At 72.1% G+C, this 85,286-nt stretch carries 63 protein-coding genes and 4 tRNA genes; 17 read left to right on the forward strand and 50 right to left on the reverse strand.

The features are described from left to right. The first annotated feature begins 403 nt into the window (after positions 1-403). Complete coding sequence (locus tag ABT112_RS21795) at positions 404-631, forward strand: hypothetical protein (RefSeq protein ID WP_351512109.1); 228 nt, start codon at positions 404-406, stop codon at positions 629-631. 130 nt (positions 632-761) lie between these two features. On the opposite strand, the gene ABT112_RS21800 is transcribed toward ABT112_RS21795, so the two are convergent. From ABT112_RS21800 to leuS, 6 genes are all read right to left on the reverse strand, one after another. Further along, complete coding sequence (locus ABT112_RS21800) at positions 762-1,445, reverse strand: arylamine N-acetyltransferase family protein (protein ID WP_351512006.1); 684 nt, start codon at positions 1,443-1,445, stop codon at positions 762-764. Then, complete coding sequence (locus ABT112_RS21805; RefSeq protein ID WP_351512008.1) at positions 1,334-4,354, reverse strand: ComEC/Rec2 family competence protein; 3,021 nt, start codon at positions 4,352-4,354, stop codon at positions 1,334-1,336. Before ABT112_RS21805 ends, ABT112_RS21800 begins: the two co-directional genes overlap by 112 nt. Beyond that, positions 4,351-5,148, reverse strand: coding sequence for a ComEA family DNA-binding protein (locus ABT112_RS21810; protein ID WP_351512010.1), 798 nt, complete (start codon positions 5,146-5,148; stop codon positions 4,351-4,353). The genes ABT112_RS21805 and ABT112_RS21810 overlap by 4 nt, the downstream gene beginning before the upstream one ends. 1,598 nt (positions 5,149-6,746) lie before the next feature. Next, positions 6,747-7,595, reverse strand: a complete 849-nt coding sequence (locus tag ABT112_RS21815) for a DegV family protein (RefSeq protein ID WP_351512012.1) — start codon at positions 7,593-7,595, stop codon at positions 6,747-6,749. An 82-nt stretch (positions 7,596-7,677) separates the two neighbouring features. Beyond that, on the reverse strand, positions 7,678-8,670 hold the full coding sequence (locus ABT112_RS21820) for a hypothetical protein (protein ID WP_351512014.1): 993 nt from the start codon (positions 8,668-8,670) through the stop codon (positions 7,678-7,680). A 261-nt stretch (positions 8,671-8,931) separates the two neighbouring features. After that, complete coding sequence (gene leuS, locus ABT112_RS21825; protein ID WP_351512016.1) at positions 8,932-11,799, reverse strand: leucine--tRNA ligase; 2,868 nt, start codon at positions 11,797-11,799, stop codon at positions 8,932-8,934. A 488-nt stretch (positions 11,800-12,287) separates the two neighbouring features. Between leuS and ABT112_RS21830 the strand changes: the two genes are divergently transcribed. Together ABT112_RS21830 and ABT112_RS21835 are read left to right on the forward strand one after the other, a co-directional pair. Next, positions 12,288-13,934 (forward strand): hypothetical protein, encoded by a 1,647-nt coding sequence (locus ABT112_RS21830; RefSeq protein WP_351512018.1) that lies wholly within the window; start codon positions 12,288-12,290, stop codon positions 13,932-13,934. Next, entirely contained in the window at positions 13,931-15,484 is a 1,554-nt protein-coding gene (locus ABT112_RS21835; protein ID WP_351512019.1) for an NADH-ubiquinone oxidoreductase-F iron-sulfur binding region domain-containing protein, read from the forward strand. The genes ABT112_RS21830 and ABT112_RS21835 overlap by 4 nt, the downstream gene beginning before the upstream one ends. A 156-nt stretch (positions 15,485-15,640) precedes the next feature. Here ABT112_RS21835 and ABT112_RS21840 read toward each other — a convergent pair. From ABT112_RS21840 to ABT112_RS21885, 10 genes are all read right to left on the reverse strand, one after another. After that, a tRNA-Ala gene (locus ABT112_RS21840) sits at positions 15,641-15,713 on the reverse strand. A gap of 505 nt (positions 15,714-16,218) precedes the next feature. After that, complete coding sequence (locus tag ABT112_RS21845; RefSeq protein WP_351512021.1) at positions 16,219-16,452, reverse strand: hypothetical protein; 234 nt, start codon at positions 16,450-16,452, stop codon at positions 16,219-16,221. Positions 16,453-16,455: 3 nt separating this feature from the next. Next, positions 16,456-16,695: a hypothetical protein gene (locus ABT112_RS21850; protein ID WP_351512023.1), complete on the reverse strand. Its 240-nt coding sequence runs from the start codon at positions 16,693-16,695 to the stop codon at positions 16,456-16,458. A gap of 256 nt (positions 16,696-16,951) precedes the next feature. Beyond that, positions 16,952-17,024: transfer RNA gene (locus ABT112_RS21855), tRNA-Ala, on the reverse strand. Between the two features lie 143 nt (positions 17,025-17,167). Next, on the reverse strand, positions 17,168-17,821 hold the full coding sequence (locus ABT112_RS21860) for a histidine phosphatase family protein (protein ID WP_351512111.1): 654 nt from the start codon (positions 17,819-17,821) through the stop codon (positions 17,168-17,170). Beyond that, the gene (gene rsfS / locus ABT112_RS21865; RefSeq protein WP_351512113.1) at positions 17,818-18,258 is read right to left on the reverse strand and encodes a ribosome silencing factor; all 441 of its coding nucleotides are present in this window, start codon (positions 18,256-18,258) and stop codon (positions 17,818-17,820) included. The genes ABT112_RS21860 and rsfS overlap by 4 nt, the downstream gene beginning before the upstream one ends. A gap of 100 nt (positions 18,259-18,358) precedes the next feature. Then, positions 18,359-20,131: an LCP family protein gene (locus tag ABT112_RS21870; protein ID WP_351512025.1), complete on the reverse strand. Its 1,773-nt coding sequence runs from the start codon at positions 20,129-20,131 to the stop codon at positions 18,359-18,361. Positions 20,132-20,153: 22 nt separating this feature from the next. Then, a complete protein-coding gene (gene nadD / locus ABT112_RS21875; RefSeq protein WP_351512027.1) occupies positions 20,154-20,777 on the reverse strand; it encodes a nicotinate-nucleotide adenylyltransferase in 624 nt (207 codons plus the stop codon). 51 nt (positions 20,778-20,828) lie between these two features. Further along, the gene (locus ABT112_RS21880; RefSeq protein ID WP_351512028.1) at positions 20,829-20,993 is read right to left on the reverse strand and encodes a hypothetical protein; all 165 of its coding nucleotides are present in this window, start codon (positions 20,991-20,993) and stop codon (positions 20,829-20,831) included. A gap of 96 nt (positions 20,994-21,089) precedes the next feature. Then, entirely contained in the window at positions 21,090-21,236 is a 147-nt protein-coding gene (locus ABT112_RS21885) for a hypothetical protein (RefSeq protein WP_351512030.1), read from the reverse strand. Between the two features lie 112 nt (positions 21,237-21,348). On the opposite strand from ABT112_RS21885, the gene ABT112_RS21890 reads away from it, so the two are divergent. After that, positions 21,349-22,422: a M48 family metallopeptidase gene (locus ABT112_RS21890; RefSeq protein WP_351512032.1), complete on the forward strand. Its 1,074-nt coding sequence runs from the start codon at positions 21,349-21,351 to the stop codon at positions 22,420-22,422. 140 nt (positions 22,423-22,562) lie between these two features. Here the strand turns inward: ABT112_RS21890 and ABT112_RS21895 are convergent, their stop codons facing one another. The 5 genes from ABT112_RS21895 to proB form a co-directional block, all read right to left on the reverse strand. Next, positions 22,563-23,636 (reverse strand): SCO2583 family membrane protein, encoded by a 1,074-nt coding sequence (locus ABT112_RS21895; RefSeq protein WP_351512033.1) that lies wholly within the window; start codon positions 23,634-23,636, stop codon positions 22,563-22,565. A gap of 77 nt (positions 23,637-23,713) precedes the next feature. Continuing rightward, positions 23,714-24,328 carry an SCO2584 family spore wall biosynthesis protein gene (locus ABT112_RS21900; RefSeq protein WP_351512035.1) on the reverse strand — a complete coding sequence of 205 codons (615 nt, stop codon included), beginning with the start codon at positions 24,326-24,328 and terminating at the stop codon, positions 23,714-23,716. A 158-nt stretch (positions 24,329-24,486) separates the two neighbouring features. Then, on the reverse strand, positions 24,487-25,791 hold the full coding sequence (locus ABT112_RS21905) for a glutamate-5-semialdehyde dehydrogenase (RefSeq protein ID WP_351512037.1): 1,305 nt from the start codon (positions 25,789-25,791) through the stop codon (positions 24,487-24,489). Between the two features lie 223 nt (positions 25,792-26,014). After that, entirely contained in the window at positions 26,015-26,557 is a 543-nt protein-coding gene (locus ABT112_RS21910) for a DUF8830 family protein (protein ID WP_351512039.1), read from the reverse strand. A 233-nt stretch (positions 26,558-26,790) separates the two neighbouring features. After that, positions 26,791-27,876, reverse strand: a complete 1,086-nt coding sequence (gene proB / locus ABT112_RS21915; RefSeq protein WP_351512115.1) for a glutamate 5-kinase — start codon at positions 27,874-27,876, stop codon at positions 26,791-26,793. A 413-nt stretch (positions 27,877-28,289) separates the two neighbouring features. Between proB and ABT112_RS21920 the strand changes: the two genes are divergently transcribed. Next, positions 28,290-30,392: a hypothetical protein gene (locus ABT112_RS21920; protein WP_351512040.1), complete on the forward strand. Its 2,103-nt coding sequence runs from the start codon at positions 28,290-28,292 to the stop codon at positions 30,390-30,392. 202 nt (positions 30,393-30,594) lie between these two features. On the opposite strand, the gene ABT112_RS21925 is transcribed toward ABT112_RS21920, so the two are convergent. The 18 genes from ABT112_RS21925 to ABT112_RS22010 all read right to left on the reverse strand — a co-directional run bounded on the left by ABT112_RS21925 (position 30,595) and on the right by ABT112_RS22010 (position 58,959). Continuing rightward, a complete protein-coding gene (locus ABT112_RS21925; protein ID WP_351512042.1) occupies positions 30,595-34,839 on the reverse strand; it encodes an nSTAND1 domain-containing NTPase in 4,245 nt (1,414 codons plus the stop codon). A gap of 37 nt (positions 34,840-34,876) precedes the next feature. Then, the gene (locus tag ABT112_RS21930; RefSeq protein WP_351512043.1) at positions 34,877-35,239 is read right to left on the reverse strand and encodes a CU044_2847 family protein; all 363 of its coding nucleotides are present in this window, start codon (positions 35,237-35,239) and stop codon (positions 34,877-34,879) included. 96 nt (positions 35,240-35,335) lie between these two features. After that, positions 35,336-36,772 carry a GTPase ObgE gene (obgE, locus tag ABT112_RS21935; RefSeq protein ID WP_351512045.1) on the reverse strand — a complete coding sequence of 479 codons (1,437 nt, stop codon included), beginning with the start codon at positions 36,770-36,772 and terminating at the stop codon, positions 35,336-35,338. A gap of 207 nt (positions 36,773-36,979) precedes the next feature. Continuing rightward, entirely contained in the window at positions 36,980-37,234 is a 255-nt protein-coding gene (rpmA, locus tag ABT112_RS21940; RefSeq protein WP_351512047.1) for a 50S ribosomal protein L27, read from the reverse strand. A 14-nt stretch (positions 37,235-37,248) separates the two neighbouring features. Next, positions 37,249-37,569: a 50S ribosomal protein L21 gene (gene rplU / locus ABT112_RS21945; RefSeq protein WP_351512048.1), complete on the reverse strand. Its 321-nt coding sequence runs from the start codon at positions 37,567-37,569 to the stop codon at positions 37,249-37,251. A 247-nt stretch (positions 37,570-37,816) separates the two neighbouring features. Continuing rightward, complete coding sequence (locus ABT112_RS21950) at positions 37,817-41,830, reverse strand: Rne/Rng family ribonuclease (RefSeq protein ID WP_351512050.1); 4,014 nt, start codon at positions 41,828-41,830, stop codon at positions 37,817-37,819. A 271-nt stretch (positions 41,831-42,101) separates the two neighbouring features. After that, positions 42,102-42,875 carry a TIGR03936 family radical SAM-associated protein gene (locus ABT112_RS21955; protein WP_351512052.1) on the reverse strand — a complete coding sequence of 258 codons (774 nt, stop codon included), beginning with the start codon at positions 42,873-42,875 and terminating at the stop codon, positions 42,102-42,104. Between the two features lie 293 nt (positions 42,876-43,168). After that, positions 43,169-45,094 carry a TIGR03960 family B12-binding radical SAM protein gene (locus ABT112_RS21960; protein ID WP_351512054.1) on the reverse strand — a complete coding sequence of 642 codons (1,926 nt, stop codon included), beginning with the start codon at positions 45,092-45,094 and terminating at the stop codon, positions 43,169-43,171. 139 nt (positions 45,095-45,233) lie between these two features. Beyond that, a complete protein-coding gene (locus tag ABT112_RS21965; RefSeq protein WP_351512056.1) occupies positions 45,234-46,931 on the reverse strand; it encodes a CYTH and CHAD domain-containing protein in 1,698 nt (565 codons plus the stop codon). Positions 46,932-46,990: 59 nt separating this feature from the next. Next, positions 46,991-48,190, reverse strand: a complete 1,200-nt coding sequence (rodA, locus tag ABT112_RS21970) for a rod shape-determining protein RodA (RefSeq protein WP_351512058.1) — start codon at positions 48,188-48,190, stop codon at positions 46,991-46,993. After that, positions 48,190-50,367 carry a penicillin-binding protein 2 gene (gene mrdA / locus ABT112_RS21975; RefSeq protein ID WP_351512059.1) on the reverse strand — a complete coding sequence of 726 codons (2,178 nt, stop codon included), beginning with the start codon at positions 50,365-50,367 and terminating at the stop codon, positions 48,190-48,192. The genes rodA and mrdA overlap by 1 nt, the downstream gene beginning before the upstream one ends. An 85-nt stretch (positions 50,368-50,452) precedes the next feature. Next, positions 50,453-51,160, reverse strand: a complete 708-nt coding sequence (gene mreD, locus ABT112_RS21980) for a rod shape-determining protein MreD (protein ID WP_351512061.1) — start codon at positions 51,158-51,160, stop codon at positions 50,453-50,455. A gap of 6 nt (positions 51,161-51,166) precedes the next feature. Next, positions 51,167-52,279, reverse strand: a complete 1,113-nt coding sequence (mreC, locus tag ABT112_RS21985) for a rod shape-determining protein MreC (RefSeq protein WP_351512062.1) — start codon at positions 52,277-52,279, stop codon at positions 51,167-51,169. Between the two features lie 185 nt (positions 52,280-52,464). Continuing rightward, the gene (locus ABT112_RS21990) at positions 52,465-53,484 is read right to left on the reverse strand and encodes a rod shape-determining protein (protein WP_351512064.1); all 1,020 of its coding nucleotides are present in this window, start codon (positions 53,482-53,484) and stop codon (positions 52,465-52,467) included. 282 nt (positions 53,485-53,766) lie between these two features. Next, a complete protein-coding gene (gene ndk / locus ABT112_RS21995; RefSeq protein WP_351512066.1) occupies positions 53,767-54,180 on the reverse strand; it encodes a nucleoside-diphosphate kinase in 414 nt (137 codons plus the stop codon). A 122-nt stretch (positions 54,181-54,302) separates the two neighbouring features. Further along, positions 54,303-54,659, reverse strand: a complete 357-nt coding sequence (locus ABT112_RS22000; RefSeq protein WP_351512068.1) for a DUF4233 domain-containing protein — start codon at positions 54,657-54,659, stop codon at positions 54,303-54,305. Between the two features lies 1 nt (position 54,660). Beyond that, positions 54,661-56,178, reverse strand: coding sequence for a bifunctional tetrahydrofolate synthase/dihydrofolate synthase (folC, locus tag ABT112_RS22005; RefSeq protein ID WP_351512070.1), 1,518 nt, complete (start codon positions 56,176-56,178; stop codon positions 54,661-54,663). Between the two features lie 147 nt (positions 56,179-56,325). Beyond that, positions 56,326-58,959, reverse strand: coding sequence for a valine--tRNA ligase (locus ABT112_RS22010; protein WP_351512072.1), 2,634 nt, complete (start codon positions 58,957-58,959; stop codon positions 56,326-56,328). A gap of 118 nt (positions 58,960-59,077) precedes the next feature. Here ABT112_RS22010 and ABT112_RS22015 point away from each other — a divergent pair, with 118 nt between their 5' ends. Together ABT112_RS22015 and ABT112_RS22020 are read left to right on the forward strand one after the other, a co-directional pair. Then, a complete protein-coding gene (locus ABT112_RS22015) occupies positions 59,078-59,980 on the forward strand; it encodes a hypothetical protein (protein WP_351512073.1) in 903 nt (300 codons plus the stop codon). Positions 59,981-59,999: 19 nt separating this feature from the next. After that, the gene (locus ABT112_RS22020) at positions 60,000-60,851 is read left to right on the forward strand and encodes a hypothetical protein (protein ID WP_351512075.1); all 852 of its coding nucleotides are present in this window, start codon (positions 60,000-60,002) and stop codon (positions 60,849-60,851) included. Positions 60,852-60,930: 79 nt separating this feature from the next. Here ABT112_RS22020 and clpX read toward each other — a convergent pair whose 3' ends face one another. The 5 genes from clpX to ABT112_RS22045 form a co-directional block, all read right to left on the reverse strand. Next, positions 60,931-62,220: an ATP-dependent Clp protease ATP-binding subunit ClpX gene (gene clpX, locus ABT112_RS22025; protein ID WP_351512077.1), complete on the reverse strand. Its 1,290-nt coding sequence runs from the start codon at positions 62,218-62,220 to the stop codon at positions 60,931-60,933. A 155-nt stretch (positions 62,221-62,375) separates the two neighbouring features. Further along, positions 62,376-63,032, reverse strand: a complete 657-nt coding sequence (locus ABT112_RS22030) for an ATP-dependent Clp protease proteolytic subunit (RefSeq protein ID WP_351512117.1) — start codon at positions 63,030-63,032, stop codon at positions 62,376-62,378. A gap of 65 nt (positions 63,033-63,097) precedes the next feature. Further along, positions 63,098-63,703: an ATP-dependent Clp protease proteolytic subunit gene (locus ABT112_RS22035; protein ID WP_351512119.1), complete on the reverse strand. Its 606-nt coding sequence runs from the start codon at positions 63,701-63,703 to the stop codon at positions 63,098-63,100. 294 nt (positions 63,704-63,997) lie between these two features. Beyond that, entirely contained in the window at positions 63,998-65,398 is a 1,401-nt protein-coding gene (tig, locus tag ABT112_RS22040) for a trigger factor (RefSeq protein WP_351512079.1), read from the reverse strand. 145 nt (positions 65,399-65,543) lie between these two features. Further along, positions 65,544-65,620 (reverse strand) — tRNA-Pro (locus ABT112_RS22045). A 137-nt stretch (positions 65,621-65,757) separates the two neighbouring features. Between ABT112_RS22045 and ABT112_RS22050 the strand changes: the two genes are divergently transcribed. Both ABT112_RS22050 and ABT112_RS22055 read left to right on the forward strand, forming a co-directional pair. Then, positions 65,758-65,831, forward strand: a tRNA-Gly gene (locus tag ABT112_RS22050). Positions 65,832-66,075: 244 nt separating this feature from the next. Continuing rightward, the gene (locus ABT112_RS22055; protein ID WP_351512081.1) at positions 66,076-66,441 is read left to right on the forward strand and encodes an arsenate reductase family protein; all 366 of its coding nucleotides are present in this window, start codon (positions 66,076-66,078) and stop codon (positions 66,439-66,441) included. A 195-nt stretch (positions 66,442-66,636) separates the two neighbouring features. Here ABT112_RS22055 and ABT112_RS22060 read toward each other — a convergent pair whose 3' ends face one another. Then, on the reverse strand, positions 66,637-66,831 hold the full coding sequence (locus ABT112_RS22060) for a hypothetical protein (protein WP_351512083.1): 195 nt from the start codon (positions 66,829-66,831) through the stop codon (positions 66,637-66,639). Between the two features lie 606 nt (positions 66,832-67,437). Between ABT112_RS22060 and ABT112_RS22065 the strand changes: the two genes are divergently transcribed. Beyond that, positions 67,438-68,625, forward strand: a complete 1,188-nt coding sequence (locus tag ABT112_RS22065) for an acyltransferase family protein (RefSeq protein ID WP_351512085.1) — start codon at positions 67,438-67,440, stop codon at positions 68,623-68,625. A gap of 221 nt (positions 68,626-68,846) precedes the next feature. Here the strand turns inward: ABT112_RS22065 and ABT112_RS22070 are convergent, their stop codons facing one another. After that, on the reverse strand, positions 68,847-69,989 hold the full coding sequence (locus ABT112_RS22070; RefSeq protein WP_351512087.1) for a SpoIIE family protein phosphatase: 1,143 nt from the start codon (positions 69,987-69,989) through the stop codon (positions 68,847-68,849). 148 nt (positions 69,990-70,137) lie between these two features. Here ABT112_RS22070 and ABT112_RS22075 point away from each other — a divergent pair, with 148 nt between their 5' ends. Further along, positions 70,138-71,367 carry a GNAT family N-acetyltransferase gene (locus ABT112_RS22075; protein WP_351512089.1) on the forward strand — a complete coding sequence of 410 codons (1,230 nt, stop codon included), beginning with the start codon at positions 70,138-70,140 and terminating at the stop codon, positions 71,365-71,367. A 115-nt stretch (positions 71,368-71,482) separates the two neighbouring features. On the opposite strand, the gene ABT112_RS22080 is transcribed toward ABT112_RS22075, so the two are convergent. Further along, entirely contained in the window at positions 71,483-72,304 is an 822-nt protein-coding gene (locus ABT112_RS22080) for an Fpg/Nei family DNA glycosylase (RefSeq protein WP_351512091.1), read from the reverse strand. A gap of 146 nt (positions 72,305-72,450) precedes the next feature. Further along, positions 72,451-72,936: a ribose-5-phosphate isomerase gene (locus tag ABT112_RS22085; protein WP_351512093.1), complete on the reverse strand. Its 486-nt coding sequence runs from the start codon at positions 72,934-72,936 to the stop codon at positions 72,451-72,453. A 163-nt stretch (positions 72,937-73,099) separates the two neighbouring features. Here ABT112_RS22085 and ABT112_RS22090 point away from each other — a divergent pair, with 163 nt between their 5' ends. After that, entirely contained in the window at positions 73,100-74,536 is a 1,437-nt protein-coding gene (locus tag ABT112_RS22090) for an amino acid permease (protein WP_351512095.1), read from the forward strand. Between the two features lie 90 nt (positions 74,537-74,626). On the opposite strand, the gene ABT112_RS22095 is transcribed toward ABT112_RS22090, so the two are convergent. After that, on the reverse strand, positions 74,627-75,217 hold the full coding sequence (locus tag ABT112_RS22095) for a biotin transporter BioY (RefSeq protein WP_351512097.1): 591 nt from the start codon (positions 75,215-75,217) through the stop codon (positions 74,627-74,629). A 290-nt stretch (positions 75,218-75,507) separates the two neighbouring features. Between ABT112_RS22095 and ABT112_RS22100 the strand changes: the two genes are divergently transcribed. The 5 genes from ABT112_RS22100 to ABT112_RS22120 all read left to right on the forward strand — a co-directional run bounded on the left by ABT112_RS22100 (position 75,508) and on the right by ABT112_RS22120 (position 83,506). Then, positions 75,508-76,914, forward strand: a complete 1,407-nt coding sequence (locus ABT112_RS22100; protein WP_351512099.1) for an amino acid permease — start codon at positions 75,508-75,510, stop codon at positions 76,912-76,914. Between the two features lie 247 nt (positions 76,915-77,161). Then, on the forward strand, positions 77,162-78,577 hold the full coding sequence (locus tag ABT112_RS22105) for an amino acid permease (RefSeq protein ID WP_351512101.1): 1,416 nt from the start codon (positions 77,162-77,164) through the stop codon (positions 78,575-78,577). A gap of 186 nt (positions 78,578-78,763) precedes the next feature. Further along, on the forward strand, positions 78,764-79,405 hold the full coding sequence (locus tag ABT112_RS22110; RefSeq protein ID WP_351512102.1) for a superoxide dismutase: 642 nt from the start codon (positions 78,764-78,766) through the stop codon (positions 79,403-79,405). A 342-nt stretch (positions 79,406-79,747) separates the two neighbouring features. Continuing rightward, on the forward strand, positions 79,748-82,366 hold the full coding sequence (gene pepN, locus ABT112_RS22115) for an aminopeptidase N (RefSeq protein WP_351512104.1): 2,619 nt from the start codon (positions 79,748-79,750) through the stop codon (positions 82,364-82,366). 141 nt (positions 82,367-82,507) lie between these two features. Beyond that, positions 82,508-83,506, forward strand: coding sequence for a hypothetical protein (locus ABT112_RS22120; RefSeq protein WP_351512106.1), 999 nt, complete (start codon positions 82,508-82,510; stop codon positions 83,504-83,506). A gap of 129 nt (positions 83,507-83,635) precedes the next feature. Here ABT112_RS22120 and ABT112_RS22125 read toward each other — a convergent pair. Then, on the reverse strand, positions 83,636-85,286 hold a 1,651-nt coding region (locus ABT112_RS22125; RefSeq protein ID WP_351512107.1), incomplete at its 5' end, for a TIGR03767 family metallophosphoesterase.

Genomic DNA, 85,286 nt, shown 5'->3' on the forward strand with positions numbered 1-85,286 from the left:
AGCCGTCGGCATGCCGCCCCGCCAACCGGCAGGTGCGCTCCGCCAGTTCGCTGATCCGGACCCCGTCGAAGCCGAAGACGGCGCTGCGCGCCCGGCGCCCCCGCGGCCCGGCGACCCGGCGACCCGGCGACCCGGCGACCCGGCGACCCGGCGACCCGGCGACCCGGCGACCCGGCGCATCATCCGGCCGGGGCGGGTGCGGCTCCCCGTCGGCCCCCGACATGTGCGGACGGGCCGCCTGCCCGCCCACGGCGGACGTGGCCCGGGGACGGCGCTGCCGGTCCCCTCCCCCGTTTCCGGCCGTTCCTCGGCGGTCCCGCACAATGGGCGCGTGAGCAGCGCGACACCCCACCCCCACCAGACAGCCGCACAGTCCGGCCACCCCGCACCTCCCACCCATCATGTGCTGGTGCTGCCCGACCGCGACGCCGCGGAGGAGGCGGCCGAAGAGGTCGTGAGCCGCTTCGGGCCGCCCGAGGAACCTCAGCTCGTCCGGGACGCCCTGGCGGGTGAGGACGACGCCGAGGACGCCCAGTGGCTGGTGGTGGTCGAGGACCCTGCGGACACCATGGACGCCGCCGCGCTCGACGAGCTCGCGTCGGAGTACGAGGGCTGGCTGGAGCGGCCGTAGCACCCGCTGACCGGCTGCTGACCAGGGCATGATCACCTCCTGACCGGCTGCCGTCGCCCCGGCCGTCGACCACCGACCACCGACGGCCGATGGCCGAACACCGCAACTGCGCCGCCGAGTCGAGGGGCGGTCAAGCAAGGTCGAGTACCACCGGGACCCGGTCGAGCTCCAGGGCGAAGTGGTCACGATAGGCGGCGAGGATCTCCGCATCAGTCGTCAGGGTTTCCACGTAGCGCTCCCCCGCGACCGTGGTGACCAGCCGGTCGCCGCTGAGCGTGACCCGTGCCTCCCCTCCGTCGGTGAGCCGGGAGCAGACCAGCTTCCGGGTGAACGGGGACTTCGGCGACGTCCGGTGCCACCAGCAGGTCGCCTCGAAGTCCTCCAGCGCACGGGGACGGACGGCCAGCCGGTACTGCGGGGCGCCGTCCTTCAGGACGTCCAGGTCGCCGTCCGGTGTCCCGGTGATCCGGAAGGTGCCGCCCCGATCCGTCTGCTCCCCCCGTTCGGTCAGCCTCAGCGGATGGTGGCTGTGCGCTCCGAAACCCACGTCGACCAGCCAGAGGTCCGGGTCGTCCGGGCTCTCGACGCGCAGTGCGAGATGGTCGTACGGCGGGCCGATCCGGTCGGGGGCGGTGAAGACCCGGGCGGCGAGCAGCGTCACCGACCAGCCGAGCGCGGAGAGCAGCCCCGCGAACGCTCCGTTCAGTTCGTAGCAGAACCCCCCTCTCCGTGCCCGCACGACCTTGTCGACGAGCCGGTCCTCCTCGAGCACGATGTCCTCACCGAGATGGATGCTGAGGTTCTCGAACGGCACCCGGGTGAGGTGCCGTATCTGCAGCTCGCGCAGGGCTTCGGCATCGGCTCGCGCCGACCGGGTGGCTCCGATCCGCTGGAGGTAGGCGTCGGTCCGTGCGGTATCCATGCCCCCGTTATGACCCATCCGGCCTCCCCGCGCCATCGGCCCGCGGTCCTCCGTCCGGGGACCGAGGAAGCGGTCCGACGCCGCCGGGCGCTGCGGACTCGTCCCAGCGCCGCGCCGAGCCGGGACGCCGGGCCCGTGACGGCGATCGATCCGTCGGTATCGGTGCGCAGTACGGCCGCACCGTGCTGCCGCAGCATGGCGACGGTGCGGGGCGACGGGTGGCCGTACGGGTTGTCCGCCCCACAGGAGATCACCGCCAAGCGGGGGCGCACCCTGCTCAGCAACCGCGGGTCCTGGTAGGCGGAGCCGTGGTGGGCGACCTTGAGCACGTCGACGGGTGGCAGGTCGGGGACTGCGGTCAACAGGCTCTGCTGCGCGGGCGGTTCGAGATCGCCGAGCAGCAACAGGGTGAGTCCGGCCGTACGGACCAGCAGCGTGACGCTGGCGTCGTTCGCTCCCTCCGGGGCCGGAGCCGGAGGCAGGGCCGGGGCCGGGGACCCGGGCGGACCTCCGGAGGGACGGGGCAACGGCCACAGGACCCGCCAGCGCAGCGGCCCCAACTGTCGGTCGCCGGGTGCCGTCCGGACCGTCCGGACACCCGCAGCCCGCGCCACGCGGCGGACGAACGCGGCTTGGTCGGGCGGATCCTCGAGCAGTGTGGTCTCGATCGCGCCCACCGATCGGCCCCGGAGCACCCCGGGCAGCCCGGCGACATGGTCCGCGTGAAAGTGCGTCAGCACGATCAGCGGAATCCTGGTGACGCCCAAAGACCGCAAGCAGCGGTCGGCGAGCACGGGATCGGGGCCGGCGTCCACCACGACGGCTGTGCCGTCGCCCGCCGGGAGGACGAGCGCATCGCCCTGGCCCACATCGCAGACCGCGAACCGCCAGCCGGGCGGTGGCCAGCCCGTCACCAGACGCGGCAACGGTGCCGGGCGAGTGACCGCCAGGACCAGCAACAACGCGAACAGCCCACAGAGCCAGGGGTGGCGCATCAGCCGGGGCAGGGCCCACACCACGGCACCGGTGATCGCAGCGAGCAGCAGGCCCCCGGCCCAGCCCTCCGGCCACTCCACCTCAGCCCCCGGGAGGGCCGCGCCGGCACGGGCGACGCCCGCGACCCATTCCGCGGGCCAGCCACCCAGCCAGGCGATTCCGGCTGCGACGGGCTGCGCTACCGGGGCGGTCGCCAGCGCGGCGAACCCGAGCACCGTGGCCGGGGCCACGGCGGGCTCCGCCAGCAGGTTGCACGGAATCGCGACCAGGCTGACGCGCGCGGCCAGCAGGACGACCACGGGCGCGCACACGGCTTGGGCAGCGGCGGCCGCCGCCAGGACTTCCGCGAGCCTGGCGGGCACACGGCGGCGCTGGAGTGCCGAACTCCAGCGTGGGGCGATGGTGAGCAGCGCGGCTGTGGCCAGCACGGAGAGGAGGAAACCGTAGGACAGGGCGAGCCACGGGTCGTACAGGACCAGCAGGAGAACAGCGGCGCAGAGGGCGGGCAGCAGCGATCTGCGACGGCCGGTGGCGATCGCGAGCAGTGTGACCAGTCCACAGGCGGCGGCCCGCAGCACGCTCGGTTCGGGACGGCAGACGATGACGAAGCCGAGCGTGAGCAGCCCTCCGAGCAGCGCGGTGGTGCGCAACGGAAGGCCCAACCGGGGCGCGACACCTCGACGCTCGGCCCGGACGGCCAGATGCGGTGGCCCGATGAGCAAGGCCAGGACGATGGTGAGATTGGCACCTGACACAGCAGTGAGGTGCACAAGATCCGTGGCGTGGAAGGCATCGTCGAGATCGGGCGGCATCCGGGAGGTGTCCCCGACCACCAGCCCCGGCAGCAGGGCTCGGGCATCGGGCGACAGCCGGTCGGTGGCCTCCCGCAGGCCTGCCCGCAACTCCCCGGCAGCGCGTTGCAGGGTGGTGGGCGGCGCGATGACCTGCGGTGGTCCGCCACCGGAGACCCGGAGCACCACGGCGACAGGCCTGCCGCCGGACTCCGACGGCACCGTCGGCCGGGCCCGGACCAGCAGCCGGGTCGACGGCAGCAGCCGGAGCCAGGGGGTCGGCTGCCCCGCCCGTCGAGCAGCCGTGGACGGCGAAGGTAGCCGGCCGCGCTGCTGGACGATGACGAGCACCGGTGTCCGGGCTGTGGTGACCTCGCCGCGGGGCCCGGTCACCCGCTCGGCCTCCGCCTCCAGGACCACGGCCGCCGGAGCGTGCCCAGCGCCGACCACCCGGGGCCGGGTCAGGCGCGGGTCACCGGTCACCCGCAGTTCGACGGTCACCGGAACGTGTCGCACCGCCGACTCCGGCAGCGGCCCGCGCCGCAGATCGGCTGCGTGCAGGGTGGCCGAGATCGCTGCCGCGCCTGCACAGAGCAGAGCAGCGGCGACCATGAGCCCCACCCCACGCACGAGGCCGCCGACCGGCCGCGTGCCACGGCCCCCGATGGGGTGCGGAGTTCCGCCGGCCCGGACGAAGCCGCGAGTTCCGGCACCGCCGATGGTGCCGGGAATCCCGGTGCCCTGGGTGCTGCCGGGAATTCCGCTGCCCTGGGTGCTGCCGGGATTCCCGCTGCCCCGGGTGGTCCTTCGCAGCACCAGCAGCCCCGCCGCCGTCACCAGGCACAGCGCCGCTCCGGTCATCGCCCAGCTCATGGGGGCATGGAGCGCCCAGGCCGTGGCAGCCCAGGCGGCGAGGGCCGGAGCCACGAGACGGAGGTCGAGGGGGCCTTCCCTGGCGGGGTCGGAGGTTTCCGGACGGTCGGGCGCGTTCGCGGGTGGCCCGGTGTTCGTCACGGCTGCACCAGTGGCTGGAGGTCGGCGAATCTGCGGTCACCGATGCCGTTGACCTCGCGCAACTGGTCGACGGACTGGAAGCCGCCGTTCTGCTCGCGGAACTGGAGGATGTGCTGCGCGAGGACCGGCCCGACCCCGGGCAGGGCGTCGAGCTGGTCGGCCGTCGCCGTGTTGAGGCTGACGGGGCCCGCCGCAGGTGACCCACCGGGCCCCGTGACCGGGCTCTCCCCGCCCGGACCCCCGGCACCCGCGCCAGCTCCTGGCGGAGCCGGGCCGCCGACCACCACCAACTCACCGTCGTTGAGCACCCGAGCCCGGTTCAGCGCACCCGTATCAGTGCCCGGCCGCACTCCGCCCGCGGCCTCCAGCGCGTCCGCGACGCGCGAGCCGGCCGGCAGGCGCTGGATGCCCGGCCTGCGGACCTTGCCCGTGACGTCCACCATGATGCGGCGCTCCGGCCCCTTGGGCGGCGCGGGCCCCGGTGCGCTGCTCGGCAGCGCACCGCTGCGCACCGGGGTGGACGCCCCGGTCGCCGGCTCGGCGGTCGGTGCCCGGACCGTCTGCGGCGTTCCGGTCCAGTAGTGGTACGCCGCCACTCCTCCGGCAACGGCCAGGAGCATCGCCAGCGCCGCCAGCGCCCGCGGGTTGACCTCGCATCTCAACTGGACCCAGAGCGGCAGCCGTTCGCGGAGGGCCGACCACCAGGGGCGCTCCCGCCCCACGACAGCCGCCCCGCCCTGCGGACCGGAAGCGTTGAAGGGCGCCTCGTGCGTGGCCTGTTGCGCTCCCGGCACCTGGGTCCGCACCCCCGGCCGCGGTGCCCTCCATGCCCGAGCCTCCGTTTTCGGCACCTCGGTCCACCCCCTCCCCGGCTCTGATGCCTCCGATGCGTCCGAGGCCTTCGCCGCCTCAACTGCCGTCGCTGCGTCCGGAGCTTCCGGGGCTTCCGAAGTCTCAGCGTCCCTCTCGGCCGCCGCCTCGGGCGGTGGTGACTGTGCCCGAGCCGGACGGCCGGACGCCCGACGGTCCGGCGTCTGCCTCGCGATCCCCCTCCCGGACGTACGCATGGCCGACTCCCGGACCGCACGCCTCAGCGGCCCCTCGACCGGCGACTCCGCACTCTCCGGGCCGGCCGCCGACCGGCCCCCGACAGCCGACTCGCCCCTCAGCGAATCCACGACCGTCGACCGCCCGGTCAGCGGCCTCCCTTCCGCAGGCCCGCCTTCCGGGCCCTCCGGCACCCTCGGCCCGTCGGCGGCCGGCCGCCTTCGGTCCGCCGGCAACCGGCCACGCCCCGGTGGCCCCGCCGCGTGCCCCGACCGCGGTTCGTCGGCTCCCCCGGGTGCCTGGTCAGGCCCCGGCGGCTCGGCCTCAGGCCCGAGCGGCGACGCCTGGTCCCTCCACTGCGAGTCGTGTCCCCTCAGCCGCTCGTCAAGGCCAGGCGACACCCCGCCGCGGCGCGGCGACAGCCCGTCACGGCCGGGCGACGGGGCCTCGCACCCCGGCGGCGGCAGATCGCCGTGGTCCGGCAGCAGTCCCTGACCGTCCGCGCGGCCCCACGCCGCGGCTCCCTCGGACACCGGCCGCCCCGCCGGCGCGGCTACCGCCCATCCCGTCTGCGCCGGCGCGGCGAAGAGCGCGGCTGCGCGCTCCCGTAACGCTGTCTCATCGGCGAAGGCGGCCTCCCGACGCGTTTCTCGTCTCCGGCGGCCGGGCCGCAGGGGTGCATCAGCCGGACCGCCGCCGAAGCGACCGGTGCTGCCGGGGTAGTTCATCGGACGGGTGCGACGGCGCCCGTGCCGCCGCCGGGATCGACGGTCGGAGCCACGCTCACGACCCGGACCACGACCCGGACCAGTAGTTACGGTGCGTGATGAGAGTTCCATGCACCCGACGGTAGGCGCACTGCATGCACCCGCGCCGAGAGGTCCGAGAATCCGTGGACAACCAGCGAGTTGTGGAAAACTCCCCCACTCTTGCGGGCGATTTGAGCTCCGCGAGCCCCAGCTGCGCACCACGGCATGCTCAACTGTCAGTAGTCGCCCCCGACGAGAACAGAAGCAGGACTCAACCGCCCGCCCGCAGCCGGCGAACCCTCAACCCTCACTTCCCCACCATCCCCCGCCGCCCTGATCCCCACCCGCCGACCGGCCCCACACAGCCAACGCCAGACCACCGACCCGACCACCGACCCGACCACCGCCCCATCCACCCGACGACGAACGCCCCAGGCCCCGCCCCCGACCCCGGACCCCGACCCCGACCCCGACCCCGACCCCGACCCCGACCCCGACCCCGACCCCGACGGCAAACGCCTCAGGCCCCGACGGCGAACGCGGCAGGCCCCGACCCCGACCACGGCCAAGACACCGGCCCAATCCCCCGCCCCCGCTCACCCCTTGGGAGACAGCACCGCCCCCAGCAACCCCGGCCCCGTGTGCGCCCCGATCACCGCGCCGACCTCGCTGACATGCAGCTCCGCCAGCCCCGGCACACGCTGTCGAAGCCGCTCCGCCAGCTGCTCCGCCCGCGCCGACGCATCGAGGTGATGCACGGCGATGTCCACCGGGCCGGCCCCGGCCCGCTCGACCACCAGCTCCTCCAGCCGCGCGATCGCCTTCGATGCCGTACGGACCTTCTCCAGCAGTTCGATGCGCCCGCCGTCCAGGTGCAGCAACGGCTTCACGGCGAGCGCCGAACCCAGCAGCGCCTGCGCCGTGCCGATCCTGCCGCCGCGCCGCAGATAGTCGAGGGTGTCGACGTAGAAGTACGCGGACGTGGCCTCGGCGCGCTTCTCCGCCGCCGCCACCGCCTCGTCCAGCGTTCCGCCCGTCCCTGCCGTCTCCGCCGCCGCCAGGGCGCAGAAGCCCAGGGCCATGGCCACCATGCCGGTGTCCACCACCCGGACCGGAACGGGAGCCTCCGAGGCCGCCAGCACCGCGGCGTCGTACGTCCCGGAGATCTCCGCCGACAGGTGCAGCGAAACGATTCCCTCCGCGCCCGCCTCCGCGGCAGCCCGGTAGGCATCGGCGAAGGTCGCGGGGCTGGGCCGGGACGTCGTCACCGAGGTGCGTCGCTGCAGCGCCTCGGCGACCGACCGGGCGGACACCTCGGTGCCCTCCTCCAGCGCCCGGTCACCGAGCACCACCGTCAGCGGCACCGCGGTGATGCCGTGCCGCTCCATCGCCTGCTGCGGCAGGTAGGCCGTTGAATCCGTGATGATCGCGACATGGCGGGACATGGATGGGAGGTTATCCGGGGGCGCCCCCTGCCGACAGCACGGGCCCGTCCTGTCGCCGTCCACGCGTCTCGCCGTCCGCAGGTCAGGTGGTGCTCTCCGGCCTGCGGGCCTTCGTCCAGGGGTGGGCGGTCCGCTTCCGCGGATCCCGTGCGGTGATGGCCCTCGGCTCCGGCCCCTGCCCCGGCCGCGAACCGTCGACGCCCGCATCGCCCGCATCACCCGCGTCGCCCGCCGACCGAGCACCGGCATCCGTGCCCTCGGGCCCCAGACCTCCGACGCCGGCCGCCTCCGGTCCATCGGAGGACGGTCCACCGGAAGCCCCCGAGGCACTGGACTCCGCGGCCCCGGAGTTCGCGGCCCCGGACTTCGCTGCCCCGGCCACCGCAGCCCCAGCCGCAGCCGCGGACGTCGCAGCCCGGGACGTCGCAGCCCCGGGCGCCGGAACCCCGGAGCCGGTCCGCTGCGACTCGGCGGAATCCGCCCCGGCACCCGCGTACGCGCTCTCCGACTCGCCGAAGCCGGCGCCCTCCGTCGCCGTCCAGTGCCGCAGCGCCCCGGACTCGACCTCGATCTCGCGCCCCAGGTCGTCCAGGTCCTCGCCGGCGAAGCGCCGCGCCCGGTCCCGCGCCGCCCACCGCAGCGAATCCGCGTGCCGCACCACGCGCCCGGTGCGGTCGCGCAGCTCGGGCAGCCGCTCCATGACCTTGCTCCGGTCCGGGTCCCGCTCCAGCCGCCGGAGGTCCTCGTCCAGCTGATGCCCATGTGCGCTCAGCCGCTTGAAGAGCGCGGCCGTCTCGGACAGCGAAGCGTCCTCCGGCGAACCGGCCGCCAGTGCCTCCCGGGTGGCCCGCAGCGAGGTGCGCACCGACAGCCGCATATCCGCGAGCTCACCCGCGACACCCGGCTGCGTGTACTTCTTCGCCTTGAGCGTGGTGTCCTCGACGGCGCGGCGGGCCTGCTCCACGGTCCGGTCCACACTCCGCTTGGCGGCCCCCACCGCCTTCACCGCGGCATAGACGCCCAGCGCGACGAATGCCACGAAGAGCAGCGCCAGAACGAGGATCGCGGCTTCCATGGACGCTCCTTCACGAAGACGGGCCTGTCCCGGTCGTATCTCCACCGTAAACGGCCCGGGCCGGTCGGGGGTTCCTGCACGGCCCCCAACCGGCCCGTAGGGGTTCACCCTCGGCCGAAAGAATCACCCCGGCCGGAGGTGCACCGACCGGACTGCCCCGGACTCACGTCCCAGCAACCTCCGGGACCCACGCCCCGGGCGTCCTCCCAGCTCCCGGCCCCCGGCTCCCCGGCTCCCCGGCTCCCCGGCAGCGTCCCGGCCTCACGCCGGAACGATGTTCACCAGCTTCGGCGCCCGGACGATGACCTTGCGGATGCCCGCACCGCCCAGGGCGGACTGCACACCCGCGTCCGCCAGCGCCAGCGTCTCCAGCTCCTCGTCGGAGACCGACGGCGACACCTCCAGGCGCGCCTTGACCTTGCCCTTGATCTGCACGACGCAGGTCACGGTCTCGTCGACCACGTACGCCGGGTCCGCGACCGGGAAGGACTCGTGGACGACCGTGGCCCGGTGGCCCAGCCGGCGCCACAGCTCCTCCGCGATGTGCGGGGCCAGCGGGGCGGTCAGCAGCACCAGCCGCTCCGCGACCGACCGGGCGAGAGGCCCGCCGGCCTTCGTCAGGTGGTTGTTCAGCTCGGTGACCTTGGCGATGGCGGTGTTGAAGCGCAGGTTCTCCATGTCCTGCGTGACCCCGTCGATCGCCTTGTGCAGCGCACGCAGCGTGGCCTCGTCCGGCTCCGCGTCGGTGACGGTGACCTCACCGGTGTCCTCGTCCACGACGTTCCGCCACAGCCGCTGCAGCAGCCGGTACTGGCCGACCACGGCCCGGGTGTCCCAGGGCCGGGAGACGTCCAGCGGGCCCATCGCCATCTCGTAGAGGCGCAGGGTGTCGGCACCGTACTCGGCGCAGATCTCGTCCGGCGTGACGGCGTTCTTCAGGGACTTGCCCATCTTGCCCAGCAGCCGGGAGACCTGCTCGCCCTGGTAGTAGTAGCCGCCGTCGCGCTCCTCGACCTCCGCCGCGGGCACCGCGATACCGCGGCTGTCCCGGTAGACGTAGGCCTGGATCATGCCCTGGTTGAACAGCTTGTGGAACGGCTCGAACGAGGAGATGTGCCCCAGGTCGAACAGCACCTTGTGCCAGAACCGCGCGTACAGCAGGTGCAGCACCGCGTGCTCGGCGCCGCCCACGTACAGGTCGACACCGCCCGCGGTCTGCCCCTCCCGCGGCCCCATCCAGTACTGCTCGACCTCGGGGTCGACGACCTGTGCGGCGTTGCGCGGGTCCAGGTAGCGCAGTTCGTACCAGCACGAGCCGGCCCAGTTGGGCATCGTGTTGGTCTCACGGCGGTACCTCTTCGGGCCGTCGCCCAGGTCCAGTTCGACGGTGACCCAGTCCTCGTTGCGGGACAGCGGGGTCTCCGGCGAGGTGTCCGCGTCGTCCGGGTCGAACGTCCGCGGGGAGTAGTCGTCGACCTCCGGCAGCTCGACCGGCAGCATCGACTCGGGCAGCGCGTGCGCCACACCGTCCTCGTCGTAGACGATGGGGAACGGCTCGCCCCAGTAGCGCTGGCGGCTGAACAGCCAGTCGCGCAGGCGGAAGTTGACCGTCCCCTCACCGATGCCGCGCTCGGCCAGCCACTCGGTGATCCGCGCCTTGGCGTCGACCACGCCCAGGCCGTCCAGCGAGACGGTGCCGGCGGCGGAGTTCACGATCTTCGCGTCGTGGGAGGCGAAGGCGTCGTCCCAGTCGGCGGGGTCGGTGCCGCGGCCGTCGCTCGGCTCGACGACGCAGCGCATCGGCAGTTCGAAGGCGCGGGCGAAGGCGAAGTCCCGGCTGTCGTGCGCCGGAACCGCCATGATCGCGCCGGTGCCGTAGCCCATCAGCACGTAGTCGGCGATGAACACCGGCACCCGCTCGCCGCTGGCCGGGTTCGTGGCGTACGCGCCGGTGAAGACGCCGGTCTTGTCCTTGGCCTCGGCCTGGCGCTCGACGTCCGACTTGGCCGCGGCCTGCTTGCGGTACTCGGCGACGGCCTCCGCCGGAGTGGCGTGCCCGCCGGTCCACACCTGGTGCGTGCCCTCCGGCCAGGCGGCCGGAACGATCGCGTCGACCAGATCGTGCTCCGGTGCCAGCACCATGTAGGTGGCGCCGAACAGGGTGTCCTGGCGGGTGGTGAAGACGGTGATCGCGTGGTCGTCGCCGACCGGGAAGTCGATCCGGGCGCCCTCGGAACGGCCGATCCAGTTGCGCTGCTGCAGCTTGATCGCCTCGGGCCAGTCCAGCGCGTCCAGATCGTCCAGCAGCCGGTCCGCGTAGGCCGTGATGCGCATGTTCCACTGCCGCAGCTTGGCCTTGAACACGGGGAAGTTGCCGCGCTCGGAACGTCCGTCCGCGGTCACCTCCTCGTTGGCCAGGACGGTTCCCAGGCCGGGGCACCAGTTGACGGGCGCGTCGGACGCGTACGCCAGCCGGTACCCACCCAGTACGTCCGCGCGCTCCGCGGCGTTCAGCTCGGCCCACGGGCGGCCGTCCGGGGTCTGCCGCCGGCCGGACGCGAACTGCTCGGCCAGCGTCTCGATCGGCCGGGCGCGCTTCGCCTCGCCGTCGTACCAGGAGTTGAAGATCTGCAGGAAGATCCACTGGGTCCAGCGGTAGTAGTCCGGGTCGATCGTGGCGAACGAGCGGCGCCGGTCGTGGCCCAGGCCCAGCCGGCGCAGCTGGGCCTTCATGTTCTCGATGTTGGCCTCGGTGCTCACCCTGGGGTGGGTGCCGGTCTGCACGGCGTACTGCTCGGCGGGCAGGCCGAAGGCGTCGAAGCCCAGGGTGTGCAGGACGTTGTGGCCGGTCATCCGGTTGAAGCGGGCGTAGACATCGGTGGCGATGTAGCCCAGGGGGTGGCCGACGTGCAGGCCCGCACCCGACGGGTACGGGAACATGTCCATGATGAACTTCTTCGGACGGTCGACCGCCGCGGCGGGCCCGGCCAGGTCACCGCTGGGGTTGGGCGTCGCGTAGGTGCCCTCGGCGTCCCAGAAGTCCTGCCAGCGTGCCTCGATGTCGGCGGCCATGGCTGCCGTGTAGCGGTGCGTCGCGGCCGCCCCGGCCGCAGAATTCGTCTCGCTCATCGTCCTCAAAGCTCCATCGGTCGTCTCTGCTCGCGGATTCGCACCCTGTTGTTCCTGAAACAAAAAGGCCCCTCGCACAGGAGGGGACGCCGCGCCGATTCCGACCGGATTGTCCTCCGGCCGGGGCTGATCAGCGCGGCCCGCCAAGCAGAAGGCGTACGGCACGCATGGCCTCAGAGTACCGCAGCGCCCGCGCAGGCCGCACGGAGCATCCGGCGCCCTCGCGCACAGCTACACCCGGAAGTAATCGGCGCAATTGACAATCGAGCAAATAACCAAACAGTCGGATGATCTTTGTTTTGGCGCTTAGCATGCGGGTCCGGGACCCCTCCCTCCGCACCACTGGAGTCGCCCGCATGCAACCTCATCGCACGATGCGAACCCCGTCCTCACGGACGAAGTCGTCAAGGACACCGTCGTCCCGGGCGCAGTCTCCACGGCCGTCACCGATCACCCCGAAGTCCCTGCCGCAGCCGGCGCTGTACGCCGTGCAGGTCGCGGTCGCCGCGGGCATCCTGGCGATCACCCTGCTCGCCGGTGAGGCACTGCAGCTGGCCATCGACTTCGCCAGCGGGGTCCTCACGCTGGTCTCGCTCAGCGCTGCCGTGATCTGGGGCCTGGTGGCCGCCGACCGCGTCCTGCTGGAGGTCCGGCAACGGCTGCTCTCGCAGGCCATCCACCGCGGCCTCGCGGTCGCCTCGCTGGGCTTCCTGCTGATGCACATCACCGTCAAGGTCGCCGAGGCGCACGCCTCGCTGCTGGCCGCGCTGGTGCCGTTCAGCCTGGGTGTGCAGGGCTCGGGCGGACTGATCGGGCTCGGCTCGCTCGCCGCGCACTGCATGGTGATCGCGGGCGCCACCGGCGCCGCCCGCAGCCGCCTGGCCTCCAACGGCCCCGCGGCGGCCCGCTGGCGCGCGCTGCACTCGCTGGCCTACCCGGCCTGGTTCGCCGCGCTGCTGCACGGATTGAACGCCGGGCGTCCGGCAGCCGTATGGGTGACCACGATGTATGCGCTCGCCCTTGCCGCCGTGGGTGCGGCGGTGTCCGTGCGGCTGCTCCCGCAGCCGCAGCGCCGCCGCATCGCGCGGCTGCTGATGTCGCTGACCAAGCCCGGACCGTCCGGACGCGCCGACCGTGACCAGGAGCCCATGGGGCCCCGGGACACCTCGGTGTCGCCGCTGCCGGGCGGCGGCGGCATGTCCGGAGCCGACCGGATGCCGGGCGCGGCACGCATGCCGGGCGAGCGGGCCGACGCCTTCGCCGAGCAGCCTCCGCTGCGGCTCGACTCGACGCGTCCCACACCCGTCGCGGGCGGCCGGGGAGCCGGCATATCCGCGGCGTACCGGGCGGTGTCGTCCCCGCCGCCGTCCCCCTTCGGAGCGCCCGCCGCACCGCAGGAGGCGCGGACGGAGATGCTGCCGCCGGTGCCCTCGTACGAGGCGCCGACCGACATCCTTCCGCCGGTCCCCTCCGGCAACCCGCAGACGGGCGGCATACCGCCCGTCCCGCAGTACGACACCGGCACCCTTCCCCCCGTTCCGCAGTACGACACGGGGAACCTTCCCCCGGTCCCGCAGTACAACACCCCGCAGTACAACACGGGAAACCTTCCCCCGGTGCCGCAATACGACACCGGAAACATTCCGCCGGTACCGCAGTACGACACCGGCGGCATTCCACAGGTCCCCCAGTACGACACGGGAAACCTCCCGCCGGTGCCGCAATACGACACCGGAAACATTCCGCCGGTGCCCCAGTACGACACCGGCGGCATTCCACAGGTCCCCCAGTACGACACGGGGAATCTCCCCCCGGTGCCGCCGTACCAGGCACAGACCGGGAGCCCCCCGCCGCTGCCGCAGTACGACACCGGGAACCTCCCGCCCGTACCCCCGTACGACACCGGAGGCTTCCCTTCCGTACCGTCCTACGCGGCACCCACCGAGACGTTCCAGACCGTGTCGCCGTACGTCCCGGAGCAGCCCACCGGGACCTCGGGCCGCTGGCCGGCCCCGTCCCCGCCGCCGCCCGGCGAGACCTACGGGCGCCGCGCGGAGCCGGACCCGGCCGCCGGACAGTCCTATTCGCCCCCGCCGGGTGAACCCTGGCACCAACCCGCAGGAGAGCGGCCATGAACACCCCACTCCCCGACGTGCCCGAAGTCCGGGTGGTCGGACTGCCGCAACTGACCGCGGGATTCGACCTGGTCCACCGGCTCGACCTCGGCATGCACCTGAAGGTGCACGGTGCCCTGGAGCCGATGGTCGGCGAGCGGCTGGCGGATCTGGCCGAGGCCGTGTCACTGAACGGCAGGGGCGGTGCGGGCTTCCCGTTCGCCAAGAAGCTGCGGGCCGTTGCCAAGAGCGCGATCCGGCGGGGCGTACGTCCCGTGGTCGTGGTCAACGGCAGCGAGGGGGAACCGGCCTGCCGCAAGGACACCGTGCTGCTCTGCCGCGCACCGCATCTCATCCTCGACGGCGCTCTGCTGGCCGCCGAGGCACTCGGAGCCCGGGTCCTGGCCATCGCCGTGACCCGGGACTCCACCGAGGCCTCCATGCGGGAGGCCATCTCCGAGCGCGGGCTGACCGACCGGCGCGGCAAGGGACTGCGGGTCCGCGTGGTGCGGACCCCCGAGCGGATGGTCTCCGGTGAGGCCTCCTCGGTGATCAGCGCGGTCAACGGCGGCCCCTCGCTGCCCGCCGGCCGCAAGGTGCGCGCCTCGGACTCCGGTGTGGGCGGCGCCCCGACGCTGCTGTCCAACGCCGAGACCTTCGCCCAACTCGCCATGGCGGCACGGCTGGGACCGCAGCGGTACGCCAACATCGGCCTGTCCGACGAACCGGGCACCGTGATGCTGACCGTCTCCGGCTCGGTGGCGCGGCCGACCGTCCTGGAGGTGCCGGTCGGCACCCCGATGCGCTACGTCCTGGAGCTGTGCGGCGCGCCGCCGATGCCGCAGGCCGTGCTGACCGGTGGCTATCACGGCGACTGGATCGACGGCCTGACCGCGGTGGGCGCCATCATCTCCCGCAAGGCGCTGCGCACGGCCGGCGGCGCTCTGGGAGCGGGCGCGATCCTGCCGATCGGCCCCGAGACCTGCGCGCTCGGCGAGTCCCTGCGCATCGCCAACTGGCTGGCCGCCGAGACGGCCGGGCAGTGCGGGCCCTGCAAGCTGGGTCTGCCGGCGGCCGCCGCGGGCCTCTCGGACGTGCTGGGCGGCGGCGGGCCGACCGCGCTGGAGGCCCTGAAGCAGGTCACCCAGGCGGTCAAGGGCCGGGGCGCGTGCAAGCACCCCGACGGCTCGGTCCGCTTCTTCCAGTCCACGCTGAACGCCTTCACCGACGACCTCGCCGCCCATGTGCTCAGCGGCGGCTGCGGCCGCCCCACCCAGGGTGTGCTGCCCCTGCCGAACCCGGGCTACGAGGACGAGGGCGTGCCCAGCGGCGAGAAGCTCGCGGTGGACTGGGTGCTGTGCGAGGGCCACGGCCTGTGCGCCGGGGTGGTGCCGGAGATGATCCGCATGGGCCCCGACGGCTACCCGGTGATCGCCGACATGACGGTTCCGATGCATCTGCGGGCCAACGCCCAGCGCGCCGTACGGCGATGCCCGGAGCTCGCGCTCCGGCTGGAGCAGGCACCCGCCCAGCAGGCGCCGCCCAGCCGCAAGGCACTGCCGCGGGGCTGACCCCCACGGACGGCAACGGCGGGGCCGGGAGCCGGGGTACGCCCCGGGTCCCGGCCCCGGTCCGTTCCACGGCCCGCTCGGCGAAGGACAGAGCGGCACCCGTGCCCGGACATACGAAAGCGGGCCGTCCGATCGGACGGCCCGCTCTCTCTTCTGTGGAGCTAAGGAGAATTGAACTCCTGACCTCCTGCATGCCATGCAGGCGCTCTACCAACTGAGCTATAGCCCCAGGTCTTGCTCCGCCCGGTTTCCCCGGCGGCTCCGCCAACATTACACGGCCCACCCGGTCTTCCGCCAAATCGATGACCAGTCATCCCATCGCTGCCCGCTCGCGGCGCCCTTCCGCACACCGGGGCGACGCCGGAGGGCCCGTCCGGGGCGCGCGGGGAGGCCCCGGCCAGGCCGTTCACCGGTCCGGGGACCGACGGTCCGCGGGCAGCTCTGCGCCCCCTGGGGTGCGGTGGGTCACAGCCGACCGCCGCGCCGTCCGGCCGGGCAGACGCGGGCGCGGCGAACTCCCCCCGGAGCGGACGGCGGATGGCCCGCGTAACGGTCGACGGGACGCCGTGGACGGCCGGCTCCTGCCTGTCGGACCCAGCCGGTGGACGCACCCGGCAGCAGCCCGGTGAAAGGCGGCGGGACCACCGCACAGCGGCCGCGGAGCGAACGGAGACCGAGGCCCGGTGGCGGCCCGGTGGCGGGCTCAGGCGGTCGCGAAGAGGCAGCCGACGGACTCAGGCGGTCGCGAAGGAGTAGAAGCGCTTGAGCGTGCAGTGCTCGTCGAGGAGCCGTCCGTAGATCGGCTCGCCCTCCAGCTCGCGGTAGGTCTCGATCGGGTCGCCTTTTATGATCAGCGCCCGCGCGCACTCCTCGCACCAGTACTGGTACTCGGAGTTGATCGGCTCCATGTCGCGCACGATCGGCGTTCCGCTACCGCACCAGTCGCACTTCCGCCTGTGTGCACCCATCAGTCAGCTCCAGCAGTGGCCGCAGGCTGTACACACGTAGGAAATCCCTCCGTTGTCCCCGAGCACCTGCGCCACATGGGCGGAGCCGCACGCTGGACACTTGAGGAGGGCCGGACAGTACGTCGCCTGGTTCTCGTCGGGGGGACAGGGGAGACGGAGCGCGTATTCCGACAGCCGGTTGTCATGGAATGCCGCGGCAATGTCGAGAAGATCGTCGGCCTCCTCGAAACTGCTCGTCGGCATGCGCACTCCCTCCCCTTCCGGCCGTTTGATTCTGCCATGCGAGAGCCCTGAGGTCAGCGGACCTTCCGGACTGGACGGGTCCGTTCGAGGCCCACGTCGCGGATCGCGACACACCGGCCGGGCGGATCGCGACACACCGGCCGGGCGGATCGCGACACACCGGCCGGGCGGATCGCGACAGAGAGACAGGACGCGGTCACCGGCCACAACGCGACGATCCCGCCTCCCCTGGGGGGAGACGGGATCGGACGAAGTGTGGAGCTAAGGAGAATTGAACTCCTGACCTCCTGCATGCCATGCAGGCGCTCTACCAACTGAGCTATAGCCCCGCTGTTCTCCATCGCTCCGGTGTTTTCACCGCTGCGCTGTGAACGAGAAGAAGCTTAACCGGTGACCTGGCCAGATGCGAAATCCGCCCCCGGCCTCCCGCCGGGGCGGCTCGTGGCCGCGCCCGGAACGGGCGGCGGCCCGGTCAGTCGTCGTCGCCGAGGACCGGCTCGGGCAGCGTCCCGGCGTTGTGCTCCAACAGGCGCCAGCCGCGGGCTCCCTCGCCCAGCACGGACCAGCTGCAGTTGGAGAGGCCGCCCAGCGCCTCCCAGCTGTACGGCTCCAGCCCGAGGAAGCGCCCGATGGTGGTGCGGATGGTGCCGCCGTGGCTGACGACGACGAGGGTGCCGCCGTCGGGCAGCTTGTCCACGGCGCGCTCCACGACCGGCGCCGCGCGCTCGGCGACCTCGGTCTCCAGCTCACCGCCGCCGCGCCGCACCGGCTCGCCGCGCTTCCAGGCGGCGTACTGCTCGCCGTACCGCTCGACGATCTCCTCGTGCGTGAGGCCCTGCCAGCTGCCCGCGTAGGTCTCGCGCAGCCCCGGGTCGTGCTCGACGTCGAGCTGGGTGATCGAGGCCAGCTCGCCGGCCGTGACGGCGGCCCGCCGCAGGTCGGACGCGATGATCGCGTCCGGCTGGAGGGCCGCCAGCAGCCGCGCGGAGCGGCGCGCCTGGGCGTGCCCCTCCTCGGTCAGCTCGATGTCGGTGGTTCCCTGGAAGCGACGCTCCAGGTTCCAGGCGGTCTGGCCGTGCCGCCAGAGGACGATCCTGCGGCCGCGGCCGCTCCCCGCGCCGTTCAGCTCAGCTCTCCGTCCAGCTCCTGCTCCGCGGCCTGGCGCTTCGCGTGCTCCTCGGCCTTGCCGCGGGTCGCGACGGCGTCCTCGGGCAGGTCGAGCTCGGGGCAGTCCTTCCAGAGCCGCTCCAGCGCGTAGAAGACCCGCTCCTCGCTGTGCTGGACGTGGACCACGATGTCCACGTAGTCCAGCAGCACCCAGCGGGCCTCCCGGTCGCCCTCGCGGCGCACCGGCTTGGTCTGGAACTGCCGGTTCAGGCGCTCCTCGATCTCGTCGACGATGGCCTTGACCTGACGGTCGCTGGGGGCCGAGGCCAGCAGGAAGGCGTCGGTGATCGCCAGGACGTCGCTGACGTCGTACGCGATGATGTCGTGCGCGAGCTTGTCGGCAGCCGCCTGGGCGGCGACGTTGATCAGCTCGATGGAGCGGTCCGTGGCGGTCACAAGCCAAGCTTTCGATCGGGAACGGGTACCCCTCCAGGGTCTCACGCCCCGCCCCCGGCCCCCGACCGGATTGCCGGGCGGGGGCCGTGCGCCGGACCGGTCAGCCGGCCCGGTAGTCCCGTCCGAGAACGACGGTGATGTCCGCGTTGGACGCGCCGCGGCCCTTGGCCACCGCCCCGGCCGGCAGGCCGAGCGTCTTGGCGACCTCCTTGGCCTTCCCGGCCTGTGCGGCGTCCGCGTAGGTGACCCGGGAGGCGGTCTGCGCCGCGCCCGCCGCACCGCCGTCGACGAAGGTGTAGCCGCTGTTGACCAGGGTGACCTGGGCACTGGAGGAGGCCTTGCGGTCGCCGGTGGCGTTCCGGACGCTGATCCGCGGGGCGTCGTTCGGGTCGGTGTTCTTGACCGTGCCGCCCAGGACGTCCTTCACCACACTGTCGGTGGCCTGCTCGCTGAGCGTGCCGTCCGGGCGCACCGGCAGCAGCGCCGTCCGGTACGCGCCGTTCTTCGCCTGCTCGGCGAGCTGCGCCAGGGAGGCGCCCAGCTGGCCCTCGGTCAGCGACGGGTCCGGGATCTGGGCGAGGGAGCGCACGGTCGCGGTCGCGGCGTCCGGGTCGCTCGACATCTTCTTCAGCACGGCCTGCATGACCTGGCCGAACCGGCGCAGCTGCCGGGTCTGCGGCTCGCCGGGCGCGAGGTGGGTGGCGTAGCCGACCGCGGCCTGGCCGGAGAGGGTCCGTGCCTTCCCGCGCTCGACCAGCGGGTCGTCGCCCCGCTTCGGCGCGGGCACGGTCGCGTCGGCGTCGACGGTGATCCCGCCGACCGATTCGACGAGGTTCTCCAGGTACGGCGTGTCCAGCCGCCAGCTGCCCTGGATGCGCGCGCCGAGGAGGGTGTCGAGGGCCGACCGGGTCGGTCCGGTGCCCTCGTCCGCGACGGACTTGCCCAGGGTGGTGCTGCCGCCGTCCTCGGTGCCGACCGCCAGGGAGTTCGGCAGCAGGACGGTGGTGCCCTTCCCGGTGGTCTCGTTGTCGACCAGCAGCGCGGTGGCGCCGGGCCCGCCCTTGGTGTCGCGCAGATGCACGACGATCACGTCGCGCTTCTGGCCGCCGCCCGCCGCGGCGGCGCCGCCACCGGGTGCGGAGAGGCCGGGCACCTTGCCCGCGAACCAGAGGTAGCCGGCACCGCCCACGAGAGCCAGGACGAGGACCACGACGAGCATGACCACCCGGTTGCGGCCCTTGCGCTTGCGCTCGTCACGCCGCTCGGTGCGCGTCTCGGCGAACTTCAGCCAGTCGATGACGTCGTCGGACTCCTCGTCCGGCTCCTCGATGAACGAGAACTGCTCGGTGCGGTACTCCGGCCCCTCGCCGCCCGGCCGGCCGCCGTCCCGCGTCACGTCGCGCCGGCCCTCGTCGTACTGGGCCTCGTCGTACTGGGCCTCGTCGCGCGGCCCCGGCTGTCGCGGGACCTGCGGCTGCGACCGCACCGGCTGGAGCGGGGGCGCCTGCGGTTCCGCGGCCTCCTGCCGCGGGGCCTCGGGCTCCGCGGGGGCGTAGGTCTGCGCGTAGCCGTCGTAGGACTGCTGCTGCGGGATCCACTGCCGGCCGTCGGTCTGCTGCGGGGGCGGCTGCACGGCCTGCGCCTGGGCGTACGGGTCGTAGTACGGGCGGCCGTACTCGTCGTACTGCGGCTGCTGGTGCTGGTGCTGCTGCGGCTGCTGGGCGCCGTACGGGTCGTAGTACTGCTGGGCGTACGGGTCGTACGGCTGCTGCGCCTGCTGCGCGTACGGGTCGTAGTACTGCTGCTGGTACGGGTCCTGGCCGTCCTCGGCCCCACCCTCGGCGTGGCTCCGCCCGGAGTGTGCGTCGTTCACCAGTGCCCCTTCCAGAGACGGACTAGCCGGCGTCCCGGTACAGCCCGCGCTTGTTGATGTACCGCACCACCCCGTCCGGCACCAGGTACCAGACCGGCTGCCGGGCCGCCACCCTCGCGCGGCAGTCCGTGGACGAGATGGCGAGCGCCGGGACCTCGACCAGCGAGACCCCGCCGTCCGGGAGCCCCGGGTCCGAGAGCACGTGGCCCGGCCGGGTCACACCGATGAAGTGCGCCAGCGAGAACAGCTCGTCCGCGTCCCGCCAGGTGAGGATCTGGGAGAGCGCGTCGGCGCCGGTGATGAAGAAGAGATCGCTGTCGGCGTTCTCCGTGTGCAGCTCGCGCAGGGTGTCGATGGTGTATGTCTTGCCGGCCCGGTCGATGTCGATCCGGCTGACCGAGAACTGCGGGTTGGACGCGGTGGCGATCACCGTCATCAGGTAGCGGTCCTCGGCGGGCGAGACCGCCTGGTGGCTCTTCTGCCACGGCTGCCCGGTCGGCACGAACACCACTTCGTCGAGGTGGAACTGCGAAGCCACCTCGCTGGCGGCGACCAGGTGACCGTGGTGAATCGGGTCGAACGTCCCGCCCATCACGCCGAGTCGCCGCTTCACCGGACCGGTCACCGGCCCTCCGTGCTCTCCCATGCGTGCAGAGCCTACTGTCCCGGTCCGGGAGCCGTCAGAGCCGTCCCCGGCTCAGCGGTCGCGGTTGAAACGCGTGGTGATCCACAGCAGGAGCAGCAGGACGACCAGCGCACCGCCACCCGTGAGGTAGGGGTTGAGGCTTTCGTGCTCGCTGCTGTGCTCGGCGCCCTCGGCGGCGAGGGTGACCAGGGCGTGGGCGGTGCTGGGAAGACTCATCGTCGGCAGGCCTATCCAGGTTGTCGTCGGGCATGACGCTTGGCGGCAACATCGTAAGCGGGCCCGGCGGGCAACCCGACGCCGACTCCTCGCGTCCTACTGGTCCCGTCCGCCGTATCCCCTCAGCAGGAACCAGGCGAGCAGGACCGCGCCCACCACGGAGACGACGATGAGGGTGCGCAGCAGCACTCCCGGACCCGTCTGGTCCGCGGCCACCGCGAGCTGGGCAGTGAAGTCCGACATGTCTCCACCGTAGCCCCGCCCGCGGCGCACGCCGCGGGCGGGGCCAGGGCCGGGACACGTCTAGGCTGGGCCGTGGGGGACGGGCCGCAGAAGGGCCGACAAGGGGGCTTCGATGACCGAGAACACCGAACACGCACCGGGCCGTCACCGGCGGCGCTTCCCCGGGATCTCCTCCCGGGCGTACGAACATCCCGCCGACCGCTCGGCGCTGGTGGCGCTGCGCAAGCTGAGCGGGTTCGACACCGTCTTCAAGACGCTCAGCGGGCTGCTGCCGGAGCGCAGCCTGCGGCTGCTGTTCCTGTCCGACTCGGTCCGGGTCGGCGAGCGGCAGTTCACGCATCTGCACACGATGCTGCTGGACGCCTGCTACATCCTGGACCTGGAGAAGGTCCCGCCGATGTACGTGACCCAGGATCCGCAGCCCACCGCCATGTGCATCGGCCTGGACGAGCCGGTCATCGTGGTCAGCACCGGCCTGGTCGAGCTCCTCGACGAGGAGGAGATGCGGGCGGTGATCGGCCACGAGGTGGGCCACGCGCTGTCCGGCCACGCCGTCTACCGGACGATCCTGCTCTTCCTCACCACCATCGCCGTGAAGGTGGCCTGGATCCCGCTGGGCAACGTCGCGGTGATGGCCCTGGTGGCGGCGCTGCGCGAGTGGTTCCGGAAGTCGGAGCTCTCGGCGGACCGGGCCGGCCTGCTGGTGGGCCAGGACCTCCAGGCGTCGATGCGCGGGCTGATGAAGATCGCGGGCGGGAACCACCTGCACGAGATGAACGTGGACGCGTTCCTGGAGCAGGCGGAGGAGTACGAGGCGGGCGGTGACCTGCGGGACTCCGTGCTGAAGATCCTGAACCTGCTGCCGCGCAGCCACCCGTTCACCACCGTGCGGGCGGCCGAGCTGAAGCGCTGGGCGGAGAGCCGCGACCACCAGCGGATCATGGACGGCCACTACCCGCGGCGCGACGAGGACCGGGACACCTCGGTCGGCGACTCCTTCAGGGAGCACGCGAACCACTACGCCGACTCGGTGCGCACCAGCAAGGACCCGCTGATGGGCCTGGTCCGGGACCTCGCGGACGGTGCGGGCGACCTGGGCGGCAAGCTGCGGGACGCGTTCACCGGGGGCTCCGGCGGGCGGCAGGACGGCACGCCCGGCCCCGAGGGCACGCCGGGGGCTTCCTAGCCGGGGGCTTCCTAGAGGCTGCCAGGGCGGCCCCGGGTTTCCGCGGCCGCCCCTGGCAGGCCCGGCTGCCCCGGATCGGTGACGGCTTCGGCAGTGCCGCTCCACCGTGGCCACGGCTTCGGCAGGGCGGCTCCGGCCCGCTACGGCTTCGGCAGGGCGTCGGGCGCCAGCACGCCGCAGAGCGAGGCATGGGGCCGTCCGGCGTCGTACGGGTTCGTGCCGGCGGGGGCGTCGTTCCCGGCGCTCTGCCCGGCCAGCAGCGGCCGCAGCCGGTTCGCCGGGTCGGCGGCGCAGGTCAGGGGCCCTGCCTGGAGGCTGGTCTGGACGACTTCCAGGTGGTGGCTGCGCAGGTCCTCGCGGTCGAAGCGGAGGCGCACCTCGCGCCGCGCGGTGAACAGCGAGGAGTCCGCGGCCTGCTTGCCCTCCCGGGCGGACCGCAGGGCGTAGACGAAGGTGTGATCGCCGGTGACCTCCAGCCGGTCCTGGCCGGTCTCGGCGACGGTGAGGCTGCCCTGGACCCGCACCCCGGGGTCGGCCAGCGCCGCCGTGGCGGGGTCGAAGCGGACGAGCCAGCCGGTGGCGGCGTGCCGGCCGTCGTCGACCGGACGGTCCATGCTGCGGTCGAACTGGTCGAGCTGGCCGGGGTCGAGCAGCACGCGGACCGGCCGCGTCGCCCCGCCGGTCAGCACGGCGGGGTCGATGGCGGACCGGACGATGTACTCCTTGGCCGTGTCCAGGGCGGCCATGACCTGCTGCTCGGAGAAGTGCTCGGTCCCGCGGGCGGCGGGCATGGTGACGCCCGCGGCCCCGGTGCGGTACTCCGCGGCGGGGCTGCGCCCGAGAAGCGCGGCCGGTGTCCCGCCCGGCACGGCGCCCTGCGGGGCGAGCGGGACCACGGAGATCCGCAGCGGCTCGACGGTCCGCGCCGAGGGGCTCTGGTACGGGTGGCGTATCCCCATGTAGATGGCCGTGGCGAAGGCCAGCGCGATCACCACGACCAGGATCAGCGCCTGCCGGGACCCACCGGCCCGGGACCAGGCGCGGCGGCTGCGTACGGCCGGGGAGTGGTCGTCCAGCCGCTCCCGGGCCGAGAACTCCTCCAGCCGGGCAGCACGGACGAACGACTCGTCGAAGACGACGGATCGGTACTCGTCCTCTCCACCTCCCGGAACGCCCTCGGGTGTCCCCTCAGGTGGCTCTCCAGGCCCTGCCATACCAACAGAGTAGGTCGGAAGGGGGTCGGGTAAACGCGCTGGTACGCGACAACTTCTGACGGGGGTTCACGGCTGCGTCAGTGGGCGCGCGGGACGGCTGAGGCGGTCGGCGCGGCGGTGCCGGCGGTGGCCGACGGCAGCCCTCCCGGCTGTTCCGGGAGCTGCCCCACCGAGGGGCCTTCCACCTCGCTCGTGGCGGGCGGCGGGGCCGGCTCCTGCCGGCTGCCCGCAGCTCCACGGTAAACCGCGGCGAAGGCCAGCGCGACCATGCCCATGCCCATCAGCACGGCCAGCAGCCAGGCCACCGGGCGGTGCCAGCGGGCCGGGCTGCGGTAGGGGCGCAGCGAGCCGCCATAGCGGCCGTACGGCCCGTAGAGGTCGTCCTCCGGGTCCCGCGGCGGGCCGTCGATGCCGTCCCGGTGGAAATCGGGGTCGCCGTCGGGGCCGAAGTCGTCGTAGAAGTCCTCGTCGGCTCCTCCGGAGCCCGCGCGGGCGCGGGCGGCCTCGGCCTCGGCACGGGCCTGGGCCGCGGCGAGCGTGCGCTCGGCGGCCGTGGGCTCGTGGATCCGCGCGGAGCGGACGAAGTCCTCGTCGAAGACCACGGAGGCGAACGCGTCGTCCGCCGCTCCGTGGCTGTGGCTGTCGGGCTCCTCGCCGTCCGGGAACGGCCTGCCCCCCACGTCGTCCGGCACCCGTCCAGAGTACGGCCGGCCCGCCCGTTTGGGCAGGGCGGAGCGGAAATCCGCGACGGCCGGAACCGGCCTCCCGGGGGCCCGCCACCCAGGCGCGGCACGGGTCGGGCCGGTCTCCGGGGGACGGCGGCCGCCGTCCCCCGGACGGGTGCTCCGGGTCAGCGGGTGTGGCCGTCGCCGGTGACCACGTACTTGGTCGAGGTGAGCTCCGGCAGCCCCATCGGGCCCCTGGCGTGCAGCTTCTGGGTGGAGATGCCGATCTCGGCACCGAAGCCGAACTGGCTGCCGTCGGTGAAGCGGGTGGAGGCGTTGACGGCGACCGTCGTGGAATCCACCAGTTGGGTGAACCGGCGGGCCGCGGCCTGGGACGTGGTGACGATCGCCTCGGTGTGGCCCGAACTCCACAGCCGGATGTGGGCGACGGCCGCGTCCAGCGAGTCGACGACCGCGGCGGCGATGTCGTACGAGAGGTACTCGGTCTCCCAGTCGTCCATGGTCGCCGGGACCACGGTCGCCTTCGTCCCGGCCTCCTCGGCGAGGTCCACCACCCGCTCGTCGGCGTGCACGGTCACCCCGGCCTCGGCCAGCGCGTCCAGCGCCCGCGGCAGGAACTCCGCGGCGATGTCCCGGTGGACGAGGAGGGTCTCCGCGGCGTTGCAGACGCTGGGCCGCTGCGCCTTGGAGTTGATCAGGATGTCGACCGCCATGTCGAGGTCGGTCTCCGCGTCGACGTAGACGTGGCAGTTGCCGGTGCCGGTCTCGATGACCGGCACCGTGGACTCCTCGACGACGGTGCGGATCAGGGAGGCGCCGCCGCGCGGGATCAGCACGTCGACCATGCCGCGGGCGCGCATCAGCTCGCGCACCGAGTCGCGGCTCTCGCCGGGGACCAGCTGGACGGCGTCCGCGGGCAGCCCGGCGCCGCCGACGGCGTCGCGCAACACCCTGACCAGGGCCTGGTTCGAGGCGTACGCGGAGGAGGAGCCGCGGAGCAGGACCGCGTTGCCCGACTTCAGGCAGAGCGCCGCGGCGTCGACGGTGACGTTGGGGCGGGCCTCGTAGATGATCCCGACGACGCCGAGCGGCACCCGGACCTGGCGGAGGTCGATGCCGTTGGGGAGGGTGGAGCCGCGGACGACCTCACCGACCGGGTCGGGGAGGGCCACCACGTGGCGGACGTCGGCGGCGATGGCCCGCACCCGCTCCGGGGTCAGGGTGAGCCGGTCGACGATCGCCTCGCTGGTGCCGGCGGCCCGGGCCCGCTCGACGTCCTCGTCGTTGGCCTCGACGATCTCCTTCGTCCGCACCTCGAGGGCGTCGGCCATCGCCAGCAGCGCGTCGTCCTTGACCGAGCGTGGCAGCGGGGCCAGGTCGGCGGCGGCGGCGCGGGCCCGGTAGGCGGCGAGGACGACCGGGGACTTCGGGGTGGGATCGGCCAGGGGCGAGGGAAAGTCGCTGCTCATGCCGTCAGGGTACGGCCCGTTCCGCCCGGCGCCGCCACGGTTTCCGGCACCTGAGACAGCTCGTGACGGAGTCTGTCCGTTCCTGCCCGGAGGCGGTCCGCCGCGCACCGGGCGGCGGCCCGGAGGCGGCGGGCTCCCCATACCCCGGACCGGACCGGGGAGTTCGGCACGGCCGAGGCCGGTGGGTCCGGGCGAGCGGCTGCGCCCGGAGCGGGCCGGCGGGTCAGAACGGGTGCACCCCGACCGGGGCGGCCGGCGGCGGACCGTACCCCTCGGCCACCCGCTGGTGGTAGGTGTCGCGGTCGATGACCTCCAGGCCGACGATCTCCCACGGGGGCAGCTTGGCCGTCGACCGGTGCTCGCCCCAGAGGCGGAGCGCCACGGCCGCCGCGTCGTGGAGGTCCCGCGCCTCCTCCCAGTACCGGATCTCGGCGTGGTCGTTGGCGTAGCGGCTGGTCAGCAGGAACGGATGGTCGTGGGCGAGCTTCTCCAGTGCCCGCCGGACATCGCTCAGCGGCGCCTCGGCGCCCGAGACGCTGAGCGTGACGTGCCACAGCCGGGACGCGTCACGCCCCTCGCACTCCGGCGTCCGCCCCGTCTCGGTGCCGGCCGCGGATCCCGGCCCGGCCGGCCGCTGCCCGGTGTCGACGCTGGTCAGCGTCCGCTCCTCCCCCGCGGTCCGGCGGGTGGGGGTGCCGGCGCTCCCGGCCGCGGCTCGGACCGTGCCCCCGTCCCGGGGCAGCGCCCCTGGGCGCCCTCGTCTCACCGGTTCCCTCCTGACGTGCGTATCTCGCTCCTCCTCACGGCCCCGACGGGCCGGAGGGTGCCCCCACGCGCGCGGGTGGAGCCGTGCGCGCTGTCGTCCCCGGGCACCGACGGCGCCCCCGACACCAAAGTTGACCAGTCCGCGGGGCGGCTGGGGGCGGTTTTCCGGAAGGTCTCCGTGGAAAGGCTGGACTTTCGGCGTATCCGCGACACGGGGCGACAGACCGTGTCCGGTCAGTGGCCGAGCACCACGAGGTCGTCCCGGTGCACGACCTCCCGCTCGTACGCCGGGCCGAGCTCACGGGCGAGATCCCGGGTGGAGCGGCCCAGCAGCCGGGGGATCTCCTTGGCGTCGAAGCTGACCAGGCCGCGGGCGACCGCCCGCCCCCCGGCGTCCCGCAGCTCGACCGGGTCACCCGCGCTGAACTCGCCCTCGACAGCGGCGATTCCGGCGGGCAGCAGCGAGGCGTTGCCCTCGACCACGGCCCGTACCGCGCCCTCGTCCAGGGTGAGCGCGCCCCGCGGGGTCGAGGCGTGGGCCAGCCACAGCAGCCGGTCGGCGGAGCGGCGCCCGGTCCGGTGGAAGTACGTGCCGGTGGGCCGTCCGGCGACGGCGTCGGCGGCTTCCGAGGCCGAGGTGAGGACCACCGGGATGCCCGCGGCGGCGGCGATCCGGGCCGCCTCGACCTTGGTGACCATGCCGCCGGTGCCGACCCCGGCCTTGCCCGCGCTGCCGATCGAGACGCCCTCGATGTCCGCGGGCCCGGTGACCTCGCCGATCCGGGAGGTGCCGGGCGCGCTGGGGTCGCCGTCGTAGAGGCCGTCCACGTCCGAGAGGAGGACCAGCAGATCGGCGCGGACCAGATGGGCGACGAGGGCCGCGAGCCGGTCGTTGTCGCCGAAGCGGATCTCGTCGGTGGCGACCGTGTCGTTCTCGTTGACCACCGGCAGCGCGCCCATCGCCAGGAGCTGGTCCAGCGTCCGGTAGGCGTTGCGGTAGTGGGCGCGGCGGCTGGTGTCGTCGGTGGTGAGCAGCACCTGGCCGACGCGGACGCCGTAGCGGGCGAAGGAGGCGGTGTAGCGGGCCACCAGCAGCCCCTGGCCGACGCTGGCGGCCGCCTGCTGCCGGGCCAGGTCACGGGGGCGGCGCCGCAGGCCCAGCGGGGCGAGCCCGGCCGCGATGGCGCCGGAGGAGACCAGCACGATCTCCTTCTCGCCGCCGCTGCGCGCCTTGGCCAGCACGTCCACGAGCGCGTCGACCCGGTCCGCGTCGAGGCCGCCCGCCGCGGTGGTCAGGGAGGAGGAGCCCACCTTGACCACGACCCTGCGGGCCTTCGCGATCTCGTCCCGCACCGCTGCTGACCCTGCTGCCCGTGACACTGTGTTCCCCTGTCCCCCTGATCGACCGACGTTTCCGCTGGCAATCTACGTCAGCCGGGCGGGCCGGTGCCCGGCCGTTCCGAGCGGTGGGCGCCCGACGCCGGGTCCGAGCGGGCCGCGGGTGACCGCCGGGGTGGCGGACGACACACTGCGCCACTTGGTTCACCGGCTTTGAGCCCATTCGCGGTGATAGCGGTCACGGCAGATTGTCATCGAGGCAGCGCGCATCATACGGTCAGTGGTCGACCTGAGCTGCTGCCGCCATGCTGCGGCACCGGCTCCCCCGGCGGGACCGCCCCCACGGCCCGCCCACTGCTTCCGTCCGACCGCTTCCCTCGCCAGGAGCCCTGCCCGTGCCCTCTGCCGGACTCGCCCCCCGACGCGTCGTGCAGCTCACTGCACTGTCGGCGATGTTCGTGGCCTTCGCGGCCCAACTCGCCGGTGCGCTGCTGCCCAACGTGCCGACCTTCGCCGCCGCATCCGCGGCAGGCCTCGCACTCGACCTCTATCTGCAGCGCAAGCAGCCCGGTCTGCTCTCGCTGCTGGGCAAGATCCGGTTCGATGTCACCATCCGGCAGTTGCTGCGCGACATGCTGATCCTGGTGGGTCTGCTGCGCATCGAGGGCATCAACCCGCTGCACGAGCAGTCGCCGCTCACCATCGCGCTGCTCCTCTTCTACGGGCTGCACTTCGCCTGCCAGGCCGTCGCGGTCCTGGTGCGGCGGCGCCGCACGGTGCCCATCGTGACGCGGAACATCGACACCTCGTCGCTCGGCCTGACGGCCGCCCCGCCGCGGATCCTGTCCCGGCGCCCGGGCCACCGGCTGCTGAACTTCTCCGTCCCGGCCACCGCCGGTCTGCTGGTGACCGCGATCACCCGCGACGCGACCTGGGGCGGCATCGGCCTGGGCATCGCCCTCGCCCTCTCCCTGGGCGGCACCGTCTACCTGGGGACCTGGCTGCTGCCCGGCAAGCGCGCCGCGAACGACCGACAGGTTCTGGAGTGGCTGAACGCCTGGCTGGCCGAGTACCAGCCGACGGTCGGCATGTACTTCTCCGGCGGCACCACCTCGGCGTACCAGGCCAACATGTGGCTCTCGACGCTGGCCGCGCTGGACGGCAAGCCGCTCATCGTGCTCCGCGAGCGCTTCATGGTGCAGAAGATCGACGCCACGGACGTGCCGATCGTGTGCATCCCCAAGGTGGCGCAGCTGATGGCGCTGGAGCACTCCACGCTGCAGGTGCTGCTGCACCCGGCGAACTCCGGCAAGACCTCGCAGGTGCTGCGGATCCCGTCGATCAAGCACGCGTTCATCAACCACGGCGAGAGCGACAAGCTCTCCAGCTGCAACCCGTACGCCAAGGCCTACGACGAGGTGTGGGTGGCCGGTCCGGCCGCGCGGGAGCGCTACCAGCTCGCGGACATCGGCGTCGAGGACAAGGACGTCGTCGAGGTGGGCCGGCCGCAGCTGGCGCCGATCCGGCCGTACGCGGGCGGCCCGACGAGCCCGTACACCACCGTGCTCTACGCCCCCACCTGGGAGGGCTGGACCAACGACCCGGGCAACACCTCGGTGATCCTGGCCGGCGAGAACATCGTTCGTGAGCTGCTGGCCGACCCGAAGGTGCGGCTGCTCTACAAGCCGCACCCGATGACCGGCTCGGTCGACCCGCGCGCGGGCCGTGCCAACGACCGCATCAAGACGATGATCGCCGAGGCGAACGCCCGGCGCGGCGGCGACCGGCCGGGCCCGGAGGCCGCTGCGGCGCTGGAGCGGGCCACCGCCGAGCTGAACGCGCTCACCAGCACCAAGTTCGGGACCAGCGCCGACGAGGCGGAGCGCATGATGCTCCAGGGCTCGCCGGACACCGGCCGGGCCGCCGCCGTCTCCGCGGCGACCGCCGCCTGGGAGGCCGCGTACTGGGCGTCCTTCCCGGAGTGGGAGCACCAGATCGTCACCGGCCCCCGCCCGGCGATCTACAGCTGCTTCAACCAGGCGGACCTGCTCATCAGTGATGTGTCGAGCGTCGTCTCGGACTACCTGACCAGCGAGAAGCCGTACGCCGTCGCCAACACCAGCGGCTTGACGGAGGACGACTTCCGGGCCGGCTTCCCGACCGTGCGGGCCGCGGCCATCCTCGACCCCGAGGCGACCGGCGTCCCCGCCCTGCTGGAGGCCGTGCGCAACCCGGAGAAGGACACCCTGGCCGCGGCGCGGGCGGAGCTCAAGGAGCACCTGCTCGGCCCGTCCGACCCGCCGTCGCTGGTCCGCTTCAACGGCGCCGCGCTGACGCTGGCCGCCAAGGCGGACGAGCGCCGGGCCCGGATGGCCGCCCGTCTGGCGTCCGAGATCCCCGCGCAGCGCGAGGACGTCTCGGAGGCCGAGGCGGCGATGTCCGAGGAGGAGCAGGAGCTGGAGCCCAACGGCAGCACGGACGACGCGGTCAACGCCTGACGTCCGCCGTACGCGGAAGGAGCCCCGGGACACCGTCCCGGGGCTCCTTCCGTGTCTCCGGTGATTCCTGCGCACGATCGTTCCGCCGGGGCCGGTGCCGGTGCCGCCCGGCCGTTCCGCCGCGGCGCCCACCTCATCGGCCGCGGTGCCCACCTCATCGGCCGAGGCGCACCCCTGACGGGCGGTCAGTCCCGACCTGGGGTCAGCCCTGGCAATCGCGCCCGTCCGGCACCGGGGCGGGTACGCTCGCCCGTTCCTCGGCGGAGAGCTCCCGCTGCCCGAGGACTCGGCAGAGCTCGCTGCGCCACACCGCGGGATCCAGCCGGACCACCCGGTCGACGGTGGCGTCCAGCAGGAGGGTCTTCCCGTCCTCGGAGAAATCCAGGAAGTCGAAGGTGTTGTCCGAGAAGTCGAACGACTCCACGTAGGCGCGGCTGCCGGCCCGGTAGATCCGCACCTTGCCCCCGTCGGCCACCAGGAACCGGTCGCTCTTCTCCAGGAACCCCACGGCGAAGCCGCCGCCGCCGTCCTCTCCGACGGCGGGCAAGGGGCCGAGCACCCTCTGCCGCGACTCCAGCGACCACATCTCGGGGACCGAGCCGCGTCGCAGCAGCGCCAGGTACCGGCCGCCCGGGTCCGTGAAGGCGCCCAGCGCGCCCTTGCCCACGGTGATGCGTTCCCCCTTGGCCTCCCGGCCGGTCCGCAGGTCGACGACATGGATCCGCGGATCCTCCGGCCGCACGACGAAGACCCGGCCCGGCCGGGCATCGCGCGTGACCGTGAAGTCCCAGTTCCCCTCCACGTCCCGGTCCCTGCGGTGCACCAGCCCCATATCGAGGAGATCGACGTCGGATGTCTTCCTCCCCGTCCTGGCGTCCCAGCCCTCCAGCCGGGTCCCCGACACGGTGACGAACCCCTTCCCCGACATGTCGAAGAAGTGGCGCACATCCGCGACCCGCCCCAGGGCGGCGGCCGGGGGCTTCGCCGGGCTGATCGTGGACACCACCTTCAGGGACGAGGTGTCGCGCAGGACGATCTTGCGCTCCCCCACCCGGTCGGCCACCAGCGCACCGTCCCGGCCGATGGTGAGGCGCTCGTCGGTGCGGGGGACGTGGGCGCCCGCGGGGCGGGCCCGCTCGGTGATCACCCGGCCGGACCCGGTCGCCGAGCGCAGCACGATCCGCGTGCCGTTCCGCACGATCTCGATCAGCTTCCGGCCGTTCCCGGTCAGTGTGGCCATGTCCACCGGGACCCGCCCGCTTCTGGCGAGTTGGGCGTAGTAGGCCGCGGCGTCCTGCCGTCCGACGATCAGCAGGGCGCCGGAGCGCTCGACGATGCGTCCGTCGCCGTTCGCCCACCAGGGGGGCGCCTGGGTCTCGGAGAGGACGGTTCCGCGCCGCATGTCCACGAGTTTCAGCCCCTGGGTGGAGTCGTGGACGACACGGCGGCCCGTACGGTCCAGGGCGACGTTCCCGCAGGTGCTCCCGGCGGTGGTCCGGCCGAGCTGCTTCCGGTCGGCGGTCCGCACGGTCCTGATCTCCGCGTTGAAGCCCTTCATCACCCGGCAGTAGGCCACGGTGCTTCCGTCCGCCGAGACCGACGTGTCCGCCGCGCGGGCCGCCAGTTCCTCGGACCGGCCCGAGCGCCGGTCCACGGTCACCAGCCGGTTGTGGTTGTACAGCTCGTCATCGTCCTCGATCCGCGCGCGGGCCACGAGGGTGTCGTCGTCCGGGCCGAACCACACATCGACGAAGGTCTCCCCCTTGGCCGGGGGAATGCGTCCGCCGAGGGAGCCCTTCGCGAGGTCCCACCACACGATGCGCCCGCGGGAGGCCGACGCCACGAAGCGTCCGTCGTCGGACATCGAGGCCAGGCGCTCGCGTTCGTCGAGGAGGACCGAACGGTTGGGGATGGGGCCCTTGGGCAGCACGTGCGCCGGACCGACCGTACCGTGCTCCCCCGTCCGCACCTCGTGCCAGACCAGCGAGCCGTCGTTCGCCAGATAGCCGACGCGCCCGGCGTCGCGGGACATCACCGGCTCGACCGCGCTCCTCCGGGCGGGCAGCCGGACCCGCCGTATCCGCCCGTCGGACTCGCGCAGGAAGAGCGTCACCCGGCCGAGTTCCGAGACCACGAGGGTCGCCCGGCCGTCGGGACTCGCCGTGACCGCCTGCACCTTGCCCATGGTCCCGGAGAGCACGGTGTGTGCGCTCCGGTATTCGCCGTAGCGTCTCAGCAGCTCGTTCCGCGCCTCGCGGGTGGGCGCCGTGCGGTAGGCGGACATCGCCAGCAGGATCGACATCCCGGGGTCCTGGTCCACCGAGTCCGCGGAGATCCCGGCCAGCGAACGGGACTGCGACTGTGCCGCCTTCTCGGCGCTGACCTGCCGCTGGTAGAGGAAGAGCGACCCCAGCAGCGTCGCGACCACCAGCACCACGGCCACCAGGGTCCTGACGAAGTGCTTCCGGCGGCCCTGGTTCCGCAGGCGCTCGCGGCCCTGCTCCAGGAATCCGCGCTCCGCCGCTGTGAGGTCCCCGCCACGCTTCTCCGACCACGTGTCCGCCACAGCCAGGGCCTTGGTGCCGGGCAGCAGTTCGGGGTCCCGGCCGGACGCCTCCCAGCGGTCCAGATCCAGCCGCAGGTTCTCCCGCCAGGCCAGGAATTCCCGGTCCGCTTCGACCCATCGGGCCAGCCGGGGCCATCCGTTGATCAGCGCCTCGTGCGCGGGCTCGGCGGTCTCCTGCCCCTCGGTGCCGCGGCCGAGGACGAGCAGCCGCCCGGCCGCCAGCCGCCGCGCGATCCGCCACTCGGCGGCGCCGAGCTCACCGCGGGTGACCTCACGGCGGGTGACCGCGCCGGCGGAGGCCGTCGGGACGCGTACGAGCTGGGTGAACAGCCGCCGCATCGCCTCCTCCTCGGACGCGGCCACGCACTCCTGCCAGGCCTCCTCCGCCTGATTGGCGAGCGCGCCGCTGACCCCGCCCAGCTCGTCGTACGCCTGGTGCGTGAGCAGTCCGCCCGACGGTTGCTCCCAGAGCCCGGCCAGCGCGAATCCGAGCAGCGGAAGGGTGCCGGGGGCGTCCCCGGCGTCGGCGAGAATCCGGTCGACGAGGCCGGGGGCATAGGCGAGGGCCGGGATGCCGTCGAGCGGGGACGTGACGACTTCCCGCAGCTGCCGCGGGGACATCGCGCAGAGCGCGTGGACCTCCTGGCTCACGGCGGGCCCGAGGACGGGGTGGTCCAGCGCGGCGTCCAGGAAGTCGGCGCGCAGGGTGAGCAACAGCCGCAGTTCCTCGGGCGGGTCCTCCGCGAACAGCACGGAGGCCCCCTGGTCGAAGAGGACGGAGGCCCCGTCGTCCCCCTCCTCCTCGGCCATCAGTTCCTCCGCCTGGTCGACGACCAGGAGCAGCCGCTGGGCCCCGGTGTGCCGCAGAACGTCGGCCACGGCTCCGGCGAGCCCGTGGCCGGCGAGCTCGTCCCCCAGCTCGCGGACCTCCCGCAGCCGCTGTGCACCCGCCAGCTCCGGCCGCAGCAGCGCCGTGAACTCGGCGGCCAGCTCGGACAGCAGCCGGTGACTGCGGGTCGGGCGCAGCACACACACGGCCCACCCGGCGCTGCGGAGTGCGGGCACCACCCCGGCGAGGGCCAGCGAGGACTTGCCACAGCCGGACGGCCCGACGAGGGTGACCAGGGGTTTCTCACGGACCAGCGCGGCGAGCGCGGCGCTCTCGGCCGCCCTGCCGTGGAACACGTCGGCATCGGACTCCCGGAAGGCCGACAGGCCCCGGAACGGTGACTCCGGCAGCACGAAGTCCCGCAGCGAGGGAAGGGCGCTCACCAGGCCCTGGGTGGAGATCAGATACCCGGCGCGCGGGCCCTTCGTCTCGGCGAGCGCGACCATGCCGACCACCGCGGACAGCTCGTCGTCCCAGACCGGACTGCCGCTGAAGCCGCGGGAGATGGGGTATCCGCCGGGTTCGGCCGGCTCCGTCTGGAGCCAGCCCGCCGCCTGCCGGGCACGCAGCCGGCCGGCGTGCCACACACCGTGGTCCCGCCCGTCGGGGAAACCGAAGGCACGCATGGGGTGCTGCCAGACGTCTCCGGCCTCCACCATCCGTACCGGCCGGGCGCCGGGCAGCGGGGCGCTCAGGCGCAGGACGGCGAGGTCGCCTCCGCCGGACGGTTCCTCCGGCAGCCAGTGCTCGACGGTGGCGGTCACCGTCGTGCCGTTCCCCGGGGGCCCGGTCAGGGGCAGGTCCAGCTCCGTCACGGCGTCGGCGGGCGGTTCCTCGCCGTCGCGCAGTCCCAGAGCGGTGGCGACCACATGGGCGCAGGTGACGGCGAGTTCCGTGGTGATGAGGAAGCCGACGCCCACGGGCCGGCCGGCGGGGTCCCTGATCCTGAGGACGGCCGTTTCGAGCGCCTCCGGGCCGGCTCCGAGCCCCACCGCGCCCACCTCCCCCGTGAGTCGGTCCTCAGCGCGATTATTCCGGCCGGGGGCCCTCGGGGGGAGAGCGATTCCAGGTCAGGGAGACGGAGAAGTTGGCCGCGGTGGCTGTGCTGGCGATCACCACATCGGCCTCCGCGGACAGGGAGATCCCGAACTGCACCGTGATCTCGTCGGGGGCGTCCACCGCCCCGCGGAAGGTGTTCACAAAGTTCATCGCGACCGGGCGCACGGTGCTGAGCATGTCGTCGAACGACCGGGTGGCGCGCGCCGCCGTCTGACGGCCGGACCTGCCCACCCGGACGAGTCCTTCGTCGAGTTCGCGGACCTCCACCCTGATCACCTCGGGGTCCTCGCCGTCCCCGGCGCCCTCACCGATCGGGACATCGACCACGTACACGGGCCCCACCGTTCCCCTCCGTCGCGACACTGCGGCTCTCCGGAGATCGTAGGGACCGGTCTCCGGGGAGCCGCAGTGATCGCGGGAAGAAGGGCGTCAGAACGGCTTGAAGTCGTCGAACTCCTGTTGCGCGTCGTCCCGTTCGGCGTCCTTGTCCCGGCGGCGCTGGGCGGCCGGGCGCGGGGCCTCGAAGCGGTGGTCCTCACCGCGCCGGCCGAGCATCTCGGCGCCGGCGGCCAGCGTCGGCTCCCAGTCGAAGACGACCGCGTTGTCCTCGGAGCCGATGGCGACGCCGTCGCCCGCCCGGGCGCCGGCCTTGAGGAGCTCCTCCTCGACGCCGAGCCGGTTGAGCCGGTCGGCGAGGTAGCCCACGGCCTCGTCGTTGTTGAAGTCGGTCTGGTGCACCCAGCGTTCGGGCTTCTCGCCGCGCACGCGGAAGAACGCCTCGCCCTCGGCCGTCACCGTGAAGCCCGCGTCGTCCACGGCCTTGGGGCGGATGACGATCCGGGTCGCCTCCTCCTTCGGCTTGGCGGCCCGCGCCTCGGCGACGATGCCGGCGAGCGCGAAGGACAGCTCCTTGAGGCCGGTGCGGGAGACCGCGGACACCTCGAAGACCTGGTAGCCGCGCTCCTCCAGATCCGGGCGGATCATGTCGGCGAGGTCCTGGCCGTCGGGGATGTCGACCTTGTTGAGGACGACCAGCCGCGGCCGGTCGTCCAGGCCGCCGTACTGCGCCAGCTCCGCCTCGATCACATCGAGGTCCGAGGCCGGGTCGCGCTGCGACTCCAGGGTGGCGCAGTCCAGGACGTGCACCAGCACCGTGCAGCGCTCGACGTGCCGCAGGAACTCGAGCCCCAGGCCCTTGCCCTGGCTGGCGCCGGGGATCAGCCCGGGGACGTCGGCGATGGTGTAGACGGTCGAACCGGCCGTCACCACACCGAGGTTGGGCACCAGGGTGGTGAACGGGTAGTCGGCGATCTTCGGCTTGGCGGCCGAGAGCACCGAGATCAGCGAGGACTTGCCGGCGCTCGGGTAGCCGACCAGCGCGACGTCCGCGACGGTCTTGAGCTCCAGGACCACGTCCCCGGTGTGGCCGGGCTCGCCCAGCAGCGCGAAACCGGGGGCCTTGCGGCGGGCGGAGGCGAGCGCGGCGTTGCCGAGCCCGCCGCGGCCGCCCTGGGCGGCGACGTACGTGGTGCCCTGGCCGACCAGGTCGGCGAGGACGTTGCCCTGGCTGTCGAGGACGACGGTGCCGTCCGGGACCGGCAGGACCAGGTCACTGCCGTCCTTGCCGGAGCGGTTGCCGCCCTCGCCGGGCTTGCCGTTGGTGGCCTTGCGGTGCGGGGAGTGGTGGTAGTCGAGGAGCGTGGTGACCGACTGGTCGACGACCAGGATCACATCGCCGCCCCGGCCGCCGTTGCCGCCGTCCGGGCCGCCGAGCGGCTTGAACTTCTCGCGGTGCACGGAGGCGCAGCCGTGGCCTCCGTTACCCGCGGCGACATGCAGCTCGACGCGGTCCACGAAGGTGGTCATACGGATGCCTCCTGCTGTACTGACGGACATGCTTCTTCTGCTGCAACAGACCGAGGGCGGACCCTCTTCCCCGCGCGGAACGGCGGGGAAGGGCGGTCCGCCCTCGGAAAGGTGCTGTGTCGTACCGGGTGCCGTCGGGCCCGCCGGGGGAATCCCCCGGGGCTCCGGCGGCGTGCGCTGAACGAGGTCAGCGACAGGCTGAGATGATCAGCCGACCGGGACGATGTTCACGACCTTGCGACCACGGCTGGTGCCGAACTCGACCGCACCGGCGGCGAGGGCGAACAGCGTGTCGTCGCCACCACGGCCGACGCCGGAGCCCGGGTGGAAGTGGGTGCCGCGCTGGCGGACCAGGATCTCACCGGCGTTGACGACCTGACCGCCGAAGCGCTTCACGCCGAGCCGCTGAGCATTGGAATCGCGACCGTTCCGAGTGGACGATGCGCCCTTCTTGTGTGCCATCTCTCCTCAGTCCCTTACTTCGCAGCCGTGGGGATGCCGGTGATCTTCAGCGCCGTGTACTGCTGGCGGTGGCCCTGACGCCGACGGTAGCCGGTCTTGTTCTTGTACCGAAGGATGTCGATCTTCGCACCCTTGTGGTGGTCCACGATCTCGGCCTGGACCTTGATGCCGGCCAGCACCCACGGGTCGCTGGTCACGGTGTCACCGTCGACAACGAGCAGGGTCGAGAGCTCGACCGTGTCGCCCACGTTGCTCGTGGAAATCTTGTCAACCTCAACGATGTCGCCGACAGCCACCTTGTGCTGGCGACCACCGCTGCGCACGATTGCGTACACGCGGATCTCACTCTCTCGCTCGAATCGGGACCCTTGATGCCAGCCGCTCCCACGGACCAGGGGCCCGCGATATCCGGAAGGACGAGCGGCCTCTCCCGGCGGACCGGGAGGGAGTTGCTCAGGGGTTGGCGCACAGAGACGCCGACGGTCAAGGTTACGGAACCCCGACCAGGGGGTCAAACCGAGTCCCCGCAGCCGCGGGGAGACTCCGGTGGTCCCGCGGCTGCGGGACCACCGGACGCCGTGACTAGGCCTCGTCGGCCGGGGCGGACGCCGCGGTCTGCTCGGCCGCCGCCTTCTTCGTCGTCTTCTTGGCCGTGGACTTCTTGGCCGTCGTCGTCTTCTTGGCCGCGGTCTTCTTGGCGGTGGTCTTCTTCGCCGCCGTCTTCTTCGCCGCGGCCTTCTTGGCCGTCCGCTTCTTCGCCGGAGCGGGCGCCTCGGCCTCATCGGCCGGGGCGTCGGCGGCCGGAGCCGTCGCGTCCCCGTCCGCCGCGGCCGGGACGGCCACCTCGGCGGACTCCGCGGAGCGCGGAGCCTGTGCCGGGGCGGACTCGGCGGTCTGCTCCGCCGTGCCGGCCGGGACGACCACGACACCGGCGTCGTCGGCGGCCTTCGGCGAACCGGCCGGAGCCGTCGCCTTACGGGTCGCCCGACGGCGGGTACGGGCCGGAGCGGCCGGCTCCGGGGCCTCGGCGGCAGCCGGGGCCTCGGTCACGGCGGGTGCCGCCTCCGGCAGCGGCTCGGCCTCCGCGGGCTTCGCCTGGGCGACGACCACGGCCTCCTCGGCGGCCTTCGGCGGGCCCGCGGGAGCGGACACCTTGCGGGTCGCCCGGCGGCGGGTCCGGCCCCGGCCCGCCGAGGCCTCGGCCTCGGCGACGCTGCTGAACAGCTCCTCGTCCGCCGCGAACGCCGGCTCCGGCAGCTTCCGGGGCTCCGCGACCTCCGCGGCGACCTCGGTCGCGCTCTCCACGGCCTGCGGCTCCTCCGCGACGGCCGGCTCGTGCACGTGCTCGGCGACCGCCTCGGGCTGCTGACCGCCGCCCTTGCCCTTCTTCTTGCGCTTGCCGCCGCCACCGCCGCCGGCGGCCGTCGGCTGCTCGACGTGGACGATGACGCCGCGCCCGTTGCAGTGGACACAGGTCTCGGAGAAGGACTCCAGCAGGCCCTGGCCCACCCGCTTGCGGGTCATCTGCACCAGGCCGAGCGAGGTGACCTCGGCGACCTGGTGCTTCGTCCGGTCCCGGCCCAGGCACTCCAGCAGGCGGCGGAGCACCAGGTCCCGGTTGGACTCCAGCACCATGTCGATGAAGTCGATCACGATGATGCCGCCGAGGTCGCGCAGCCGGAGCTGGCGCACGATCTCCTCGGCCGCCTCCAGGTTGTTCCTGGTGACCGTCTCCTCGAGGTTGCCGCCCTGACCGGTGAACTTCCCGGTGTTGACGTCGACCACGATCATGGCTTCGGTCCGGTCGATCACCAGCGAGCCGCCGCTCGGCAGCCAGACCTTGCGGTCGAGCGCCTTCATCAGCTGCTCGTCGATCCGGTAGGTGGCGAAGACGTCGACCTCGGAGGTCCACTTCTGCAGCCGGTCGCTGAGGTCCGGCGCGACGTGCGAGACGTAGCCGTGGATGGTCTCCCAGGCGCTGTCGCCGCTGACGATGACCTTGGAGAAGTCCTCGTTGAAGATGTCGCGGACGACCCGGACGGTCATGTCCGGCTCACCGTAGAGAAGGGCCGGAGCGTTGGCGCTCTTCGCCTTCTTCTTGATCTCTTCCCACTGCGCCTGGAGCCGCTCGACGTCGCGGCGCAGCTCCTCCTCGCTGGCGCCCTCCGCGGCGGTCCGGACGATGACGCCCGCGTCCTCGGGGACGATCTTCTTGAGGATCTGCTTCAGCCGTGCGCGCTCGGTGTCGGGGAGCTTGCGGCTGATGCCGGTCATCGAGCCCTCGGGCACGTAGACCAGGTACCGGCCGGGCAGGGAGACCTGGCTGGTGAGCCGGGCGCCCTTGTGACCGATCGGGTCCTTGGTGACCTGCACGAGGACGGACTGGCCGGACTTCAGCGCGGTCTCGATCCGGCGCGGGCCGTTGGACATGCCCAGCGCCTCGAAGTTGACCTCGCCGGCGTACAGGACGGCGTTGCGGCCCTTGCCGATGTCGACGAAGGCGGCCTCCATCGACGGCAGCACGTTCTGGACCTTGCCCAGGTAGACGTTGCCGACGTAGCTGGTGGCCTGCTCCTTGTTGACGAAGTGCTCGACGAGGACGTTGTCCTCCAGCACACCGATCTGGGTGCGGTCGCCCTGCTGGCGCACGACCATGACCCGCTCGACGGCCTCCCGGCGCGCCAGGAACTCGGCCTCGGTGATGATCGGCACCCGGCGGCGGCCCTGCTCGCGGCCTTCGCGGCGGCGCTGCTTCTTGGCCTCCAGACGGGTCGAGCCCTTGATGGACTGCACCTCGTCGGAGGGCTCGGGCTTGGCCCGCGGCTCACGGATCTTGACGACCGTGCGCTCCGGGTCGTCCGCGGCGCTCTCGCCACCGCCTCCTCCGTCGGCGTCCCCGCTGCGCCGGCGGCGGCGACGGCGACGACGGCTGCTGCTGGAGCCGCCACCGGCACCGGACTCGTCCTCGTCCCGGTCGGCCTGCTCGGACTCCTCGGCGCGGTCCTCGGCCTCGTCCGACTCCTCGGCGGACTCGCCGGACTCCTCGGCGCCCTCCGCGGTCTCCCCGCGACGGCGACGACGGCCACCGCGACGGCGGCGGCGGGCCGGGCGGTCGCCCGACTCGTCCTCGCTGTCGCCCCGGTCCTCGGCCTCGGGCTCGGCCTCGGCGGCGGTGTCCGTGGCGGTGTCGGTGGTCTCCTGCTCCGGGGCCTCGGCCGGTGCCGCCTCGGCGACAGCGGCGCGACGACGGCGGCGGCGCGAACCGGCGGCCGGCTGCTCCTCGGGCTCCTCGGCGCGCTCCCGCTCGGCGGCGGCGGCCGCGGCGGCGCTCTCCGGGGTCTGGAACATCGGCTCGGTGAACACCGGCGCCTGGAAGACGGCGGTCGGCGGGCGCACCGCACGGCGGCGGCCCCGCGGCGCGGCGTCCTGCTGCTCCTCGGCGGCCACGGCCTCGTCGGTCCCGGCCTGCGCGGCCTTCTCCGCCTTGGCGACCTTCTCCGCCTTCGCGGCCTTGCCGCTCTTCGCGCGCTTCTCGGCCTTCTCGGTCTTCTCCGGCTTGTCGGCCTTCGCTGCCGTGTCCGGCTTGTCGTCCGCCTGCGCGGCGTCGGCCTGCGGCGGGGCGGCCGGGGCGTCCGCGGCGCGGGTGGCCCGGCGCCGGGTGCGCCGCTGCGGGGCGTCGATCGCGTCGGCGACGGTGACCGGCTCGGCCTCCGGCGCGGGCGCCTCGGTCGACGGCGCCTCGGCGGGTGCCTCGGCAGGTGCGTCGGACTTGCGGGCCGAACGACGGCGGCCACGTCCCCGGGGCGCCTCGTCGGCGGACTCACCGGACGGCGCGGCTGCCTCGGGGGCACCGGACGCGGCCGGCTCCTCGGCGCGGTCACCGCTGCCGACGGCGGCTTCGGCCTCGGCGGTCGGGGCGGACACCTTGCGGGTCGCCCGGCGGCGGGTACGGGTGCGCGGCGCGTCCTCGGCCGGGGTCTCCCCGGCGGATTCGGCGGCGGGCTCCGCGACGGGCGCGGTCACGGCGGCCGGAGCGGACTCCTCCGCACCGGCGCTCGGAGCGGCGTCGGCCACGGCCGGCGCACCGGCCGGAGCCGTCGCCTTACGGGTGGCGCGGCGGCGGGTGCGGACCGGCTCCGCCACCGGGGCCGGGGCCTCGGCGGGAACGTCCTGGTCGGTGGCGGCCGCGGCGGCCGGGCTCTCGGCGATGATCTCGACCGGCTCGGCGGCGGGCGGCGCACCGGCCGGAGCCGTCGCCTTGCGCGTCGCGCGGCGGCGGGTGCGGACCGGCTGCGGCTCCGGGGCCGGGGCCTCGGCGGCCTCCTCGATCTCCTCCTCGGAAGCGTTCTCCGGGGTGGCGGGGAGGACGGTCACGGCCTCGTCCGGATCCGGGGTCCCGGCGGCCGCGGCCTCCGGTGCTCCGGACGGTATGGCCGACGCCGTGGCGTCGGTGCTCGCCGCGACCGGCGGACCCGCCGGCCGGGATGCCGCGCGGCGGCGCCGCGGCGGCAGGTTGTCACTGGGGCTGTTGTTGTCTGAGCTGTCCCCGGCGGCGCTGTTGCGCGCCGCCTCCGTGGGCTCCATTGGCTCGAGCATGCGGGCGGTTCTCCCGTCACGCTCCCGGGCGCCGCGCCTGACTCCGGCAGCGGCCCACGTGATGAGCGTGGTGCCGCCGTCCGGGGCGCGGGCGCCACACGGGAGCTGTCGTCTCGCTCGCCGGGGCCGGAGGGCCCGACACCGGCGAAAGTCTGCTTTCTCGGTGCGTCTGCCGGACCCGGGTGGCTCCCGGTGCATCGGCGGCGCTTCGACGAGCCCCCAGCCCTCCGCCTGCAGGGTGCGCGGCTCGCGCGCCCTGCCGACGGACGACCTACGCGGAACCTCCCGGCGCCGTCGCGGTCAGCCCGGCGGCCGTGGGTGGGGCGGCCATGACTGCCTCGCGGTCGGGCGCGAGCGGGTCGGTCACCGTGCCGCTCTCCTCATCGAGCAGCCCCTGCGCCAGCCTGGTCACCGCAGCGGGGACCGGCGGCGCCAGGTCGGCCGTGGCGCGGAGACCGGACAGGACGTCGTCGGGTCGTACGGCAGGTGTCGCATGCCGAACAACCAGCCGCAGTATCGCACAGGCGCCGACCTGCGGCCTATCAGCCGGTGCCGCGGATGCCTCGAGGCGTGCGACTGCGGCGCGCGCGTCGAAGGTCCGCAACCCGTTTTTCGTGCGGCGCTCGACCTCGACGGTCTCCTCGGCGAGGAAGGCCGCCACGGCGCGCTCGGCCTCATCCAGGGTCACCCCGTCGAGCCGGAGCTCCCAGACCGATGCCTGCAGCCGGTCGGCGAGCCCGGAGGTCCGGGCCTCCACCGCGTCGATGATGTCGAGGCCGGGCGGCATCGACTCGTCGAGGAGCTGCCGCAGCGTCTCCGGGTCCCGCACCTCGGTGAGCGCGATCTCCAGGTAGTCGGCCTCGCTGCCCGTGCCGGTGGGTGCGGCATTGGCGTACGACACCTTGGGGTGCGGGCTGAACCCGGCCGAGTACGCCATGGGCACCTCGGCGCGGCGCAGCGCCCGCTCGAAAGCGCGCTGGAAGTCGCGGTGGCTGGTGAACCGGAGGCGGCCACGCTTGGTGTAGCGCAGTCGGATGCGCTGCACCGCGGGTGCGGGCGGGGGGCCTTCGGGCTGTCGCTTGCCCAGTGTCCTTCAGTCCTTCGTGAGTGCTGTCGTACTGCCCACCAAGAGTACGTCCCGGGAGGGCCGCCGGTTCCCGCCGCCGTCCCGGACAGGCGCCGGGTGGCGGGCCGGGTGCGGGGCACATGGCGGGCGGCACGGGGGCAGCAGGCGGTGGTCCCGACCCGCCGCGGGCCGGTCCGGACCGCCATCGGGTGACGGTGGCCGGACCGGCCCGCGGGTGCCGGGTGCGCCGCGGCGCGTCCGCGGCGGGTGCGCTACTTGACGACGGTCAGCGGCAGCAGCTTCTTGCCGGTCGGGCCGATCTGGATGCTGGTGTCCATCTGCGGGCAGACGCCGCAGTCGAAGCACGGGGTCCAGCGGCAGTCCTCGACCTCGGTCTCGTCGAGCGAGTCCTGCCAGTCCTCCCAGAGCCAGTCCTTGTCGAGGCCCGAGTCGAGGTGGTCCCAGGGCAGGACCTCCTCGTAGGTGCGCTCCCGGGTGGTGTACCAGTCGACGTCGACGCCCTGGGCGGGCAGCGCCTTCTCGGCGCACCGCATCCACAGGTCGTACGAGAAGTGCTCGCGCCAGCCGTCGAACCGGCCGCCCGACTCGTACACCTCGCGGATCACCGCGCCCACGCGCCGGTCGCCGCGGGAGAGCAGGCCCTCCACGATGCCGGGCTTGCCGTCGTGGTAGCGGAAGCCGATGGAGCGCCCGTACTTCTTGTCGCCGCGGATCTTGTCGCGCAGCTTCTGCAGCCGCGCGTCGGTCTCCTCGGCGGACAGCTGCGGGGCCCACTGGAACGGGGTGTGCGGCTTGGGCACGAATCCGCCGATGGAGACGGTGCAGCGGATGTCGTTCTTGCCGGAGACCTCACGGCCCTTGGCGATGACGTTGACCGCCATGTCGCCGATCTGGAGCACGTCCTCGTCGGTCTCGGTGGGCAGGCCGCACATGAAGTACAGCTTCACCTGACGCCAGCCGTTGCCGTACGCGGTCGAGACCGTCCGGATCAGGTCCTCCTCCGAGACCATCTTGTTGATGACCTTGCGGATGCGCTCGGAGCCGCCCTCGGGGGCGAAGGTGAGACCCGACCGGCGGCCGTTCCGGGTGAGCTCGTTGGCCAGGTCGATGTTGAACGCGTCGACCCGGGTGGACGGGAGGGACAGGCCGATCTTGTCCTCCTCGTAGCGGTCCGCGAGACCCTTGGCGACATCGCCGATCTCGGTGTGGTCCGCGGAGGAGAGGGAGAGCAGGCCGACCTCTTCGAAGCCGGTGGCCTTGAGCCCCTTGTCGACCATGTCGCCGATCCCGGTGATGCTGCGCTCCCGCACCGGCCGGGTGATCATTCCCGCCTGGCAGAAGCGGCAGCCGCGGGTGCAGCCACGGAAGATCTCCACCGACATCCGCTCGTGCACGGTCTCGGCGAGCGGCACCAGCGGCTGCTTCGGGTACGGCCACTCGTCCAGGTCCATGACGGTGTGCTTGGAGACCCGCCACGGCACGCCGGAGCGGTTCGGCACGACCCGGCCGATCCGGCCGTCGGCCAGGTACTCGACGTCGTAGAACCGCGGCACGTAGACGCCGCCGGTCTTCGACAGGCGCAGCAGCAGCTCGTCGCGGCCGCCGGGGCGGCCCTCGCTCTTCCACGCCCGGATGATCTCGGTGATCTCCAGGACGGCCTGTTCGCCGTCGCCGATGACCGCGCAGTCGATGAAGTCGGCGATCGGCTCCGGGTTGAACGCCGCGTGACCGCCGGCGAGCACCACCGGGTGGTCCTCGGTACGGTCCTCGGCCGCCATCGGGATGCCGGAGAGCTCCAGCGCGGTGAGCAGGTTGGTGTAGCCGAGCTCGGTGGAGAAGGACACGCCGAGCACGTCGAAGGCGCCCACCGGGCGGTGCGAGTCGACCGTGAACTGCGGGACGTCATGCTTCCGCATGAGCTCTTCGAGGTCCGGCCAGACGCTGTAGGTGCGCTCGGCGAGGACGCCCTCGCGCTCGTTGAGGACCTCGTAGAGGATCATGACGCCCTGGTTGGGCAGCCCGACCTCGTAGGCGTCCGGATACATCAGCGCCCATCGCACATCGCAGGACTCCCACGGCTTGACCGTGGAATTCAGCTCGCCGCCGACGTACTGGATCGGCTTCTGGACGTGCGGGAGAAGCGCTTCCAGGCGGGGGAAGACCGACTCGACAGGCATTCTCAGCGTTCTCTCGTGAGCGGGCACAGGTGACCCTCAAGGGTAACGTGCCCGACGGGTCACCCCGACGGGTGAAGCCGGACCCGGCGGGACGGCCGGTCACGGCCGGCGCGAGCGGGATCCGGCACGCCCGCTCCCGTCACCCCCGCAGCGCCGTCCGGTCCTTCTTCCGCGAGGCTTCCTTCCAGGCCCGGGGCAGTTCGTGCTCGCGGGCGGCGGCGCGCATCTCCTCGTGCCCGTAGAGGACCCCGAAGGTGAAGGCGCTCTCCCCCGCGGCCTGGGACTGGAGGGCGAGGTCCCGGAGGGCGGCACGGGCGACGACGCTGTCCTGGTGGTCCCCCAGGACGTCCTGCAGGGTCTTCATGTGCCGGACGAACCGTTTCGCCGGCGTCCCGACGGCCGGCTCGGCGGTCTCCGCGGCGTAGCGGGTGCGCTTGGCGGCCTTGCGCGCCTCGTGCATGGCCACGTCCCGCTCGTGGCCCTCCGGGGTGTCCAGGGCCGTCGCCATCCGGCGGGAGAGCCGCCGGGCCTCCCGCAGCACGGCTCCGGGCAGCACCTCCATCGGCGGGCGGCCGGCGTCGGGCAGCAGCGGCGGGTCGGCGACGAGCCGGTCGAGGGTGGTGAGCAGGTCGAGGTAGCGGCGGCTGTCCAGTACACCGATGACCTGGTGGCGCGAGCCGCTGCGCCGGGCGTTCGACCAGGTGCGGAGCCGGCCGCGGACGGGGCCGACGAGCAGGGTGTGCGGCAGTTCGGCCAGCCGCTCGTGGAGGCGTTCGGTGAGCACCTCGCGGTCCCGGTCGACGCCGAGTTCGGCCGCGAGCCACTTCAGCTCGTCGCCGACGGGGTCGGTGACCTCCCGGTCGAGGACGGTGCGGAACGACCGGAAGGCGCTGCGCAGCCGGCGGGTGGCGACGCGCATCCGGTGGACGGAGTCGGGCCGGTCCCGGCGGACGGCCGGGTCCAGCTCGATGATCGCGGTGACCTGGGTGCGCAGATAGCGCAGCAGGTGGTCGCCGGCGGTGGGCCGCTCGGGGGGCTCGGTCCTCCGGCCGGGCTTCGCCTTCTTCTGCCCCTTCTTCCCTGCCTTCCCCTTCTTCCCTGCCTTCTCCGCCTTCGCCGTCTTTCCGCTCCTGCGGGCCGTGTCCGTCCCGCCGGGCGTTCCGGCCTCCGTCGGCCCTGCCGCGCCCCCGGTGACCCCGTCGGTCTCCCCCGCCGCGCCCGTCTCCCCCGTACCGCCGGGGGCGGTCTCCGCGAGGGCCCGCGCCAGCTTGGACGGACCGGCCGCGCGGCGCGCCCCGGCCGCCAGGAGCACCTCCTCGACGGTGTCGAGGACGTCCGGGCCGGTCCCCTCGCGCAGCTCCGCCTCGATCTCGGTCCACCGGGCGGTGCCCGACCCGCCGGCGAGCCGCTCGGCGGTGACCGCGTCGACGCACACCTCGGCGAGCACCACGCCGTCCGCGCCGACGAGGTGCCGCAGGTCCCGGTCGGTGCGCAGCCGGACGACGGGGACGAGCGGGGCGTCGCGGACCCGGGAGCGGACGAGCGCCGCCAGGTACCGCGGCACGTCCTCGGAGAGCGGGGCGCGGATCTCCTCGCGGGTGTCGGGGCCGACGGGCAGCTTGAGGTGCCAGCCCTCGTCGTCGCCCCCGGTGCGGCGGCGCAGCGTGATGCCGTCCGCGGCGAGCCGCTCACCGGGGGTGTCGTAGTAGACGGCGTCCAGGCCTGTGACGCCCCGGTCGGCCACGGACGCGACCCCGGGGACGCCGGTGAGGTCCGGCAGCCCGCCACCCTCGGGGGTCTCGTACTTGCGTTCGATCTCCTGTACCTGGTCGGCCATACCTTGTATCTACCCGCGGAACACCGATTCGATCGGTGTCACGGCCCGGGGCCGCGGCCTCAGGCGGCCACCCGTCGCTGCACCTTGATCGACTCCAGCAGCCCGACCGCGATCCAGACGGCGAACATCGAGGTGCCGCCGTAGGAGACGAACGGCAGCGGCAGACCGGCGACCGGCATGATGCCGAGGGTCATCCCGATGTTCTCGAACGCCTGGAAGGCGAACCAGGCGGTGATCCCGGCGGCGACGACCGTGCCGTACAGCTCGGTGGTCTCGCGGGCGATCCGGCAGGCGCGCCAGAGGATGACGCCCAGCAGCACCAGGATCAGGCCGGCGCCGAGGAAGCCCAGCTCCTCACCGGCGACGGTGAAGATGAAGTCGGTCTGCTGCTCGGGCACGAACTGGCCGGTGGTCTGGTGGCCGTTGAACAGCCCGGTGCCGCTGAGCCCGCCGGAGCCGATCGCGATGCGCGCCTGGTTGGTGTTGTACCCGACCCCGGCCGGGTCGAGCTCGGGGTTGGCGAACGCGGCGAACCGGTTGATCTGGTAGTCGTCCAGCAGCCCGAACTGCCAGACGGCGATCGCTCCGGCCGCGCCCGCGCCGATGAGTCCGAGCACCCAGCGGTTGGAGGCGCCGGAGGCGAGCAGCACGCCCAGGACGATCACCACGATCACCATGACCGAGCCGAGGTCCGGCATCAGCATGATGATGCCGATCGGCAGCGCGGCCAGCCCGAGGGCCTGGACGACGGTGCGGTGATCGGGGTGGACCCGGTCCCCCGCGTCCACCCGTGTCGCCAGCAGCATCGCCATCCCGAGGATGATCGTGATCTTGGCGAACTCGGAGGGCTGGAGGGAGAAGCCGCCACCGATCTGGATCCACGCGTGCGAGCCGTTGATGGTGGAGCCGAGCGGGGTGAGGACGGCGGCGGTGAGCAGGATGGAGAGGCCGTACAGCACGGGCACCGCGCCGCGCAGGGTGCGGTGGCCGAGCCAGATCGTGCCGATCATGAGGGCCAGCCCGATCCCGGTGTTCAGGACGTGCCGGAAGAGGAAGTAGTACGGGTCGCCCTGGTTCAGCTCGGTGCGGTTGCGGGTCGCGGACCAGACGAGCAGCGAGCCGAGGGCCGACAGGGCCAGAGCCGAGCCGAGCAGTATCCAGTCGACCCGGCGCACCAGCGAGTCGCGTGCGGTGAGCTTGCCCCAGGTGCCCCGGTCGGGGGTGTACCGGCTGATGGAGAAGCTGGACGGTCCGGCCATCAGCCCCGCCGCCTCTCCACGGCCGCCGCCTGCTCGACGGTGTCGGAGTCGCTCGGCGCCTCCGGCTTGTACGGCTTGACGGGCTGGGACTCGATCGAACCGTCCTTCTCGATCTTCGGCAGCTTCGCCTGCGGCTCGGGGAGGAGGGCGCGCTTCTTGTCGATGCCGCCCTTCGCGTCGATCCCGTACAGCGCGTTGTAGATGTTGCGCACCGCGGGACCGGAGGCGCCGGATCCGGTACCACCCTGGGAGATCGTCATGACGATCGAGTAGTCCTTGGTGTAGGTCGCGAACCAGGACGTGGTCTGCTTGCCGTAGACCTCCGCCGTACCGGTCTTGGCGTGCATCGGGATCTCGTCCTGCGGCCAGCCGCCGAACCGCCAGGCGGCGGTACCCCGGGTGGCGACACCGGCGAGGGCGTCGTCCATCTGGCTCATGGTCTTCTTCGTCACCGGCAGCTTGCCGTGCGCGGTGGGCTTGATCTCGTCGACGTGCTTGCCGTCGGGGCTGACGACCGCCTTGCCCACGCTGGGGTTGTAGAGCGTGCCGCCGTTGCTGATCGCGGAGTAGATGGACGCCATCTGGATGGGGGTGACGAGGGTGTCGCCCTGTCCGATGGAGTAGTTCACCGCGTCATAGGCGTGCAGCTTCATGCCCTCCAGGCAGCCTTCGCGGGCGAGCAGCGTCTGGAAGTCCTTCTTGCCCGGCCACGCCTTGGCCTGCTTGCACCAGCTGTCCTTGTTGGCCTTCCAGAAGGCCTTCTTCCACTGGCGGTCGGGGACGCGTCCGCGGACCTCGTTCGGCAGGTCGATCCCGGTCTCCTTGCCGAGGCCGAACTGGTGGGCCGTCCTGAAGAACCAGTCCTTGGACTTCTTGTCCGGCTTGAGCCCGCCGTCCTTCTTCCACTGCTGGTGGGCCAGGGCGTAGAAGACCGTGTCGCAGGAGACCTCCAGGGCGCGGCCCAGACCGATCGCGCCGTGGCTCTGCGACTCGAAGTTCTTGAAGACCTGTCCGCCGATGCTGTACGAGCTGCCGCAGTTGTAGCCGCCGTTGAAGTCGTACCCGGCGTTCACCGCGGCGGCGGTGGAGACCACCTTGAAGATCGATCCGGGGGCGGCCTGCCCCTGGATGGCCCGGTTGAGCAGCGGATAGTTCGACTTCTTGCTGGTCATCCGGCTGTAGTCCTTGCCGGAGATGCCGCCCACCCAGGCGTTGGGGTCGTAGTCGGGGTTGGAGGCCATCGCCACCACCCGGCCGGTCTTGGCCTCCATCACCACGACCGCGCCCGCATCCGCCTCGTAGTGGCGGTTGGTGTTGCGGTCCATCTGCTTGCGGGCCTCCTTCATGGCCCCGTCCAGCTCCTTCTCCGCCACGCCCTGCACCCGGGAGTCGATGCTGGTCACCACGCTGGACCCGGCGACGGACTTGTCGCTGCGGTCCTGCCCGATGACCCGGCCCAGGTTGTCCACCTCGTACCGGGTGACGCCGGCCTTGCCGCGCAGGTACTTGTCGTAGCTGCGCTCCAGGCCGGAACGGCCGATCTGGTCCGAGCGCAGCAGCGGCGAGCGGGTGTTCTTGGCCTCCTCGATCTCGTCGTCGGTGACGGGCGAGAGGTAGCCGAGCACCTGGGAGGTCCGGGACTTGGCCGGTGCGGGGTAGCGGCGGACGGCGGTGGGCTCGGCGGTGATGCCGGGGAAGTCCTCGGCCCGCTCCCGGATCTGCAGGGCCTGCTGGGTGGTGGCCTCGTCGGTGACCGGGATGGGCTGGTACGGCGAGCCGTTCCAGCAGGGCTGCGGGGTCTTGGCGTCGCAGAGCCGGACCTTCTCCGCCACCTCCTCCGGCTTCATCCCCAGGACTCCGGCGAGCCGGTCCAGGACGGCCTTGCCGTCGTCCTCCATCTTCAGCAGATCGGTGCGGCTCGCGGAGACGACGAGCCGGGTCTCGTTGTCGGCCAGCGGCACGCCGCGCGCGTCCAGGATGGCGCCGCGGGTCGCGGGCTGCACGACCTGCTGGACGTGGTTGCTGGCGGCCTCGTGGGCGTACTCGTCACCGTTGCGGATCTGGAGGTACCAGAGCCGCCCGCCCAGGGTGAGCAGCAGTGAGAACACCAGGATCTGCAGGGCGACCAGGCGGATCGTGACCCGGGGAGTGCGTCCGGTGGCGGGGATGTTGGTCATAGCGCGAAGCGCTTCCCTTGACGGTGGCGGGGGGTGACGGGCGGGCGGACGGCAAAGGCCCGGCGGGCGGCTGCTCCGGCCGCCTTCATAGCCGCTTGACCCCCTTCAGGCGTCCCGCGCCGCTCCGGGAGGACCCGCCGAGCAGACCGCCGCGCCGCCCGCCGCGGAGCCGGCCGGGGGAGCTGGTGCGGCCGCCGCCCTTGCGGGGCTTCAGCAGACTGCCGGTGGTCGCGAAGCCGCGCAGGGCGTTGTCGGCCCCGCCGGTACCGCTGGAGGACTCGGCCATCGGGTCGTTGTCCGCGCGCCGGGCCAGGGCCATGACGCCCGGCACCACGAAGGGCGCGAGCAGCAGGTCGTAGACGGTGGCGGTGAGGACCAGTCCGACGAGACCGACCTGACGGGCCGCGGTGTCACCGACGAGGGCGCCCACCCCCGCGTACATCAGGGTGGTGCCGACGGCCGCGCCCACGACGACCAGCAGCGGGCCGACCGCCGAGCGGAGCCGCCCGGTCTCGGGCTTCGCCAGGCCGGCGAGGTAGCCGACGACCGCCAGGACGAGCGCGTAGCGGCCCACCGCGTGGTCGGCCGGGGGCGCGAGGTCCGACAGCAGGCCCGCGCCGAAGCCGACGAGGGCGCCGCCCACGTGGCCGTAGACGAGGGCGAGCGCGAGGACGACGAGCAGCATCAGGTCGGGCACCGCGCCGGGCAGTTGGAGCCGGGCGAGGATGCTCACCTGGACGACGAGCGCGACGACCACCAGCGTGGTCGAGAGCAGGATCCGGTTGAGACGCATGGGAGGTCAGCTCCTGGTGGGGCTCGCGGCGGCCGGTGTCCGGAGGTAGGCGGCGGGACTCGCCCCCTCTTCGGGTGAGTCGCCGTCGGCCGGCCCGTCCGGCTCCTCCGCGGCGTCGGCGTCCCCGCCGGTGTCACCACGGGTGTCCTCACCGCGGGTTCCCCCGTCGGCCGGCTCGCTGCCTTCCTCGGACGGGCCCGCGGACCCGTCGGCCGACGGCGTGGCCGTGACGGTCACCGTGGGCGTCGGCTTCGGCTTCACCGCCGGCGGCAGCACCGCGTCCCGCGGGTCCTTGCGCGGCGGCTGGACGACGACCCCGACGATGTCGAGCTTGGTGAATCCGACGTACGGGCGGACCTGGAGGGTCCGGGTCAGCCCGCCGTTCGCGGGGTCGACACGGACGACCTCGCCGACCGGCACCCCGGGGACGAACGGCTTGTCGGCACGCGAGCCGAAGGTGACCAGCCGGTCCCCCTTCTCCACCCGGGCCTTGCCGTTGAGCAGCTGCACCTGGAGCGGGCGGTCGCCCTGCCCGGTGGCGAAGCCCAGCTCGGCGGACTTCTCCATCCGGGTGCCGACGGTGAAGTCGGGGTCGTTGGCGAGCAGCACGGTCGCGGTGGACGGGCCGACCGTGGTGACCCGGCCGACCAGCCCGTCGCCGTTGAGCACGGTCATGTCGCGGACGAGGCCGTCCTTGCGGCCGGCGTCGATGGTGACGGTCCAGGAGAAGCCCTGGGCCGCTCCTATGGCGATGACCTCCGCGCCCTTGATGCCGTACCGGCCGGCGCCCGCCGTCTTCAGCATCTTGTCGAGCTCCGCGGCCCGGCCCCGGGTGCGGATGTCGCTGCCCAGCTTGGCCTTGAGCGCGGCGTTCTCGTGTTCGAGTCTGCTGATCCGGTCGTGCCGCTCACCCGAGTCGCGGACGGCGCCGATGGCGTTGCCGATGGGGTTCACCGCCGTGGCCACGCCGTTCTCCACGGGCCCGAAGGCCGACGCGGCGGCCTGCCGGGCGCTGTCGAGCGGCGAGTCCTCGCCACCGCGGATGTCCACCGTGATCAGTGCGAACGCGATGGCGATCAGCAGCACCAGGAGCAACCGGCTCTCTCGTGTGTCCCTCACGTGCGGCGGCCGTGCCTTCCTCGTGGGACCGGTCGGCTGCGGGCCCGGCCGGTCGGGAGTGTCATACCTGAAAGCGAACAGGCGGTGGGTCGAATGCCGTTGTTCTGTTGTGGAGACGATCCGCCGCCGGGGAACGGACCGCCGCGCGGGAGCAGGTCACCCGCGCGGCGGCATCCGTCCCACCGTCATCTGCGCGGCTGGGCGTCCAGGACCTGCTGCAGCGCCTCGAACTCCTCGACGCACTTGCCGGAGCCGAGCGCGACCGAATCCAGCGGGTCCTCGGCGATGTGGATCGGCATCCCCGTCTCCCGGCGCAGCCGCTCGTCCAGGCCGCGGAGCAGCGCGCCGCCGCCGGTGAGCACGATGCCCCGGTCCATCACGTCGCCGGAGAGCTCCGGCGGGCACTTGTCGAGCGTCGTCTTGACCGCGTCGACGATCGAGTTGACCGGCTCCTCCATGGCCTTGCGGACCTCGCTGGCGGAGATGACGACCGTCTTCGGCAGGCCGCTGACCAGGTCGCGGCCGCGGATCTCGGTGTGCTCGTCCTCCTCCAGATCGAAGGCCGAGCCGATGGTCATCTTGATGTTCTCCGCGGTGCGCTCGCCGAGGAGGAGGCTGTACTCCTTCTTGATGTGCTGGATGATCGCGTTGTCCAGCTCGTCACCGGCGACCCGGATGGACTGGGCCGTCACGATGCCGCCGAGGGAGATGACCGCGACCTCGGTGGTGCCGCCGCCGATGTCCACCACCATGTTGCCGGTGGCCTCGTGGACCGGGAGGCCCGAGCCGATCGCGGCGGCCATCGGCTCCTCGATGATGTGCACCTGGCGGGCACCCGCCTGGGTGGACGCCTCGATGACGGCACGGCGCTCGACACCCGTGATACCGGACGGCACACAGACCACGACGCGGGGGCGCGCGAGATAGCGACGCTTGTGGATCTTCAGGATGAAATACCGGAGCATCCGCTCGGTGATCTCGAAGTCGGCGATGACGCCGTCCTTGAGCGGCCGTACGGCGACGATGTTGCCGGGGGTGCGGCCGATCATCTTCTTTGCTTCGGCACCGACCGCCAGGATGCCGCCCGTATTGGTGTTGATGGCGACGACGGATGGCTCGTTGAGGACGATCCCGCGACCCCTGACGTACACCAGCGTGTTGGCGGTCCCGAGGTCGACAGCCATGTCACGGCCGATGAACGACATATTGTTCCCCATGAGGATACGTCTGGCCTTCCCAGCTGGAACGATAATGACTTGTAGGTCGGCAGGGCGGGCGCTGTGGGCGTGGAGGTTTACATCGTAGTCACGCTCGCGGGAACGCGCCGCTAGGGTTACTCCGCCATTGTCAGCGGAACGCGCGCCTACCCCCGTATTGGTGACGTCGTGTCGGAGTGACAGGTTCCCTCAATCATCTCGCATATGCCAAGGGGCGACCGAATAAAATCGATCGCCCCAGGTCACAAGCGGATTACGGCTGACGGACCGTCAGGCGACACCAGGGAAGAAAATCTTCATCTCACGCTCTGCGGACTCCTCGGAGTCCGAGGCATGGATCAGATTCTCCCGGACAATGGTGCCGAAATCACCCCGGATACTGCCGGGTGCCGCGGCAATCGGGTCGGTCGGCCCCGCCAGGGTCCGGACACCCTCGATGACACGCTCGCCCTCGACGACCATCACCACGACCGGGCCGGAGGACATGAACTCCATCAGCGGCTCGTAGAACGGCTTGCCGACGTGCTCGCCGTAGTGCTGCTCCAGCACCCCGCGCTCCAGGTCACGCAGCTCCAGCGCACTGATCGTCCAGCCGGCCTTCCGCTCGATCCGGCCGATGACCTCGCCGATCAGACCGCGTCGTACGGCATCGGGCTTGAGAAGGACGAGCGTACGCTGGCTCACGGTGCGGACTCCTTAGCTGTGTTCTCCGGGCGCGGTGACAGATGCGGCCGACGCCGCGCGGCCCGGGCCCCCGCAACAAATGTGCGGATGCGAAGAGGCTACATGGGTGATCGGCTGGCCCGTCACGCGACGCCCTCCCCCGCTTCCGCCGCCTGGGCGGCGAACCGGGCCTTCGCCTCGTCGATCTTCCGGCCGAAGTGGACCGAGGCCCACCACAGAGCAGCAAAGCACGCGCCGAGGAAGAACATCGCCGGGACGACGAAGCCGGCCGCGATCAGACCGATCTGCAGCGCCCAGCCGACCGGCACCGCCCCGGGCCGGGACAGCATGCCGCACAGCAGCACACAGAGCAGCATGGCGACACCGCTGACCGTCCAGACGGTGGCGGGCGACAGGTCCGTCATCTGCATGGCGACCAGACCGGCGAAGCCGATCACGAAGAACTCGCCGATCAGCGTGGAGGCGCAGAGGGTCCGCATCTCATCCCTTTCCGAGCAGCAGCCGGGCCTCGCCGACCGTGATCACCGAACCGGTCACCAGCACACCCGCACCGGAGAATTCGCTCTCCTCCTCGGCCAGCGTGACCGCGGCCTCCAGAGCGTCGTCGAGCCGCGGCTCGACCTGGACCCGCTCCTGGCCGAACACCTCGACCGCGAGCGCCGCGAGTTCGTCCACGTCCATGCCCCGGTCACTGGAGTTCCGGGTGATGACGACCTCGGCGAGGATCGGCTCGAAGGCCTCCAGAAAGCCCTTCACGTCCTTGTCGCCGCTCATGCCGATCACTCCGATGAGCCGGCTGAAACCGAATGCCTCGGTGACGGCCTCCGAAGCGGCGCGGGCGCCCGGCGGGTTGTGCGCGGCGTCCAGGATGACCGTCGGGCTCTTCCGGACGATCTCCAGCCGGCCGGGGGAGACCACCGAGGCGAAGGCGGAGCGGACCGTCTCCGGGTCGAGCGTCCGGGCGTGCTGCGAGCCGATGCCGAAGAACGCCTCGACGGCGGCCAGCGCCACCGCCGCGTTGTGCGCCATGTGGGCGCCGTGCAGCGGCAGGAAGATGTCGGGGTACTCGCCGCCCAGACCGCGCAGCGTCAGCAGCTGCCCGCCGACCGCGACCTCCCGGGTGGTGACACCGAACTCCATGCCCTCCCGGGCGACGGTGGCGTCCACCTCCACCGCGCGCTTGAGCATCACCTGGGCCGCGTCCACCGGCTGCTGGGCCAGGACGACGGTGGCGTCCTGCTTGACGATGCCCGCCTTCTCCCCGGCGATCTCGCCCGGCGTGGTGCCCAGCCGGTCGGTGTGGTCGAGCCCGATCGGGGTCACCACGGCCACCTGGCCGTCGATCACGTTGGTGGCGTCCCAGGTGCCGCCCATGCCGACCTCGACGACCGCCACGTCCACCGGGGCGTCCGCGAAGGCCGCGTAGGCCATTCCGGTGAGCACCTCGAAGAAGGACAGCCGGTGTTCCTGCGCGGCGTCGACCATCTCGACGTACGGCTGGATGTCCCGGTAGGTCTCGATGAACCGCTCGGCGTCGATCGGAGCGCCGTCCAGGCTGATCCGCTCGGTCACCGACTGCACGTGCGGGCTGGTGTAGCGGCCGGTGCGCAGCTCGAAGGCGGTCAGCAGGGCCTCGATCATGCGGGCGGTGCTGGTCTTGCCGTTGGTGCCGGTGATGTGGATCGAGGGGTAGGCCCGCTGCGGCTCGCCGAGGACGTCCATCAGCGCCTCGACGCGCACCAGCGACGGGTCGAGCCTGGTCTCCGGCCAGCGGCCGGCCAGCTCGTTCTCGACCTCCCGCAACTGCCGGTCGGTCTCCGGGTCCGTCGGGCGGGCCGGGATCCCGTCCCCCTGCGGCGGCCCGGCCTGGGCGCGCAGGGTGCGGCTCCCGGCCTCGATCACCGCCAGGTCGGGATCGCGGTCGGTCTCCGTGTCGACGATCTCGTCGAAGGAGTCGGGGGCGTCGGCGTCGTCGTCGTGCTGGGGGCGCTCACTCACGCCCCCAGTCTACGGAGCCCCGGTGGGCGGATCTGCCGCCCCCGGACATGCGCGCGGGCCCCGGGGCGGTGACTGATGCCCAGGGGCCCGCGGCCACTGCTGTCGGCTGCCGGTCCCAGCGGTCTCCGCTGTTGGGGCAGCCCGGTCTCAGCCCTGCGGAAGCGCGTCCAGCTGGGCGGAGATCCGCTCGATGTCCGCCTCGGCGGTCTCCCTGCGCTTGCGGATCTTCTCCACGACGTTGTCCGGGGCCTTGCCGAGGAACGCCTCGTTCCCGAGCTTCGCCGTGGTCTGCGCCAGCTCCTTCTGGGCCGCCGCCAGGTCCTTGGCGAGCCGCTTGCGCTCGGCCGCCACATCGATCGCGCCGGAGAGGTCGAGGGCGACCGTGGCACCGGCGACCGGGAGGGTGGCGGTGGCGGTGAAGCCCTCGCCCTCCGGCTGGAGGCGCAGCAGCTGACGGATCGCGTCCTCGTGGGCGGCGAGCGCCGTGCCGGTCAGGTCCAGCCGGGCCGGGACCTTCTGGCCGGGCTGCAGGCCCTGGTCGGCACGGAACCGCCGGACCTCGGTGACCACCTGCTGAACGGTCTCGATCTCCCGCTCGGCGTCCCGGTCGCGGAAGCCGCTGTCGGTCGGCCAGTCGGCGATGACCAGCGACTCCTGGCCGGTGAGCGTGGTCCACAGCTGCTCGGTGACGAACGGCACCACCGGGTGCAGCAGCCGCAGCGTGACGTCCAGCACCTCACCGAGGACCCGGCGGGAGGCCTCGGCCTCCGCGCCGCCCTTGGCGAAGGTGGTCTTGGACAGCTCGACGTACCAGTCGAAGACCTCGTCCCAGGCGAAGTGGAACAGGGTGTCGCTGAGCTTGGCGAACTGGTAGTCCTCGTAGTACCCGTCGACCTCGCTGACCACGGTGTTCAGCCGGGACAGGATCCAGCGGTCCTCGGGCCGGAGCCGGTCGGCCGACGGCAGCCCGCCCTCGACGGTGGCGCCGTTCATCAGCGCGAAGCGGGTGGCGTTCCAGATCTTGTTGGCGAAGTTCCGGGACGCCTGGACCCAGTCCTCGCCGATCGGCACGTCGACACCGGGGTTGGCGCCGCGGGCCAGGGTGAAGCGGACCGCGTCGGAGCCGTAGGAGTCCATCCAGTCCAGCGGATTGACCGCGTTGCCGAAGGACTTGGACATCTTCTTGCCGAACTGGTCGCGGACCATGCCGTGCAGGGCGATGGTGTGGAACGGCGGGGTGCCGTCCATCGCGTACAGGCCGAACATCATCATCCGGGCGACCCAGAAGAAGAGGATGTCGTAGCCGGTGACCAGGACGGAGTTCGGATAGAACTTCTCCAGGCTCTCCGTCCGCTCCGGCCAGCCGAGCGTGGAGAACGGCCACAGGCCGGAGGAGAACCAGGTGTCCAGCACATCGCTGTCCTGCGTCCAGCCCTCGCCGCTCGGCGGCTCCTCGTCCGGTCCGACGCAGACGACCTCGCCGTCCGGGCCGTACCAGACCGGAATCCGGTGGCCCCACCAGAGCTGACGCGAGATGCACCAGTCGTGCAGGTTGTCGACCCAGCCGAAGTAGCGGGACTCCATCTCCTTGGGGTGGATGGCGACCCGGCCGTCGCGGACCGCGTCACCGGCGGCCTGCGCCAGCGGGCCCGTCCTGACCCACCACTGCATGGACAGCCGCGGCTCGATGGTGGTCTTGCAGCGCGAGCAGTGCCCGACGGAGTGGGTGTAGGGGCGCTTCTCGGCCACGATCCGGCCGTCGGCGCGCAGCGCGGCGACGATCGCCGACCGGGCCTCGAAGCGGTCCAGACCCTGGAACGGGCCGTGGGCGGTGATGACTCCGCGCTCGTCGAGGACGGCGAGGTTGGGCAGGTCGTGCCGACGGCCGATCTCGAAGTCGTTCGGGTCGTGGGCGGGCGTCACCTTGACGGCGCCGGTGCCGAACTCCGGGTCGACGTGCTCGTCCGCGACGACCGGGATACGGCGGCCGGTGAGCGGCAGCTCGATCTCGGTGCCGACGAGGTGCCGGTACCGCTCGTCCTCCGGGTGGACCGCGACGGCCGTGTCACCGAGCATCGTCTCGGCGCGGGTGGTGGCCACGACGATCTCCGAATCACCGGAGCCGTACCGGATCGAGACGAGCTCGCCGTCGTCGTCCTGGTACTCCACCTCGATGTCCGAGATGGCGGTGAGGCAGCGCGGGCACCAGTTGATGATGCGCTCGGCGCGGTAGATCAGCCCGTCGTCGTAGAGCCGCTTGAAGATGGTCTGGACGGCCTGCGAGAGGCCCTCGTCCATGGTGAAGCGCTCGCGGGACCAGGCGACGCCGTCGCCGAGGCGCTTCATCTGGCCGGAGATCTGACCGCCGGACTCGGCCTTCCACTTCCAGACGCGCTCGACGAACGCCTCACGGCCCAGGTCGTGGCGGGACTTGCCCTCCTTGGCGAGCTCGCGCTCCACGACGTTCTGCGTGGCGATGCCCGCGTGGTCCATGCCGGGCTGCCAGAGGACCTCGTACCCCTGCATCCGCTTGCGGCGGGTGAGGGCGTCGATCAGCGTGTGCTCGAAGGCATGGCCCAGGTGGAGGGAACCGGTGACGTTCGGCGGCGGGATGACGATCGTGTACGGCTCTTTGTCGCTCTTCGCGTCCGCCTCGAAGTAGCCCCGCTCCACCCAGCGCTCGTACAGCTGCCCCTCTACGTCGGCCGGTGCGTACTGGGTCGGCAGATCACTGGGTGCGCTGTGGGCCCCGTCGTGGGGGCGCTGGGTGTTCTCGGTCACGGCTGAAGTCTACGGGCCGCCCCAGGCCTGTTACTAACCCGTTGCCGCCCCGGGGTAAGGCGCCCGTAAGTCGTCCGGAAGGATGTTGCGTACGTGACATGTTCATAGAGGGGATGCCATGAGCTACCACCAGCCGCCGCCGCAGCCGGGTCCGTACGGCGCAGGCGGGCCGAACCCGTACGCCCAGGGCGGAGCGGCCGGCCAGCCCGGCTACGGCTACCCGCAGGCCCCGCAGGGCGTGCCGCCGCAGCAGCAGGGCTACGGCCACCCGGGACAGGGACAGGCCGGCCCGTACGGCGGCCAGCCGCAGCAGCCGGGCCCGTACGGCCAGCAGCCGCCCTACGGGCAGCAGCCCGCCCAGGGCCAGATGCCCCCGCCTCCGCAGGGCGGCGGCAGCAAGAAGAAGACGGGCCTGATCGTGGGCGCGGTCGTGGCCCTGGCCGCGGTCGGCGTGGGCATCTACGCCCTCACCGGCGGCGACGACGGCCCGCACAAGCTGACCACGCCGGAGACCGTGGCGGGCGAGTTCAAGCGCCAGGGCCCGGGCAAGGACGACTCCAGTGTGGGAGCGTCCGACAAGAAGCAGTACCAGGAGCTTCCGGGGGTGAGCGACCCCCACCTGGTGCAGGCCGAGTACCAGAGCGCCAGCAAGAAGGCGCTCCTGTTCAGCGGCGTGTGGGGCAAGATCCAGAATCCGGAGCAGGTCGTCGACGCGATGTTCGTCGTGCTGACCAAGACCGTTCAGGACAAGGCCAACGCCGAACCCATCGGCAGCCCCGAGACCGCCGACCCCGGCGGGCTGGGCAGCGCGGTCATGAAGTGCCAGAAGTTCAAGGTGACCAAGGCGCAGAACGGCAAGACCTCCGAGCTGCCGGTGTGCATCTGGGGCGACTCCAGCACGGTCGGCAGCGCCGTGGTCTTCGACCCGCTGGCGGCCATCACCGGCAAGGCCGACCTGGAGGCCGCCGCGAAGACGACCTCCGACGTGCGCGACGACACCCGCGTCGAAATCGAGCAGTAGGACCACCGAGAGGGACTTGATGAGTCACAACCAGCCCGGCCCGTACGGCGGTCAGCCGCCGCAGGGCCCGTACGGCCAGCAGCCGCCGCAGCCGGGCCCGTACGGCCAGCCGCCGCAGGGCCAGCCCGGGTACGGCTACCCGCAGGCCCCGCAGGGGCAGCCGGGGTACGGCTACCCGCAGCAGCCCCCGCAGGGCGTTCCGCCGCAGCAGGGCTACGGCTACCCGGCCCAGGGCCAGCCCGGCCCGTACGGCCAGCAGCCGCAGGCCGGTTACGTCCCCCCGCCCCCGCCCGGTGGCGGCGGCAAGGGCAAGCTGATCGGCATCATCGCGGGCATCGCGGGGGTGGCCGTGATAGCCGTCGGCGCGATAGCCCTGCTCGGTGGCGGCGGTGGTGGCGACTACAAGCTGACGGCGCCGGATTCGGTGCTGAGCGGTCAGTACACCAAGGACACCAGCAAGCCGGCGGTCAGCAACGGGGAAGCCATCGAGGACAAGGGCATCGACGGCGGCACGTCCGTCAGCGGCACGTACAAGGGCGAGTCCGATGGTTTGGCGTTCGGTGGTGGCTACGGCGATGTCTCCGACCCCGAGGCCGCTGTCGACGCAATCCTGAAGGGCGCGCTCAAGGGCGCCAAAGCCACGGAGCAGAAGCCGTCCGGCTTCGACGGCACAGTGATGAAGTGCGGCGAGAACGACTTCGGCGTGTTCTCGCAGCCGTTCTGCGTCTGGGGCGACGAGAGTACGGCCGCCATGGTGGTCTGGACACCGAAGAAGGGCGCTACGGACCCTAGTACCCTCAAGGCGCCGTCGATCGAGGAGTGGGCGGAGACCACCGCGAAGCTCCGCAACGAGGTCCGCGTCAAGAAGTAAGCACCACACCCGAACAGCGAAGGGGCGCCCGGCCGTTGGCCGGGCGCCCCTTCGCGTGTGTCTTCGTCTGCGTCGCTGGTCAGGCGCTCTTCTCGTGGCGCTCGTCCTTGCCGATGCCCCGCGGCTCGCGCGGGACCAGCGTCGGGTTCACGTTGGAGTGGACGACCTCCTCGGTGATGACCACCCGGGCGACGTCCTTGCGCGACGGCACCTCGTACATCACCGACTGGAGGACTTCCTCCATGATGGCGCGCAGGCCGCGCGCTCCGGTGCCGCGGAGGATCGCCTGGTCGGCGATGGCCTCCAGCGCCGGCCGGTCGAAGTCCAGCTCCACGCCGTCGAGTTCGAAGAGCCGCTGGTACTGCTTGACGAGCGCGTTGCGCGGCTCGACCAGGATCTGCAGCAGCGCCTCGCGGTCGAGGTTGTGCACCGAGGTGATGACGGGGAGGCGGCCGATGAACTCCGGGATCATCCCGAACTTCACCAGGTCCTCCGGCATGACCTCACGGAAGAAGTCCGAGGAGTCGACGTCCCGCTTGGAGCGGATCGTCGCGCCGAAGCCGATGCCCTTCGCGCCCGCCCGGGACTCGATGATCTTCTCCAGACCGGCGAAGGCACCGCCCACGATGAACAGTACGTTCGTCGTGTCGATCTGGATGAACTCCTGGTGCGGGTGCTTGCGTCCGCCCTGCGGCGGCACGGAGGCGGTGGTGCCCTCCAGGATCTTCAACAGGGCCTGCTGGACGCCCTCGCCGGACACATCGCGGGTGATCGACGGGTTCTCGCTCTTGCGGGCGACCTTGTCGATCTCGTCGATGTAGATGATGCCGGTCTCGGCCTTCTTGACGTCGTAGTCGGCGGCCTGAATCAGCTTCAGCAGGATGTTCTCGACGTCCTCGCCGACGTATCCCGCCTCGGTGAGCGCGGTGGCATCGGCGATGGCGAACGGGACGTTGAGCATCCGCGCGAGGGTCTGCGCGAGCAGGGTCTTGCCCGAACCCGTCGGCCCCAGCAGGAGGATGTTGGACTTCGCCAGCTCGATGCCGTCGTCCCGGCCGCCCTGGCCGTTCTCGTCCGCCTGCACCCGCTTGTAGTGGTTGTAGACGGCGACGGACAGCGCCTTCTTGGCGGCCTCCTGGCCGACGACGTAGCCCTCGAGGAACTCGTAGATCTCGCGCGGCTTGGGGAGCTCCTCCCACCGCACCTCGGAGGTCTCGGCGAGCTCCTCCTCGATGATCTCGTTGCAGAGGTCGATGCACTCGTCGCAGATGTACACGCCAGGCCCCGCGATGAGCTTCTTCACCTGCTTCTGGCTCTTTCCGCAGAACGAGCACTTGAGCAGGTCGCCGCCGTCACCGATGCGTGCCACGAGGTGCTTCCCCTTCGCCTGGGATCTGCAGCGTTGCGCAGACCCGGGTGCTTGCCTAACGACGGTACCTTGCCGGGCCCCCCGCGCGGGCCCCCCTTGGGCCGGTTCACTTGTCCGTGACCGGCCCAGGGGGCCGTCGTACCTGACCGGAGGGGTCAGCCCATCCCGACAGAGGTCTTGCGGGTGGACACGATCTGGTCCACCAGACCGTACTCGAGGGACTCCTCGGCCGTGAGGATCTTGTCGCGCTCGATGTCGTCACGGATCTTCTCGATCGGCGTGGTGGAGTGCTTGGCCAGCATCTCCTCCAGCTGCGAGCGCATCCGCAGGATCTCGTTGGCCGCGATCTCCAGGTCGGAGACCTGGCCACGGCCGGTCTCGCTGTACGGCTGGTGGATCAGGATACGGGCGTTCGGCAGCGCCATCCGCTTGCCGGGGGTGCCGGCGGCGAGCAGCACGGCGGCGGCGGACGCCGCCTGGCCCATGCAGACCGTCTGGATGTCGGGCTTCACGAACTGCATCGTGTCGTAGATCGCCGTCAGCGCGGTGAACGAGCCACCCGGCGAGTTGATGTAGATGGAGATGTCCCGGTCCGGGTCCATCGACTCCAGGCACAGCAGCTGCGCCATGACGTCGTTGGCCGAGGCGTCGTCGATCTGGACGCCCAGGAAGATCACCCGCTCCTCGAAGAGCTTGGCGTACGGGTCGTACTCGCGCACGCCCTGGGAGGTGCGCTCCACGAAGCGCGGAACGACGTAGCGGGACTCTGCGTTCGGGCCCTCGTACAGGCCGCTGCCGGGGAAGTTGTTCATCGGGTTCTTCACCATCCTGGTGGCGATCATGGGCTGGGGTGTCGGCTGCGGGGTGACGCGGGGGCTCAGGCCCCGGTGCCGCCCCCGCCCGGAACGCCTACGGCAGAGGTCATGACCTCGTCGACCAGGCCGTAGTCCTTGGCCTCGTCGGCGGAGAACCAGCGGTCCCGGTCGGAGTCGCGGGTGATCTGCTCGACGGTCTGGCCGGTGTGGAAGGCGGTGAGCTCCGCCATCCGCTTCTTGGTGTGCAGCAGCCGCTCGGCGTGGATCTTGATGTCCGAGGCGGAGCCCGCCAGGCCCGCGGAGGGCTGGTGGATCAGGATCTCGGCGTTCGGCAGCGCGAAGCGCTTGCCGGGGGTGCCGGCGCTCAGCAGGAACTGGCCCATCGAGGCGGCGAGGCCCATGGCGATGGTGACCACGTCGTTCTTGATGTACTGCATGGTGTCGTAGATCGCCATGCCGGCCGAGATCGAGCCACCCGGGCTGTTGATGTAGAGGTAGATGTCCTTGTCCGGGTCAGCGGCAAGGAGGAGCAGCTGCGCGGTGATCTTGTTGGCGATGTCGTCGTCGACCGGCTGGCCGAGGAAGATGATGCGCTCGTTGAGCAGCCGGTTGTAGACCTGGTCGCCGAGGCCACCACCGATGGACGGCTCGCCGGCGGCGGAAGGCATCAGATTCGTCACGTATCCACCTGCTCGTCTCTGACGGCAACGGGCCGTCTCAGCGTCTTCTTCTGGGGCGGGGGGTCGGCGGGTGCCGACGCTCTCCGGCGTCTCCCGGGGACTCCCCTGCCCTCGTATCTACGGACCCTAACGCGCAGGTCGGACAACGCCATCCCGCATTCAGAACTGTTCGCTGTGAGCGCAGGCTCACCGAGCGCCGCGCGGGGCCGGGGAACGCCGGTGGGCCCGGACGCCCTCCACGGACGTCCGGGCCCACCGAACGGGCTACTGCAGCGGCGAGGCTCAGGCCTCGGGCTTCTCGTCGGCCTCGGCGGCCTTCTCGCCCTCCGCGGCCTCGTCCGAGGACGCCTCGACCGTCTCGGCGGTCTCGTCCTCCTCGTCCAGGTCCACGGTCTCGCCGTTGGTGTCCTTGACCGTGGCGGCCTCCACGACGACCGCGAGGGCCTTGCCGCGGGCGACCTCGCCGACGAGCATCGGCACCTGGCCGCCCTCGACGACCGCCTGCGCGAACTGGTCCGGGCTCATGCCGGAGGACTGCGCACGGCGCATGAGGTGCTCGGTGAGCTCCTCCTGGCCGACCGACAGCTGCTCCTTGTTGACCAGCTCGTCCAGGATGAACTGGGTCTTGATGCCCTTCTCGGCCTGCTCGCGGAGCTCGGCGTCGAACTCCTCAGCGGACTTGTTCTGGATCTTGAGGTAGCTGTCCAGGTCCAGGCCCATCTGCTGGAGCTGGTGGTTCTCCAGGTTGTGCTTGCGGGTCCGGATCTCGTCCTCGAGGAGCTTCTCGGGGATCGGCACCTCGGCCAGGGCGAGGAGCTCGTCGAGCACCTTCTCCTGGGCCTGGGTGGCCTGGTCGTACTTCTTCATCTGCTCGAGGCGCTTGCGGCTGTCCGCCTTGAGCTCCTCCAGGGTGTCGAACTCGCTCGCGAGCTGCGCGAACTCGTCGTCGAGCTCGGGGAGCTCACGGGACTGGACGGCGGTGACGTCGACCTTGACCTCGGCCTCCTTGCCCTCGGCGGAACCGCCCTTGAGCTCGGAGGTGAAGGTGGCCGAGCCACCGGCCTCGAGGCCGGTCACGGCCTCGTCGATGCCGTCGAGGAGCTCGCCGGAGCCGACGGTGTAGCTGACGCCACTGGCGACGCCGTCCTCCAGGACCTCGCCGTCGACCTTGGCCTCAAGGTCGATCGTCAGCACGTCGCCGTCGGCGGCGGCGCGCTCCACCGGGGTGGTGGAGGCGAAGCGCTCACGGAGCTGCTCGACGGACTTCTCGACGTCCTCGTCGGAGACCTCCACGGCGTCGACCTCGACCTCGATGCCGGAGTAGTCCGGGATCTCGATGGAGGGACGCACGTCGACCTCGGCGGTGAAGGCCAGCAGCTCGCCGTCCTTCAGCTCGGTGATGTCGACCTCGGGCTGACCCAGCGGGTTCAGGTCACCCTCGTTGACGGCCTCGGTGTAGAACTTCGGGAGGGCGTCGTTGACGGCCTCCTCCAGCACGGCACCGCGGCCGAACCGCTGGTCGATGACGCGGGCCGGGATCTTGCCCTTGCGGAAGCCCGCCACCGTGACCTGCTGGTTGATCTTCTTGTACGCCGCGTCGAGGCTGGGCTTGAGCTCCTCGAAGGGCACCTCGACAGTGAGCCGAACCCGGGTCGGGTTCAGGTTCTCCACGGCGCTCTTCACGGTTGGGTCTCCTTGGGGGCTGACTTCTGGGGTTTTGCTGAGGTTCAGCGGGCTGATTCAGCGGATCGCGCCCGGTACAGAGACACACGAGCACGCAGCTTGCATAGTAACCGCAAGGCGGTTGAGCCCCACAATGTGATCTTGCTGGTCGGGGTGGCCGGATTCGAACCGACGGCCTTCCGCTCCCAAAGCGGACGCGCTACCAAGCTGCGCCACACCCCGCTGGTTGCGACACGTAGGGTACATGGCCGGACGCGGTCCGGCTGCCGCATTGATGCGGGTGGGGTGAGGTGTGCGGGAGACCGCCAGGACCCGCTACGATGCTCTGCGTGCCGCGGTCCTCACCGTCGGCGGCGCGTGCGGGCGTAGCTCAATGGTAGAGCCCCAGTCTTCCAAACTGGCTACGCGGGTTCGATTCCCGTCGCCCGCTCCAGCAGGCCTCCGGCCCGGTACCGCGATCCGTTCGCGGCACCGGGCCGGAGGTGTTTCCGGGGCCGTCGCCCGCGGGGAATCCCGCGGGGAATCCGGGTCCGTGATCCATGTCGCGCCACTGGAGTGAGCGGGGGCGCCTGCGGAGGGCGGGGACGCCCGTGGAGAGCGGGGACGCCCGCGGAGGCCGGGGAGGCCCGGGCAGCGGACGGGACGGGGCGGCCGGGGGCACGGCTAAGGTGCCCGGCATGGAGATCTGGGTGAATCCCGCGTGCTCGAAGTGCCGGTCCGCTGTGCAGCTCCTCGACGAGGAGGGCGCCGAGTACACCGTGCGCCGCTACCTGGAGGACCCGCCGGACACCGACGAGCTGCGGGCCGTACTGGACCGGCTGGGCCTGGAGCCGTGGGACATCGTGCGGACGCAGGAGGCGGAGGCCAAGGAGCTCGGCCTCAAGGCCTGGCCCCGGGAGCCGGCGGAGCGCGAGCGGTGGATCGGGGCGCTCGCGGCGCACCCGCGGCTGATCCAGCGGCCGATCATCACGGCCGACGACGGCACCGCGTCGGTCGCCCGGAGCGAGGACGCGGTGCGGGACGCGCTGACCCGCCGGGCCTGAACGACGGCCCCCGAGGCTGAGCCCTGGCCGGAACCGACCGGTTGCGCCCCGGGCCGCGATGGATGCCCTGCGGCCCGGGGCGCACAGCGAACCGGGGCGTGGCGATGCGAGGCGCGGCGATCCGGGGCGAACCGCGCCGGAGCACGGCGGAGCGGAGGAGCCCTGCGGCAGCCGGAGCGCCGCGGGCGGGCCGCCTCAGAAGCTGATCTGGCTGATCATGTCGGATATCGAGTTCATGAAGCGGTTGATCGACGGGGCCATGTCGGTCGAAGCAAGGAAGAAGCCGAACAGGGCCGCGACGATGGCCGGCCCCGGCTTGATCGATCCCGAGCGGATCATGACCACCAGCACGATGGCCAACAGCACCACTACGGACAGCGAAATGGCCACAACGGATCACACCCTCGGTCTCGGTCGGAACGTCTCACCGGCCCGGGGAGCATGCCCCGCACACCCCCGATATGACCATCGTGCCACCAACCCGATGCCACTCGGACCCCGGTGACGCATCGTCGGCAGCCTGCTCACACCCGTTGCGGGCCCGCGCACCGGAGGAGTCCGTACCCCGGGAGAGCTGCACCACACAATTCGGCCACCGGGTCGCCGGATTATTGCGACTGATCGTTTCTCTGTGCACCTTCCACCCGTGCGGAGCACGCCGGTGGGAATTTCTGAATTACTCGTGAGTCGTGAGCAGCGCCAACGAAGGGTCATTGAACTGGACATTCCACCGGAGCCGCTTCCGGGGCATATGCACCAATTAAGGGGGATGAGCTGTGACAGAACGGACAGTTGATCCGCATCACGCACAACGGCCGAAGCCCTACGTTTACTTCGCGTGAACGGGGTAGCCGTGTGATTCGTAGAGGGGAGGATGAAGGTTTTACTGAATCCACCTTCCGACGCTATGGTGCCTCAGATGTTCAGCGCTGCCACGACCCCCGCACGCGCAGTGAGGTCCAGGATCGTCTCCCCCAGTTCATGGTGGGAGGGCCTGTGACGAACACCTTGCGCCCGCACGGCTATCAGCGGACCCCGCTCCCCCCGGCCCGGGATGCGGTGGCCACGGACTCCGAGCGTCCTGCCGCAGGCGACGCTCCGGACCAGAGAAAACCCGCCACACCAGCGGCCGGAAACAAGCCGAAGCAGCGTGACTCCTTCTTCGACAACGCGAAGTACCTGGCCATCGTCCTCGTGGCGATGGGCCATGCGTGGGAACCGCTGACCGACGGAAGCCGCACCGCCGAGGCGCTGTACATGGTGGTGTACAGCTTCCACATGCCGGCGTTCATCATCATCTCCGGCTACTTCTCGCGCAGTTTCGACATGCGTCCCGACCGGCTCAAGCGGCTGGTCACCGGCGTGGCCGTGCCGTATGTGATCTTCGAGGTCGCGTACACCTTCTTCAAGCGGTGGGCGGACGACGATCCGACCCAGCCGATCAGCCTGCTGGACCCCTGGTACCTGACGTGGTTCCTGGCGGCCCTGTTCGTCTGGCGGCTGTCCACCCCGCTGTGGAAGCTCGTCCGCTGGCCGGTGCCGCTCGCGCTGGCCATCGGGGCCCTCGCCTCGATCTCCCCGGACATCGGCGACGACCTGGACCTCCAGCGAGTGCTGCAGTTCCTGCCGTTCTTCGTGGTGGGTCTGTTCATGAAGCCGGAGCACTTCCAGATGGTGCGGCGCCGTGAGGTGCGGATCCTGTCCGTGCCGATCTTCGCCGTGGCGCTCCTGATCGCCTACTGGGCGGGCCCGCGGATGTCGTCGGCGTGGTTCTACCACCGGGACAGCGCCCAGGAGCTCACCGCGCCGTGGTGGAGCGGTCTGGTCATGACGCTCGCCCTGTTCGGCTGCTCCATGATCCTGGTCGCCTGCTTCTTCGCCTGGGTCCCCCGGCGGAAGATGTGGTTCACGGCACTGGGCGCCGGAACGCTGTACGGCTACCTGCTGCACGGCTTCCTCGCCAAGGGGTCCCGCTTCTGGGGCTGGTTCGACGACTACGCCTGGCTGCAGACGCCGTGGGGCGCGATCGTCGTCACCGTCATCGCCGGAGCCGTGGTGACCGTGCTCTGCACCCCACCGGTGCAAAGGGTCTTCCGGTTCGCGATGGAGCCCAAGATGGAGTGGGCCTTCAAGAAGGATGCGGCCGAGCTGGCCCGCGGCCGGGCGAAGGCCACCACGGGCTGAACAACCCGCCGCGACCTCACGCGTGCGTCGAACGGCCCCGGAGCTTCAGGCTCCGGGGCCGTTCGCTGTCTCCGGTCGCTCTCCTGGGCCGTTTGCTGTCCTGCTCCGTTCACCCGGCGCCTACGGGGGCCGCAGGCGATGTGCCGTTCGCCCCGCGCCGGCGGGGCTGCCCGCGGCGGACGGCGAGGGAGCCGGGTAGGGGACGGACCACGAGAGGCCGGTCAGTCCCGGCAGATCAGCAGCAGCGCGCGGTCGTCGTTGACGTCCTTGGCCACCGCTTCGATCAGATGCCAGGCCGCGCCGTGGAAGCCGGAGGCGACATAGCGGTCGGCCTCGCCGGTGAGCCGGTCGATGCCCTCGGTCAGCTCGCGCTCGGCGGACTCGACCAGGCCGTCGGTGAACAGCATGAGCACATCACCGGGGCGCAGGGTGCCCTTGATCGGGTCGAACTGGGCGCCGTCGTACACCCCGAGCAGCGGGCCCTCCGCGCCCTGCTCCTCCCAGCGGCCGGTCCCGGCGCTCAGCTGGAGCGCCGGGAGGTGGCCCGCCGACAGCAGCTCGTAGTCCCCGCTGTCCAGGTCGAGGACGAGATGGATCGAGGTCGCGAACCCCTCGTCCCAGTCCTGGCGGAGCAGATACGCGTTGGCGGCGGGGAGGAAGGCATGGGGCGGGAGCGAGCCCAGCAGCCCGCCGAACGCTCCGGAGAGCAGGAGGGCGCGGGAGGCCGCGTCCATGCCCTTGCCGGAGACATCGGTGAGTACCACCTCGAGCGTCCGGCCGCCGTTGGTCCGGGCCGCGACGACGAAGTCGCCGGAGAAGGACTGACCGCCGGCGGGGCGCAGGGCCATCTCCCGGTGCCAGCCCTGGGGCAGCTTCGGCAGCTTGCTCTGCACCCGGATCCGCTCGCGCAGGTCGAAGAGCATGGTGCCGCCGCGCCGCCAGGGCACCCCGACCCGGCTGCGGAACTGGGCGATGACCAGCCCGACGAGGCCCACCGCACCCACCACCAGCACGGTGCCGGGGGTGACCCGGGAGGGCCCCTGGGAGTACGGGCCGAGGATCGCCGCCTCGGTGATCAGCGCCGCGGCGGCCCCGGCGTAGAGCAGCAGCAGGCTGGAGGGCCGCAGCAGCAGCCCGCCGACGACGACGGGGAGGACGAGGGCGGCGGGCGGGCACCAGTCGGGCACGGTGATCGTCGCGGTGGCGATGGCCGGGACGGTGAGCAGCAGGGCGGCGAGGGCGATCCAGTCGGAGCCGTCGCCGCGGAAGTAGTCGACTCCGGCGCGGCGCAGGCCGATGCGGGCCCGGTGCACTTGCTTGCGCACCCGGGCCGTCAGGGTCTCTGCTCCCGCGACGCGTGCCATTTCACCGGGACCCTATCCACCCGTTCGGCGGCGCGTCGATTCACGGCGCGCCGCTTTTCGCCGTATCCGGTGTTCAGCCGGGTGGGGTATGGACGGGTGTGCGGAAAATGCGGTCGCTCGGGGGAGAACGCGCTGATAGGGATGGCGTATGACAACAGAGTTGCGTGTGCTGCGCCGTGACGAGTGGGACAGCTGGTACAGCACGCTGGAGCTCGCCTTCGGCGGGGTGACGGAGCCCGCCGAGGAGCGGGAACTCTGGCAGGAGCTGACCGAGGTGGAGCGGTCCATCGGGGTCTGGGACGGCGGGACCTGTGTGGGGACGGCCGGGGCGTTCAGCTTCCGGATGTGTGTGCCGGGCGGCCGGATCGTGCCCGCGGCCGGGGTCACCATGGTCGGGGTGGCGCCGACGCACCGGCGGCGGGGGGTGCTGCGCTCGATGATGCGGCGACAGCTCGACGACGTGCGGGCCCGGGGCGAGTCGCTGGCGGTGCTGACGGCGTCGGACCCGGCCATCTACGGGCGGTTCGGCTACGGCACCGCGAGCGAGCGGATGTCGGTGGAGGTGGACACCGAACGGGTCCGGCTGACCGTTCCGCCCGGCACGGACGACGTACGGCTCCGGCTCGTGCCGCCGCGGGAGGCACGGGAGGTGTGCGAGGCGCTCTACGCCGAACGGGTCACCGGACGGCCGGGGATGCTCGCCCGGCTCCCCGGGTGGGAGCGGCTGCCGCTGCTGGATGCCGAAGCGTCGCGGGCGGGTGCCTCGCCGCTGCAGTGCGTGCTGGCGGAGCGCGACGGCGCGGCCACCGGATACGCGCGCTACGCGGTGCGCCCGGACTGGGAGCCTGCCGGCCCGACGGGCACGGTGGTGCTGCGGGACATCGAGGCGCGGGACCCGGCGAGCTATGCCGCGCTGTGGCGGTTCCTCTGCGACATGGAACTGACCGTGCGGATCACCCACACCAACCGTCCGGTGGACGATCCGCTGCTCCACCTGGTCTCGGACATCCGCCGCTGTGCCATCCGCATCCGGGACCAGCTCCATGTGCGGCTGGTCGAGGTGGGTGCCGCGCTGGCGGCGCGGACCTACGCGGCGCCGGTGGATGTGGTGTTCGAGGTCGCGGACGCGTTCTGCCCCTGGAACGAGGGGCGTTGGCGGCTGACCGGCGACGCCCGGGGCGCCTCCTGCAAGCCCACCGACGACGAGCCCGATCTGCGGCTCTCGGTACGGGAGTTGGGCGCCGCCTATCTGGGCGGATACACGCTCACGGCGCTGGCGGACGCGGGCCGGGTCCAGGAGCTGCGGCCGGACGCGCTCGCCGAGGCGTCGGCGGCATTCCGGAGCGATCGCGCGCCCTGGCTGCCGCACGGGTTCTGAGCGGTTCCGCCGCCCTGCCGCCCGCCGCCGTGCCGCCCGTCGCCCTGCCGCTCATCGGCCGGCCGCCGCGTGCCGGGCGCGGCCGGCGGGCGGTCCGGCCCGGGGCCGCGGGTGGCTACCGGCGCTGGCAGTCCGGGCACCAGAAGAGATTGCGGGCGGCGAGGTCGGCAGTGCGGACCTCGCCGCCACAGATGTGGCAGGGCTGCCGGGCCCTGCGGTAGACGTAGACCTCGCCGCCGTGGTCGTCCACGCGCGGCGGGCGGCCCATCGCCTCGGGGGTGTGCTCGGGGCGGACGGTGTCGATCCGGTTGTTCCGGACGCCCTCCCGCATCAGGGCCACCAGGTCGGCCCAGACGGCGTCCCACTCGGCGCGCGTCAGGTCGCGCCCGGCGCGGTACGGGTCGATGCCGTGCCGGAAGAGGACCTCGGCGCGGTACACATTGCCCACCCCGGCTATCACCTTCTGGTCCATGAGCAGCGCGGCGACGCTGGTCCGGCTGCGGCTCACCCGCCGCCAGGCCGCTTCGCCGTCGTCGGCGGGCCGCAGCGGATCGTCCCCGAGCCGGTCGTGCACGGCCTGCTTCTCGGCGGTGGTGATCAGCTCACAGGTGGTGGGGCCGCGCAGGTCGGCGTAGTGGTCGTCGCCGCCGAGGCCGCCGGCGAGCCGCAGCCGGACCGCGCCGACCGGCGGCGGGGCCGGGCCGTCGCCGAAGCCGACCTTGCCGTAGAGCCCCAGGTGGATGTGGACCCAGCCGACCGCCTCGAAGCCGAGGAAGAGGTGCTTGCCGTGGGCGTCGGCGCCGCTCATCACCTGGCCGTCGAGGAGGGCCGCGCCGTCGGAGAACTTGCCCTGGGGGCTGGCGGCCCGGACGGGCCATCCGGCGAAGCGCTCGAGGCAGTCCGCGGCGAGGCGGTGGATCGTATGCCCCTCGGGCACGGGTGTCTCCTCGGATGCGGCGGTGCGCCATGCCCGGCCCGGCGCGCCGGGGCGCACGGGCATAGCCGGGCGGAGCGAAGCCGGGCAGGGCGCAGCCGGGCGGAGCAAAGCCGGGCCGGCGGTCCGCCGGCCCGGTGCCCGCGGGGTTACGGCTGGGGGTGGTGGGCCGGGATCGGGGGGAGCTCGCCGGTCGTCTCGTAGGCGCTCAGCATCTCGATCCGGCGGGTGTGCCGCTCCTCGCCCGAGTACGGCGTGTTCAGGAAGATCTCGACGAACTTCGTCGCCTCGTCCCGGGTGTGCATCCGGCCGCCGATGCTGATGACGTTGGCGTTGTTGTGCTCACGCCCGAGCTCGGCGGTCTGCTCGCTCCAGGCCAGCGCGGCGCGGACGCCCTTGACCTTGTTGGCCGCGATCTGCTCGCCGTTGCCGGAGCCGCCGATCACGATGCCCAGGCTCTCCGGGTCCGCGGCGGTGCGCTCCGCGGCGCGGAGGCAGAACGGCGGGTAGTCGTCCTGGGCGTCGTAGATGTGCGGGCCGCAGTCGACGGGGTCGTGGCCCTGGGCCCGGAGCCACTCGACGAGGTGGTTCTTGAGTTCGTAACCGGCGTGATCGGAGCCGAGGTAGACGCGCATGGACCGAGTGTGACATGCCCGTACCCCGGCTTTCGTCACTGGGTGTGACGTGTCACATATCAAGGGAGGCTCAAATACAACGATCCGGAATCAAAGGTTTTCCTTCTCCTTCTCCTGAGATTCACTGGCCGAGCTCGTAACCCGAGAGCTAAGGACCCCGCACATGAGCGCGCAGTCGACGCCCACGAAGGTGGACGCCACACCCGGCGGCCCCGGACAGGCCCCCTCCCCCGACGGTCTCAAGGCCGGACTGAAGAACCGTCATCTGTCGATGATCGCGATCGGTGGCGTCATCGGCGCCGGCCTGTTCGTCGGCTCGGCCTCCGGCATCGCCGCCGCCGGCCCCGGCATCCTGCTGTCGTACGCCCTCGTCGGCGCGATGGTCGTCTTCGTGATGCGGATGCTCGGCGAGATGGCCGCCGCCAACCCGACGTCGGGCTCCTTCTCCGCCTACGCCGACCAGGCCCTCGGCCGCTGGGCCGGCTTCTCCATCGGCTGGCTGTACTGGTTCTTCTGGGTCGTGGTGCTGGCCGTCGAGGCGACCGCCGGCGCCAAGATCCTGGAGGGCTGGATCCCGGCCGTACCGCAGTGGGGCTGGGCGCTGATCGTCATGGTCGTGCTCACCGTCACCAACCTGGCCTCGGTCTCCTCCTACGGTGAGTTCGAGTTCTGGTTCGCCGGTATCAAGGTCGTCGCGATCGCGGCGTTCATCATCATCGGCGGCCTCGCGGTCTTCGGTCTGCTCCCCGGTTCCGGGCACGAGGCGACCGGCTTCACCAACCTCACCTCGCACGGCGGATTCCTGCCGAACGGACCCGGCTCGATCCTCACCGGTGTGCTGATGGTCGTCTTCTCCTTCATGGGCAGCGAGATCGTCACGCTCGCCGCCGGCGAGTCCGAGGACCCGCAGCGCGCCGTCACCAAGGCCACCAACAGCGTGATCTGGCGGATCGGCGTCTTCTACCTGGGCTCGATCCTGGTCGTGGTGAGCCTGCTGCCGTGGGACTCCAAGGCGATCGCCAAGGACGGCTCGTACGTCGCGGCGCTCAACTCGATCGGCATCCCGCACGCCGGCGAGATCATGAACTTCATCGTGCTGACCGCCGTGCTCTCGTGCCTCAACTCCGGCCTCTACACGGCCTCCCGCATGGCCTTCTCGCTGGGCCGGCGCGGTGACGCGCCCAAGGCGTTCGCCCGTACCAACGCCCGCGGTGTTCCGCAGGCCGCGATCCTGGGCTCGGTCGTCTTCGGCTTCGTCGCGGTGTTCTTCAACTACAAGTGGCCGGACACCGTCTTCCAGTTCCTGCTGAACTCCTCGGGTGCGGTCGCGCTCTTCGTGTGGCTGGTCATCTGCTTCACCCAGCTGCGGATGCGGCGCATCATCCTGCGCGACAACCCGGAGAAGCTCATCGTCCGGATGTGGCTCTTCCCGTACCTCACCTGGGCGACCGCCGCGATGATCGGCTTCGTGCTGGTCTACATGCTCACCGACGACGCCGGGCGCCAGCAGGTGATCCTGTCGGCCGCGGTGGCGGCCCTGGTGGTGGCCATCGGTGTGGTGAAGCACCGGGGCGCCAAGGCAGCCGTGACGGAGGGCTGACCGAAGCTCGCCGACGCAGCGCAACAACGGGCCGGGGCCCGCACCCACGTCGATGGGTGCGGGCCCCGGCCCGTTGTGCGTGGGGAGCGGTCAGCCGCGCCGGCCCGCGAGCTTCCAGGCGGCGGGCAGCGCGCCCATCGCCAGGGCGGCCTTGACGGCGTCGCCGATGAGGAAGGGGACGAGTCCGGCCGCGACCGCCTCACCGAGGGAGAGGTGCGCGGCGAGCGCCAGGTACGGCACGCCGACCGCGTAGATGATCGCTGAGCCGAGGGCCATGGTGCCCGCGGTGCGCAGCACCCCGCGGTCGCCGCCGCGCCGGGCGAGCGCGCCGACGACGGTTCCGGCGAGCAGCATGCCGAGGACGTAGCCGAAGCTGGCGGAGCCCGCGCCCTCGGCGAACCACGGCATCCCGGCCAGACCCGCCAGGGTGTAGAGCGCGAGGGAGAGGAAGCCGCGCCCGGCGCCGAGGGAGGCACCGACGAGGAGCGCCGCGAACGTCTGTCCCGTGACGGGCACCGGGGAGCCGGGGACGGGGACGGAGATCTGCGCGGCGAGGCCGGTCAGGGCGGCACCGCCGACGACCAGGGCCGCGTCGCGGACCCGGGCGCGGGAGGCGGTGGCGGCCGGCAGCAGGTCGGCGAGGACCGCACCGGGGCGGCTGGTGACGGCGGCAGTGCTCATTCAGGGCTCCGCGGGGTGAGGAGGGACAGGACTGACCAGGGTGACGTTAGCCCAGGCGTCAGCATCCGATCACCGTGAGCAGCCGACAAAGGCGTGATCAACGGCTTGGTGGGGTCCCGACAATCCGCATGCCGCACAGGTGCCGTCGGTGCTTGCGTTTGGGCAGGTCACGTGATGCTGGTCACGCGGGGCACGGAGCGCTCAATATCGTTTTGCGGTGGCTGCCACCGCCCGGAGAGACTGTGGGGTCCCACCAAAGCTCCACAGACCCTTGCGAGAGTACGAGCGCCATGCACGACGCGAAGACCGTCACCGCGCCAGACCGGGAAACCGGCACCGGAGGCGACGGGAAGAAGCCGCTCTCCCCAGGGCTCAAGCAGCGCCATCTGACCATGCTCGGCCTCGGCGGGGTCATCGGAGCGGGGCTGTTCGTCGGCTCGGGCGCGGGCATCGCCGTCGCCGGGCCGGGCATCGTCCTCTCGTACCTGATCGCGGGCGGTCTCGCGATGCTGGTGATGCGGATGCTGGGCGAGATGTCGGCGGCGATGCCGGCCTCGGGCTCCTTCTCGGTGCACGCGGAGCGGGCGTTCGGGCGCTGGGCGGGGTTCACGGTCGGCTGGCTGTACTGGTTCATGCTGGTCGTCGTCCTCGCGGTGGAGGCGACGGGCGCGGCGCAGATCGCGAACGGCTGGCTGCCGGCGGTGCCGCAGTGGGCCTGGGTGCTCCTCTTCATGACGGTGTTCACCGCGGCCAACCTCACCGCGGTGAAGAGCTTCGGCGAGTCCGAGTTCTGGTTCGCGGCGCTGAAGGTCGGCGCGATCGTGCTGTTCCTGGTCCTCGGGGTGCTGGCCGCCCTCGGGCTGCTGCCGGAGACCGAGGCGGTGGGGCTGTCGAACCTGACCGGGCAGGGCGGCTTCCTGCCGAACGGCTGGTCCGGTGTGGTCTCCGGAGTTCTCGCCGTGGTCTTCGCCTTCGGCGGTCTGGAGGTCGTCACGATCGCGGCCGCCGAGTCGGACGACCCGGCGCGGGCGGTCGGCCGCGCGGTGCGCAGCGCGGTCTGGCGCATCCTCTTCTTCTATGTGGGCTCGATGCTCGTCATCGTGACCGTGCTGCCCTGGACGGCGATGAAGCCGGGCAGCAGCCCGTACGTGGCGGTGCTCGACCACATCGGGGTGCCGGCCGCCGGCCAGATCATGAACATCGTGGTCTTCGTGGCCCTGCTCTCCGCGCTCAACGCCAATCTGTACGGCTCGTCGCGGATGGTGTTCTCGCTCGCCGAGCGCGGTGAGGCACCGCGGGCGCTGCTGAAGGTGGGGCGCGGCTCGGTGCCGCGCCGGGCGGTGCTGGCGTCGGTGGCGTTCGGCTTCGCGTCCGTCCTGCTCAATCTGAAGTGGCCGGACTCCGTCTTCCTCTACATGCTCAACGCGGTGGGCGCGGTGCTGCTGGTGGTGTGGGGCCTGATCGCCGCCTCACAGCTGCGGCTGCGCCGGGAGATCGAGCGCACGGCGCCCGAGCGGCTGACCCTGCGGATGTGGGGCTTCCCCTGGCTGACCTGGACCGCGCTGGCCGGCATGGCCGCCGTGCTGCTGCTGATGCTCACCGATGACGCCGCCCGCCCGCAGGTGCTCTGGTCGGGTGCGGCGACGGGCGCGGTGCTCCTGGTGGCGTGGATCCGGGCGTTGCGGGTACGCGCCTGACGATCCGGCACCGGCCCTCGCGGCCGGCGCCGGATCCTGCTGCCTCGCAGGGGTGACCGGGGTCACCCTGCGCGCCCGTCGCGCGGCTGTGCCCTGGTGCTTCGCTTCTCCTGACGAAGCGGCAGATGCGGAGAGTGAGGAAGACGTCCGGATAGCGGGCCATCGTGGACGCGGTGTTGTTCTGAGCGGTACGCCCCCTCACACTGATGCAGCCCTCTGACGTTCTCACGTAATGGACGCATTGCCCATGAATCGGACACCTCCGCCGTCTGCGCCCGCGCGCGACACCCACGCCGCGGCGCCGGAGAGCGGTACCCCGCTCTCCCACGGCCTCAAGCAGCGCCATCTCTCGATGATCGCCCTCGGCGGGGTGATCGGCGCCGGGCTCTTCATCGGTTCGGGCGCCGGGATCGCGGCTGCCGGACCGTCCATCGTGCTCGCCTACGCCGCCTCGGGCCTGCTGGTCCTGATGGTCATGCGGATGCTGGGCGAGATGTCGGCGGCCAACCCGGCCTCGGGCTCCTTCTCGGTGCACGCCGAGAAGGCGATCGGCCCGTGGGCCGGCTTCACCGCGGGCTGGATGTTCTGGACCCTGCTCTGCGTGGGCATCGCGGCCGAGGCGCTGGGCGCGGCCGGGATCATGACGAGCTGGTTCCCGGGCACCGAGTCCTGGATGTGGGTCGCCCTCTTCATGGCGATGTTCTGCGGCACCAACCTGGCCGCGGTGAGCAACTTCGGCGAGTTCGAGTTCTGGTTCGCCGCGCTGAAGATCGCCGCGATCGTCGCCTTCCTGGTGCTGGGCACCCTCGCGATCCTGGGCGTGCTGCCCGGCTCGGACGCCCCCGGCACCAGCAATCTGACCGGCGACGGCGGCTTCCTGCCGAACGGGCTCGACGGACTGGTCGTCGGCCTGCTGGCCTCGGTGTTCGCGTACGGCGGCCTGGAGACGGTGACGATCGCCGCCGCCGAGTCGGAGGACCCGCGCAAGGGCGTGGCCCAGGCGGTGCGCACGGCGATGTGGCGCATCGCCCTGTTCTACGTCGGCTCCATGCTGGTGATCGTCACGCTGGTGCCGTGGGACGACAAGGCGGTCGTGGCCGACGGCCCGTACGTCGCCGTCCTCGACTCGCTGGACATCCCGGCCGCCGGTCAGGTCATGAACGTCGTGGTGCTCGTCGCCCTGCTCTCCGCGATGAACGCCAACATCTACGGCGCCTCCCGGATGGCGTACTCGCTCGTCTCCCGCGGCGAGGGTCCCCGGATCCTGGGCAAGGTCAGCGGCGGGGTGCCCCGTCCGGCGGTGCTCGCCTCGTCCGCGTTCGGCTTCGTCGCGGTGCTGCTGAGCTACTGGTGGCCGGACACCCTGTTCGCGTGGCTGCTGAACATGGTCGGCGCGGCGGTCCTGGTGGTCTGGGGCTTCATCGCGGTCTCGCAGCTGGTGATGCGCCGCCGCCTGGAGCGCGAGGCGCCGGAGACGCTGTCCGTCCGCATGTGGGCGTACCCCTATCTGACCTGGGTCTCGCTGGCGGGCGTGGTGGCCGTGCTGCTCCTGATGCTCCGTGAGGACGACACCCGGACGCAGCTCTTCTTCACCGCCGGCCTGACGGTGGTGCTCTCCGTCGTCGGCTACATACGGCAGCGGGCGGTGGCCGCCGGCCGCTGACGCGCCAGGCGCCTCACGGGTCTCGAGACGACCCGTACACGGAGGCGGCCGGGTCCTCGGTCCGAGGTCCCGGCCGCCTCCGACTTTTTGCCCAGGCGCCCCGGGCACCTCCGCCAATGCCGGACACCTGCTGATAGCGTGCACTTGCAAGTTGATTGCAATAAGCGTTGTCGAAGGGCGTCGTCCATGGCCATCTACACACTTCCCGAGCTTCCGTACGACTACTCGGCCCTGGCTCCGGTCATCAGCGGGGAGATCATCGAGCTGCACCACGACAAGCACCACGCGGCGTACGTCAAGGGTGCGAACGACACGCTCGAGCAGCTGGAGGAGGCCCGCGCCAAGGACCAGTGGGGCTCGATCAACGGCCTCGAGAAGAACCTGGCCTTCCACCTGTCCGGGCACATCCTGCACAGCATCTACTGGCAGAACATGAGCGGTGACGGTGGCGGCGAGCCGCTGGAGAAGGACGGCACCGGCGAGCTCGCCGACGCGATCGCCGAGAACTTCGGCTCCTTCGACCGCTTCAAGGCCCAGCTCTCCAAGGCCTCGGCCACCACGCAGGGCTCCGGCTGGGGCGTGCTGGCCTTCGAGCCGGTCAGCGGGCGCCTCATCGTGGAGCAGGTCTACGACCACCAGGGCAACGTGGGCCAGGGCAGCATCCCGATCCTGGTGTTCGACGCCTGGGAGCACGCCTTCTACCTGCAGTACCGCAACCAGAAGGTGGACTTCGTCGAGGCCATGTGGCGGGTCGTCAACTGGCAGGACGTCGCGGAGCGCTACCGCGCCGCCAAGGAGCGCGCGACCGGGCTGCTGATCGCCCCCTGACCGCGCCTCCCAGGAACCTCCTGCTCGTGATCGTCTTCTCACCCTTCACGGCAGGCGGAAACAGAAGGCCCCCGCGCGTATGCGTCGCGCGGGGGCCTTCTCCGTGCCACCGTACGGGACCGGGCCGGGCGATGGGCCGACGCACCCCCGGTCACTCGCGCCGCGGTCAGTCGCTCCCCCGGTCAGTCGAGGGCCGACCCCCGGTCCCGGTTGCGCTCGTCATGGCTGGTCGCTCCGGGAAACGTCACAGGGCGCCGCGGCCATTCCCGACTCCCCTCCGTCAGCGCGCCGTGACACCATGGCGGCGTTCGGAGTGGGACGAGGATCATCGAAGGAGCCGTCGTGCGGCGTGAGAACCTGACTCGTGACGAGGCCCGAGAGCGGGCCCGGCTGCTGTCCGTGGACGGGTACGACGTCGCGCTGGACCTGCGTTCCGCGGTCGGCCCGGAGCCCGACGGACAGCCGCGCACCTTCCGCTCGGTGACGACGCTCCGGTTCCGCTGCGCCGAGCCGGGCGCCGCGACCTTCGTCGACCTCATCGCCCCGGCCGTGACCTCGGTGGTGCTCAACGGCCGCGCGCTGGACCCGGCAACGGTGTTCGACGGGGCCCGGATCGCGCTCGACGGGCTGGCCGCGGAGAACGTCCTCACGGTCGACGCGCAGTGCGCCTACAGCAGGACCGGTGAGGGCCTGCACCGGTTCGCCGACCCGGAGGACGGCGAGGTCTATCTCTACACGCAGTACGAGCCGGCCGACGCCCGCCGGGTCTTCACCACCGTCGAACAGCCGGATCTCAAGGCCCCGTTCACCTTCGAGGTGACCGCCCCGGCCGACTGGACCGTGATCAGCAACGCCGTCGCCGAGGGCGAGCCGGCCGCGGCCGGGCCGGGGGCGGCGACCTGGCGGTTCGCACCCACCCTGCCGATCTCGACGTACATCACGGCGGTCGTCGCGGGGCCGTACCACGTGGTGCGCGAGCGCTACACCCGGGAGGCCGCGGACGGCTCCGTGCTGGAGATCCCGCTGGGCGCGCTCTGCCGCAGGTCGCTGGCCAAGCACTTCGACCCGGACGACATCTTCACCGTCACCAAGCAGGGCCTGGACTTCTTCCACGAACACTTCGACTACCCCTACCCGTTCGGCAAGTACGACCAGGCGTTCGTGCCGGAGTACAACATCGGCGCGATGGAGAACCCGGGCTGTGTGACCTTCCGCGAGGAGTTCGTCTTCCGCGGCCGGGTCACCCGGACCTCCTACGAGCAGCGGGCGAGCGTCATCCTGCACGAGATGGCGCACATGTGGTTCGGCGACCTGGTCACCATGGAGTGGTGGGACGACCTGTGGCTGAAGGAGTCGTTCGCCGACTTCATGGGCGCGTTCGCGCTGGTGGAGGCGACCCGTTTCGACAACGGCTGGATCACCTTCGCCAACCGCCGCAAGGCCTGGGCCTACCGCGCCGACCAGCTGCCCTCCACCCACCCGGTCACCGCCGACATCGGGGACCTGGAGGCCGCCAAGCTCAACTTCGACGGCATCACCTACGCCAAGGGCGCCTCGGTGCTCAAGCAACTGGTGGCCTACGTCGGGCAGGACGCGTTCCTGGAGGGCGCCCGCCGCTACTTCCGGCGGCACGCGTTCGGCAACACCCGGCTGGACGACCTGCTCCGGGTGCTGGAGGAGACCTCGGGCCGGGACATGGCCGCCTGGTCGCGGGCCTGGCTGGAGACCGCGGGGGTCAACGCGCTGACCCCGCAGGCGACGTACGACGCCCGGAACCGGATCACCGAGCTGGCCGTCCTCCAGGAGGCCGCCGGGACGCACCCCACGCTCCGGCCGCACCGGGTCGCCGTCGGCCTCTACCGGCGGGACCCGGCCGGTGAGGAGCTGGTGCGCTACGCCCGCGCCGAGGTGGACGTGGACGGGCCGCGGACGGTCGTGACCGAGCTGGCGGGGGCCGAGCGTCCCGACCTGATCCTGGTCAACGACGAGGACCTCACCTACTGCAAGATCCGCTTCGACGCGGCCTCGCTGGAGACCCTGCGGCAGCACCTCGGCGACCTCTCCGACCCGCTGGCCCGTGCCCTGTGCTGGTCGGCGCTGTGGAACCTGACCCGGGACGGGCTGATGCCGGCCGGTGACTTCCTCGATCTGGTGCTGCGCTGCGCCGGGCGGGAGAGCGAGATCGGCGTGCTGCAGATGCTGCACGCCTGGGCGAGCACGGCGCTGGTGCACCATGTGGCGCCGGAGCGGCGGGAGGCCGCCGGGCTCGCCGTGGCCGACGGCGCACTGCGCGAGCTGCGGCTGGCCGAGCCGGGCAGCGGCCACCAGCTGGCCTGGGCCCGGTTCTTCGCCAGGGTCGCCACCACCCCGGCCGATCTGCAGCTGCTCGGGGGCCTGCTGGCCGGTAATGCCCGGATCGACGGTCTGGAGGTGGACCAGGAGCTGCGCTGGGCCTTCCTGGAGCCCCGGGCCGCGCACGGGGCCGCCGACGAGGCGGAGATCGCCGCTGAACTGGCCCGCGACGACACCGCGTCCGGCAAGCGGCACCAGGTGCGCTGCCTGGCGGCGCAGCCGTCCGCCGAGGTGAAGGCGCGGGCGTGGGCGGAGGTCGTGGACGCCGACCAGCTGTCGAACGCCCTGGTGGAGGCGACCATCGCGGGCTTCGCCCAGCCGCACCAGCGGGAGCTGCTGGCGCCGTACACGCAGCGGTACTTCGGCGTGATCGAGCGGATCTGGCAGGAGCGGTCGATCGAGATCGGGATGGCGATCGTCCGCGGCCTCTACCCGGATCTCCAGGACCGCCGGGAGACGCCGGAGCTCACCGAGGCGTGGCTGACGGAGCACCGGGACGCGCCGCCCGCGCTGCGCCGGCTGGTGCTGGAGGCGCAGGACGACCTGGCGCGGGCCCTGCGCGCCCAGGAGTGCGACGCGGAAGCGGCGGCGGGCGCCTCGGCGAGCTGACGGGGCACCGGCCGCACGGGCCCGCGGGGGAACCCGCGGCCGGTCCTCGAACTCCCGTGCATTTGGACGGCGATGTCCGGGTTTGTCGACGGGCGTGTAACAACGGTTAGCGGGCCCCGGGCTACGGGGAATCGGCGGTTCATGAACTACGACACGCCGCTCTCCGCCCGCCCGGTCCGCCCCCGCTCCGAGCAGCGCCCCCAGGTGATGACGCTACGTCAGCTCCGGGAGCACGGCGCGACCGCCGCCGAGGTGGCCGACCGCATCCGGCCCGGCGGGAGCTGGCAGCAGCTCCTGCCGGGCGTCTACCTGCTGCACCCGGGAGCGCCGACCGGCGAGGAGCGGGTGCATGCCGCGCTGCTCTACGCGGCCCGGGCACCGGGGCCCGAGGAGCCGGGACAGGAAGCGATGATCACGGGCCCGGCGGCCCTCGCCCTGCACGGCTTCTCCTCGGCCGCGCCGCTGCGGACGCTGGACCGCGTCGACGTCCTGGTGCCGCGCGGCCGCCGGCTGCGCTCCGCCGGCCTGGTGCAGCTCGTCCGGACGCAGGCCCTGCCCGAGCCGGTGGAGATCGGCGGGGTGCCGGTGGCCCCGGCGCCCCGGGCGCTGGCCGATGTGGTGGCCCGGCTCACCGACGCCTCCGCGGTGCGCTGTCTGCTCACCGAGGCCGTGCGGGGCGGGCACTGCGAACCGGCGCCCGTGGTCCGTGAGCTGAGCCGCTGCCGGCTGCTGTCCCGGCCGCACGTCGTGGACGCCGTGGACACCCTGCTCGCGGAGGGCCGGGCGCTCACCGAGGGGCGGCTCTACGAGATGGTCCGCACCCATGCGCTGCCCGACCCGCTGTGGAACGTCGATCTGCGGCTGCCCGGCGGCCCGCACCTGGGCGGGGTCGACGCCTACTGGCCGGACCACAACGTCGCGCTGGAGATCGACGGGGGCGCCCCGCACCCCGACGACCAGGGGGTGTCCGACAGCGCCCGCCGGCGGGAGTACCTGGAGCGCCTGGGCATCACGGTGGTGCACACCACCCCGGCGCGGCTCCGGGAGTCGACGGCGCAGCAGGCGGCGGTGATCCGTACGGCGCTGACGGCGGCCGGGGACCGGGACCCGGCCGCGTATGTGGTGGTCCTGCCCCGGTGAGCCGCGAGTGTGGTGGCCCTGCCCGGGTGAGCCGCGAGCCCGAGTGCTCCCGGCCTCCATGGCACAGCCGTCGTGCCGCGTGACCGTGCTGCGGGTTCAGCGGCGCTGCCGGGTGGCCGTGCCGCCGGTTCAGCGGCGCTTCAGCAGGAGTTCGGTGTTGCGGTCGCCGGGGTCGCCCGCGAGGGAGGTGCGCGCACCCGGTGCGTTGAAGGACAACTCCCGGTAGAGGGAGGCCAGTCCGGTCTGGGAGAGGTCGTCGAAGTCCGTGCGGTGCGGGGCGGCCGACTCGACGAGCGTGGTGAAGAGCGACAGGGTGCCGTCGTGGTTGTCCACCAGCTCGATGATCCGGGCCAGTTGGGGGAAGTCGACGTGCGAGGCCGTGGAGATCTCCCAGAAGGTGCCGTGCGGGACGATCTCGTTCTTGTGGCTGTGGCCGTTGATCCAGGCCAGGACGTTGCGGTGGCGCTTCAGCAGCGCGATCACCTCGTCGCCGCCGTGCCGCTTCTCGGTGGGGCGCGCCGGGTCGGGCCGCAGATTGCGCATGGACTTGCCGGTGTGGTGGCTGAAGACGAGGACGTGGTCGTCGCGGTGTGCGGCGAGGGTGCGGTCCAGCCAGCGGAACTGGGCGGCCCCGAGTGAACCCTCGTAGTGTCCGCCGGAGTTCGTGGTGTCCAGGCTGATGCCGAGGACGCCGTCGGAGATCCGGAACGAGTAGTAGAGGCGATTGGTCTCCAGGTTGGCGGCGGTGTAGCCGTGACCGACCGGCCCGGCGCCCGCGTACTGCGGGTCGAGGTGGGCCTTGAGGTACTCGCGCGGGGTGAACGGGGCACGCAGCGGGTCGGGCGTCACACGGCGCATCTGCCGGGTGCGGGTCCGCAGCAGTTCCTCGTACTGCTTGCCCTTGGGGTCCTTGCCCTCCTCGACCGCGTCCCAGAGCGCGGCCGCCTCGGCCCTGGCCACGGTCTCCAGCTTGCGGCCGCCGACGGCGAAGTCGGCGAAGAAGTCCTTGCCCGGCGCGTAGCAGCCGCCCGGGAGGCCGTCGTGGTTGCCGACGGTGGAGTACCAGGGCATGCGCAGGCCCGGGCTGTTGACGCTGCGGATCGCCGCGTCCAGGAAGCCGTCCAGGCGGGGGAAGCCGAGCTCCTTGTCCGCGTCGCGGAGCGCGGAGTCCGGCTGCCAGTAGAGCTTCCGGCCGCTGTTCTGCACCCCTTCGTAGTGCCGGGGGTCGCCGGTGTTGGGGGTGATGCGGCCGCCGCTCATGGCGGTGAGGAACCAGTCCAGCTCGGACTTGGCGTTGTTGTCGGTGTTGTCGCCGGTGGTCATGACGAAGCCGAGGGGGGCGCCGGTGACCGGGCCGCCGCGCAGGCCGTTGACGCGCTCGACGAGCGAGACGGCGCCCGCCACCGACAGGGCCTCCTGCGGGCGGAAGGCGCTGATCAGCTCCGAGCGCAGGAACTCGGCGCGCAACGGGTGCTGCACATCGACCACATGGAGGTCGGTGAACTGCACGAACGAGGCGAGCGCGGTGCGGCGGTCGGCGCGGCCGGACTTCGCGGCGGCCAGCTCGGAGCGGACGACGCGGGACCAGCCGGGGCCGTCGGCGAGCCGGCGGTAGCCGCCGGAGCCGCGCGGCGCGGCGACGGTGCGGAGGGTGGTGCCGGCGGTCGACGGGGCGGCGGCGGGGGCGGCACGGAGGTCGAACTCCTCGGCTTCGTCGACGCGGCGGACCGGGCACCGCGCGCGGAGCGGTTCTTCGCCGGGACGGCCCTGTCCCACGCCT

This window comes from Streptomyces sp. NPDC002055 (assembly GCF_040296705.1).
Taxonomy (GTDB): Bacteria; Actinomycetota; Actinomycetes; order Streptomycetales; family Streptomycetaceae; genus Streptomyces.

Bases quoted from the DNA above. Each gene is read 5' to 3' on its own strand.
- ABT112_RS21815 (WP_351512012.1), bottom strand. From the start codon at position 7,595: ATGTCCCGCCATGTCGCGATCATCACGGATTCAACGGCCTACCTGCCG.
- ABT112_RS21820 (WP_351512014.1), bottom strand. From the start codon at position 8,670: ATGGAAGCCGCGATCCTCGTTCTGGCGCTGCTCTTCGTGGCATTCGTC.
- leuS (WP_351512016.1), bottom strand. From the start codon at position 11,799: ATGAGCGAGACGAATTCTGCGGCCGGGGCGGCCGCGACGCACCGCTAC.
- ABT112_RS21835 (WP_351512019.1), top strand. From the start codon at position 13,931: ATGAACACCCCACTCCCCGACGTGCCCGAAGTCCGGGTGGTCGGACTG.
- ABT112_RS21845 (WP_351512021.1), bottom strand. From the start codon at position 16,452: ATGGGTGCACACAGGCGGAAGTGCGACTGGTGCGGTAGCGGAACGCCG.
- ABT112_RS21850 (WP_351512023.1), bottom strand. From the start codon at position 16,695: ATGCCGACGAGCAGTTTCGAGGAGGCCGACGATCTTCTCGACATTGCC.
- nadD (WP_351512027.1), bottom strand. From the start codon at position 20,777: ATGGGAGAGCACGGAGGGCCGGTGACCGGTCCGGTGAAGCGGCGACTC.
- ABT112_RS21880 (WP_351512028.1), bottom strand. From the start codon at position 20,993: ATGAGTCTTCCCAGCACCGCCCACGCCCTGGTCACCCTCGCCGCCGAG.
- ABT112_RS21885 (WP_351512030.1), bottom strand. From the start codon at position 21,236: ATGTCGGACTTCACTGCCCAGCTCGCGGTGGCCGCGGACCAGACGGGT.
- ABT112_RS21890 (WP_351512032.1), top strand. From the start codon at position 21,349: ATGACCGAGAACACCGAACACGCACCGGGCCGTCACCGGCGGCGCTTC.
- ABT112_RS21895 (WP_351512033.1), bottom strand. From the start codon at position 23,636: ATGGCAGGGCCTGGAGAGCCACCTGAGGGGACACCCGAGGGCGTTCCG.
- ABT112_RS21905 (WP_351512037.1), bottom strand. From the start codon at position 25,791: ATGAGCAGCGACTTTCCCTCGCCCCTGGCCGATCCCACCCCGAAGTCC.
- obgE (WP_351512045.1), bottom strand. From the start codon at position 36,772: ATGACCACCTTCGTGGACCGCGTCGAGCTGCATGTCGCCGCGGGTAAC.
- rpmA (WP_351512047.1), bottom strand. From the start codon at position 37,234: ATGGCACACAAGAAGGGCGCATCGTCCACTCGGAACGGTCGCGATTCC.
- ABT112_RS21950 (WP_351512050.1), bottom strand. From the start codon at position 41,830: ATGCTCGAGCCAATGGAGCCCACGGAGGCGGCGCGCAACAGCGCCGCC.
- ABT112_RS21960 (WP_351512054.1), bottom strand. From the start codon at position 45,094: ATGCCTGTCGAGTCGGTCTTCCCCCGCCTGGAAGCGCTTCTCCCGCAC.
- ABT112_RS21965 (WP_351512056.1), bottom strand. From the start codon at position 46,931: ATGGCCGACCAGGTACAGGAGATCGAACGCAAGTACGAGACCCCCGAG.
- rodA (WP_351512058.1), bottom strand. From the start codon at position 48,190: ATGGCCGGACCGTCCAGCTTCTCCATCAGCCGGTACACCCCCGACCGG.
- mrdA (WP_351512059.1), bottom strand. From the start codon at position 50,367: ATGACCAACATCCCCGCCACCGGACGCACTCCCCGGGTCACGATCCGC.
- mreD (WP_351512061.1), bottom strand. From the start codon at position 51,160: ATGCGTCTCAACCGGATCCTGCTCTCGACCACGCTGGTGGTCGTCGCG.
- ABT112_RS21990 (WP_351512064.1), bottom strand. From the start codon at position 53,484: ATGTCGTTCATCGGCCGTGACATGGCTGTCGACCTCGGGACCGCCAAC.
- ABT112_RS22000 (WP_351512068.1), bottom strand. From the start codon at position 54,659: ATGCGGACCCTCTGCGCCTCCACGCTGATCGGCGAGTTCTTCGTGATC.
- ABT112_RS22015 (WP_351512073.1), top strand. From the start codon at position 59,078: ATGAGCTACCACCAGCCGCCGCCGCAGCCGGGTCCGTACGGCGCAGGC.
- ABT112_RS22020 (WP_351512075.1), top strand. From the start codon at position 60,000: ATGAGTCACAACCAGCCCGGCCCGTACGGCGGTCAGCCGCCGCAGGGC.
- ABT112_RS22030 (WP_351512117.1), bottom strand. From the start codon at position 63,032: ATGAACAACTTCCCCGGCAGCGGCCTGTACGAGGGCCCGAACGCAGAG.
- ABT112_RS22035 (WP_351512119.1), bottom strand. From the start codon at position 63,703: ATGCCTTCCGCCGCCGGCGAGCCGTCCATCGGTGGTGGCCTCGGCGAC.
- ABT112_RS22055 (WP_351512081.1), top strand. From the start codon at position 66,076: ATGGAGATCTGGGTGAATCCCGCGTGCTCGAAGTGCCGGTCCGCTGTG.
- ABT112_RS22070 (WP_351512087.1), bottom strand. From the start codon at position 69,989: ATGGCACGCGTCGCGGGAGCAGAGACCCTGACGGCCCGGGTGCGCAAG.
- ABT112_RS22075 (WP_351512089.1), top strand. From the start codon at position 70,138: ATGACAACAGAGTTGCGTGTGCTGCGCCGTGACGAGTGGGACAGCTGG.
- ABT112_RS22085 (WP_351512093.1), bottom strand. From the start codon at position 72,936: ATGCGCGTCTACCTCGGCTCCGATCACGCCGGTTACGAACTCAAGAAC.
- ABT112_RS22090 (WP_351512095.1), top strand. From the start codon at position 73,100: ATGAGCGCGCAGTCGACGCCCACGAAGGTGGACGCCACACCCGGCGGC.
- ABT112_RS22095 (WP_351512097.1), bottom strand. From the start codon at position 75,217: ATGAGCACTGCCGCCGTCACCAGCCGCCCCGGTGCGGTCCTCGCCGAC.
- ABT112_RS22100 (WP_351512099.1), top strand. From the start codon at position 75,508: ATGCACGACGCGAAGACCGTCACCGCGCCAGACCGGGAAACCGGCACC.
- ABT112_RS22105 (WP_351512101.1), top strand. From the start codon at position 77,162: ATGAATCGGACACCTCCGCCGTCTGCGCCCGCGCGCGACACCCACGCC.
- ABT112_RS22110 (WP_351512102.1), top strand. From the start codon at position 78,764: ATGGCCATCTACACACTTCCCGAGCTTCCGTACGACTACTCGGCCCTG.
- ABT112_RS22120 (WP_351512106.1), top strand. From the start codon at position 82,508: ATGAACTACGACACGCCGCTCTCCGCCCGCCCGGTCCGCCCCCGCTCC.